Below are 115343 nucleotides of genomic sequence, written 5' to 3' on the forward strand. Positions count from 1 at the left end.
AATGCAATTAATCTATACAACCAAATAAGATTACATGTATCTTTAGATTATAAAACTCCAAATATGGTATATTTAAAAACAGCGTAAATCAATTATTAACCTGTAGCCGTATTTCAGGACTAGACATTAAACCCCTTAATGGAAGATTTATTGATTTTAGATATTTTTTGGAACAAGCGTCTTGTTAAAGATAGTTTGGGCAATGAATTTGAAATTTTTAGAGGAAAGGATTACGAAAAAGACTGAATAGATTTAGGCTTTGGTTACTCTAAAAACAGCAGAGGAGTTTTTCTTTGGGATAATGAATGTTTTAAAAAGTATGCTAAGCAAATCGATTTGACGAGTTTTGAAATGATTTAAGCAAACACTTCTGAAAATTCCTTCTACTTTAAAGATGTTAATTCTATATATTTAGATAGTTACATGTCAGGTCAAGTAAAGATTGAAAATGCCAATCCAAAAAAATTTCAATTAATTGATATTGATAAAGGATATATAACTTCTAATGATAAAGATTTTTGGTATGGAACGGAGTTACCTTATCGGATTTCCAATATGACACCTATTAATGAAAGTTATCAGCGTGTTGACGACTCAATTTTCTTTGGACATACTCACCAAGTACTTTGTGATACTCAAACTTTTGAAATCATTAATTCCAAGGTAAGTACCGTTGCTAGAGATAAAAATTATGTGTACTTTAAATCTGAAATTATCGAAGGTGCTTGTCCAAAAACATTTAAGTTTATGGAAGATTGTATTGCGGATGATTCCCCCCCTTACTTGGAATGCGATATTCATTTTTATGCAAAGGACAAAAATTTTGCATACTTTATAAATGTTCCTTTTGGCTTTAAAATAATAAAAACAAAAGACTTGAGTAATTTTAGATTTATTGTAAGAGATGGAATTGGTTACGGTATTGATTCCAACTTTTATTATGAGAAAGGGCGAAGAAAAAAATTAAAATAACTATTGCTAACAATGCATAAACGCATTAAAACTAGACCGTTGTAAACAATTAAGCGGAACAATTTTTGAGAGTAAAACAATAGTTATAAATTAAGACATCATGAAAAGATTACTATTTATTTTTGCTTCCCTAATTCTATTTAATTGCGCTAATAAAACGGTCAAAAAAAATCATTCTATAATAGGAATGGAGTTTAAAAAGTTCAAAGAAATAGATAAACTTTCTGCTTATTCTAAAATAAGTGACACCACTATTTACGGAAATAATTCTGAACCAAAACACGGAATTCTTCATTTAAGGGACAAAAAAAATAATCTGATAATTTTAAAAAGCATAACTTCTGACTCAAAAAATGAGAATAGAATTATTAAAATTTTGGATACTTTAATAATACCAAATTTAGATAAGCCTGAAATAATTACAATTGGATATTGTCAAATTAATGAAAACAATGACGAAAATCTTATCGCAATTGTTGACAAAACCGATAGTTTAAAAATTCAGAATATTAGAAGAATTTGGAGAGCTAATACAAGTACAAATAAAATTGAAATAATAGAAAATCTAAACGGAATCAATTGTCTTAATGAATGGTTTTATAAATAATAACTTTATGCCAACAATTTATAACCCCAATTAAGGCAAATTCGACTACATCTGAATCCACTAGGAATTAACAAGGTCTATACTTAATCCGGAAATCAAATCAAAAAAAATTAAGGCCTTAAAACTATAAAACCTTGCAAATCATATAGTTTGCAAGGTTTTGACAATTTTTAATTGTAATGCTAGTGATCGCGACAGGATTCGAACCTGTGACCGTCTGCTTAGAAGGCAGATGCTCTATCCAGCTGAGCTACGCGACCATTAAAGCGGTGCAAATATAAAATTAAACATAAATCTAACCAAAAGAATATTCATAATTTTTTAATTGATATTTTAGCCTCTAATAAATCTGTTAAAATCAAACATAAAAACCCCTGCAAATGCAAGGGTTTCTCTGGTTTATGTTAGAGTCGGCATAAAACCAAAGTAGAAATAATTATTTACTTCTACTCTATTTCAATTAACTTTTTTTCTGAGTTTTCTTCTATACCTTTATGGATTTTAAGAAGATTAATTTTTAAAATACCATTCTTATAAGATGCTTTAATGTCTTGCTCTAAATCAACCATCTCTGGTAATCTACAAGAACGTTTAAATGATTTGTAACTAAATTCCTTTCTAGAATAATTATCTTCTTCTTTAGTTTCTTCTAATTCTTTTTTAGCACTTACATGAAGAATATTATCTTCTATAGAAACTTCAAAATCATCTTTATTAAATCCAGGAACCGCAAACTCTACATTAAAATTGTTTTTATGTTCAATTACATTCATAGCGGGTATTAAACTATCTTCTGAAAAAAAGTCGTCTTCAAAAATATCATCAAACTCATAATTTGGTGAAAATAATCGATCACTCATAGGTGATAAAAGGTCATGTCTCCAGGGTGTAAACATCCTATTTTGCCAAGGAGTTGAAGCACGGTGTCTTCTTTTGCGTTTTGTTAATGAAGTCATGATACTGTGTTTTTAAGTTAAACAAAATTTCACTTATAAAGTTTATTAAAATACATACATATATCCAATGATATTTATCATGTTTATTAACTGAAAACAACTTATTTACACTTACTTAAACCCCTTCTTTTTATTCAGATTAAAAAATAAACCTTCTCATAATAATTCATTATTTCAAAAGTTATATTTTAGCATAAATTAAATAGTTAATGAGCCGCCACCTATATTTTATCTTAACCATTGTTTTTTTAACGCTTTGGAGTTCTTGCCGTAAAGATTTTGAGTTTTCGCCAAGTACAGGAAACTTAGAGTTTTCTAAAGATACCATTTATTTAGATACCGTTTTTACCAATATTGGCTCTAGTACCTATAATTTAAAAGTTTACAATAAAAGTGATAAAGACATTTCTATTCCAACCTTAGGTTTAGCTCTAGGCGAAAGTTCTAATTACCGTTTAAGTGTTGATGGTATTGCCGGTAAATTGTTTGAAAATATAGAGTTACTAGCTCATGATAGTTTATACATTTTTGTTGAATCTACTATTGATATTACCAATTTTTCAAACCCTAACGGCGAATATTTATATACAGACCAAATTGAATTTGATGCGGGTTCTAACCTGCAAAAAGTAGAATTAGTAACCCTTGTTAAAGATGCTATTTTTATTTATCCAGATAGAGATAATACTACCAAAGTAGTTGAAACATTAACGCTTAATGTTGGTGGAGAACAAGTTGAAACCGAATTACAAGGACGAGAATTACTCCCTTCTGAATTAACTATGACCAACGAAAAACCTTATGTTATTTATGGGTTTGCAGCTGTTCCTGAAGGAGAAACACTTACCATTGATGCAGGTTCAAGATTACATTTTCATGAAAACTCTGGTTTAATTATACAAAATAATGCTTCATTACAGGTAAACGGTTCTTATAGTGCAGACCAAGAATTACTAGAAAACGAAGTTATTTTTGAAGGTGATAGATTAGAACCTAATTATTCTGAAAGTCCCGGACAATGGGGAACCATTTGGTTTTTAGATGGAAGCACCAATAATTATATTAACTACGCTACCATAAAAAATGCATTAGTTGGAATTTTATGCGATGGAAATCCTGATGCTACCACAGATAAACTAACCATTACAAACTCTCAAATTTTTAATTCTAGTAACTTTGGAATTTTAGGCAGAAACACCTCTATTAAAGGCGAAAATATAGTAATAAATAACTCTGGTTTGTCATCTTTTGCTGGTACTTTTGGTGGTAAATATAATTTTACACATTGTACCATTGCCAATTATTGGAATGATGGATTTAGGCAATTCCCTTCTGTATTATTAAATAATTTTGTTATAGATGACGATGAAAATGTTGTTGTTACCAATTTAACCGAAGCCAACTTTAACAACTGTATTATTTACGGTAATGATAACCCCGAAATTCTTTTAGATGAAGTTGAAGAAGCAAGCGTAAATTTTAATTTTAAATTTACCAATTGCCTAATTAGGTTTGAAGACAATAATAATAATTTTACAGGATCAAATTATGATTTAAATGACACCAACCATTACGAAGGTAACATCTTTAATGAAGACCCAAATTTTAAAGATACAGCTTTAAATATGCTTATTATTGGCGAGGAATCTGCTGCTATAAACCAAGGTTTAGCAACCTATGCTACCCAAGTACCTACCGATATTTTAAATGTAAATAGAACCACAACTCCAGACATTGGTGCTTACCAACATATTGTGTTTCCTGAGGAAGATTAATATTACTTTAAAACAACAACCACATATAACTACATTTACATCTTGTTTTTAACTAGGTATAAGTATGTATCGATTTTTTGAAAAGAAAATTTTAACTTCGCTTACTTGGTAGTATAAATCATTAAAGCAAATACATATCCTTAACACTAGCTTTCGTTAAGAAAAAAATAACATAATTCTGGAAAAATTGTATCTATATTTGCAAAGTGAAAGAAAGTTGTAAAATAAATAAATTAAATTCAACCTTGTCTATTTTTGGACTTGTGTTGCTACTATTGCTTTCACCTTGTAAGGTTAGAAATTTTATTCAAGCTGAATTAGGGATTCCTCAAACCAAAGTCTTAAACAAGAGTCAATCTTCTATTTCAGAATCAAATTGCCAAACTTTTGAGTTTTCTGAAACTTTTCAGACTGTTACAAAACCAACTTTTCAGCAACCAAGCTTCCTAATTTCGGAAGCTTCTCATTTTGATTTTACTACCTATTTACTTGGGAATACTTTTAATCTTAATACATCAAGAAATCAACAGGTTTCTGATGTTCCTCTCTATATTTTATATCAGAACCTCAAGGTCTATTCGTAATTGATTTTCTAAACAAGAAAACGTAAAGCAGATATTATTCCTGATATATATCAGTCAATTACAAATATCTAAAATGAAATTTCAAGAAAAAACACTTGAAGTTAGCTACAAATCTGTGGTTATACTTCGCATTATGCTTAGCCTAATTTTTATAATAGCAAGCACCAATCATTTTTTTAATACCGAAAAAACAGTGAGCCGAATAGAAAATTCCTCAATGGGTTTTATTGGAAATATTCTAGGAACACCAGAAATAGCTGTGATTCTATCTGGAATTGTTATGCTAATTGCAGGTATTTCACTGTTACTTGGTTTTAAAACTAAAATAGCCTCAATAGCATTAATAGCCGTTTTAATTCCTATTACGCTAACTATACAAGTTGGACAAATGACAACTTTAGGTCCACTATTTAAGAATATAGCGATACTTGGTGGACTTCTTTTTTTAGTATTAATTCAAACTTAAAAATTCAAAAACAATGAAAAATTCAATCCTATTTATAACAACAATACTCCTTTTACTATTTGGAACATCTCAATTACAGGCACAAAATATTAACTCCAAAAAAAATAATTATTTAGTACTTTCAAAAAACGTACAACAACTCAAACCTGTTTTGCTAACTGCCAATGAACTGGCAAAAGAAGACGGAAAAAAATATGGGGCGTTTTATGTAATCATTTGTGGTAAAACAGTGAATGACATTTTAGACAATCCAGATTTTAATGCACTGCTAGAAAAAGCAAAAGCCCAAAAGGTAAAGGTTTTTGTATGCGGAATTTCACTTTCAAAATTTAATATAAATCCAAAAACATTACCGAATAATCTTGAAATAACACCCAATGGTATTTTATATGGCTTTCAACTTACTAAAAAAGGTTTTATCACACTTACAATCTAATAAATTATGAAAACAGTAAATATAAAAAATGATGCAGGGCTCTTGACGCTAGCATTAAGGCTAGTAGTAGGTTGGACTTATTTTTCGGCATTTTGGAGACGAACTGTATTAGTCGACAAACTAAACCCTGAATTAACTGGATATATAGGAGAAAAGTTTAACGCTTTTTTACCAAATGCTTTAGGCATAAAACCTATTATCCAATACTTGGTGGAAAACCCAGATATACTTTGGATAAATATGGTGATTTTTACCATTATAGAAGGAATTGTAGGCTTATTTATTATGTTTGGATTATTTACTAGAATAATGAGCATTGGTGTTTTTGGATTAGCAATGGGAATCCTTTTAGGCTCTGGTTGGATAGGAACAACTTGTCTTGATGAATGGCAAATTGGCGTATTAGGAATAGCTACAGGTTTTGTTTTATTTTTAACAGGAAGTGGAAAATATTCCATGGATAATTATTTAATAAAACATAATTTTACTATTACCAAAAAGAGATGGTTTAGTTGGTTGGGTTCAGGAATTTTACCAATTAAAGAGCATCTACTTCCTAAGATAGTATTATTGGGTTCACTATTTATTTTGGGAATAACATTAATGACTAATCAAGTATTTCACGGAGGTCTTTGGGGAACACTTCATAACAAGTCAGTAAAACCAAAACTTGAAATAACTAATGGTGAAATTCAAAACAGCACCATTACTTTTGATGTCTTTAGAACTGAAGGTGTAGATGTTTATGGTTCATGGATTATTGGAATTGAATTATTTGACAATAAAAACAATATGATTTTAGAATATTCTCAAGAAGATTTGGCAACCTTGGATAAATACAACATCTCTAACTATTATGTATCCAAAATAAAACCTGGCAAACACAGTTTAATTATTCCATTAGGAGCAAAAGCAAAGATAAACCTAGAAAATGAAGATTTATCAAGTTTACCCAAAGGAAAATATACTATTAAAATCACAGATATTAGTGGTGCTTATTGGGAACATAATATTGACAAATAACAAAAGCTAACAAATGTATAAGAGTAATAGTTGTATAAATTAAAACACAAACAGCTATTACTTAAATACGCATCTTTTTAATTAAAAAGTAAGTTGTATTTTATTCACTACTACTCTTATACTAACCAATAACCACAACTCCAAATAAAACCTACCTTAAGAGTTTAAAAACAAGTTTGCAAATAGATGCGTTAGGGATTGCAGCAAGTTACCGTGTAACGCGGAAAGCCCGACCCGATAGGGTAACGCCCAAAAACAAAAAAGCCTGAAAATAAATTTCAGGCTTGGTTTTATATTGAAATGCTAAAATAAATTCAGTATATTCTTAAGTTTAAATTTATGCTACAAATAATGGTTTATCTGCCATCATAGCATTTACTTTGTCTTTTACAGTTTCTAAAACAGCTTCGTTTTCGTGGTTTGTAACAACCTCATCAATTAAATCTGCAATAGTAACCATATCTACTTCTTTTAAACCACGCGTAGTAACTGCAGCCACTCCTAAACGGATACCAGAGGTTACAAATGGCGATTTATCATCAAACGGTACCATGTTTTTGTTTACAGTAATATCTGCTTTTACTAAAGCTTCTTCGGCTTCTTTACCAGATACGTCTTTATTGCGTAAATCTATTAACATACAGTGGTTATCTGTTCCGCCAGAAATAATGTTATAATCTTTACTTACTAAAGCTTGTGCTAACGCTGCAGCATTCTTTTTAACTTGTAATTGGTAATGTAAAAACTCATCTGTTAAAGCTTCTCCAAAGGCAATGGCTTTTGCTGCTATGATATGCTCTAATGGACCTCCTTGGTTCCCCGGGAATACCGCAGAGTTTAATAAAGATGACATTTTACGTAAATTACCATTTTTTAATTTTAACCCAAACGGATTATCAAAATCTTCACCCATCATAATCATACCTCCTCTTGGTCCTCTTAAAGTTTTATGAGTTGTAGTAGTTACAATATGACAATGTGGAATAGGATCATTTAAAATACCTTTAGCAATTAATCCTGCAGGGTGAGATATGTCTGCCATCAAAATAGCACCTACGCTATCGGCTATTTCTCTAAAACGTTTAAAATCAATATCTCTAGAATAGGCTGAGGCTCCAGCAATAATTAATTTTGGTTGCTCTTTAGTAGCTATCTCTTGTATTTTATCATAATTTAAAACACCTGTTTCCTGCTCTACTCCGTAAAATACAGGGCTGTATAACTTACCTGAAAAGTTAACAGGAGATCCATGTGTTAAATGCCCTCCGTGAGATAAATCGAATCCTAAAAATTTATCTCCTGGTTTTAAACAAGCTGCAAAAACAGCTGTATTTGCCTGACTTCCAGAGTGTGGCTGTACATTTACGTATGCTGCTCCAAACAATTCTTTGGCTCTATCTATAGCTATTTGTTCTACTACATCTACAACTTCGCAACCACCATAGTAACGTTTACCTGGGTACCCTTCGGCATATTTGTTTGTTAAAACAGAACCCGCAGCTTCCATCACTTGGTTGCTCACAAAGTTTTCTGATGCTATTAGTTCTATACCATGTAATTGACGCTCTTTTTCAGCTTCAATAAGTTCAAAAATTTGTTCGTCGCGTTGCATAAAATTAAATTATGGTTAATTATGCGGCAAAAATAGGAAATAGAATAGTTTTTAGCACCAAAAAAAGCATAATTACAAATAAGTTTTAAACGGTTTTATTAACCATTTCAACAAATTTTAAATTTTATTGGTTTTAAGGTAATTTTTATATTAAAATCAAAAAAATTATGTAGGTTTGAAAAGAAATCAATAATCATTAAATAAGAAAAACGTTATGCCGTTATCAGCTAACAATCCAGATAGAAAATCGTGGTTACACGTAGATAAGCATTCAGATTTTCCCATTCAGAATATTCCATTTGGAGTATTTTTAACCAGAGATGATATTATTACCATTGGTACCCGTATTGGTGATACAGCCATAGATTTAGGTGCGTTACATCAATTAGGCTACTTTGATGGTATTCCATTAACCGATGATATTTTTCTTCAAGATACATTAAATGATTTTATTGCAGACGGTAGAAAAACATGGCGTGCTGTAAGAAACCGTATTGCTGAAATTTTTGATGCTGATAATGATTCGCTTAAAAATAATTTAAAACACAAGGAAATTGTATTATTTCGTTTAGATGAAATAGAAATGCAATTACCTGTTGAAATTGGTGATTATACCGATTTTTATTCTAGTATGGAACATGCCACAAACGTTGGTACTATGTTTAGAGACCCAGACAACGCCTTACTACCAAACTGGTTACACATTCCTGTTGGGTATCATGGCAGAAGCTCATCTATAATTCCATCGGGTATTCCGGTACATAGACCTCAAGGACAAACGTTACCAAATGGAGCTAAAGAACCTATTTTTGGTCCCAGTAAATTAGTAGATTTTGAACTTGAAATGGGTTTCATTACTACAGATGCTAATGATTTAGGTGAACCTATTCCTATTGATGAAGCTGAAGAATATATTTTTGGTTTGGTACTACTAAACGATTGGAGTGCACGCGATATTCAAAAGTGGGAATATGTACCATTAGGTCCGTTTTTAGCAAAAAACTTTGCTACCTCCATTTCTCCATGGATTGTTACATTAGATGCCTTAGAACCTTACCGTGTTGAGGGACCAAAACCATTAAAAAAACAGTTGCCTTATCTACAAAGCAAAGGCGCAAAAAGTTTCGATATTAATTTAGAAGTGTCTATTCAACCAAAAGGAGCCAAAGAAACTGTTGTAAGCAAATCTAATTTTAAATATATGTATTGGAACATATCGCAACAATTAGCACATCATACTGTTAATGGCTGCCCTGTAAATTCTGGAGATTTAATGGGAAGTGGTACCATTTCTGGACCTACAGAAGATAGCTATGGCTCTATGTTAGAATTAACTTGGAAAGGTGAAAAACCTTTAAAAATGAAAGATGGTACTGAACGTAAGTTTATTAATGACCATGATACTGTAATAATGAGAGGTTATTGTGAAAATGATGGCACCCGAATTGGTTTTGGTGAAGTTTCCACTAAATTACTACCAATTTACAAAAAATAAAACACTCATTTACATACACTTATAAACGTAATGCCAAATTTATTTAAATTTGGCATTACTATTGAAATACACGCCCCATAACCTAAAATTTTAACCTATGAAAAAACTACTACTTTTTTCTACTATAATTACATTGGTATTTGCTTGTAGTGCTAAAAAGCAAGTAGAACAAGCAGTAAATACTGGTAATTATGACCAAGCTATTACTACAGCGTTACAAAAGTTAAGCACTAACAAAAACAAAAAACGTAAAGCAGAATATGTAGTAATGCTTCAAGATGCATATTATAAATCTGTTGAGCGCGATTTAAACACCATAAAGCATTTAAAAAAAGATAATAACCCAGAACTATTAAAAAATATTTTTGAGTTGTATTTAGATTTAAATGCTAGACAAGAAACTATAAAACCTATTTTACCACTTTATGCTAATGGCAAAAACGTTACATTTAATTTTAATAATTATAGTGATGATATAGCTAAAAGTAAAGCAAAACTATCTGATTATTTATATGAAAAAGGTATTAATTTATTAGAATCTGATGATAAATACACCATTAGAGAAGCTTATAATACTTTAGAGTATTTAGATGATATAAATCCTAATTTTGAAACCACACGCCATTTATTAAACGAAGCACATGCCAGAGGTACACACTATGTTTTAGTATCTATAAACAACCAAACCCAGCAAGTAATTCCGCAGCGTTTAGAAGATGATTTATTAAATTTTAATACCTACGGGTTAAATCAGTTTTGGACGGTATATCATGCCAACCCAAGTAAAGAGATTGATTATGATTTCTTAATGCAGTTGCAACTTAAACAGATAAACATTTCACCAGAACGTATTAAAGAACGTGAATATATTAGAGAACGTGAAATTGTTGATGGTTTGAAATACAAAAAAGACGCCAACGGAAATGTTGCAAAAGATAGTTTGGGTAACGATATTAAAATTGACAATATCATTAAAGTAAAAGCCCGTATGTATGAAGTGATACAAACCAAAGAAACTCAAATTATTGCAGATGTTGTTTATACCGATTTAAAAACAAAACAACTTATTGACGAATTTAGTTTTGATAGTGGTTATGTATTTGAAAACGTTTATGCAAGATACCGTGGTGATAAACGTGCACTAGAAAAAGAAGACTTACTTTTACTTGATAACAGACGTGTTGCCTTCCCTACCAACGAACAAATGGTATATGACACCGGCGAAGACCTAAAAGCTAAACTTAGAAATATAATTTCTAATCAACGGTTTAATTAAATACTGAAAAACGCCTCTTGGGCGTTTTTTATTTGGTTTACTTAGGTTTATAACATAGATAATGAGTATTGGTTATAGGTTATTACGAATAATCAATTGTTCTGTGTCATTTTATTTTTTGGTCTTTTTTCCAATAAATCTTATCACCTTACTTAATCCATTATGGAAATCACCTTCATTTAATTCTACTTCAACCTCTTCCAATTTAATAATTTCAAATTCTGGAAAATCATTTTTAATAGATTCTATTGAAAAGAGCATTTCAATTTTATCAGGACCTCCTAGTCTTGGATTTTCATTTCGCAATGGTAAATGACTTTTACTAAATCCTTCAAGGATAATAATTCCCTCATCCACTATTAAGTCTGCAATTTTTTTATGATAACTTGTTAAAATATCTGGTGGAAAATGAGCAAAAATCAAAGCTGCTACATCATATTTTTGGTTTACAATATCTAAGTCAAATAAATTTCCAATGTCATATTTTATTTCTACATTTTGTTTTTCAGCAAGTTTTAAAGCCTTGTTCTTGCCTTCAATACTTATATCAAATGCTGTAACATTAAAACCTTTTTTTGCTGCAAATACGGCATTTCTGCCTTCTCCTTCTGCAGGCAATAATATTTTGCCATTTAACTGATATTTGTTTAATGTATCTTTAAAAAATTCATTAGGATTTATTCCATAAGCATAACTACTACTTGAATATCTATTATCCCACATTTCAATCATTTTGTGCTTATTTTAATTTGATTACTATTAAAATTGAGGTGTTTTTTTTGAACAACACACAACATGTTTATATATTATTTTGTGTGATTTAAACACCAAATTTAGCAAATACAAACCGAATATAATAGTACAAAATTTAACTAAAAAGGGGCTTTACAAACTATTTTAAGTTGTTTTTTAGTAACAGGATGTTCAAACTCCAGTTGTTCTGCATGTAAGTATAAACGGTTGGCTTTGGTACCGTATAAATCGTCACCAACAATAGGCATATTTAGTCCGTTACTATGGGCAGCATGCACACGCAATTGGTGCGTTCTACCTGTAATGGGATAAAAGTGAATTCTGGTTGTTCCGTTTTCTACAGCAACAACCTCAAACTTTGTTTTTGCTGGTTTACCATGCTCATAACACACCAACTGTTGCGGACGGTTATCTAAATCTACACGCAGAGGTAAATCTATAATGCCTTTTTTAGTTTTTAATTCTCCATCTAAAACGGCTATGTAACGCTTTTTAACCGTACGTTTTATAAATTGTTTTTGCAGATTTTTATGTGTTTTTTCATTTTTAGCAACCAGCAAAATACCAGAGGTTGACATATCTAACCTATGCACTAACAGTGGTTTATTATTGGGTAAATACTGTTGCATTTTAGTTTGTACAGAATCTAATTGTGTTTTTCCGGGTACCGATAAAAATTCATGCGGTTTGTTTACCAACAACAAATAATTGTCTTCATACAAAATTTCTAAAGGCGCATCGTGTTTTTTTACTTCTAAAATAGGGTTATTTTCTACATTTAAACCTTGCATCATATGCCCTAAAATGGGCTCACACTTGCTACGGCAAGACGGATAAAACTGCTTGTGTTTACGTACTTCAGATTTTGGTGAAGCTCCCCACCAAAACTCTGCCATTGCTATAGGTTTAAAGTTATTTTGATAAGCATACTGAAACAACTTTGGCGCTGCACATTCACCGGCTCCTGCTGGCGGAATTCTAACGGTGGTGTTTTTAAAAATATCTAGTAAATCTTTACTTTCGTCTTTATAATTTAAAAATGAATATTGCTGATGTAATTGCTTTTGAAGTGCAGCCGATTGTACGCGGCGTTTTTCTTTTAAAGCATTTAAAGTAGATTCTATCTTATTAAAATGAGATTGCGCTTCTTTAATTTTAAGTTTCCAATCATTTTTTAAATCTTTCAACCTAAAATGATAGTAAATACTTTCATTTTTTAGTTCTTCTAATAAATTTTCATAAGCTTCAACTGAAAGATTATTGACTTCTAATTCTCGTATCCTATTACGTGCAGCTTTCTTTTCTTTAATGGTTTGTTTTAAGGCTTTTAATTGGGTTTCATAAGTGTTTAAACAAACTTTTAAATTATTTTTTGCTGATAGATATGCTTCCGAATTTTCTAAAACTTCAATTTCTCTATTAATATCATTTAATTCCTGTTCACCAATCTTATAAAAACCTTTGGGGTTTAACGTATCATAAACCGTAGGCACAAATCCTTTATGATGATTACTTTCGGCTAGTTTTCCTGAAAAGGCAGCTAAATACCCTAAATTATTGGCTTCATCTTTAACCACCATTACACCAAACATTTTTCCTATTACTAAGCCTTCGGCATTAGGTTTTAATCCAAAATTATGATTAAAATTTGCTTCATTTTCAAGATAACTTTGTAAATCTTGGGCAGCTAAAACGCTTAACTCATGCGGTGTATAATAAAACGGAAAGGTAAATTGTGCTGGTAAAGCTATCTCTTTTTTTGGTTGAAGCGGATGAAAAAGTGTATCTGTAAATTTAGGATTGGGCATCTTTTAAAAAATCTCCGGAAACTATACGGTTTTGTTGGTTTACTTTTTGGTTGTAAAGATACACCCAAGCATTGTAAACATGATTGTTTTTTGTAAAAACTGTTACTTTTTGACGTATAAAGAGGCTATCTTTTGGGTTATTAGGGTTAAAACATTCGTAATCATCTAAAACATCAAATATAGTTTTAGCAGTATTAAGCTTTACCAAAGTACCGTAAACTTTATGGGTTTTTATGTTACTTAAAACTGCTCCTGGAAACCACGAAATTTTATATAATTTACCAATAAAATAGCCTTTTGAAATTACGGTTGCATGTGTTTTTAAAAACGTAGAGATGTTATTATTTACGTTTTGCAACAAGGTGCCGTAAACAAAAAGGTAATCTGTGTTCAAATTAAATATAATTTTTTAATGGCATTTCATTTATAGCACCATGAGAAGCGTGCGCAACGGTTTGTCCGTTTTTTATAACCAATATTTGTGGCGACTCGTGCAATACCTGAAACTTATAACCAACCTCGTTTGATACGTCTCTGTAGTTTAATAAATCTAGATAATACAAATCTAAATCGGTTTCTGTTAAATTGTAAGCATCAACAAATTGGTTCATTACCATACGGCTAATACCACAACGTGTTGAATGTTTAAAAATAACTTGTGTTTTAGTTTTCGATTTTTCTTCAATATCATTTAACTGTTCTAAGTTGTTTAAAGCAATCCAAGGCAAAATTTTTTCTTCTTTTGGTTCACTTGAACCACCAAATATCTTGTTTAATAATCCCATTTTTTATATTTTATATATGATAAGTCGAAACTAATAACAAATCTTACAAACTGACTAAAAGTCAGTGAAATAAAAGCTTTAAAAGACATTTTGTCTTATAAAAATCATTGGTAAGATTATTGACCTATAACAATTGTAAAGAAAATAAATTTAATGATATGAACTTTAATAATTATACAATAAAATCACAAGAAGCCATACAACAAGCGCAACAAATAGCGCAAAGTTATGGTCACCAACAAATAGAAAACGAACACATTTTTAAAGCCATTTTTGAGGTTGATGAAAACGTACTACCATTCATTTTAAAAAAACTGAATGTTAACATTTCTATATTACAACAAGCTTTAAACAAACAACTAGAGAGTTTTTCTAAAGTTTCTGGTGGCGAAATAATGCTATCTAGAGAAGCTGGCAAATCTCTTAACGAAGCCTCTATAATTGCTAAAAAAATGAAAGACGACTTTGTGTCTATAGAGCATTTAATACTTGCTGTATTTAAATCTAACAGTAAAATAGCCCAAATGCTAAAAGACCAAAGCGTAACCGAAAAAGGTTTAAAATCGGCTATAGAAGAATTGAGAAAAGGCGAAAATGTAACATCTCAAAGTCAAGAAGACACTTATAATTCGCTAAACAAATACGCTAAAAACTTAAACCAATTAGCAAAAGATGGTAAACTAGATCCTGTTATTGGACGCGATGAAGAAATACGAAGAATTCTTCAAATTCTTTCTCGTAGAACCAAAAACAACCCTATTTTGGTGGGCGAACCCGGAACTGGTAAAACCGCCATTGCCGAAGGTTTAGCACATAGAATTATAGATGGAGATATCCCTGAAAACTTAAAAGAAAAGCAAATTTTTGCCTTAGATATGGGAGCGTTAATTGCTGGCGCTAAGTATAAAGGTGAATTTGAAGAACGCTTAAAAGCTGTTATAAAAGAAGTTACTTCTAGTGATGGCGATATCGTGTTGTTTATTGATGAGATTCATACTTTAGTTGGTGCGGGTGGCGGACAAGGCGCTATGGATGCCGCTAATATTTTAAAACCAGCATTGGCGCGTGGTGAGTTAAGAGCTATTGGAGCTACTACCCTTGATGAATACCAAAAGTATTTTGAAAAAGATAAAGCCCTAGAACGTCGTTTCCAAAAAGTAATGGTAGATGAACCAGATACCGAAAGTGCTATTTCTATTTTAAGAGGTATAAAAGAAAAATACGAAACACACCACAAAGTACGTATTAAAGACGAAGCTATTATTGGAGCTGTTGAACTTTCAACACGTTACATTACAAACCGTTATTTACCAGACAAAGCCATTGATTTAATGGATGAAGCTGCCTCTAAATTGCGTATGGAAATAAATTCTAAACCAGAAGAACTTGATGTTTTAGATAGAAAAATAATGCAGCTTGAAATTGAAATTGAAGCCATTAAACGCGAAAAAGATGAAAGTAAATTAAAATCGTTACGTGCAGATTTGGCCAATTTAAAAGAAACACGCAACGAAATTAATGCCAAATGGAAGAGTGAAAAAGAAGTGGTAGATAATATTCAAAACACCAGACAGAATATTGAAAACTATAAACTAGAAGCAGAACGTGCAGAACGCGAAGGCGATTATGGTAAAGTAGCAGAGTTACGCTACGGAAAAATTAAAGAAGCTCAAGAACATCTTGAAACGCTACAAAAACAATTACAAGATCAAGCTGAGAATTCTTTAATAAAAGAAGAGGTAACTTATGATGATATTGCTGAAGTTGTAGCCAAATGGACAGGAATTCCTGTTACAAAAATGCTACAAAGCGAACGCGAGAAATTACTAAAACTTGAAGATCAGTTACACAAACGTGTGGTAGGACAAGAAGAAGCTATTGAAGCAGTAAGTGATGCCGTTAGACGTAGTCGGGCAGGTTTACAAAACCCTAAAAAACCTATCGGAACCTTTTTATTCCTTGGTACCACAGGTGTTGGTAAAACCGAATTAGCAAAAGCTTTAGCTGAATATCTGTTTGATGATGAAAATGCCATGACAAGAATTGATATGAGTGAATACCAAGAACGTCATGCAGTAAGCCGTTTAGTTGGTGCGCCTCCTGGATATGTTGGCTATGATGAAGGCGGACAGTTAACAGAAGCAGTTCGTAGAAAACCATATTCTGTAGTGCTTTTAGATGAAATTGAAAAAGCGCATCCTGATACCTTCAACATTTTACTACAAGTATTAGATGAAGGACATTTAACTGATAATAAAGGGCGTGTTGCAGATTTTAAAAACACCATTATTATCATGACTTCCAATATAGGAAGTAGTGTAATACATGAGCGTTTTGAAGCTACAAAAGATATAGATTCTGCCATTGAAGCTGCAAAACTAGATGTATTGGCTTTATTAAAACAAAGCGTTCGACCAGAATTTTTAAACAGAATTGATGACACTATTATGTTTACTCCTTTAAGCAAGGAAAATATAATAGATATTGTAGGGCTTCAACTTAAAAATGTAACAAAAATGCTAGCGCAACAAAATATTACATTTGATGCAACTCAAGAAGCTATTGACTATTTAGCTATAAAAGGTTACAATCCAGAATACGGTGCAAGACCCGTAAAAAGAGTTATTCAAAAAGAAGTACTCAACGCTTTAAGTAAAGAAATATTAGCAGGAAAAGTAACTACAGATAGCATCATTTTATTAGATGCCTTCAATGAAAAATTAGTGTTTAGAAACCAAAATAATTTGGTTACTGAAAAATTATAAAACAAAATAAACTGTTGTTACAATTATTAAGTACAACAGTCTATTAGTTGGTTGGTTAGTTAAAAAAGCAATCTGAATCTATTTTGACGATGATTGCTTTTTTTTGGGTTAAAACCTATCAAATTAACCTGTAACTCTAAACCCTATTATAGATCAAAATATCCAAAACATCGTTTAAAATCATAAAAAATAGTTAAAATACAATATTTTGAAAATAAACTAGTTAAAAAATTAAAGATTGTAATTCATCGAAAATGTTTCTACAATCTAATTTTTCATGATAATAATTTATAACTTAGTGTAAAATATATAGTCCCCAACTCTATATTTTATTAATAATTAATAGCACCTATTTTATCTCTTTTTTAGTAAAATAGACAAAAACCTACTTATAAAAATGAATATTTTTGAACACATTGAATTAACTCAATTAAATCCTAGTACCACAGAACGTGATATTATAGACCTCTGTCTAGAAGCAAAAGAAAGACAGGTTTATTCAATTTGTATTAATAGTTCGTATGTTGCCCTAAGTAAAGAACTTCTAAACAACAGTAAAGTAAAAATTTGCTCTGTTGTTGGCTTTCCTTTTGGAAACGTTGACACAAAATCTAAAATACACGAAGCCAAAACCGCAATAAAAAATGGTGCCGAAGAAATTGATATGGTTATCAATTTAGGTCTATTAAAAAGCAAAAACTACGTTTCTGTGCTAAAAGATATTACTGATGTTAAACTTGCTATTGAAGAAACACCTCTTAAAGTGATTTTAGAAGTATCAGAATTAAATAAAAATGAAATTTTAAAAGCCTGCCAAATATGTATGGATGCTAAAGCAGATTTTATAAAAACCTCTACTGGATTTTCTAAAGGTGGCGCTACTTTAACAGCGGTAAAAATTATTAAAAAAACCATTAAAGGCGCTATTAAAATTTGTGCATTTCATGGTATTGACGATGAAGAAACCGCAATTAAATACTTTGACACAGGCGTTCACAGAATAGGCGTTACACCAGATTTTAAAACCTCTGAAGTGGTTTAGATAAAAAGAAAAGAATTAAAAAAGGTTATATTAAAAAATATAGCCTTTTTTAATTCTCAAAACTGATTTTAATCATAGTTTATAACACATAAAAAGAAGCAAATTTGTATATTTAAAGCTAAGACTTATTTCTATAAAATAACTTTAAATTTAATACAGTTTTGAAACTTCTAAACACCTATATAGACCATACATTACTTAACCCCACCGCTACTAAAAACGACATTATTAAACTTTGTGAAGAAGCTAAACAATATCGTTTTTTTTCGGTATGTGTTAACAGTTGTTACGTAGCATTAGCTAAAAAACAATTAAAAGACACTGATGTAAAAGTATGCAGTGTAATTGGGTTTCCGTTAGGAGCCATGTCTACCAAAGCTAAAGTAGCTGAAACTAAAGCAGCCTTAAATGATGGCGCCGATGAAATTGATATGGTTATCAATGTTGGACTTTTAAAAAGTAAAGATTTTGATGCCGTTTGGAAAGACATAGAATCTGTAAAATCTAGCATGCCAAATAACGTTTTAAAAGTTATATTAGAAACCTGCTACCTTGAAGAATTAGAAATTATAAAAGCCAGTGAATTAGCCATACAAAGTGGGGCCGATTTTATTAAAACTTCAACAGGATTTGGAACTGGCGGAGCCACAATTAATGATGTAAAACTTATGAAAAGCGTTTGCAAAACATGTGTTAAAATTAAAGCCTCTGGAGGTATTAGAGACACAAAAACAGCTTTAGAATATATTAATTTAGGTGTTGATAGAATAGGAACTTCATCTGGAATTGCCATAGTTGAAGGAACTTCAAATTCATCTAATTCAAATTATTAAATTATGAGCGTACACATTGAAGCTAAAAAAGGGGACATAGCAGAAACTATTTTACTACCCGGAGATCCGTTGCGTGCTAAATGGATTGCTGAAACTTTTTTTGACAACCCAGTTTGTTTTAATAAAGTTAGAGGTATGCTGGGGTATACAGGTACTTATAATGGTAAAAAATTATCTGTAATGGGTACTGGCATGGGGGTGCCTTCTATTTCAATTTATGCTCATGAATTAATAACCGAATACAACGTTAAAAACCTTATTAGAGTAGGTAGTGCTGGGTCTTATCAAAAACATGTTAAAGTAAGAGATGTTGTTTTAGCTATGGCAGCCTCTTCTAATTCTGGAGTAAACGAATTACGCTTTGGAGGTGCAGACTATGCCCCTACTGCTAATTTTGAATTATTTCAAAAAGCTATTGAAGCAGCTAAAAGCAAAAATATTCCTATTAAAGCTGGTAATGTTTTTACATCGGATGAGTTTTATGCAGATGATTTTGAATCATATAAAAAGTGGTCAAAATTCGGAGTACTTTGTGTTGAAATGGAAACAGCAGGGTTATATACCGTTGCTGCTAAACACAATGTAAATGCATTGACTATTTTAACAATTTCAGACTCTTTAGTTACTGGCGACAGATTATCTAGCAAAGACAGAGAGACTACCTTTAAAGATATGATAGAAATTGCCTTAGAATTAGCTTAAACTAATTGAAATGAAACAGGTTGGTTAGTATATTTTTGCGCAATTAAATTAATAGCACTTTCTTTTAATTGCAACACTCTAGGATACCCGCCTGTAGTTTGACAATCTCTCATTAAAATGATAAGATTACCAGATGGAGTTAATTGCACTGTACCCGGCAATACAGGTGAAGTTATAATAGGTTTTAAATTATTCTGTAGAGTTTCATTTAATTGATATGCCATCCTATTATTATTTTTTGATATAGTGAACTCTGTATTTAATAATTGGATTTTTTGTTTTTTTGAAAGCATATCAAACTCAGGGCCTTTAAAAACTTCCAACGTTTTTAAATTGAAATAATCAAAGTTAATTTTAATAGAAGCATTGTAGTTTCTCACTAAATTATTGGCAGTTGAAATCTTTAAAACATCGCCTTTTTCTAGTTTCTCTTTTTTAGTAATTCCAGAATACATACTATAACTGCTCATCACTTGTTCTGTTTGGAATCCGCCTTTAACAGCTAAATATGCCCTAACCCCTTTTTTTAAACTTCCAAAGGAAAGAATATCGCCCGATTTCACCATCATGGGTTTATTATTAATAAAAATACTGTTGTTTAATTTAGCCGATAAATTAGCACCAGTAACACAAATGGTGGTAGTACATTGAAACTGTAATTTTGGCCCTTGCATTGTAATTTCTAAAACTGGTAAATCTGGTGAATTTCCTAAAATAGCGTTAGCTAATGATGCCGCTGTTCTATCCATAACTCCAGAATACGGTACTCCATACTCTTGAAAACCAATTCTACCAAAATCCTGAATGGTAGTATATATTCCTGATGCTAAAACTTCAATCATTAACCACCTCACTTTCTAATTGATAAACACCAGCATTAACTAATGTTTTAATATCTTGATGCTCTTTTAAAGAAATAGGATAAAATTGAATTTGATCTCCTGCACTAGCAAAACAGGGAATTTTATTTTTTATATTAAAAAAGTTAATGGGAGAATTACCAATAATATTCCACCCACCCGGACTTTCATTAGGGTAAACCCCTGTTTGATTTCCGCCAATGGCTACAGCGCCTTTTTTAACTTTTAATCTTGGTGTATTTTTTCTTGGAGTATGCAAAACTTCATCTAAACCACCTAAATATAAAAAACCAGGTAAAAACCCAATAAAATAAACTGTATATAAAGCTTGTGAATGTAGTTTAATCACCTCTTTAACAGGTAATCCTTTAGCATGTGCAAGCGCTTCTAAATCTATTCCAAAACTAAAATCATAACACACGGGAATTTTCCATAATTTATAATTTGCTTTAGTTTTTTTAGAATCTCTATTATAAATACTCTTTAAGATTTCAACTTCTTTATCAAAATCAATTAAAGCTTCCTTAAAACTAACTATTATAGAGCAATAAGCATGAGTTATTTCAAGTACACTATCATGTTTAATTTCAACTATTTTATTTTTGAAATTTAAAACATCATAAAGAATACTTTTACTAATTTTTTGAGGCCATTCAATTAAAATAGTACGCTCTCCGTATTGCCTATAAGTAAGATGATAAAGCATGAATACTACTGAATTTTTATATGGTTTTTAACCAAAAACTTATGTAGTTTTTTTACCAATTTTATGGCATTGTCGTTATCTCCATGTACACAAATAGTATTTACCAAAACAGATTGCTCTTTGCCTGTTACAGAGATAACCTTTTTATTTGTGACCATTTTTAGAACATGTTCTTTCATTTTTTCAGCATCAGTTATTAAGGCATTGGGCGCTTTTCTAGAAACTAAGCTTAAATCGTCATTATAATTTCTATCTGCAAAAACTTCATAGGCAATAGAAATACCATTTTCTAAAGCCAATGTTGCAATTACAGATTTATAAGGAACATACAATTGCACTGGATACTGCATACTCTTAATTAATTCAACAACAACTTGGGCAACTCTTTTATTAACAGCAGCCATATTGTATAATGCTCCGTGAGGTTTTACATGATGTAAAGTGGCGTTTTCAGTATATAACACCTCTAACAAATCTGATAATTGATGTTTTAAAGAAGTATACAAAGCAGCACATGATATATCCATTTTTACACGACCAAAATTTTCTTTATCAGGAAACGATGGATGTGCTCCAATTTTAACCTTATGAGTCTTAGCTAATCTTACCACCTTACGCATAGTATCTTTATTACCAGCATGCCCACCGCATGCTATATTACATGAAGATAGATAAGGTAGTAATTTAGACTCATTACCTATACCTTCACCTACATCGGCATTTATATCTACTGAATAAAGATGCATGACAACGAATTAAATTAATGCTTTAATGCTAATAAAAGTACACTTATTATAAAAATTACAGCCCAAAAACAATATTTAAATTGCTGTTTTAATTATTTTAATTGACTTAACAATTCATCAACCGCTTTTTTAAGTTGTGTGTCTCTATTTTTGGCTTTATCATCTGGGTTGTTATACACAATAACATCTGGTACTGCAGGCCCTAACTCCATATTAGATTTAGTAGCTTTAACATACCAACCTCTAAATGGCATTCTTACAAAAGAACCATCTATTAAACCTGTTCCTCCTGTAGAAATAACTGCTCCAAAAGTAGGTACCCCAACTAAAGTTCCAATTCCTAAGGTTTTATAGGCATGCGAAAAAATTTCGGCATTAGAGTAGCTATTCTGATTACATAAAGCAATTGAAGGCTTTGTCCATGCTGCCAATGGCAATCGCTCACTATAAGGGTAATGATTAATGAATTTTGTTTGTTCTTTTTCTAAATTTTTGGTTGCACCTCTAGGCACCGTATAAGCGTGTTGTTTTACGTTTAATACTGCCATTAAATAATCTGTTGTCCATCCGCCACCATTAAATCTCACATCTATAACAATACCTTCTTTTCCTAATCCTGCAGCAGTTAGTTCACGCTCAAATCGTTCAAAACTAGTCCAATTCATACCTTGAATATGAATATACCCCAGCCTACCGTTAGAATATTTTTCGGTTAAACGTTTACGCTCTTTAACCCAAGCATTATAATTTTGGGTACGATTACTACTTGTTGGTCTAATAACAATTTCTTTTGATGTACCGCCTCTATTGACTTCTAAATAAATTTTTTCATTAGTAGTACCTTCTAAAAGACTATAAACATTTACGTTTTTATCTAAGTTATACCCATTTACAGAAGTGATAACATCTCCTAACAATAATTTGCTAAAACTTCTATCACTAGGCATTTCAGGAACAATTGCAACCACTTTTAAATGCCCGTTGGTTGTTGGTTCAAACTCTACGCCTAATAAACCTGTACGCTCATAATCTAAGTCTTCTCTGGTTTCTACACGGTAAAGCCCCATATGGCTAGCATTAATTTGTCCTAACATTTTATTGAAGATAGATTGAAAATCATGACGCGTAGAAGCTTTTAAGGCTAATGGCTCGTAAGTTTTTCTTAATTGTTCCCAATTTTGACCATGAAAATTAGGGTCGTAAAACCCATCATTAATAGCTTTCCAAGCTTCATTAAATATTTGCTGTGATTCTATGTTGTAATCTATATCTAATTTTGCAGTAAATGATAAGGTTTCACTTTTAGCACTCCCCATATTGATACTAGATAAACTACCTCCTTTTTTGGTTAAGTAAATTTTAGAAAGTTTTTTATCTGTAGTAATATTTGATGGTCTGGTATTGTTAGATGTGATTCCTTTTTTGTCTTTTCCATTCCATTTTATTTTGAACAAATCAGAATCAACCTCTGCATTTCCTCTACCTCCATTACCTGTGGTGTAGTAAATAGTTTTTGAATCTTTAGAAAATAATCTACCAAATTCTCCACCTACAAAAGAAGTTACTTGCACTTGGCGCTCATGTATATTATCAAAATCAATAACCACATCGGCTACTTTAGAAGATTCACTTTTTTTGTTTTTACTATCCTTTTTATCACCATTTTTGCTTTTGTCTTTTTGGTTTTCATCATCTTCTTCCCAATCTTGTGTTGTTTTCTCCCAATCAGCTTTTGTTAACCAGGTAAACCATACATCATAATCATTATTATTTCTATTTGAAGAAAACATCAATTTCTTCCCGTCTGGACTCCAAACAGCACCTCTATCTTGTTTGGGGTGCATAGAAACATTCACTGGTTTCATACTATTATCAGCTTTATGAATATAGATTTCAGAATTAAAATCTAAATCGCTTAGGCTGTAAGCTAACCATTTTGAATCTGGAGACCAAGCTATACCACTTGCTGTAGCCCACCCATCTAAAAGGGTTGTTTTTTTAGATAGTTTTCCGGTGCTATCAATGTTTTCTACAACTAATTTACCGCGCCCTAATGTATAGGCTAAAAGCTTGCCATTAGGAGATAAACTCAAGCTACCTTCGTCTTCTTCAGTTTTAGTTATACGTTCAATTTTGTGTTTTAGTGTTTTAAATAAATCTGATTCGTTTTCGTTATTAGATGTTACCTTGTAAATGTCCTTTTGTCCATCTCTATCTGAAACAAAAAGCAACGTGCTATCATTTAACCAAGTGGCATTAGTATCTCTAAATGACGATTTGGTTAGATTTACGGTTCGTTTTTTATCCTTATCTGTTTCGCGAATAAAAATCTCACCTCTTATAGTAATAGCTGCATATTTACCATTAGGCGAAATAGCAATATCATCAACTTTATTAAAATAAGTTTTATGCACAACAGGATTAAATCTATAATCTGAAGCTATATTGATATTCACTTGTTTTTTGGTCTTTGTTTTGGTGTTAACAGTAAAAACTTCATCGCCTTTTACAACAACCAATTCCTTTCCATTTCGGCTTATTTGAAATGAAAAAATGCCCATATCTTTAAAATTGGTAATTTGTGAAATGGCTCCTGTTTTGTTTCCATTATCATCAATAATTATTTGGTGTACATTATATTTTCCGCTTTGTGAAGACTGAAAATAAATAGTGTGATTATCTGCCCATTGCGGATAAAAATCGTTACCATCATAATTGGTTAGTTTGGTATAACTGTCGGTTTTAATATTATATAACCAAACATCTCTGTTAGCAGGTCCTTGGTAAGCTTCTCGTTCAATTCTACAACTTCCTTTTACAAATACAATAAATTTTCCGTTAGGTGATAATGTTGCATCAAAACCTGTAGCATCTAAAAAACGCTTAGGTGTTCCGCCTTCATCACTAACTATATGAGTTTCGTATTCACTCTCTACTTGAACAAAATTTCTTCGTGTAGAGAATAAAATATTTCCATCTTCAGTATAATCTGTTATTATATCTGATGCTGAATGATAAGTAATACGTTTGGGAGTTCCGCCCTGTGCAGGCATTACAAACACGTCATTATTTCCAAAACGCTCACTTATAAAAGCAATAGATTTACCATCTGCACTCCAAATGGGTTTCGTATCGTAAGCTTCATGTACTGTAAGTCTCTTGGGGTTTGAACCATCTACATTTGATGTCCAAATATCACCTTGATAGTTAAAAGCTAAGGTTTGTCCGTCTGGACTTATAGCCGGAAAATTAATTAATGGGTTTTGAGCAATACTAAGACTTGTAATAGCATAAGCTATTAAGGGAAAAAGCTTCAAAGATAATTTCATTTTTAGAGGTTATTTTAGTTTTGCTCTAAAAATAAAACTACTAAACTACAAAAGGGTAAAAATTAAAATATGTTTAACACTATTTATTTACAATTTGGAAGTATTTAAAGCATAAATAGCAAAACTACCTAACCAATGCCCACCCATATAATCATCACCAAAAATACTTGGCAAAGAATGGTTTATGTGCTGATTTGCAATATTTTTTAAGTGATTGTATTCAGGCATTCCTTTAGAAATCTCGTATAAATTCCATGCTCGAGAAAAGTTTAAACCATCTAAATGTACTAAATGCCCATCGGTTCTATCTGAAACTATTCCGGGTTCTAAGTTATAATTTTTGTCTTTTAATTGTGGTAAAAATGAAGATAACCAAATTTTAAATTCTTTTTTTGGTAGTAAGCGCTTCATTAACGCAGCTTCTTCTAAACAAGGCGATAAAAAATCACTTCCGCTAGGTTCCCAACTCATTGGGCAATTTTTATCATTCAAAAAGAAAAAGAAAGCTCTATCTTTTATGGCCGTTTTTAAAGCTTCATGATTGATAGTTTTTGCGTAATCATAAGCAAACGATAAACCAAAGGCGGTATTGCTATGTGTTCCTACTCTAAGAGCATAGTTAAGTTTTGGTAAATACTGTATGTATTTTTCACAAATTAGGTCTGTTAAAGGTTGTAAGTTATATTCTAAAACTCTAGCGGTTTCATCATCCCAAGTATGCAATTCTTCGGCTAATTTTAATAACCATGTCCATCCATAAGTACGCTCATAATTTTTATTATGTTTTCCTTTAAAATATGCAACCTCGGCTTCTATATTTTCTTTTGAAATACTTTTTAGTAAACAATCTTTAATTTCACCTGCTCTATCAAGCTTAGGAAATTGTTTTAATAAACTCACCAAGCTCCAATGCCCATGAACCGATGAATGCCAATCAAAACAACCGTAAAATGCTGGATGCAACACTGTTGGTGGTTTTAAATCTTCATCACTACCTAAGGTTTGCGACAAGCGGTTGGGATATTCTACATTTATACAATGCAAGGGCAATTCTGCTAATTTATTGGCTTGTTCTAAATTTAATATTGGTGCTTTAACAACACTTATTTGCTTTTCTAATGCTATAGTTTCTTCTTTTTCACCTTTAGCGTTATTACAGTTAAAAATTATAAAAGTTGAACATAGTAGTATTATTTTTTTCATAAAAAATATCTCTTTTGCTTGTAAATAAAGAAGTAAAATTACAGAAAATAAAATCACTTTCTTCACGCAACTATTTTATTTTATTTTCATCTAATTATTGAATTAAAAAAAATATTGAATTATGAAAAAACCTATTTTGTTTATTAAAAGTTTAATTTTTGCTAGTATTTTATTTGTTGGATGTGATAGCTCTGACGACATTGAATGCCCTGAAGCATTAACTGGTGAATTATCTGAAAAAGAAACCAGTTTTACAGGAACTTGGTCACTTATAAGTGTTGTTACTGAAGATGAAATTGATTTAACAGATGATGATACCGAGAATCCAACTACTGATTTATACAGCCAATTACCTGATTGTGAAAACGATATGGTTTACACTTTTGAAACCGATAGAACTTACACCTATTACTTAGGAAAAAACGCTGCAGATTGTGCCACACAACAAGAAATTACAGGTACATGGCAACTTACTGACAATAATAATTTAGTATTTGTTACTAACTGTTCTAGCGGAGGAAATTTAATTGAGTTTAATGAAGATGAAACCGAATTTTCTTTTGAAGCTACTTATAACTTTACCGATGTTGATGGATATACTATTACCACAAAAACAACATTTACTTACGGTAAGTCTATTTAAGTTTTCCTCTACATATAATAAAGAAAACGAAGCTTATGGCTTCGTTTTTTTGTTTAAAATATTTAGCATTTAATTTACCCCAACCAGCCATCTCTATCTAAACTTCTATATTGTATAGCTTCACTAATATGAGCACCATTTACATGTTCAGAACCTTCTAAATCGGCTATAGTACAGGCTACTTTAATTACAAATAGTCATATCTAATTCAGAATTATTTTTCAATATCATGAAAATTGTAAAAAAATGATTAATACAGTATTTATTTCTTTTTTTTGGGGATCCCTTTTTCTATGAAATTAATTACCTTTTCTTTATCCTCACGAACCAATCCTCCAGTCTTCTTTGTTTCGGAGTCATACCTATAAACTTCATTAATATAATAATCTTTAGTTTTACTTAAATTAGAATATGTCCCTGTAATATAAAAATATAACCATCTAACATCCTTAATAGTATTAGTTAAAGGAATTGACGCTAATGAAGTATTAGAGAAATTCGTGTCTTTATCAAATAATTTTGGCTCTTCCAAAATATATTTACCATTATTTAGAATAATCAGAATGTAAGTTTTAATCTTAAAATTTGTAGAACCCGCATCATCACTCCTAAAATCTAATCTAAAATGTGTTGGCGGATCTCCTTCTAAACGAATGCCTTTACCAGCCATTTGTACCCTTAAAATAGGATCCTTTTCATTAGGAAGAATATTTGTTATTGTTTTTATATTTTTTAACTTCTCTATACTATTATTCAATGTGTCTATTCTTAGACCTTGTTTAGCAAATGCTTTCGACACATCTTTAAATAATTTTTCCCTTGAATCGTCTACTCCTTTTTTTATACCTTCAGTTATTAAACTATCTCTTAACGTCTGTTCTGCCTCTAAAGCATTTTTATTTAACTTAGCTCTTTCATTACTATTACAAAATTGCAATATCTGTATAAGAATCAAAATTGGTATCAGAAGCAAATATCTTTTCCCATACTTTTTTATCATTCTATTTAACTTCTTAGATCTTAAATCAAATAATTTAAGAGAACTAAACATACCTAAAACACATGTAATTATGGTTGAAGATATTGTAAACCATATTTCTGGAATATTTCCCATTTTTTATTTCATTTAACCCAACCAACCATCTCTATCTAAACTTCTATATTGTATAGCTTCACTAATATGAGCACCATTTACATGTTCAGAACCTTCTAAATCGGCTATAGTACGGGCTACCTTTAAAATTCTATCATACGCTCTGGCTGATAAGTTTAAACGCTCCATAGCGGTTTTTAAGAGTTGTTTAGAATCATCATTTAACACACAGTATTTCCTAATTTGCTTAGTATTCATTTGTGCATTGTAATGCACGCTTTCATTTTTAGCAAACCGTTTGCTTTGAATATCTCTGGCAGCCGTAACACGCTTTCTAATATCTACTGAAGATTCTCCTTTTCTGTCATCACTCAGCTTATCAAAAGGTACGGGGGTTACTTCAATATGAATATCTATTCTATCTAACAACGGACCAGAAATTTTACTTAAATACCGCTGCATTTCTGCAGGACTTGAAGTAACAGGAGCATCGGGGTCATTAAAATAGCCACTAGGGCTGGGGTTCATACTAGCTACTAACATAAAAGACGATGGATAGGTTACTGTAAATTTTGCTCTAGAAATAGTAACTTCTCTATCTTCAAGTGGTTGACGCATTACTTCTAAAACACTACGCTTAAATTCTGGTAATTCATCTAAAAATAAAACCCCGTTATGAGACAACGAAATTTCTCCAGGTTGCGGATATGCCCCTCCGCCTACGAGCGCAACATCTGATATAGTGTGGTGTGGACTACGAAACGGACGTTGCGCCATAAGCCCAGTGTTTTCCTTTACTCTACCAACTACAGAGTGTATTTTGGTGGTTTCTAAAGCTTCTTGTAAAGTCATGGGTGGCAAAATACTTGGTAAGCGTTTAGCTAACATGGTTTTACCTGCTCCCGGAGGCCCTATTAAAATTATGTTATGTCCGCCAGCTGCTGCAATTTCCATGCACCGTTTAATACCTTCTTGTCCTTTTACATCGGCAAAATCATGCTCAGGAAATTCTAGATTTTTATAAAATTCTTTTCGGGTATCAATAATGGTTTGTTCTATGGCTTCTCCCTTATCAAAATAATTTATAACCTGTTTTATATTATCTACACCATAAACTTCTAAGTCATTAACAATAGCTGCTTCTTTAGCATTTTGATTAGGAAGAATAAAACCTTTAAATCCTTCTTCTCTGGCTTTAATAGCAATGGGTAAAGCGCCTTTTATGGGTTGCAAACTTCCGTCTAAAGACAGTTCGCCCATAATTAAATACTTATCTAAATCTTCGGCTTTAATTTGATTAGAGGCTGCTAATATTCCAATAGCTAAAGTTAAATCGTATGCGCTTCCCTCCTTCCGTAAATCGGCTGGAGCCATGTTAATGGTTATCTTTTTACCTGGAATTTTGTAACCATTATTTTGTAATGCTGCAGCAATACGGTAGTTACTTTCTTTAATGGCATTATCTGGCAATCCTACTAAATGATAGCCTACACCTTTATTTACATTAACTTCTACAGTAATGGTTGTAGCTTCTACACCAAAAACGGCGCTACCAAATACTTTTTTAAGCATATAAATTAGATTTCCTGCTTAAATGTAATAAAAGTATTTTAAGATTAAAACTTTGAAAAATTAAATCCTTTAAACCTTAATTATCAACAGTAAACTCATCTGTTCTTAGGTTTAATGCCTTTAATAATATAAGTTGCAACTACCTCATCATTTACCTTCAAATGCACATCATATAAACCTCTTTTAAATACTTTTTTAAACTCTAAAATTTCAGTTTGCTTATTATATGAACTTGGTTGAATTGTTTTATTACTAGAACCGCTATCAACAACCAAACTAAATGTGTTTTCCTTTTGATTGTAGGGAACTTTAAATTGAAATACCACCTCTGTATTTATAGCAACTTCCGATTTCATTTTAATTGGGAAAAGCGGCATAATATGATATTTAAAAGCGCTGCCATACACCAAAGGACCTGTTAAAAAGTCATCAATAGAGGGAGGATTATTTTCTATTAAAATCCAATCAGAATTTAACGGAAAGTGGCTTTTAACAAACAGTTTAGGGTCTGTTAAAAAATAGCCATCATTATATTGTGGTACAAATACACCTTTATCAAAATGAAAAAAACCACTAGACCATGTAGGATCAGCCAGATACCATTTATTATTTAAAAGTACCACATTCCACGTATGATTTGGTATACTTAACTGGTTTATGTTAGTAGATACAGTTCTACCATAACCATGTACCATTTTACAATTTAAACCAGCAAAAGAAGCCAATTCTCTAAGCAAGTAGGCATACCCTGTACAAATTGTCTTCTTATGTTTTACTAATTTTTTAAGTGCTTTTTCTTTAAACTCGGCATTCCAATTATAAAGTGCAACACTATCATTTTTAAATTTTCTTCGTTTTTTTAAATTCTGAACATGGTTACCGTAATCATTCCTAATATTTAAACACACCCAAATATAAATAGCTCTAAATTTTTCAACATCGGTTGTTAAATTTGATGTTAATTTATGTGCCAATATAGGTAAGTCTTTTAAAGACTCTTCTTTTAAAGATTTTGCATTGTTATCGGCTCTATTAAAATTCACATGCTTAAAATCTGCAGGTTGTGATAAAACCTTAAAACTTATAAAGAAAATTAAAAGCAGCTTGTGCTTTCTCATTTAAAAAATGCCTTTAATTTTTTGCCAAAGCGAACGTTTAGATTTATAAGATTGATTGGTATCAACCGCCCCCATTAACTCAACAAGTTCAGCCTCCATAACAACATTTAAAACAGCTTGGTCTTTACCTATTTTAATACTTTTGGGAGAGTAACCTAAAGAACTAAATATTAATACATCGCCTTCTTTTAACTTTTGAGGAAATGTAAATTCGCCATCAAAATTAGTAGATGTTCCAATCTTTGTTCCTTTTAACACAATACTCATGTTTGGTAACGGAAGGTTTTCATGATCCAGAACTGTACCTGTTAATAAGCCAACTTGTTCACTGATTTTAGTAGTTTCTGTTAAAACATTTTTTTGTTGCGCTTGTATGTTTTGAATTCCCACTAAAGAACATAAGGCAAAACTTAAAGCCATTAAATAATTAAAATGTGTTTTTGTTTTATAAACTAATGGTTTTGAATACGTTTTCATTTGAGATGTTTTAAAAATTCCACAGGTTATTGATTGATTTTCTTCAAAGAACTTAAAAAGTCCTGTAGAGCTCATGTTTCTAAAATCTATAACTTCATTATTACAAAAGTTACAGAAAGCACCTTGGTCTGTTTTTGTAAAATTACCAAACGTTTTTGTACAAGGTTCTTTTACCAAAATATTCATTGTTTGTTTCATTGTAAAAATAATTTATTTACTCGAAACTAGGCATAAGATACAAAAAAGAACAGTTACATTGAGTGAACAGGAGTTTTGAATGAGTAACTTTACTATAACATAATTAGTAATAATAAGAAATCCCGCTTCATGCGGGATTTCAATTTAAAAATAGTAATAACAAATCTGAAAAAAATCAGATTATATTTTAATGTTATTTTGTAGTATTTAAAAACTTAGGCTTAATTACTAGCATTGCCCAAGCCCAATTTTGTCCACTCGCAGCATCTGCTTCAGTAACACCTTTTAACTCATACATACCATCTGCAGGAAATAAATGAGAGTAGCCCAATACTAAAGCATAACCTTTAAATGCTTTTTTATAAACTAAATCTATTTCAGTACCTAAAGATTTTTCGCCACTTGGTAATTCTTGCTCACCACTAAAATTAAGTATTTTAGCCATTAAACTCGATGAATTACTTAATTTAAAGTTTGCACTTGCGTGAATATCAAATAACCCAATGGAGTTGGCATGATTACCTACGTAGAAGTAATCCATAAACCCGTTGAACTTGTGGTTTGTACCATATAACGGGAAGAAAGCTCCTGTTTCACCTGCATCAGCATCATTTCCGCTAATAATTTCTAAACCAGCTCCTAAAGTTACTTTATCTGACGTTTTAAAAGTTAGATCTAAACCTAATAAGTAAGCACCTTTTACATCAACTTCTCCCTGTCTTTTACCAGTTTGAATAAACGCATTAGCTGCTAAACCAAAACTACCGGCTTTATAATCTAAATGTGTACCAATAGTTTGTAAACTGCTTACACCGTCTGGATTACTAGTATCATCATACTCTTGAAAGCCATTGTTTAACAATAGTAAGCTACCAGAAAATTTCTCCCAAACTTGTTTTAAATACAACATTTGCATCGTTTTATAAGAGAAAAATCCTGTAGTATCATAACTTGTTCCTGTTGAAACAAACCCTGTAGGGTTTGAATAATCTTGGTTGAATGCTAAAGCAAAATCTAAAATAAAATTTCCTTTTTTATGTTTTATTAAAGCAGCATCATGGTTACGCCCCTGTTGTGCCCAATCAAGACCACCAAGAATTCTTTGATCATCATATGATAATACTTGACGCCCTATTTTAGTAGACCATCCTTCTCCTAATTTAATTTCTGCCCAAGCTTGAAAAATTGCAAATGAATTATTTTGGTCATAAGGTAAAATTTGTCTGTTTTCACCCCAAACCATTACATCTTGTAAACTTAAATACACTTTATAACTTTCTGTTGTAAATCCAGCATTTAAACGTGCTCTGGTTGAAATTCCAAAACCAGCATCGGCTTCATCTGTAATAAGACTTCCAAATCCATGACGGTACTCTGTACGTGGTCTAAACTCGCCATCTAAAGTAAATTGAGCTTGTGTAAATTGTACAATTAATACCATTAAACCTATTAATATATATTGTTTTTTCATGTTTTCTTGTTTTAAGTTTTAATCTAATTTGAGTTATGTTTAATTATTTAAAAATATGTTTGAATTAGGTTGTAATCTCCCTGAGATTATGAAAAAATCACCTTTCATAATCTTATAATGAGGACATAAAATATTTATTGGTTATTTAATTAATGCTCTAGAAAATCTATTAAATGCTTTCTATAATTGTAATAATTTTTGTGTTCTAAAACAGACTTTCTGGTTCTTGGTCTTTCAAAATCAACATCTAAAACATCACCAATTTTAGCTCTAGGACCACTGGTCATCATTACCACACGGTCTGCTAAAAAAATAGCTTCATCTACATCATGAGTAATCATTACAGCTGTAATTTTTTCTTTATTCCAAATCTCAATAAGAATGTCTTGAAGTTCACCTCTAGTTAAAGAATCTAACATGCCAAAAGGTTCATCTAACAAAAGTACCTTTGGTTTAATGGCAAAAGCTCTTGCTATACCTACACGTTGTTGCATACCTTGTGATAATTCTGATGCTTTTTTATGAAATGCTTCTTCTAACCCTACTTTTTGAAGATAATACTTTGCAATATCATTACGTTGCTTTTTTGTTGCATGTGGAAATACTTGATTTACACCTAACAACACATTTTGAAGTGATGTCATCCAAGGCATTAAACTGGGTGATTGAAAAATAACACCCCTGTCTGGTCCTGGACCTTTAACATGTTTTCCTAAAACCGAAATATAACCGTCTGTAATATTATTAAGCCCTGCTATCATTGAAAGCATGGTTGTTTTACCACAACCAGAGTGACCAATAATAGTAACAAACTCCTCTTTCATTATTTGAAGATTTAAATCTTCAAGCACTACATAATCTCCTTTTGGTGTTGGGTACACTTTTTTTAGTTTCTTTAAATCTAACATGACTTTTGATTCTGGAAAAAGGCCATTATCTGTTCTTTCTGTAGAAACTTTTTTATTTAATACATCTATACTCATAATTTTGGCTTTTAAAATCTGCTACCCACAAAACTTTTAGGTGCTAAATCTGGTAAAACAAATTCTTCTTTTGCTTGAGACTTACGCTGATTACCTATATCCATTAAATATTCTATAATGGCATTTCTGGTTTCTTTAAAGTTTTCGTTATCATTCAACGCCGTCTTATCTCTGGGGCGTTCTATATTTATTTTAAACTCTGGACCTAAAGTAGCGTTTGGTCCTGGGCGTAATGGAATAATTCTATCAGCCATATAAATACCCTCGTCAACATCATTGGTAATTAATAAGGCGGTACGTTTATCTTTTCCCCAAATATTTAAAATTTGATCTTGTAAATTACCTCTAGTTAATGCATCTAAAGCTCCAAGTGGTTCATCCATTATAATCATGTCAGGTTTCATTGCTAAAGCACGAGCAACTGCCACACGTTGTCGCATGCCACCAGACAACTCTTTTGGTAACTTATTAATAGCTGGTGTTAATCCTACCATTTCTATATAATGAGCCGCTTTACGTTTCCATACTGATTTTTTTCGCTTTGGAAATACCTCTTTAACAGCCATCACTACATTTTGCTCTACCGTTAACCAAGGAAGTAATGAGTAATTTTGAAATATTACCCCACGTTCATGACTGGTACCTTTAACGGGTTCGCCTTTAAACAATACTTCACCACTTGTGGGCTCTAACAAACCGTTAATTAAGTTTACTAAGGTTGTTTTTCCACTTCCTGTAAAACCCACTATAGCTACAAATTCACCTTCTTCAATACTTAAATTTATGTTTGAAAGTACTTGGGTAGCATTATCACCTTGACCGTACGTTTTATAAATATTATTTAATTCTAAATATGCCATGTTTTTCAATTTTAAGTTTATTGTGCGTTTTTATTGAAAGACACCATATTTTGGATGGTTAACATGATTCTATCTAATAAAAAACCTATGATACCAATAACAAACATGGCTACAATAATTTTAGAGTTAGAATCATTGGCTCCGTTTTGAAATTCTTCCCAAACAAACAATCCTAATCCAGGATTTTGAGCTAAAAGTTCAATAGCAATAAGAACCATCCACGCTACCGATAAAGTAATACGTAGTCCAGTGAAAATAAGTGGTAGCGAAGACGGTAATATTACTTTAAAAACCTTTTGAATGGGGCCTAATTTTAACACTTTAGCTACATTAATATAGTCTTTATCAACGGTTGAAACCCCCATAGCTGTATTTACCAAAGTTGCCCACATAGAACATAAACCAACACTTATAAATGAGATGATAAAAGCGCTATCAGAATTTGAATCTTTAGTAACAGTCTTTACAATCATAAATACCAAAAGCAACCAAACCACTGGAGATACTGGTTTAAAAATTTGAATTAACCAGTTAAAAGAACTTTTTAATGTTTTACTTAAACCTATTACAATCCCTATAGGTACTGCAATAAATAGCGCTAGTAAAAATCCTGCAAATACTGTTTTTAAACTAGTTATAATTTGGTCTACAAAAGATGGTCTTCCTGTATAAGTTATTGGATCCTTACCTTCAGCAATACGTTTTTCATTTAAAGCAGCGGTTTTTTCTTTAAAAGCTAACTTATCTGCACTAATTGCTCTATGGTCTGCTAATAGAGTTTTATATGAATCCCATACTTGAGCAGGTGACGGTAATGTATTAGGTTGACAACTAACATCTCCTGATGCAATACAAGCAGCCATTTCATCGGCGGCTGCTTGCCCCTGCTCTTCAAGTGCTTTATTTATTTTATAATCTGCTTCAATATTATAAAGTGTTTTGGCTCCTAAGTGCCAAAATCCGATAAATAGAATAATTGAAGCAAGTGGCACTACGGTTTTACGTAAGAAGTTCTTAAAATCCTCCTTATCTAATTTTCCTGTAAATAATGACTTTAATGTGGTTATAAAACCTAAACCCACAAACTTGCTTACTTTATTTAATGTTATGCTTTGCTTCATGACTATTTGTTTTATTAATTGTCTTTGTTTCCTATTTTAAAACTATTAATATACCCTATTGGGTCTTTTGCGTCATAGGTAGTACCATCAATAAAATTTGAAGTTGCCGGCTTATATCCATTGGTTTCAGGAATATCTGTAGCAGGAATATTTCCTTCTTCAACTAATAAAGAGGCTGCTTTTTTCCAGATATCTGGACGGTATATGTTTTTTATAGTTTCTGAATACCAATCTGCTGGTTTTGCTTCAGGAATTTGTCCCCATCGTCTCATTTGTGTTAAAAACCAAATACCATCTGAATAGAATGGGTATGTAGCATTGTACTTGTAAAACACATTAAAATCTGGCATTTCACGTTTATCGCCCTTTTCAAATTCAAAGGTTCCTGTCATAGAATTCGCTAAAACAGCTTCATCTGCTCCTACGTATTGAGACATAGATAATATTTTAACTGCCTCTGCTCTATTTTGAGGCTCGTCTAACCATTTACCAGCCCTAATTAGAGCTTTTGTAACCGCTATTGCTGTATTGGGGTTTTCTTCAACAAACTTTTTAGTCATTACAAATACTTTTTCTGGGTTGTTTTTCCAGATATCATAATTTGTAGTTACTGGCACTCCAATACCTTTAAAAACAGCTTGCTGATTCCATGGTTCTCCTACACAATAGCCGTAAATGGTTCCTGCCTCTAAAGTTGCAGGCATTTGTGGTGGTGGCGTTACCGATAATAAAACTTCGGCATCTATTTGTCCTTGTACATTATCGGCTGTATACATTCCTGGGTGAATACCCGCAGCAGCTAACCAATAACGAATCTCATAGTTATGTGTTGATACAGGGAATACCATTCCCATTTTAAAAGCTTTACCAGAGTTTTTATACTCATTAATAACAGGCTTAAGAGCATCTGCTTTAATAGGATGTACAGGTTTTCCATCATCTCCTTTTGGTACATTTGGTTTCATTTTAGACCAAACATCATTAGAAACCGTAATACCGTTACCATTTAAATCCATTGAAAATGGAGTAACTAATTCTGCTTGACGGCCAAAACCCGCCCCCGCAGCAATAGGTTGTCCTGCCAACATGTGAGAGCCATCTAATTGACCATCAATTACTCTATCTAATACATTTTTCCAATTTGATTGTGCTTCAACAGAAACAAACAAACCTTCATCTTCAAAAAATCCTTTTTCTTTTGCAATGGCTAAAGGAGCCATATCGGTCAATTTAATAAACCCAAAAGTTAATTGTGGTTTTTCAATATTTAATTGTTTTGTTTTTGAAACTCCAGCTGCTAATTTTTCTACTGAACTTTCTTTCTTTTTTTCTTTACCTCCACATGCAAATAGTAAAACTGCCATTGGTAAAATAAAGATTGATTTTTGGATTAGTGTTTTCATATTAAAGTTGTTAAATATTTTCTAAGTATTTATACTTAATTTTTAACAAATATATAAGTAGATAAAAACAATCATACTGCCAAAAAGCATATTAAAAACACTTTTTACCACATAAAAAAACCTGCAAATTTGCAGGTTTTAATTTTATTTATTTGAATTTCAGATACTTAATACATAAAACACAAATAAGCACCAACTAGTAAATAATACTTATTTATATATTATTATTAAGTAATTTCTTTTTGATAAGCAGCTTTCACCATAATTCCAGACATGGTAGTATAAACATCTACCCATGCGTTTTTTACTTCTAAAGTAAAATCTGCACCTAAACCAGCTTCTAATGTTGCTAATAAAGCCTCTCCTAAGGTATAATAATGAAATTCTTCTACCTTATAATCTAAGTGTCTTTGCCCTAAATCCTCTAAAACAGGAACTAAATCATTAAAGTTTTTTAACCCATTAATAGCGGTTCCTAGCATAGACATAAGTTTACTTCCTTGTATTTTCATTGATTCATTATCCATAGGAAATAACTCTTGCAAATGCGGATCTAGTTCAAATAATTTAGCATAAAAATACTCTGCAGCTGTATTGGCAATAGGTCGCATTTTATTAAATGATTCTTGTACTAAGGCTACTGTTTTTGCTTCCATATTTTAGGCTTTAAATATTCCTTTTTAGAAAAGAATTGTTTTGATACAAAACTAAAAGAGTTGTTACAAAAAAAATATAGAAATAAACAGGAAGAAACCTGCCTTTACACCATGTTTTATAAAAAATAAAAAGTATTAACTAGCTATCTAAGAAAAAGTTATGCTCGCTAATTTCCTTACCGAGAAGCTCCACATCTTTAATCCCTATTTTTTTTCCACTGGCAGAAATTAACCCTTCTTTTTTTAAAGCAGAAAACACCCGTATTACTTGCTCTTCAGAGGTTCCAGCATAATCAGCATACTCTTTTCTACTCAGCGGTAAATTTAAAAAGCCATTAAGATTTCCAAATTTCCTGTTAATATATAATAAGGTATCAACAACACGCTCTCTTACAGTCATTTGAGATAAAGACTTAACTTTAGATTCGCTTCTATTAAGTTCGTTTGCATAAAAAAGCATCAAGTTATAAGTAAACTCGGGGTTTTCTCTTAATCCTTTTTGTAATGATTCTTTAGAGAAGTAACAAAGTGCAGTATCTTCTAACGCAATAGCTCCAATTGGATAATATTCTTCTGTTCCAAACCCTCTATGCCCAATAATCTCACCATTTTTTGCAAACCTTACTATCTGTTCCTTTCCATTGATACCCGTTCTAAACACTTTTACTTTTCCTTGAAGAATAAAAAACAATCCGTTAACAGGAGCGCCTTCTATAATAAATTGCTGACCTTTTTTACAGAAAATTTCATTTTTCTCATCTAAAAACTCTGAGGTTTCAAGTACTTTTAAACTCTTTTTTACTAAGCAAAATGTGTTAACACAAGCATCACAAGACACTTTATCTAAATTTAAATGTTTGGATTTTGAAAATGAAGCTGTTTTAAGCATAATTTTAGATTCGGTTCAAATATACGTAATAATACTTATTTTTGTTTTTATTATAAAATTATCAAGTATTGCTAAATATATGTATTCTTTCAATACAAGTACAATTATTATACAAAAAATTATGAAATATGCAATAGAAAAAATCAGTAAATCATTTACACATTCGCTATATTTACGGGGATATAACGAATTAAAATGATTTCAATAAAAGATGCTATTTCTATAGTAAAAAAGAATTCTTCTGTTTTATTTGAAGAAACCACCAAACGTGTTGAAAAGTCAAACGGTTATATTTTAGCTAAAGATGTGGTTTCGCCTATACATATGCCTCCGTTTAGGCAATCTGCAATGGATGGTTACGCTTTAAACTTGCACAATAGCTTAACATACAATTTAATAGGAGAAATAAAAGCTGGCGATGAACATCAACCCATATTAAAACCTGGTGAGGCCGTTAGAATTTTTACAGGTGCCGCTGTTCCTGATACAGCTAATGCCGTTATGATGCAGGAAAAAGTTACTGTAAATGGTAATAACTTAGAAATTGAACATCAAATAATAGAAGAACTCAATATCCGTCCGCTTGGAGAACAAGTTAAAATTGGTGAGACCGCTTTAAAAAAAGGCACAAAACTTAATCCTGCTGGTATTGGTTATCTTACTTCTTTAGGCATCACCAACGTTTCGGTTTACAGAAAACCCTCTATTGCTATTGTTACAACAGGCAACGAACTTATTGAACCTGGGAATGAATTAAAACACGGACAGATTTACGAAAGTAACTCCAAAATGCTGCAGAGTGCCTTATATAGTTTAAAATTTTACGATGTAACCCTTCATAAAGTAGAAGATAATTACCCTAATACCGTAGCACTGTTACAATCAGTTATTGCTAAAAATGATGTGGTGCTTATTACTGGTGGAATATCAGTTGGTGATTATGATTATGTGGGTAAAGCGTTAACTGAATTACAGGTTGAAGAACTATTTTATAAAGTAAAACAAAAACCAGGGAAGCCTCTTTTCTACGGAAAAAAAGAAAAGACCTCCATTTTTGCATTACCGGGAAATCCCGCAGCAGCCTTATCGTGCTTTTATGTTTACGTGTATATCGCTTTACAAACCATGATGAATAGAAACACCATAGAATTACCGCGAATACTAGCTACATCAACATCTAAGTTTATAAAGCGTGGTGATCGCCCTCAATTTTTAAAAGCCATTTATAAGGATAGTAAAGTCGAAATTTTAGAAGGCCAAAATTCATCTATGTTACAAACTTTTGCGTTATCTAATGTCTTGGTTTTTATTCCTGGTGATGTTACTGAAGTGAACATTAACGATGAAGTTGAAGTGATTTTACTTCCTGTTTAAATACAAAAGCTATGAGTTATAAAATAAAAAGTAGAATTTGGATTGAAGCCGACAACAATGTGTTGTTAGGACAAGGCAGGGTTCAGCTTTTAAAAGCCATTGAAGAAACTGGTTCTTTATCGAAAGCAGCAAAATCACTTAATATATCTTATAAAAAAGCATGGACACTTTTAGATTCAGTAAACAAATCGGCTAAAAAACCGGTAACCATAAATAGTATTGGCGGTAAAGGTGGCGGTGGCGCCGAACTTACTGAATATGGCAAATCTTTAATCAATGCTTTTGATGATATTAATAAAAGCTGTTGGGAGTTTTTAGATGAGCAAGTTGAAAAAATTAAACTATTGTAAGTGCAGTATTTAAAGTGCCTAAAGTTATAATTGCCTAAAGTTGAATTATGAATAACAAAGAATTTGCAAAAAAACTAGAGTTAAGAACCAGGCAATTTGGGATATCAATACTCAAACTATCATCTTCTTTACCAAATTCAACAGAATGAAAAGTAATTAGAAATCAAATCACAAAATCTGGAACTAGTATTGGAGCAAATTATAGAGAAGCCAATAGGTCTAGAAGTAAAAAAGATTTTAAAAATAAAATTCAAATTTCTGAAAGTGAAGCTAGTGAAACTGAATATTGGTTAGAATTAATATCAGATTTAGAATGGGTAAAAAATCAAGAACTTAAAGCTATTATGAAGGAAGCAAAAGAACTATTAGCAATTTTCACCTCAATTTCAAATAAACTCTAAACTTATAACTTTAAATACTTTAGCGCACTTAAGACACTTAAAATTACAACATGCTACAATTAGAAAACATACACATCTTTTTACTAATACTTCCTATAGTATCGTTTTTATATGCAAGTGTTGGTCATGGTGGTGCTAGCGGCTATTTGGCTTTAATGGCTTTGTTTTCTTTTGCTCCAGAAACCATGAAACCCACTGCCCTATTATTAAATTTATTTGTAGCGGGTATAGCCTTTTATTATTATTATAAGGAAGGCTACTTTAACAAAAAACTTTTTATAGCGTTTGCTATCGCATCAATCCCTATGGCTTTTATAGGTGGTGCTATTGAAGTAGATGCATCGCTCTACAAGAAAATTTTAGCCGTATTACTCATTTTTGCTATTTTAAAAATGCTGAATGTTTTTGGAAAAGAAAGCAATTCCATCAAACAAATTAAGCTATGGCAAGGACTTGTGGTTGGTGGTATAATTGGTTTCTTTTCCGGTTTAATTGGTATTGGCGGAGGTATTATATTAAGTCCGGTAATTTTACTACTCCATTGGGGTAACATGAAAGAAGCTGCTGCTGTTTCGGCATTATTTATTTGGGTAAATTCCGCAGCAGGATTAATTGGTCAGTTTACAAGTGGTATCTCTTTAGAAAAAGAATCTTTTTTACTAGTAGCCATTGCCTTAGTTGGTGGTGTTTTAGGCGGTTACTATGGTAGCAAAAAAATAAATAACATGAATTTACGGTACATATTAGCATTTGTATTGGTAATTGCATGTGCTAAATTGTTTTTCACATAATATGGCAGTAAAAAACAACATAACGGGTATTATTTTAGCGGGCGGTAAAAGCTCTAGAATGGGTTCTGACAAAGGCTTTATAAAACTGAATGACAAACGATTTGTTTTATACAGTATTGAAGCTCTTAAACCTCTTGTAAGCGAAATTTTAATAGTTTCTGATAATGAAAATTACGATACTTTTGGTTACAAACGTATTGAAGATATTATTAAAAACTCAGGACCAGTTGCAGGAATCTACTCGGGTTTGAAGGCTTCAAAAACCGAGTATAATTTGATTTTAAGTTGCGATATCCCATTAATTAAAACCCATATTTTAAACAAATTAATTGATGCTATTGATAACACGTCTGAAGTGACACAGATAGAAAGCAACGGTAAAAGCATGCCTTTAATTGCGCTTTACAAAAAATCCATTGCTCCTACTTTTAAAAATGCCCTAGCTAATGATGAAAGACGATTAAGAACCGTATTAAAATCATTAAAAACAAAGACTATTATTTTAGATGCTAGTGAACATAACAGCACTAAAAACGTGAATACTCCAAACGAATTAAAAACGATTGAAAATGCTCATAACGGTTAAATATTTTGGACAAATAGCTGAAGTAACCCATAAAAGTGAGGAAACTTTAAACGTTGAAGGCACTAAGATTTCTGATGTTTTAAAACTCTTAAATGAAAAATATAAAGATTTAAAACATAAAGACTTTCAATTAGCTCAAAACCAAGAATTGGTAACTAAAGAAACAAAATTAACAGGTGATGAGTTAGCCTTACTACCACCTTTTGCAGGTGGATAAATTTTAAAATGAATAGATATAACAGACATATTATTTTATCAGAAGTTGGTTCGAGTGGTCAAGAAAAACTAAACAAAGCAAAAGTTTTAGTTATTGGTGCAGGAGGTTTGGGGTGTCCTATTTTACAATATTTAGCAGCCGCTGGAATTGGAGAAATAGGCATCATTGATTTTGATGTGGTTGAATTATCAAACCTACAACGTCAGGTGTTATTTGGTAAATCTTCACTAGGAAAAAACAAAGCCATAGCTGCAAAAGATCGATTAGAAGATTTAAATGATGAAATAAAAATCACAGCTTACCCTGAAGCCCTAACCTATCAAAATGCCATTGCTTTATTTAAACTTTACGACATAATTGTTGATGGCTCAGATAATTTCGAAACGCGTTATATGGTAAACGATGCCAGCATTATTACCAACAAACCCTTGGTTTTTGGTGCTATTTATAAGTTTGAAGGTCAAGTTTCGGTTTTCAATTATAACCAAGGACCATCATACCGTTGTTTATTTCCAAATCTGCCAGAAAAAGATGCTATTCCCAATTGTTCAGAAATTGGGGTTTTAGGGGTTTTACCTGGTATTATTGGATCTATGCAAGCCAACGAAGTTATTAAGCTTATTCTTGGTATTGGCGATGTATTATCAGGTACATTACTCTGTTACAACGCACTAACAAACCAAACATCTAGTTTAAAAATTAATAGAAATAATGCCGTTATAAATAAGGTTTTAGATTCAAAATCAAACTTCAATACAAAACCACTTCTTATTAATTGCGAGACTACTTTTGAGGTTTCCATAGAAGACATTATCAGCAATCAAAACATTCAAATTATTGATGTACGAGAAATTGATGAACTACCAAAAATAGATGGTTTTAACATTGAAAACTTGCCGTTAAGCACTTTACATTTCAACATAAAACAACTTAACAACAACAGCGCGAAGTACTTTTTCTGTCAGTCAGGAATACGCAGTAAAAAAGCCGTTGAATTATTAAAAACCCACGATATAGCAAACTGTTTTAGTATTAAAGAAGACGCTGTTGAACTAAAAAATTATATAGAAAAACAATATAAAGAAACGATAAATGGGAGATAAAACAATTAAAAATGTATTTAGAGAAGGCCCTATTTCCTCAGAATTTATTGGAAATAGCATTTACAAGCACCAAACCAAAACAAGTATTGGCGCGCATAATATTTTCTTAGGACAAGTAAGAGCAGATAACATAGATGGTAAAACCGTTACTGCTATAGAATATACCGCTTATGAAGATATGGCAAACCAAAAATTTCATGAGATTAGAGAAACTGCTTTTGAAAAATTCAACCTTACCTGTATGCATATTTACCACAGTTTAGGCACCGTAAAAGCCGGAGAAATATGCTTGTTCGTTTTTGTGTCTTCACCAAGACGTAAAGTTGTTTTTAAAGCTCTAGAGTTTATTATTGAAGCCATTAAGGCCGATGTGCCTGTTTTTGGCAAAGAGATTTTTGAAGATAACACTCACCAGTGGAAAGTTAATAATTAAGATATGGTCGACATAACACATAAAAACACCACGCTTAGAACCGCCATCGCGCAAGCTGTAGTATCGGTAAGCAAACCTGAAACCATTGAAGCTATTAAGAATGATACCGTACCAAAAGGCAACGTTTTTGCCATGAGTAAAGCAGCAGGATTATTAGGCGTAAAACGCACACCAGATATTTTACCAGATTGCCATCCCCTGCCCATTGAGTTTACTGGTGTGGAATACGAAATAAACGGACTAGAAATTACGATACTTTTTACGGTAAAAACCATTTATAAAACTGGTGTTGAAGTTGAAGCGATGCATGGTGCGAGCGTGGTAGCTCTCAATATGTACGACATGCTTAAACCCATTGATAAGGGTATTGAAATACACGCTATAAAACTTTTGAAAAAGAAAGGTGGTAAATCTGATTTTAAAGATAAATTCAGAAAAGATTTAACCGCCGCAGTTGTGGTTTGTAGCGATACCATTTCAGCAGGTCATAAAGAAGATAAAGCAGGTAAAGCGATTATTGAAAAATTAAAATCTTGCGACATTAGAATTTCTGAATATGTTATTATTCCAGATGAATTAGATGTTATACAACAAAAGGCAAAAACTTATCAAGAACAAGGTATCGATATGGTGATTTATACTGGAGGCACAGGACTTTCAGGTCGAGATGTAACGCCTGAGGCCTTAATCCCATTACTTGATAGAAGAATTCCTGGTATTGAAGAAGCCATTAGAAGCTACGGACAAGAACGCACGCCATATGCTATGTTATCTCGCAGTATTGCAGGAACCATTGCAGACACCTTAATTTTAGCTTTACCTGGTTCTACAAATGGCGTAAAAGAATCTATGGATGCTATATTTCCTAGTGTATTACATAGTTTTAGAATTTTAAAAGGAGCTAGACATGATTAATGGTGAATGGTGAATAGTGAATAGTGAATAGTGAATGGTGAATAGTGAATATATTTAAATGAATAACGAAGCAAAAATATTACAAGATTCTCATGGTAGAAATCATAATTATTTGCGTATTTCACTTACTGAAAGATGTAATTTAAGATGCACCTATTGTATGCCAGCAGCAGGTGTTCCGCTATCGCCAAAAAGTCATTTAATGACCTACGAAGAAGTTTACGATATTGCCAAAACCTTTGTAAAACATGGTGTAACTAAAATAAGATTAACAGGTGGCGAACCTTTGGTTAGAAAAGATTTTCCTGTAATTTTAGAAAAGTTAGCCTCTCTTCCTGTTGAATTATCCATTACTTCAAACGCTGTGATTATTGACAGATTTATTGATGTTTTAAAAACACATGGTGTTAAAAACATTAATGTGAGTTTAGATTCGCTTAACAGAGAGAAATTCACACATATCACTCGCAGAAATCAGTTTGATAAAGTTTACAACAACATTTTACAATTGATTAATGAAGGTTTCAATGTAAAAGTTAATGCTGTATTGGTAAAGGGATTTAACAATGATGAAATTATTGATTTTATAAATTTCACTAAAGACCTACCTATTTCAGTACGGTTTATAGAATTCATGCCTTTTGATGGTAATAAATGGGATGTGAGTAAAATGGTATCCTACGCAGAAATTATGAAATATGTGAATGACTCATTTCCTAAAAATAGTGTTATCAGGCTACAAGACACTCCCAACGACACATCAAAAAACTATAAAATTAAAGGTTATAAAGGAAGTTTTGCTATTATAAGTTCTGTAACCAATCCGTTTTGCGATTCGTGCAACAGATTGCGTTTAACAGCCAATGGTCAACTAAAAAACTGTTTATTTTCTTCTACTGAATCAGATTTGTTAACCACTTTACGAACAGGAAAATCTATTGACCAAGTAATAAAAAAAGCGGTTTTTGCAAAATTAAAAGTACGTGGAGGGATGGATACATTAAACAAATTACAAAAACCGCACCTTCATAGTAAAAACCGTAGTATGATAACTATTGGAGGTTAAACTTATTTTATTATTCATTTTTTAAATAAATCAAAAATTAAAACTTCATTAATATAGTTTACTGATATTCTGTCTCTAACAATATCTTTTGGTAAAGAAATTTTCATTTTAAAATATGCCGAGGGATAACAATAATTGTGTCTTCTTTCTTCAACTTCATTTTCCTTATTAATTTTACTTTTATCTGTAGTAATAACTAGATTACTGCCTGCTATATAAAAAACAAAATCTTCTTTAACATAACCTGGTATTTTTAATTCGTAATGAAAAGTTGTGTCTGTTTCAGAAGTTCTTAAATCTGGCTGTTTCCTATTAGCATACCTATAGGAAAAACTTATTGATTTGATAATTTTTTTATCAATCTGTAACATGATAATTGGAAGAAAATTTAAATAGTTATAACTAAAAAACAACAAAGAAATAGAGTAGAATACGTGTTTTGAAAACACACAATCTTAACATTGTTAAATATCCTATCTAGCAGAAAATCAACTAAATTTACAATAAAAAAATGATAAAAACAACCCTAAAAATATTAATCTTCTTAATTATTGTTTTTTATCATTTAAAACCTTCTTTAAATAATCTATTATTGAAAATACATTTTTAACTAAAACACTATTACTTTTGGGTTTAACCAAAAAACTGGTGTTAATTTCATTATAAAAATTTGGTTTTAAACCTAATAACTTTTTTAAAACATCAACTCCTTTTAAATTTTCTATTGCAACATAACCAATAAACTTTAAATTTAATGTACTATTAAGATACCTAGTGGCAGATTTTAAAGCCATTAATTCTCCTTTATTCTTTTTAACATCTAATACATTGATTTGGTTTGTACAATTATATTTTATTGACTCTAAAAGTTCTAAAGTTTTATCTGAACTTCCGTTGTTAACTAAACAAAAATGAAGCTTTGAAGCTTCATTTAAGACTTGTGTTAGTACATTTAAATTCAAATTTTTTTCGTTATTGTAAAAAATAAGTATTATTCCAACCATGTTTATGAGTTTAAAGCTAAATCTACGTTAGTATTTAAGGCTTTATTATTCTTAGATTTTCCTCTGTAAACCCATGCTATTTGCCCAAGTTGCATTACAATCTTTACAGAATCTTTCATTGAAAGTTTAGAACCATCGGCATGTATCCATCTTTTTAAAGGTTGTTCACACAACATTGCTTTTGCCTGTTTTAACCCAAAATGCTGACTCATTCTTTTAAAGATTTCAACATCAAAAATCCATTGCGTAACAAACTTTTCGTTAAAAGCAATCCCTATCACATCTTTACTGAATATTTTAGCACCACATTGCGTGTCTTTAAAATCCATTTTTAAAATTTTTCTAATGATAAAGTTGATGGTTAAACTAATTATTTTTCTAGCAGATTCTTTAGTTATGTTTGCCCCCATTCTTGAAATTCTAGAACCGCTTACAATTTTAAATTTAGACGTTTCTATGGTTTTTACTAAATCATCAAAATCTCTTAAATCTGTAGACAAATCGGCATCTAAAAACCCTATATAATCTAAGTCTTCTTTTTGTGCCATAAAAAGCATTCCCTGTCTTACAGCCTCTGCTTTACCACCATTTTTTTCACAATCATAAACTGTAATAAAGTCTTCTCTTCCTTTTTGTAAGTCTTTTAAAACTTGTAATGTATTGTCTTTACTACCGTCATTTACAAAACATAAGTGGTAGCCTGTATATTTATCTATATAGTTAAGAAATTCTGTACTTAAAAGGCGTTCTTCTTCATTATAACAAGGTATTACAACACCAACGCAACGTTCTTGAATCATTACTTGATTGTTAGACACTTCATTATGAATTTCTGGAGCACCAATTAAACGCTTTACTCTGGCACAAATTTCATTTAAACTTAAAGGTTTCTTCATATAATCATTAATACCCAATTCAAATCCTTCTGTTATTGTTGAATCTTGAGTATTTCCTGATAAAACCATAATAGGTGTTTGAGAGTTATTAGTTAACCTAATATATTTTACAACGTCTAAACCAGATATTATTGGCATATTAATATCTACTATTACTAAATCTGGATTAAAAGATTTAAAAGTTTCTAATCCTTTTTGTGAATCAGTTTCAATTTTTACTTCATACCCTAATTCTGTTAATCTTTTTTGTAATGGTAGTAAAACTAATTGCTGGTCATCTATTGCTAAAACTTTCATAATAAGTGGTTTTTATTTGTTTTTGATGGTTCAAAAGTACTGTGAAAGTGGTTTAAAAAAATCTTATTTAGTTTAACCATTAACTAAGTGTCGACGAATGGAAGATTGCTATAGATAATTAAAAAACAAACCACATATTAATTTATTTATCTTTACATCATAGATAATTGAATGAAGGAAACCTCAAACAAACACTTAATTGCAGCCCTACTTTTAGGATTGGCATTTCATGGTAGTTCTATATTTTTTACATTAGAAACTACTTACGATGCTTTAATACACTTGTTTTTTGCAGACCATTATGCTAACAGTTGGTTTGAACCTTGGAATTACGAGTGGTACATTGGTTTTACTGTACAAAGCTATCCGCCACTTGTACATCAATCTATAGCTTTACTATCTTACATTGGTGGGTTAAAATTTGGAATGTTTAGTGTTGCGCTTATTGCTATTGTACTGTTTATAACAGGAGTATACCGGTTTTCTTTATTAATAACATCAAATAAAACGGTTGCAGGATACGCTTCTATTTTAGCGGTTTTTTCATCATCTTTTGTTGAGACCCTCCACATTTTTGGTCAATTACCAAGTATTGTTGGCATATCGGTATTAATGCATGCCTTACCAGAAATATACTTATGGTTAAAAACCGGAAAGAAATGGTATTTAGCTACTTGTTTATCATTAATTTCGGTTACGGTTACATCGCATCATGTTACACCTATTTTTGGTATGGTGTTTTTTATATTTCCGTTAATTGGTATGGTACTAATGGATGTTTCTCGAGAACAGGTAAAGACCATGAAAGATGTAACATTTAAAATATTTTTAAATAGTTTTTTTAAACTTTTTAAACGCATTGTAATTTTTGGTGTTTGTTCATTAATTCTCATTGTTGGATGCATTTTGCCTTATTGGATAAACTCTAAAGCTAACCCCATTACACAAGTCCCCATTCCACACGGATCTCGTGATAATTTTTTAGAAATCACCTCATCTGGTTTGGTTTTCTTTTTAATTCCTTGGGGTGTTTTACTTATACTATTACCTTATATTTTTTATAGATATTACAGTAAACGTTATTTGTTTTTTGGATTATCAATAACCATTTTAACAATACTAGGTACAGGTGGTACAACTCCAATTCCGCGTAAAGTTTTAGGTGATACTGCGTTCAATATTTTAACGCTAGACCGTTTTACCCTTTGGGCTTCTATAATGTCTTTACCTCTTTTAGGTGAATTTGCTTATCGTTTTGTTGAAGGCGATATGAAAAAATTAATTCAAGACAAGTTTGGTGCTATATATCATCGTATTATTGGCGGTATTCTTGCTGGCTTGTTTGTATTTATGGTAGTCTTTACTATGAGTTTAAACTATTTTAGACCATCGCAACCGCAAAAAATAAAGATGTTGCCAATAGTGAATTTCTTAAATCAGGACGATCATGATAAATGGCGATTTTTAACACTAGGCTTTGGCGACCAAATGGCATGGTTAAGTGCACAAACCAATGCTATGACGGTTGATGGAAATTACCATTCTGCAAGACGATTACCCGAATTAACTACCCGCCCTATTGAACGTCTGGAAAACTCAAAATTTAAAGGCGTGGCAGGGATTGGTTCGTTACAACAATTTTTAACCACACCCGAGAAATACAATCTTAAATACATTTTTTCAAACGATAAATTTTATGACCCGATTTTATATTTCTGTGGTTGGCAACGGCTGCGGCAATTAGAAAACGGTATTATGGTATGGGAACGTCTTAACATTCCGCCTGTAGCTTCCATTCTACCCAAAGACGATGTGGCAAAATGGCTAAAATTACATTGGGGCATTATGCCTTTTTTAACGGTAATTATTGCGTTTGTTTTGAATATTCAAATGCTTTGGGTGAATATGCTTAAAACGCGATTTAAACCTATTCCAGATTTTTTAAAATTCCCCGTTTCTTATAACAAATTTAATAGAAACGTATTAAGAATAACACATATTTGGTCTTTATTCTTAGCCATTGTGGTGTTTTACAATATTTATTTGTTTTACTTAAAAAACGACTCCCAGCGCAGTCCAGAAAATGCTGTAATTACATATTACGATGCACTTGATTTTAAAGAATTTGAAAAAGCGCATAGTTTAATAGACCCTAATAACAACATTCCTATAGCCCAATATATGCTAGAGATTTCGGTAACCGATGGATTATTGAGTAGTTATGCTAAAATGGATGCTATTGAAACTGAAATAACCGAATTAAATGATAGCACCGTTTCGGCAAAAGTTATAACCCAATGGATAACACCTTTAGAAAAAATAGAGAAAGTAGATTACAAATCGCTTTCAAAAATTAAAGGAAAATGGTATTTGCAACCCGACGATTTAAATAACGATTTACCACCAGACCAACTCTATTCACAAAATGTAACCAAATATTTTAATCAAGGGCGCAGACGAGTAACTACCGAACAAACACATCATGAAGATATTTTAAAACAACCTGTATTAGAAGTGTTAACCGCTAAATTGGTAAAATATAATGGTAGTTATGCCATTATTGGTGAAGTACAAAATATAGACAATGTTCCTGCCGATGTTATTTTAAAAGGTACTCTTTACAACGATGATAATAAGCAGCTAGCCACATATAACGCTAAATACCATGTAAAACATAAATTAATGCCTAAAGAATCTAGTAGTTTTAGAATTAATTTTGAAGGTATAGCGTGGTCTAAAACTCAAGATTCTATTCCAGACACTTTTAATCCGGACGAGTTTACACCAGTTGAATTTGAAGAACAACCCACAAAATTTAACCTTCAGGTTGCAGGAAACGTAGCTGGTTCTGATTTGTATAAAAATATAGTACTAAGTGAAATAAACATTAATCAACAAACCATTAACGGAAATTTGTTTAATAGTGGTATTCAAGAAATTACCATTCCTCAACTACTCATTAGTTATTATGATGATAACAAAAATATGCTATGGGTAGATCATTTATTTGTAAAGGAAGGTATCAGACAACAGCGCAAGCAACATTTTGAATATCACTTTCTAAAAGAAGGTTCCGTTAATGTTATTAACGATAATATGGAAAATGTTTACGTAAATGGCGCACCAAACAAAACTATTTCCAGCAAAATAGTTCCTAATAGATTAATGCACCATCCAACCGAACAATTGCAACCCATAGAGCATCCTAATTTTAATTATGTAAAAATTGAAACCAATGTATATATAGGAAGTCCGTTTTAATGAAAAATAAACACATATACATACTATCTTTTTGCTTGATGCTTTTCGCATTATCAGTTTTTGCTCAACAAAAAGCAGGAATTAATAAAATAAAGGCGCTTACAGAAACAACAAATTATACCGTTGGTAGCAATATTACATTACAGTTTTCAAGAACAGAAAACATACAACCGCTACTTTATTGCTCAAGTAGTTATGGTTCTACCTTAATTTCGGCAAGCGTTACTGAGGAAACTCTGGTGTACGAGATTCCAAAACATATTACTAAAAAAATTGGAGTGGTTAATTGGCAACTACTAGATGATGAAAATAAACTTTCGGGTAAATTCTATATTCAACCTAAAGCCAATGTGGCTACTATGGAAACCTACCTAGGACCTACGAGCATTCATGCCGGAGAAACCGATTATGCTATGCTTGTTACCATACCTACAGATTCTTTAGATAATCCTGTGCCTACTAACACCGCGGTTAATATTAACTATCAATTTTTAAGTTCTGAAATAACAGAGTCTGTTTACACCAAAAACTTAATAGCCTATAAGAATATTTACGCGCCCACAGAAAGTGGTAGAATGTTGGTTGCTTCAGAAAGTTTAGGGGTTAATTCAAAAGAATTCACATTAAATATCGCTTCGGCTATTCCAACATCGTTTACTATAAGTGCACAGCGTCCTCATGATTATGCTGATGGCAACCAGATGACCACCCTTACAACTTCAGTTATTAAAGACAAATACAACAATGTGGTAAGTGACGGCACGTTTGTAACCTTCATAATTTCCAATTCAAAAGGAAATATTTTAAAAACTACCGGATTAACCTTAAGTGGTGTGGCAAATGCTAAAATAATTCACCCAGATTATGGAGATTCTTGGAAGATAAAAGCCTTTGTTGATGGTATGGCAGAAAGCAACACCATAAACATGGAATACAAACAAGTTATTGAAGATTTTAATGTAGTATTCGCTAAAAATAATCGTGAAATTACCGTTGGACCGTTACAAAGTTTTATGAAACAACATATCCCAGACGGATTACAAGTGAAACTTCATATTTTTAAAGATGGTAAGCATATAGAAACGCTTATAAAAACTTCGTTTAATGGTTATGCTAAATTTAATTTAAAACCCGCGATTTATATAAATGGCGACTATAATTTTAGCATAGAAACAGCTGGAATAACCAAAGAATATAAAACTAAACACCTATGGTAGGTTTTAATAAAAACATAATGCGTACCATATTAATTGCCTCATATGTTATGCTTATAGCCTTAATTGTTGCTGGAGTAAGCTCCGTTTTTAGTTATCTAAACACGGGTGCAGACCGCAGTACCATGTTGCATACCGAAATTCAAAAAGTTGAGCAGTATTTACCAAAAGTAGTATGGGAACCTATACAGAATGAAGGTAGACCCATGGATAAAAAGAACCTAAAAAGCTTAGAAAATAATTATTTAGATGCTTGGTATGTGCGACAAGTAGCGTATAAAACCAACAAAATTGCTGGCATAAAAGATTACTATACCGAAAGCGCCAGAGAAAATTTATATAACCTAATAGAGCATAATAAAGGCGAAAATATTACCATAGAATCTACAACCCTAAAGCACAACCCTACTCTTGAGTTTTTTAGTGAAGATGGTCAGTTGGCAGTGATTACCGATAAAGATGTTGTAGAATACAAGCGTGTATTTAAATCAGACAAACTGGTTCTTGAAACCACGGAAACCTCAACCTACAAAATAATATTTCTTTTAGAAGATGGCTTTTGGCGCATTAGACATTTGGTAAAGAAAAACACAAAACCCTATCTTAATAACTCTAAAACCATTTCGGTTAATAATTTAAACATTAAAGGAATTAATTATTACCCACAAGCCAATCCTTGGAATATGTTTGGTGATGCGTTTTCAAAAGACACCATTGCTAAAGATTTTAAATTTATAAGAGATGCGGGCTTAAATTCAGTAAGGATTTTTGTGCAATATGAAGATTTTGGTAAAGCTAATGTTGACGTTAAAAAACTAGAAAAATTAAAACAAACCTTAGACGCTGCCGATGAAAACAATTTAAAAGTAGTATTAACACTATTCGATTTTTATGGTGATTATTCCGTTATGAATTGGACGCTGAATCAGCGGCATGCCGAAAAAATTGTAGTTTTTGTTAAAAACCATAATGCACTTTTGGCTTATGATATTAAAAATGAACCAAATTTAGATTTCGATTCCAGAGGTAAAGACAATGTTATTGCTTGGTTAGATAACATGATAGATTTAGTAAAATCGGTTGATGATACTCATCCTGTAACCATAGGTTGGTCTAATACAGAAAGTGCTTCTATTTTAAAAAACAAGGTTGATTTTGTGTCGTTTCATTATTATGAAGATTTAGAAGATTTGAATGAAGCTATAAAAACGCTGAAGACCGAAATTAACAATAAGCCCATTGTGCTACAGGAATTTGGATTATCATCATACCGCGGACTCTGGAAACCGTTTGGTAGTAGTGAAGAAGATCAAGCCAATTACCATAAAAAAGCCCAAGAAATTATTGCAAAAAACAACTTGCAATTTATGTCTTGGACTTTATATGACTTTGCAGAAATACCAAAGGAAGTCGTAGGGAGACTTCCTTGGCGTAAACGGGTTCAAGGGCGTTTTGGTTTTATTAACCAAAACGGAGAGACTAAACCCGCATTTAAATATATTTCTAAAGAATAGCCTCTTTACCTAATCTCTGACTCAATTTTGATTTTTTTAAAATAATATCGTAAAACGCTTCTAAATACATTTCTGCAATTGTTTCCATAGGATATGCTGTAGCCGCCTTGTAGTTAGCTTTTCCTAATTGTATTCTGTAATCATTATTAGTTACTATGGTTTCAATAGCATATGCTAAACTTTCTACTGATGTTGGCTCAAAAAATTCACCACGATAACCTTCATCTTTAACTAATAAAGCTAAATCACCTAAATCTGGCATCACTACAGCTTTCCCATAACTTCCTGCTTGGTGTAATACGCCCGAACTTCCTGTAGTAGATGTGTATGGAAACACTATAACTGCACTGTCATTAAACAAGGTTGGTACTTCATGTTCTTCAACATATCCTGTAAATCTAACTTGAGGTACATGCTTATAATCTTCTTGTACTTTAGCTAAATACCCTGGTACGTTAGGGTTATCGGTTCCTGCAATTACTACTTCTAAATCTAAACCTGTGCTTGCTCTTACTTTTTCTACAGCTTCAATCATCCCTTCTACTTTTTTATAGGTCCCAAACTTTCCAAAGGTCATAATTTGCATAGGCGCCGTTGGAATCTCGTACTTAGGTTCTTCTGCAATTTCAAAAGTTCCGTGGGGTATTAATTTTACTTTTTTGGCATTGTATTTTTTCTCTAAAATATCAACGTATTTTTGCATAGTAACAGCCACTGTATCGGCTTGCAATAGTAATCGTGTTAAGGTGCTACCGATAAAACCGTAAATTTTTTGCATGAGTTTATTGCTTGTAAAACCAGCGCTTCCTAAATCTACTTCTTCTAAAATATTGTGTAACAATACTATGTTTGGAATTCGTTTAAGTTTACACACCAATGGCAACATTAACCCTAATGCAGCAGCAACCTTTTTATCGCCAAACTTCATAAACTGTAAATTAAACAATACAGAGTCTGGCTTTGTTTGGTTTATAGCTTTGGTTACATTTATAATGTTAGTGTAACTGTTAAACTCCCAACATTCTTTTACAGTAATTTTACATCCAGCTTCCGTAAATTCTAAATCTTTCTCACCTTCAGTTTTGTCGGTTAATAAAATTAATTCTGTTACAGAGTCTTTCTGTCTAAACTGTTTTACTAAATGGTATGCATATTCATTTAAAGTGACTTTACTAGGCGGATATGCAGTTACGATGGCTAATTTCATGATTTTGGGTTTTAATATTTGATACAAATTTGGGATTTCTACATTTAAAATTTAGACGACTATAGTTAGGTTGCTTTTAAGTGTAGACGAATGGTAATTTGCTATAGATAAGTTCTTATTTGGAAGTTTTGATTGATTGCAGTTTGAAAAACACAATTTGAATAATCAATAAGGACACCATAGCAATAATTTGCACATGTACTACCTGCTCTAAACTTTCGTGAAAAAATACCACCAATACCATTTGTAACATACCAAAAACTCCCGATATAACTACTGGTACATACTTATCTAATGATAAATAGTAATAAGCAAATATGTTAGATACGGCAAACATTCCTGTAGCTAAGGCGTATTTCCATAATAATGGCGCCATGGCCAAATAACTTTTTCCAAATAATAAAGTAATTGCTGTTTCTGGAAATAAAGCACAACCAATAACTATTATAGCAGCAATTCCAGCGATATAGCCAACATATTTAAATAATATGGGTGCGGTTTCTTTGCCTTCTTTGTTTAACTGAACCACAGTTGGCAATAGTAGCATTACAAACATCCAAGCAATAAAATATACAATTCTGCCTATTAAAGCTAAAGAAGCGTATAATCCGGCCTCGTAACTTTCAAAATAATGTTTAACTAATAAAATGTCGCTATTGTTAATGATGATTTGAGTTAATTCATAAAAAGCTGTAAGTATGAAAAAATTTCTTATTTGCTTACTATATGTTTTTTCAACAAAAGTTTGTTTAAGTGAAATATGGTCGGTTTTAAACGGGAATAAGCCAAAAACAAAAGAGATTAAAATTCCAATAGCAATAACTACTGATGATTGTAAATTAAACAGAAATATTAATCCTAAAGTAATAATCAAGCGACTTAACATTTCACCTTGATAGGTAATGGACAATAATTTAAATGCTTTTTTACCTTGAAAAACACCTCTATTTACACTCATTAAAAAATATAATGGCACTCCAAAACCAAAAATTACAAACATACCTGATGACGACGTATTGAATATGGTTTGCAATTCACTCGAAAAAATCACAATTAAAACTCCTAATAACACACCAACAAAAAGCGCATTTTTGTAAACCTTAGAAATAAAATTGCTAAACGTCTTATTTTCAAAAAGCACAGAAAATTTAGCGGTTACCAATTGAAACGTCATAGCTACAAAGGACAATACTAATAAAAACGTAATAAGTACAGCGGCATCAGCAAATTGCGCTGGTCCTAGTACTCGTCCTAAAATTAAATTGTATAGGTAATTACCACCATTTACAGATAGTACACTAAGCATAAATAATTGCTCTGGTGTAATTTTTTTCGATTTTAAAGTAGCTATAAGTTGCATGGTTTTGGGTATTATAAAATTAAAATTTAAGTTATGCTGCTTGGTTTATTCTTAATTCATCATAAATTCCTTTATGGCCATAACCTAAAATTTTAAAAGTTTTTTTATTAGCTAAAGCCATTGTATATAACTCTTCAATTGCTTTTAGTCCATTATTATCAATACTTATAACACATTCAATATTAATTGTTAAAGCATTAGTATATAACATCAAAAACTCTAAATGGTTTTTAAAATAATTTACTGTTGTTGCATTTATAGTTCCTGAAATCATAAATACGTTATCTTGTTCTTTAATTTTAAGTGCCATTTTTGATTATTTTTTATATTATTTTTTTAATTTCTATCACAAAGATGCCTCAACAATCAATGTAATGCGGGTAAATTTCGGTGAGTGGCAAGTTGCTGTAGATGAATGATTGAATTTGAATGCTTAACTTGCAATCGATATAAATTAAGAACATGACTATCAAATCTATACACCTACTTATTTTGCTTTTAATAACAAGTTTTACCATGTCTCAAAACATGCAAGAAGGCTTTAATTATTTAGAAAATGGTAATTATTTAAAAGCAGAACAATACTTTGAAAGTATTCTAAAAACCTATCCAGAAAATAAAACAGCGCGATTATGTTATGGTAGAGCCGTTGGGTTAAACGGTAATGCTACAAAAGCTGAACAATTATTTACCACTTTATTAAAGGATTATCCCAATGATTTTGAAGTAAAACTTAATTACGGAGAATCTTTACTATGGAACAAAAAATACCCCGATGCGAAAGTCTATTTTTTAAATTTAGTAAACGAAGATCCTAATAGTTTTGCAGCGCTACTAAGTCTTGCCAACACCTTATCAAACTTAAAAGCATATGATGATGCCTTAGTATATGTTAACAAAGCATTAAACGTTTCACCAGAAAACCCAAATGCGTTAACCTCTAAAAAATATATGTATTTAGGATATGCTTACCACAAACAGCAAGCACAAAACTATAAGGAAGCCGAAACACTTTTAAAAGAAAATTTAAAACTGTTCAAGAACGATAGAGACACCTTATTGAATTTAGCAAACTTGTATTTAATTGCTAACCAATTAGAAGATGCAGAGAACACATATAATATTTTAGCAGAAAACCCAGAAAACAAAGGTTTAGCGTTAAACGGATTAGCCTTAGTAGCGCATTTAAATGGGAAAGAAAAAGAAGCCTTACAACTTAGCGAACTAGCTTATAAAAGTTTAAACTCTAATACCAAAACAGAAGATATACAACCCACTACCGAACGCTATATTCAAGCCTTAATTTGGAATAAAAAGTTTAAAACTGCCGAACAATTAATTGACAAATTAATGGAAACCAAACCTAACGAAAATTGGTTGTTGGCATTGCGTGCTACCCTAAATATTTATAAAAGTGATTTTAAAAAAAGTGTTTTTGACTATAAGCAGATTTTAGTAAACGATAGCACCTCTTTTGATGGTAACCTTGGAAATGCCAACGCCTTAAAAGCATTAGGTATGTATGATAGCGCTTATACATCAGCTGAAAACACTCTAAAATATTACAACAACCAAAAGGACGCCACTAATTTTATAAAAGATTTAAACACAAGTTTTACACCGTTTTGGGAGTCTAAGGCTTCGTATTCTTTTGATAATGGCGATAATGAAGCCTTTAGTTTTAAAAATGCCGTAGAATTTCCGTTAACAACTAAGTTTAAAATTTTAGGGAATTACAATTACAGAACTACAAATAATACTTTAACAAGTAACAAAGCTACATCAAATGATGCATCATTAGGATTAGCTTACCAATTGCTACCAAATCTTATATTTAAAGGATCTCTAGGTATATCGAATGCAAAGGCAGAAACCGAAGATTATACACAAATTTTAGCCGATGTATCTTTCAATATAAAACCTTTTAAATTACAAGTTTTAGATGTTGGTTATAAACGAGAAATACAAAGTTTTAATGCCGATTTATTAGATAGACAAATTGTTATGAACAACCTTTATGCTAATTATAACATAAGTACTAACTTTAATTTAGGTTGGTTTACACAATACTTTTACACCTGGCAAAACGATGATAACAAGCGTAATTTACTATTTACATCATTGTATTATAATATATTACCAAAACCTGCATTAAAAGCTGGATTAAACTACCAATACATAACATTTAAAAACCAAGTACCAAGTATTTATTTTTCACCAGAAAGATTTAATGCTGGTGAAATTTTTATAAATGTTATTAAAAACGAAGTAGTAACAAAACCTAAAGAATGGTTTTATGAACTTACAGCAGCTACCGGTTTACAATACATTGAAGACGATAGCAGCCAAAGTACTTACCGCATACAAGGAAAACTAGGTTACAAGTTTTCAAACCGTGCTTTACTAAACATTTTTGGAACGCGCAGTAATATAGCCTCTGCCACCGCTGCTGGTTTTACCTATACTGAAGTTGGTGTACGCTTTAAATGGTATTTGTTTGATGCGCCTTTATTTAGAAGATAAGAATAACCTCACTTATATATTGTTTAAACTACTTAATTTAACTGTATGAATTAAATAATCATCATCTGAAATTAACTTGTTTAAAATGATTTCCATTTTTTTACTTAATTCATAACTACTAGAATACGCAACAAAAATATCTCCCTCTGGTTGAAAATACACATTTGAAACATCTAAATCTTTATTTTTTGCAGCTACTTTTAATAAAATTCCCCAAAGTTCTCCTTGATTAAGATGATGCTCTTCTACTAGTAAATCAACATAATTATTATCATATTGTTCTGGCAACCAAACAGTGTAATTCCCATTTATTTTAGACTTCTCAATATTGCAGGTATAGAAATTGTAATTTTTTATCTGTTCAATGAATTTAAAAAATTTCCTTTTGTTTAATAGTTATCTTACTCTAAAAAGTAAATAGAAGTTAGACATTTTTAATCTCGCTGCCGCTTGCAGTTGTTTTTATTCTTTGGTCTCTTCCTATTAAAAAATATAAAATTGCTCCAAAAAAACTGGTAAATAAAACTATCAATAACCAAATAATTTTATCATTGGCTTTAAATTTACTCTTTGTAATATCTATAAGAGCTATTAAAGTTGGTAAAAATCCGAGAGACACAAGTAATATTAATATTAAAAACGCAGCCATTTTAAATATATTATTTTATGTTTTTAATTGTTCTTTAAGAAGTTGGTTAACTCAGAAGGTTCTGCTCTATTACGATAATCTGCATCTAAAAAGGCATAAATTATTTCTCCTTCTTCATTAATTATATACGTAGCTGCTAAAGGAAGCTCATTTGATTCATCTCCGTTATGTTTATTTAACTCAAATGATTGGTTATACATTTTAGCTACTTCATCTGTAAGCTGAAATACAATTCCGTATTCTCTAGCAACTTTATTACCAACATCACTTAAAACTTCAAATTGTAGGTTATGCTTTTCTGAGGTACTAATAGATTCATCTGGTAATTCTGGTGTTAAAGCTATTAAATTAGCACCCTGAGCTTTGAAATTTGATAATTCTTCTTGTAATGCATGTAATGTTAAATTACAATATGGACACCAACCACCTCTGTACCAAGTTAATACTACTTTCCCTTTTTTTAAATAGTCTGTCAATGAAACTGGTTCTCCTAAGGCATTATTTAAAGTAAAATTAGGGGCTTTATCTCCTACTTGTTTTGCCGTATTTACTATACCGCTTTTCTCTACAGATTCAATACCTTCTTTATATGCTCTTTTTTTATTATCGTCTGCTTTTAGTGTAAAATTTGTTTTTCGTTCTTCTAATTTTGATTTGAGTGATGTATGCTCTTCTTTTTTCATATTGATTTGTTTTTTATCACCGTCCTTAGTTTTGGTTTGTTTTTCATTTTTGCAGGATACTAAACAACTAATAATAATTATAGCTAAAATTTTAATCTTCATATTTAATTTTATTTAAGGTTTTAAAGTTAGCAAATTAAAAATTGATAAAGAGTATATTAAATAGGATAACAATTATATAACATTAATGACTACTATACCAAACTCACTTTAATATTTCACTAAACACAACAAAAAAAGCAAAAAACCTTACGCTTTTTGCTTTAGAAAAAATGAATAATTAAACTTAGCTATTAATCACCTCTCATACTTTTAATATTATTTTATTAATAATTTTATAGTTTTATAAGTAGTAGTATTGCTTTTTATTTTAACTAAATACAATCCAGAACTTAAATTTTCTTTAGTTAACAACACCCTGTTTTCTCCGTTTATTGCCTCTACACTTTTTTGTTTTATCAGTGTTCCTAGTTGATTATAAACTAGTAGATTTACAGTATCTTGTTCTTTAGAATAAAAGGTAACTGTAGTTGCATTTTGCATTGGGTTTGGTACTGCAACTGCATTTGCATATACATAGCTCTCACTAGTGGTAGACAGTGATTTACTTTGAGAAAAACGTACTTGTTTAAACGTCATTTCTTTAGTTTCTTCCTCTCCGCTATCTGCTAGCATGGTATATACTATAGAGGTAACATCGGTTGGTTGAATACTACTACCATCTGTGGTTTTAAAATCTTCAAATGCAATGGCATAATCTTTATAATTTTCGGTTAAGTTCACAGTAGTTTTGTATTGAGATTCCCAATTGGTTACACCTTCTTTTACTAATCTAACTATTAGGGTTCCTGTACCTTTAGCGGTAAATTGAAGGCTGTTATACGCTGTTAAATTTATAGGGTTAAATTTTGGGGTTAATGCTCTGTAAGCTGCTATATATTCTTTGGTTTTAGCTGTTAATGATATATTTCTTTCTACTGGATAATCGGTATCATCAAAACCTTCTTCATTTTCTTCAATAGTGTAGTTTGTTACACTAGTACTTGCTGCGGCATCATCATATCCCCATGGACCGTCTGACATAAATAAATCATCTGGTGTAGCAATACCATCGCCAATTCTAAAACCTATGTCAAATAAATTTCCAGCATCAACTTCAACGTTAGTAATATAATTTCCGTTTAAATCTATATTTGATGATACATACTCTACTGTTTGGGTTTCGGTGGTACGCAATCCGCCATCAAATGCTACTGTTGCACTGTTGTTTGTGTTTATAATTTGTAAATCTAATTTTCCGTTATGGTACTTTCCAGATTTTACAAATACTGTTGGTGGGGTTGAATTATTGTATTCTGTTATTGGTTTTTGAACATCTAACAGGTTTAATACCTCCTCGCCTAGTTTTAATAAATCATCTAAAGAATTAGACCATATTTGAAAATTGTAAAAGCCTACATTATCTTCATACTTATCTAAATTCCAATGACTTTCAATACTGAAATTTTCACCGTTATTTATAGCTTTTGCAGAAAGACTTAATACAAACTCTAAAGAACCATCTATATTCCTTATAAGTGCTTTTATAAATTGTTGTTCTCTAATTTCTATTGTTGATACAGAAATTAATTGTGCGCCTAACAACCTATCGCAAATATATTTGGTATGCTCATAAACGCCTTTTTCTGTTTTTAATAATAAGATTGAAGCAACTGCATTATCACTTTTTAAATAATCTACAGAATATATATCTGTGGCGTTAGTTATACCTATTAAATCTGTTGGAGATGATTCTATAACACCTTCTTCATTTACAACTCCAAATGGGATAAAATCTGTTAATTGCAGTGCTGTTTTGCCTGAAACTGATTTACCGTATTTAGATGATTTTACTAATTTTTTGGCAGAAGTTTTATCGAATTTATAACTGGTTTTAGTACGATTAAAATTACGTTGAGATATTTGTTGAGATAAGCGGTTGTTACTTTCTAATCCACCTGCATTAGCACTTGATGCGTTTGAAACTTCAAGAACAGGACACGCTGCATACCCTGAGCATGATGGGTCTTCGCAATCTATTAAACCATCTCCATCATCATCAATACCATTGGTACAATCTTCTTGTGGCACTGGTGCTGTAGGGCAACGTGCACCATCATTTTGAGAACTAGATGGCCCAAATGCAAATAAATTAGATTCCATACTATTGGTGCCACTTAAATCTTGAACAGATTGAATAACATAAATGGTTCCTGTTTCATTTGCAGACACATAAAACCTACCAGAAGCATCAAAATAAACAGCACCATACGTATAGCTTAAACCTGATAAAATGGGGACTACACCAAGGTTTTGTACAGTTCCTGTTTCTGCATTAATTCTGTATAATTTGTTTGTTTTTTTCTCTACAGTATATAGCAAACTGTCTACGGCATTAAAAGCCCAATCGTGTATATTAACACTTGTACTTAATGATTTGGTGGCTAAATGCTTTCCGTACTTTTCAGACTCCGGATTTACATCTACGGCATAATATGTAGTGCCTCCTCCTTTTAAATAATATACACCATTAGCACTAACGTCTCCTACGTAACGGTTGTTGGTTGGTAACTCATCAACATAAAACTCTGTAGTTTTAAAGTTCTTTCCTATACGTACAATTGTTTTAGCTGGCGTACTTAATGATCCCCAAATATATCCATCTGCTGGATTATATGCCGTTGCGTTTATATTACCTTCTGTAATATTGGTTGCTACATTGTATGCGTTGCCCGAAGCTAAATCTATAGCATAAACATCATTGTATTGAAACAAGTATGCATTGTAATCGCAATTAAATGGAGAATCTTGTGCGTTTATTGCAATGCTTATTAATATAATTAAATGTAATAGTTTTTTCATGATATAATTATTTATACCACAAAACTATATACTTAAACTGCTGAATATTTTAATTTTCGGTGGATGAAAATTTAGTGTAGACGAATGGTAAAATGAATGTGTTAAACGATTATAGTAAGTTTAATCTTTTCATTAATTCTGGGCGGTTAGAACGACTTACCGGTATAACATCCTTTTTAATAAGCACACTATTATCCTCTATATCTATTATTTTTTTTATGTTGATAATGTAGGATCGATGTACCTTTAAAAATAAAGTATCTGGTAATTTGTCTTCTATTTTTTTTAATGTTGAATGTACCGTGTAATTTTTATCTTCTGTTTTTACTTGTATGTAGTCTCCTTTGGCTTCTACTAAATAAATACTTGGAATATCAATTTTTATAAGCCTTCTATCTATGTTTACATATAAATCATTTCCTGAACTAGTTTCTACACTTTCTGAAGAATTAGATTCTTGTATTGTTTTAGAAAAACTTTCTGCCTTTAAAATGGCTTTTTTAAAACGTTCTGGTAATATAGGTTTTACTAAATAATCTACTATACAATTATACTCAAACGCTTGAATTGCAAAGTTAGAATCTGAAGTGGTTAATATAATTTTAGGTGGATTTTTTAAAGTTTCAATAAAATCGAAGCCTGTAAAATCAGGCATGTGAATGTCTAAAAAAATTAAATCAACCTCATTTTGATTTAGATATTTAATGGCTTGAATTGCATTTGGAAATTCTTCTAAAACATTAAGGCTTGGTACACTAACACATAATTGACCTATGATTGCTCTTGCTGCAGCTTCATCGTCAATAATAATACAATTCATATAAGTAAGTTATAGGTTTTCTAAATAATTAGTTATGTTGTTAAGAATAGTATCAAATTCTCTATTTAGGTTGGTATTACCTTTTATTAAATTATTTTCATAAGCTACAGCAACATCATAACTTTTTTCAAGTCCTAAAATACTAATTTTATGTTTAAGTTTGTGTACATTTTCTGCTGCTTGTTTAAAATTTTCAGATTTGTAGTTAGTATAATACACTTCTTTTTCTTGCGGAAATTCTTGTTTTATAATATCTATTAACTTTTGCTCGAAGGCTTTATCGCCTCCAGACATGCTTTGTATATATGATAAATTTGGTTGTTCCATTTAATTATTTTTTTAATGTAAAGAAAAAAGTAGTTCCTTTATTAACAGCAGATTTTAACCATATTTTACCACTATAAACATCTACTATCTTTTTAACAATTGATAAACCTATACCTGTAGATGACGGGTTGTTTTCTAGCTTTTGAAAGGTTTTAAATATTTTTTCAAAATATTTTTCCTCAATGCCTTTACCGTTATCTTTTATATAAAATTGCCAAAAAGGTTCTTGGTCTTCAAACCCAATTTCTACGTATCCTTTTTCTTTATTATTGTAATTAATAGCATTTGTTATAAGATTTTGAAACAGCTGTTGCAGGCGATATTTATCTCCCTTTACAGTAGGTAAAGGCTGTTTAATAAGAACTTTTATGTGGTTTGGTATTTCTATAATATTTAAAATATCTTCAACTAATACATTAAGATTTACATTATAAAGTTCTGTTTTATTTTTATCTATAGTAGAGTAATCTAGAATACCTTTAATGAGTAAATCCATTTTTTCTACATTATTTCTAATAAGTTTTAGATTTTCTTTACCCGTTTGGTCTAGAGATTCACTATAATCTTGTTTTAACCATGCCGTTAAAGTATCTATACTACGTAAGGGCGATTTTAAATCGTGAGAAACCATATGTGCATAATCACTTAACTCTTGATTTTGATGTGCTAACTCGTTTAAAAGTGCTTCTCTTTGCTTATTTATTTCTACAATTTCTTTGGTTTGGTTGTCTATAAACTCTACTAATTTTAAACCATCTAAATCTATATTATCTGATGTATTATTTTCTGGTAATTCGTAAAACTTTAGGGTTTCTATTACTCGCTTTAATTTATTAATTACATCTTGTTGTGCTTGGGCTTCTTCTCTTAATTGTTGATTTGCATTAAACAATTCTTCTGAGCTTAAACTCATAGCCCGTTGCAGCATTATAAATTGTTCATCATAATTATTATATGAACTGTTTACAGCATATAAAAACTGTTCTAGGTCTTTATTAGAAGCTAATTCTTCACTTAAATATTTGCGTATTTGCCGCTTTAGTAACGAGTTCATTATTCGCTTAAAAGAGTTATTGTCATGGTTTGGTTGTGTAGCTTACAACTATTTTCTCCATGAAAAGGTGCTATTTCACCGTAAGAATAAAAGCCTGAAATTGTAGTGTTTTCTCCTACTACCTCTAGCACTTCTTCAATTTCTTCTTCTACACGCTGGTCTAACACTAATTTTCTGCCAATACAACTCACTAAAAAGGCCAATTGTGGTTTGTTTTCTCTAATTTCTAAAGCTTGTTTTGCAGCACGTTCTGAGGCATTAGCTATATTATCTACATTAGTCATCATGAGTTGTACTTTAGATTTTTCTGGAATATCACCAGCTAGTATCATGGCATTATCGTCTTCATTTATATTTAAGATACTACGAACAATAGATTGCTTATCACTGGTAGTTTTTACATTTAGTGGGTATAGTAAAGCAGCTCCTGGTAATTCTTCTGATTTATCTCCTAAGTATTTTTTATATAAATCTAATGCGGGCTGACCATCTAATTCATATAAAACATTAGATTCTGATTTTGTGACTGTTCTTTCTGGTCCAAAGGGTGTCCATCCGCCATGAATAGAAAAAGTAACTTCTAAAGTTTCACCATAAAACCCAATGGCTACAATTTCTCCTTCTTTTGGGTTTTCATTGTATGACGCTATTGTTTTTTCAAAGCGAGCATCATCACCACATAAACCTCCTGTTATTAAAATGTTCTTATTTACTGAAGAATTCATACCATTGGTTAATTGGCTTCCGTTTATAAAGCTTCCTTCAGATATTACAAATACATATTTTAAGCCCTTACTAGGAAATTGTTCTATAAGGTTATTTCCTGTTTTAAAACTGTCTAATCCAGAATCTAATACATTACTGGTTTTTATTAAAAAAGAACTTTTCTCAAATTCTATAGCTGTTACTAAAATACCTTGTTCTGTTACCGATTGTGAACTAATATCACCACAGGTAGAACCAAAAACTATATCACCGTCTGGAAACATGGTTTTTAATTCTTTATAAATATGCTTGTTTTCTAATAAATATCTATTACCAAAAACTAACACTAGAGGGTTTTTAAGAGTTTCTTTTGGTGATAAATATTCCCAAACCTCATCCTTTTGTTTTTTTAGTTGAATTGTTTTCATTTTATAATTTTATTTTTTTAATGTAAAAAAGAATGTGGTTCCTTTACCCGGTTGGCTTTTTAACCATATATCTCCCTGATGAAGTTCAACAATTTTTTTAACAATGGATAAGCCTATACCTGTTGAATCTTTACTTTTATTTAAGGCATGAAAAATTTTGAATATTTTATCATGAAACTGTTCTTCTATTCCTATACCGTTATCTTTTACTGAAAACTGGAAGTGTGTTTCTAACTCAGTACAATTAATTTCTATAAGCCCTTTTTCTTTATCACTAAATTTTATAGCATTGCTTATTAAGTTTTGAAAGAGTTGTTGTAACTTAGTTTTATTACCTTGTATTTTTGGTAAATGATTTAAAACCTTAACACTAATATGCTCTGGTATATAAAGAATTTTTAACAAATCATTTATTACGATATCTAAATCTACTTGATGCATTTCTGTATCTTCAGAACCAACACTAGAGTATTCTAAAACATCTGTTATAAGTTGTTCCATTTTTTCTAGAGTAGACTCAATTAAAGCTATATTTTGTAAGCTACTTTCATCTAATATTTCTTTGTTATCATCTTTTAACCAACTAACCAAAGCGTTTATACTTCGTAATGGCGATTTTAAATCGTGAGAAACTACATGTGCATATTCATGAAGTTCATCATTACTTTTTTCTAATTTTTTTAGTAAATTTTCTTTTTGAAGATGTAAGTTTTTAATTTCGGTAATATCAAAATTAACACCAATGGAGCCAATTAATTCTCCTTCTAAATTGTAGTTTGGCATACCACTTATTAACCAATAGCCTATATCTCCTTTTTTCTTTTTAATTCTTATTTCGTACGTATCTGTTTTACCTTTTTTTCGTTCTGCAACCTTTTTGATCATTAAAGGTTTGTCTTCTTCTATTGGTAAATAATCTTTTCCTTTAGAGCCTATAAGTTCTTTTTCAGAATAGCCTGTCATTTCAACAAAGCTTTGGTTCACTGTAGAAATTCTATCATTTGCATCTACTTCTACCAGTCCTAAATTCATATTAGAAATGATGTTATGATACTTTTCTTTTTGCATTTCAAGACTCTTTCTATAGCGTCTTCTTAAGGTAACATCGCTATATTTCCATAGATGGCCTTTGTATTCTTGATTATGGGTAATTGGTATAAAATCTCGTTCTAAAATTGTACCATCTGCCATTATAAGTTCATCTCCTAATACTAATTTTTTATTTTTAATTAGGGTATTTATTCTTTCTATAAAATTGTTTGGATTTTTAAATAGATGTTTACTATTCTCTATTATTTTTGAGTAATTATAACCCTTTAACTCTTCTGGTGATGCTGGTATTTGCATAAACTCACAAAACTTTTTATTTGTAAGTACAATGTTGCGGTTTTCATCTTCTAGCAATACCCCACTTTCTAAGTTTAAAATTAATGTTGATAGCCTATTCTCAGACTCAATAAGTTGCTCTTCATCTGCTTTTTTTTGAGTAATATCTCTAACAATACCTTGTGCTGCCACAGGAACACCATTATCAAAAATTACACTGGCATTTATATGAACAATTTTGTGTTGGTTATTTTTGGTAATTATTTTTAAATGAAAGTCTGTTATAGATCCTTTATTAAAAAGGCTTTTAAATGCTTTAGATACACGGTTTAGCTCATTAGGGTGCACCAAGTTCATTAAATTAAAATCATCCTTAACTGTTTTAAACCCTAGTAACGAAACTGCGGGTTCATTCATTTTAAGAATGTTTCCAAACAAATCTATAATGACGTAAGCATCAACTATATTTTCAAAAACTCCCTGCAATTGGGAGTCTGTTTTATTAAGGAGGTGTTCTAGTTCGGTATAGGACTTTTCTAGTTGTACTTTTGCTTCGTATAACTCTGCTGCTTTGTCTTCAAGTATTTTTTCTGCTTGCTTTCTGGCTGCTTTTTCTCGTGCTAACGCACGTTGTAGTATGTCAATTTTATCTTGACTCATTAATTTTTATTGATTACAAACTTTACCTGTGTGCCATCTTCTGTTAATTTTTCTAGTTCTATTGTGGCTTTTGAATTAAAATGCTCAAAAGTTTTATTCATTAAACCTAATCCAAAATGATGCATAGCTCTACTAGACTTGTAAATTAAAGTTAAAGAGTCTTTTGTTTTTTCTAATATCTCAAAAGTTGGCAATTCTGCATCTGGATAAATTTTTCTTACCTCAACATGTATATGGTTTTCTATAGATGATAACATTTGAATTGGGTCATTATATTTTGACATTATATCTGGGTAGTTTTTTACTAAAACCGAAAAGAAATGCTCTGCATAAACCAATAATAAATCATCAATTGAGATGTTTGTGCTATCACTTAAATGCTGTAATAATTGGAGCATTTCTGAAAATTCATAAGTACCTACAGCTGTATAAATACCATCTGACTTTAAGTTGGATGCGTTAATAATTTTATCAACCATTTCTAGCCCAAACTTATCTTCTACTAAATCTAGAAACTCAGTAAAAACTATCCCTTTCATGTTATATTTTTTTTAATTCATTAATACTCCAATATCCCAATAATTTTTCGATTTTGGAAACATATTCTTCATATTTTAAGGGTTTTAGCACATACCCTGCAATTCCTATTTCATAACATGCTACCAAATCTCTTTGATTGCTTGATGTAGTAAGTATAATTGTTGGAACGTATTTTAAAGTAGTATCTTTTTTTAGAATAGATAAAAATTCTATACCGTTTATTTTTGGCATATTTAAATCTAGTAAAATAATATCTGGTATGTTATCTTTTTCTTTTAAAAGTTCTAAAGCTTCTTCGCCATTATTAGCTTCAATAATTTTATGGTTTAAACCAAGTGAAGATACAGCCCTATTAAGTTTCATTACTTCAATTACATCGTCTTCTATCAATAATATTTTTAGTGTTTTCATTTTAAAAAATTTGCTAAACCTAATTTAAGGACATAAAATTAAATCAATTAACAGCTATTAATTTTTTAATTGGTTAAGTAGACATGATGTGTAGATGAATGGTAGATAAGTGTAGATAAGTGGTTTTTGTTTATTGCTAGGTTATTTTGCTCTTATATACCCTTTAATTATTATAGATGAATTATCTCTTTTAAATTAGTAAGTATAAAATTAACAAGAGAGTAATTATAATTTTTTTACTAATACTTTTTTATGAAAACTACTTTTTGGAGCTTCACAAAGTGAACATTCATACGCTTCTGGTAGTTCTTCAAATGGAGTATTTGGCTCTATATTTTGGCTAATATCTCCGTAGGTTTCACTATAAACTGTTAAACAATCACTACATTGATAAACATGTTCTTCTATAACTTCTTTTTTTGTTTCTTGAGTTTCTTTATTATCTCTTTCATTACCTAATTGTTCAAAGTACAGTTTACTTAATTCCATTAATAACCCTGGAAGTTCTACTTTATCAACATCTTGAACATGCATGATGTATTCTCTGGTATTAGGATCGAAATTTTTGGCATATAATAAGTTATAAGTATCTCTAATTTTAAAATTCCCTATATTTTCTGGTTGTCTATTTTTTTCTATAACTATAGATGTGAAGTTATAAGTATCGCTATTATAGTTTGTTATTCCAAAAGTTAAACCATAAGTACTTATATCATTTTGATCGAAATTAGTAACAAGGTATTTTTTTAAGTTTAAAGCTTCATTGTCATTTACTGGAACATGCCAATTCATTTCTAACATAGAGTGTCTTACATTTATACCAAACTTACCCAATAGTTTTTCCCAGTGTAATTTTGTTTTCTCTGGTATTCCTTTTACAATAAATGATTTCCATGGTGTGATAGATATTTTTCCAATCTTGTTTTCAGAACATAAATCGCACATAGCTTTTAAAAAAGTTAAATCATACCGGTTATTTCTCCAGTACAACCCAAGCCAATAGCGGTCTGTTCCTATACGGTTCATACCCTCGTAATAGGGAAAAGGATAAAAAGGAATATTTAGAGGTTTATCAACGGTTCTATTATTGGTATCAACAGCATCACTAACCAATTCAAAAACAGTTTCTATAGTTTCTGGTTCTTCTATTAGAATGTTTTCTATAGCTTTTTCAATTTTGTCCATGTCCCAACTATAAATAAGAGCCGGATACATAACAGTTTTCTTCCAATTTGGGAGTCTTACATACAAATACCAATAGTCTTCATGCTCTGAGGCTATAAAATTTACATTTCCTGTAAATAACGGCACTAACCTTTGTTTAGGGTCTGTAACATTAATACGTAATTTAGGATTAAATTTAAACTGCTCTAATATGTATAAATACTTATCACTTGTAAGCCATGAGGTGCTAGCTAAAATCTCAGCAGACACGTAAGATGAGGCTATATTTTCTACTTTATCTCTTTTAGGTTTTACAAACTTAATTTTATTAAACTGGCTAAATTTAGTTTCATCAATTTTTTCTGGAAAAATAATGTCTTGACGCGACCCAAAAGAGATAGCGTTTAATCCTAACGCTTCTGCTGCTTCACAAATGTATTTTAACTCGGCAGGAGATAAAACTCCACCGTTTATCATTAACCTATATCTTTCGTCCATTATGCTAATGTTTTTGCTTTGTGAAGTATTTCTCTAACTTCGGTTTTACAACTTCCACAACCTAATCCTGCTCCTGTTTGTTTGCATAATTCTGTAAAATCTGTACATCCTTCTGCAATAGTTTCTTCTATATTACCTGCTCCTACCTGACTACAAGAACAAATTAATTTACCAATAACGGGTTTATCATTTGAAGCGCCTCTTAATAAAGTATGACGCTTTTCAGACATTTCAATTTTACTTTCTATTAGAGTTTTAAACTCGGCAAATTCATTTTTATCTCCCATTAAAACAGCTCCTACAAGCAAATCATCTTTTACAATACATTTTTTGTAATACCGTTTAGAAATATCTGTAAAAATAACTTCTTCATAGCTGGGGTCATTTTCTGGTACATTAATTTCACCTATACTACATAGGTTTAAGTCGTTAAATTTTAAAATATTCATTAAAACAGAACCATTGTATGCACTACTAACATCTCCTGCTATAAAATTAGCCAATACATTAGCTTGTTCTTCTGCCGCTGATGTAATTCCGAATAATTGGTTTTTATATTCTGCTATTTCTCCAATGGCAAAAACATCTGGGTTTGAAGATTGTAAATGTTGATTTACAATAATACCTCTACCACATTTAATACCATTTTCTTTAGCAATTTCTATGTTAGGAATGGTTCCTATAGCATATACAATAGCATTTGCTGTAAAAAGTTTTCCACTTTTTAAACTAATGTTAAGTTCACCTGTTTCTTCGTCATCAAAAACAGTACTTACTTCATTATCAAAATAAACTTGAATACCGCGTTCTTGAACATCAAGTGCTAATAATTTACTTGATACTTTATCTAATTGGCGTTCCATTAATCGAGAACCGCGTTGCACGATAGTTACTTTTACATTTTTATGCTTTAAAGCAGCTGCTAATTCTAACCCTAAAAGTCCGCCACCAACAATAGCCACATGCTGTTCTTCAGGAGGTAATCCTGTAGCATCTAAATAGCTTTTAAACTCATCTGCATCACTTTTATTACGCATTGTAAAACGCCCTGGTAAATCTATTTGAACATCTCTTGGAATAAATGCTCTACTACCTGTTGCTAATATTAATTTATCAAATGAATGTGTTTTTTCATTACTGTCTGTTACTAATTTTTCTTCTGAATTAACTTTGGTAATTAAGGTTTCTGGATGTAAATGAACATTTAACTTATCTAGCTCTAATTTTTTAATTTTCAGTAGTTGCTCCCATGTTAATTCTTCTGTGACATATTCTGGCAACAACACTCTGTTATAAAATAAGTTAGGTTCTTTAGAGAATACATGAATTTCATCTTTCTGGTTGTATTCCCTATAATCTTGAATAAATCTAAACGCCGCAGCTCCTGCTCCAGCAATTAGTATTTTATCTTTTGGTTTTTCATATTTTGAAACTGCTACTCTTGTAAACTTAAAATCGGGTTCTTTTGAAATAGGATCTACATGCGTGTTAGTTAAGTTGTTAGCTCTGTTTAAATCATTTTGCAATTGTTTGCCCCAGTGCATAGGTAAAAATACAACTCCTCTTTTAATATCATCTGTAACTTTTGCACGTACTCTTACCGTGCCATTTTCGCTTTTAATTTCAGTTAAATCTCCATCTTTAATTTTGTCTAAATAGGCATCAACAGGGTTTATTTCTAAAACAGGTTTTGGGTAATGTGTTTTTAATCTTGATACCTTTCCGGTTTTTGTCATGGTATGCCATTGATCTCTAACACGTCCGGTAGTTAAAATAAGAGGATAATCTGCATTTGGAAGTTGTGAAGTGTTTTCTATGGTTGTAGCTACATTAAAAATAGCTTTTTTTGAAGGTGTGTAAAACACTTTATCTTGAAATAAACGCGGTGTTCCTTCATGCCTGTATTGATTAACTGGCCATTGAAAAGTGCCTTCGTTTTTTAAGCGATCATAATTTAAGTATGACACATCAATATTGGTTCCCTTAGTCATGGCACAATACTCGTCATGTATTTCTTCGGTTGAGCTATAATTAAAACCTCTAAACCCCATACGTTGTGCAAAGTCACAAAAAATTTCAACATCTGGTCTAGCTTCTCCTGGTGGATCAATTTCTTTAGGAAGATATGAAATTCTACGTTCAGAATTTGTCATAGTACCTTCCTTCTCTAACCAACCCGCAGCGGGCAATACTAAATCTGCATAAGCAACCGTATCGGCTCTATAAGAAATATCTTGAACCACTACAAATTTGGCGTTTTTCATGGCTTTTTCAATCTTGTGGGTATTTGGTAAACTTACTAACGGATTGGTACAAGCTATCCAAACTGCTTTTAGTTTTCCAGATTCTAAAGCATCAAACATTTCTGTGGCAGTTAAACCTGGTTTAGGGTTTATTTTTTCTACACCCCAAAATTGTGCTACTTCTCTTCTATGTTCTTCATTCATTAAATCTTTATGAACCGCTAAAAGATTTGCCATTCCTCCAACTTCACGCCCACCCATAGCATTTGGTTGTCCTGTAAGTGAAAACGGTCCTGAACCAGGTTTCCCAACCTGTCCAGTTATTAAAGAAAGGTTTAATAATGCAATGTTTTTATTTACACCTACCATACTTTGGTTAAGTCCCATAGCCCACATACTTATAAAACCTTTAGATAGCCCAATAATATCGGCTGCTTTTTTTATATCTTTTTGGTCTATACCACATAATTTTGAAGCAACACTTAACTTTGTTTTAAATATTTGTTCTTTGTAAGCTGTAAAACCTTCTGTGTGATTATTTATAAAATTTTCATCTATAAGCCCTTGTTCATACAAACGTCTTCCTATAGCATTGTAAAGTATAATATCTGTTCCTGGAAGAATTTGCAAATGTAAATCTGCAAAACGAGCGGTGTCTGTTTTACGAGGGTCTACTACTATAATTTTTACATCGGGGTTTTCGTCTTTGTGTTTTTCTAATCTTCGGAATAAAATAGGATGACACCATGCGGGGTTTGCGCCTGTAATTAAAAAAGTATCTGCTAATTCTATATCTGCATAAGAAATGGGTACACTATCTTCTCCAAAGGTCTTTTTATAGCCTACTACAGCAGAACTCATACAAAGTCTTGAGTTGGTATCAATATTGTTAGTTCCTAAAAATCCTTTAGTAAGTTTATTTGCTATATAGTATTCTTCTGTTAAGCTTTGCCCTGAAACATAAAAACCAACACTATCTGGTCCGTGTTTTTTTATAATTGATTTAAAAACGCTTGCAGCTCTATTTAAGGCATCATCCCAACTAACACGCTCTCTAGGATGTGAACGACTCCAACGCATTTCTGGATATAAAATTCTATCTGAAGTATCATTTACAACATAATGCAAGTTTCTTCCTTTAGAGCATAACATTCCCTTATTTACAGGGTGTTCTTTATCGCCTTCAACAATGACTTTGTTGTTATTATCTTTTTTAACGATGATTCCACACCCAACTCCGCAATAAGAGCATGTTGTTTTTACTTCATTTTGAACCATTTATATAAGGCTTTAGTACTAATTAAACCAATATTTTAATATCAAACAAGACTTATTTTATATTATTAGCAATCCTTTTAAGAAAGATTTTATTATTAACCAAATTCATAAAATTTGAGTTTATTAATAAAGAATTCCATTTAAAAGAAGTTCTTTAATGCTATTCCCGGTTTAACATTTAGTTGGAAAAAATTTCGGGAATAGCATACTCTCAAAGAAAATTCTGAGTAAAACTCAGAGAATAATTTATATTAAATTTTTACTTCTACGGGTTTAAGTTCTCCTAAATTATCATCGGTAATTAATTGTGGCGCATGTTCTTTTTCATCGGCCGTAGAGAACTTAATTGTTAATGCCACAATACCCGTTAGTATAACTATAAAACCTATAACAAAATACCCCTGTGATACTGCCGCCGATGATGCTGCCGATTGTGCTAATTTCACAGCTTCTTCTCCTAACCCTTCATTAGTTGTAATGGCTACTTTTTCGGCTAATGCTGATTTTGATTTTAGAAATAATGCAGCTAAAAAAGCCCCCACATTACCCCCTGCACCTACAATTCCTGATACAGAACCAATTGCTTTTTTGTTAATAAAAGGCACCACAGAAAATGTTGCACCTTCTGCCATTTGAACACTTAAACTAAATAAAATTAAGAATATAAAGCCTACAACAATACTGGTTGTTGTAGAAAAAGTAACTAACATAATTCCTTGTACACATAAAATAAATGACAGGAATAAAACACGCCCTCTTAACCCCTTTAGTTTACCAAATCTGTCTCCAAAAAAACCTCCTAAAGTTCTGGCAAAAATATTCATTAAAGCAAAGGATAATACAATATTACCAGCCGTTAATCGCTCTAACTGAAAGGTATTTTGAAGGTAATCATCCATAGTTCCGTAAACCGTTAATTCAATACCAAAACTTGCTGCATAAACAATAAATAAAATCCAAATTCTGTAATCTTTAAGCACTTCTAAAAAACCAACCTCATCTTTCTTTTTTTCAATTTCAATACCTTGCGTTCTTAAATCTTTAAAATTACCTTTGGGAGTGTCTTGTGTAAAGAAATAATAAACTATACCCATTAAGAAACAAACAATACCAGCAATTACCATAGAATATCGCCACGCTTCGGCTTCAGCTACTCCAAAACTTACTACCGCAGCAGCAATTAATGGCATTCCTAATCTATTTGCACCACCACCTAGGTTGCCCCAACCTGCAGATGTTGCATTAGCAGTACCTACTATATTAGATGAAAACATTAAAGAGGTATGCACTTGAGTAATTACAAAAGAAGCACCTATGAATCCGATAAATAATCTGCAAATTAAAAATTGTGTTGGTGTTTGAACTAACCCACAAAGAACTACCGGAATTGCTCCTAACATTAATAAATATGTATAACAAATTCGTGGTCCGTACTTATCACATAATTTACCAATGAGCAAACGTGCGAAAACCGTACCTGTTACCGCAAGAATAATGGAGTTCCATTTTTGATCTGGTGTTAAACCTAAATCTTTAACTACATCTGGCATAAATGGTACAATACCAAACCATGCAAAGAAACATATAAAGAATGATATAGCTGTTATCCAAAATGTACGTATTGAAACGTTCTTTAGGTTGAAAAGTGATAGTTTTGTTGCCTTTTGTGCTTGAATATTTATCATAACTACGTATTTTACAAAACAAAACTACGTATTTTTACTTAAATATAACTATAAAAAATTACGTAATTAAAAATAAATATGAGATTGCTAATTTATAAAACCTGTTTTTAAAGATTCAATAAAATGAATTAGGAAAACAAGATAAGTATTAGTGGTTTAATAAAACTTGGGCGTTAGCTACTTAGCTAAACCGAAACAAAGAATACAAATAAATTAGTTTTAGTATAAAAATGCATCATTTGATTACACAAACAAAAACAGTAATGAAATCATGTTTTTTAAGTCAATTTATATTGCTTAGCTTTATCTGTAAGTTCTTTTAAATTAGAAACTTCTAGCTTCTTCATTAAATTAAAGCGATGTACCTCTGCTGTACGCTTACTAATTTGTAGTTCTTCGGCTATATCTTTATTGTTTTTTAATTCTAAAACCAAACTAAGTATTTGTTTTTCCCTTTTAGTAAGTTTAAAAGGTAACGCTTCTGGTTCTTGTTTTTTTGGTGTTGAAACTACAGGTGTTCCATTTACAAAATTGTTCATTATAATTTCAGAAACATCTCCTGTAAAATACTTACCGCCAGAGGCTACATTATTTAAGGCTTTTAAAAATTCGTCCTTACTAGCTCCTTTTAATAAATAACCATCAGCTCCTGCTTGAATTGATTGTACCACATACTCTTCAGAATCATGCATAGACAGCACTAAAGTTTTAACTTCTTTATGCTTTTCTGTTATTTCTTTAACCACTTCAATACCATTCATTTCTGGCATTCTAATATCAACAATAAGTACATCTGGTTTGTTTTTAGCTATCACCTCTAAGGCCTCTTTACCATCTGAAGCCTCATCAATCACTTCAACACCATTTTGATCTTCTAAAAGTGCTTTTATACCATCTCTTACCAAAGCATGATCATCTGCTAATACAACTTTAATAACATCCATAATCTTAATTTCCTAGTACAAAAGTAACAATTTTAAGTATTATTACGTAACTATCTATTCTTAAGTGCTGTAACCTCTATTTCTATTTTCATTTTTTCATTAGCTAAACCAGCAGATAGCATTGTGGCTGCGGGTTTTACATCTCCTAAATATTTTTTTAGTACAGGCCAACAACACTCAAAATTACTTGCTTTTGGTAATATATAAGTAACTCTAACTATATCTGATAAACTAGCACCTGCTTTTTCTAGTGAAGTCTTAATGTTAATAAAACATTGTTCTATTTGTTCTAAAATATCTTCGCTAATAGTCATAGTGTCATAGTTATAGCCTGTGGTTCCAGAAACAAAAACCCAATTATCTTGCACTACTGCTCTTGAATATCCTATTTGTTCTTCAAATACAGAACCTGAGTTTATTAGTTGTTTTGTCATTTTATACTAATCTTTTTAATGTGATATTTAAACACTTACTGAATGATAAAATTATGCTTCATTCAACGGTATATTAAGTGTTACTCGTGTGCCTTTTCCTGGTTCTGAATGTAAAAACAAACGCCCATTAACATACTTAATGCGCTCTTTCATAAACGTCATACCCATACCGCCATCTCCTTTCTTTACTTTTTTAACTTTATCTGGATTAAACCCCTTTCCGTTATCATCAATTACAATACTCAATATATTTTTACTACTTGATAAGGACACTAAAATATGTGAAGAATCTGCATATTTAATGGCATTATTAATGGCTTCTTGTGTAATTCTGTAAATATTGATTTCTGTAAGAGAATCCAACCTACCACTAAAGTCTGTTTTGTTATAAAGAATAATTTCTTTACCTGTAAGCTTAGCTAATTCTTGAGTTAGTTTTGTTAAAGCAGGGACAATACCATGGTCTGATAATTCTGGTGGGGTTAAATTAAAAGTAGCAGTTCTAACACCCTTAATAATATTTGATGTGAGATCTTTTAAGTGCTCTATTTTAGAGGTTGTTTTTTTTATATCTGAAACATCAATACTTTCTAAATTATACTTTAAACCAGTAAGCATTTGCCCAATACCATCATGAACATCTTTAGCTATACGGTTTTGTTCTTTTTCTTGATTTTCAATTATTTTACTGGAGATGATTTTTTGCTGATTCATCTTCTCCTCAAAACTTTTCTTTGTTAACCTTTCAATTTCTAATTGCCCTTCTTTTCTTGTTGTTATATCTGAAGCAATTATTAACAATTCAGATCTGTCGTCAACTGGATTAAAAGGAATTATAGCCATTTCTAGCCATACATCTTTATTGTTTTTAGTTAAAGCCTTAACCTCTCCTTGCCACCCTGTTTTTTTATTTTTAGAAATTAAATTTTCAATAATTTCTTGTTCATTTTCATTAACCGAAAGTACCTGTGCAAAGTTTACAGATGCATGAAACTTACTTAAACTAAAAAGCTTTGAAAACTTTTTACCCATATGCACAACGCTACCGTTGGGTTTTATTCTTGCAAAAAGTAAAGTTTCATCCATTGCGTGACTTAAAGCTCTTAATTCTTTAATAGATTTTTCTTTAGCTTCACTTAAAAGATCTGCGTTATAAGCCATTTCTTTGGCCTTTTTCTCGGCAAGTATTAAATCTGATAAGGTTTTCTTAACCGTTTTTGCTGTAGGCCAAAAAATAAACAAAAACTCTGCTAATAAAAGTAGCAGGGTGAATACCATTAGAAACATTTCTAATTTACGCAACCATGCTATTTTTTCTTCAGCCTCTAAATCGTATTGATTTACAATACCATCCATTTTATTTAGAAAATTACCTTCATTTAATTTTACTTGATCTATTTGAGGCTTGAAACTTATAGTAGTTATACTAGGATTGGTTTCTATTTGATTTATAATGGTTTCTGAAGCTTTTTTAATAGCATTAAAAGCAGGATTAATATCATTAAACATTGTTGAAACCATCTTGCTGTTATTACCTGGTAACCCCAAACTATCATTTCCATTTTGAAGTGCATTATGAGACAGTACCCATAGTGCTAAGGTTTGTTTTAAATTGTCTTTTATTGCAATTTTTTCTGGGCTATTTTCATTAGTTGAAAGTGATAAAATTTCTTTTGTAAGTTTCTGACTAAGCATACGTTGCCTACCAGCAACGTTAATTATTCTAGAATCACTTTCTTGATCTTTTAAATGTTTTCTAATAAGAATTTGGCTAACAATAACCGATAGTGCAATGGTACTAAGCGCAATAATATACAAACGACGTAACCGTTCAAAAGTACTTTGGTCTAATGAATTACGATTGATTGCCATTTTTACTATTTATTAACCCTGTATAGCCTGTTTTATTAAAGAAAGATTTTTGTCTGAAAAACTTAATTGTAACGCTGCTTCATGTCCTTTATCAGACATTTTTTTCCAAGTTTTTTGAAGAATATCTATAACTTTTTCATCTTCATGTTTAGCCGCAAATTCTTCAAAATAGTAATCTAAAAAAACCAAACAAACTGTATCTTCTAGAGTTTGAGATTCTTCGTTTTTCTTAATTAATTTCTTAGTTATGAGCTGTGTTACCCTTTCAATATATTGATTATCATACCCCACCTGCTTTAAAATATCGGCAGTTATTTCTGCATGCATTTTTTTAAGTGTTTCTCTCCACTTTAAATACCCTACACGATCCATAGGATAATCATCTCTCGGAATTTGCCATCTGCAAACATGTTGTGCCCTAGCAGCAATTTGTAATGCCTTAGATGCATTGGGTTCAAACTGTAACAATTTACGTGTCATTCGTTGTGAATACAATAGCTCTTTAGGGTAATTTATTCCTGCAACTTGGTATGTATTAATATCTTGTGCGTTTTTTTTATCTATTAAGGCTATGGCTGTTTCAAATCGTGTTGGCTTCATTACTTTTCATAATTTAATCTGAAAAGCCAATATACACATTTTCTTCTTCAATTTTTACAGGATACGTAGCAATAGCATCTATATTGCCATTTAAATTTTCGCCATTCTCTAATGAAAATGTTTTTTTGTGTAACGGACAAGCTACTTTAGGAACCCCTTTATCATCACCAATCATTCCTCTAGACAAAACCATTTCCATTTTATGCGGACAAACATTTTGACAAGCATACCACTTACCTAGTTTAGCAAAATTAAAAACAGCAATTTGCTTGTCTTTATATTTTACACATGCACCTCCATCTACTGGAAAATCATTAACTGATGCTGCTTTAAACCAAACTTTTACGTTTTCAATTTTGGTTGCATTATATTTTTCTAAAACTTCTTCCATGTTATTTAAATTTTAGTGCTATTAATTCCAAGGTTCTGGCATTTTTTGCTCTCTCATAGGAACAAAAACTAAGCTATCATCTTCTTCTTTGCTATTAACAAAATGACTGAAGCGTTTCATCATCTCTGGGTTGTTAATAGCTTGTGTCCATTCGCACTCAAACTTATTAACTAAGGTTTCCATTTCTTTTTCTAGGTCATCACAGATTCCTAATTTATCATCTATAACAACTTCTTTTAAGTAATCCATTCCTCCTTCTAATCGTTCTTGCCATGCAGCGGTACGTTGTAAAGGTTTTGCAGTTCTCATATAGAACATTAAGTATCTATCTAAGTATTTAATTACTGTTTCATTATCAATTTGTTCAGCCAATAACTCTGCATGCCTTGGTGTTGCACCACCATTTCCACCTACATATAAATTCCAGCCACCCTCAACAGCTATTAAGCCAAAATCTTTTCCGCGTGCTTCGGCACATTCACGAATACATCCAGATACTCCGCCTTTTATTTTGTGTGGTGCACGAATACCACGATAGCGGTTTTCTAATTCAATACCAAAACTTACACTTTCGTCCATTCCGTATCGGCACCATGTGGAACCAACGCAAGTTTTCACTGTACGTAAAGATTTACCGTAGGCATGACCACTTTCAAAACCATGCGATATTAAATCTTTCCAAATTAATGGAAGCTGATTTAAGGTTGCCCCAAATAAATCTACACGCACGCCCCCTGTTATTTTGGTGTATAAATCATATTTCTTTGCAATTTCACCCAAGGCTATAAGTTTGTCTGGTGTAATTTCTCCACCGGGTACGCGTGGTACAACAGAATAGGTACCATTACGTTGAATGTTGGCTAAAAATCTATCGTTTGAATCTTGAATAGCATACTCTTTATTTGCAGTATCTGCATGAATTGTAGCCATTAATGAAGCTATTAGTGGTTTGCAAAGTTCGCATCCACAACCTTTTCCGTGATTATCTATTACTTCATTAAAAGTTCTGTATCCTTTAACTTGAATAATATCATATAATTCTTGTCTGTTTAAATCGAAATGCTCACAAATTGAATCTTTAACTTCAATACCTAGAGATTTTAAAGTAGCATCTGTAAGATCTTTTACCATTGGCTTACAACCACCACATCCTGTTCCTGCTTTGGTACAAGAAACAACACTGGCTAAATCATTAGCTTCACCACTTTCAATAGCTCCACAAATTTGCCCTTTGGTAACACTTTCACATGAACATACTTGCGCTTCATTTGGCAAATCCATAACATCACCAAAAGCAGCATTTCCATCTGTAACTGGCAATATTAATTGCGCAGGGTCTTCTGGTATTTTCATTCCGTTAAGGTAAATTTGATGAAGCATACTATAATCTGCAGCATCTCCTACTAAAATACCTCCTAGCAACTTTTTACCATCATGACTTACGTTTATTCTTTTATATAAATATTGGGTTTTATTTTCAAAAATGATGGAGTGTCCTTTATCTGCGGGCATAAAGGGCTCTCCAAAACTTGCTACGTCTACCCCAATTAGTTTTAATTTTGTAGACATATCAATATCAGCAGGCATAACAACATTGGTTTCTCCTAAAATTTGTTTTACGGCAACTTCAGCCATATCATAACCTGGAGCTACCAAACCGTATATCATTTGGTTATATAATGCAATTTCTCCTATAGCATAAATATTATCATCTGAGGTTTTCATGGTATTATCTACAACTATTCCACCTCTAACACCAACCTCTAATCCACATGCTTTTGCTAACTCATCTCTTGGTCTAATTCCTGCAGATACTATTAGCATATCTACATCTAACCTATCATCTTCACCAAACTCCATTCCTGTAATTTTACCATCACCTAAAATTTGATTAGTAGCTTTACTTAAATGAATATTTAAACCAATAGATTCTAACTTTAATTTTAAGACTTGTGAACTTCTAGAATCTAATTGCCTTGGCATTAATTTAGGTGCAAACTCAACAATATGAGGTTCTAATCCCATATCTAAAACAGCTTTTCCTGCCTCTAAACCTAACAATCCGCCACCAAGAACTGCGGCTCTAGCATTAGGTTTTTCTTTATTTAGTTTAGCTGCATAAGCAAGCATACCTTCTAAATCTTCAATAGTTCTATATACAAAAACACCTTCTTTTTCAACACCTTTAATTGGTGGTACAAAGGGAGATGAACCCGTAGCCATGATTAAATAATCATAAGAAAATTCACGGTTTTTAGCTGTTTTAATAGTTTTTGCTACTCTATTAATATCTGACACACGCTCGCCAGTAATTAACTCTATTCCATTAGCTTTGTACCAACTGCTTGGAGCCATTTCTAGAGCTTTGGTATCTTGATTTTCAAAATATTCGCTTAAATGAACCCTATCATATGCTGGTCTTGGTTCTTCACCAAAAACCAAGATTTCAAAATCTTTAGATGCGTCTTGTGCTACAAATTTTTCGCAAAACTTGTAACCAACCATACCGTTACCAACTACAATGATTTTTTTCATATCTACGTATTTTAAAACAAAACTAAGTATTTATACTTATTTAAACCTGTTTTAGAACTTATTTTTTACGTAGATAGTTGAATTATTATGAATTTCTCAAATAGAGCGTATAAAAATTAATTAAACATTAAAATTTTGATTATTGAATTGTGTTTAATAAATGATTTGAAAATGATGTTTATAAAAAATAGACCGCAAGAAGCTAAGCTTAGATAGATTTTATAAACTCTAAAGCTCTTTTTTCATTGTAGTACACGTTCCGTTTATCAATAAATGCAACATGACCACCGTGATTTGGCATTTCTAAAAACACATTAACATTTGCTTTAGCTTCTTTAACAGGATAACACTCTGGAGAAAGAAAAGAATCATTCAAAGCATTTATAATAAGCGTTGGTATTTTTATATTGGGAATATACTGTAAGCTACTGCACTTTTTATAATAGTCTAAGGCATCTTTAAAACCATGTGCTCTAGATGTGTAAACATCATCAAAATCTTTTAAGGTTTTTATATTCTGAAATTCCTCAATAGAAATAGCATCAGGAAATTTTTCTAACTTAAATTTTAATCTGTCTTTTAAATGATTTAAAAATCTAACAGCATAAAGTTTATTTTTTAATTTATGAAGTTCTACACAAGAACCATACAAATAACAAGGTGCCGAAACTGCAATAGATGCTTTTATTTCATGAGGAATTACTTCTCTTTCTCCTAAATATTTTAAAATTAAATTTGCTCCTAAACTAATACCATGAAAGTAAATATCTGAATAATTTTTGGCACTAATTACAAATTGAATGATTTCATGTAAATCTTCTGTTGCACCAGAATGATAACTTCTAAACTTTAAGTTGTCTTCTCCACTACAACCTCTAAAATTTACGCTAACCGCATCAAAGCCATTATTGTTAAAAAGTTTAGCTGGTCCTAGCATGTAGGGTCTTTTGGCGTCTCCTTCTAAACCGTGTAAAAGAATTATAAGTTTATTAGATTTTGTTTCGGAAAAACTCCAATCTAAATCTAAAAAATCGCCGTCAGACAAAATAATACGTTCTCGTTTTTGAACGACACCGTTTACGCGTCTTATTAACCCCGAATAGACGGTTGACGCAAATCCATTTCTAAAAAAATAAGGTGCTTTGTAAGTTGATTCTAATACTGGCATTCTTAATTAACTTCTAAAGATGTGAACTTAAAATTGGTTCCATCAAACAATCCTTTATCACTTAATTTTAATGAAGGTATCACTAATAAAGCCATAAAAGACAAGGTCATATAAGGTGCATTTAAATTAGAACCTAAACGTTTTGCCATAGCATCTATATCTTGATATTTTTTAGCAACAATTTTGGCATGCTCATCGCTTATAATACCAGCTATTGGTAACGGAAGCACTTTTTCTTGTGTTGAAGAAACGGCACAAATACCACCTTTGTTTTCAATAATTAAATTTACGGCTTTACAAAGGGCTTCGTCTGAAGTTCCTACTGCAATAATATTATGAGAATCATGCCCAACAGATGAAGCAATGGCACCTTCTTTTAACCCAAAATTCTTTATAAATGCCAATGCTGGTTTTTGATTTTGGTATCTGTTTACCACTGCTATTTTTAACACATCATTTTCTACATCAGAGACTACATTACCATTAACTATTTTAGCATTTTCAACCAACTCATTAGTTACTAATTGTCCTTCTAAAGCTTCAATAACACGTATTTTTTCTTTTAAAGTTTCAACCTTAAAATCTGATACTTGTTTAGCTACACAATTGAAATTATTAATATTTTGAAATGCAACCGATGCTATTAATGACTCTCCATTTTTATAAACCAAAGCGCCGTTAATATAAGTTTGAAGCGTTTTAAAACTCACCAAATCTTCAACCACAATAAAATCGGCTAAATCTCCAACCTGTAATAAACCCACATCTAAATTATAGTGATTCACAGGGTTCACACAAGCTGCCTGAAGTGTTTTAAAAACATCTATTTCTTTAGCAACTGCTCTAGCACATAGTTGATTGATATGACCAAGCATTAGGTCGTCTGGGTGTTTATCATCGCTACAAAACATGATATTTTCAAAATGCTCTGGTAACAAATCAATTAAGGCTTCAAAGTTTTTAGCAGCACTACCCTCTCTAATAAGCACTTTCATACCTTTTTGAAGTTTTTCTAAAGCTTCATTATAGGTAAAACACTCATGATCTGTTGAAATACCTGCTGCAATGTATTTTGTTAAATCATCTCCCACAACCCCTGGAGCATGCCCATCAATGGGTTTATTATAATGTTTTGCCCAAGCTAACTTTTTTAAAACCTCTTCATCATCAAAAATCACACCTGGGTAATTCATCATTTCGGCTAAGTATTTTATATCTGGGTTTTGTAAAAGTGCTTTTATATCGTTTGAATCTATAGTAGCTCCGGCAGACTCAAAAGTGGTAGCCGGCACACAAGATGGTGCGCCAAAATTAAATTTTAGCGGTACTTGTTTCCCGTTTTCAATCATGAATTTAACGCCCTCTAATCCGCAAACATTAGCAATTTCATGAGGATCTGATACGGTGGCAACCGTACCGTGTTTTACTGCTATTTTTGCAAATTCACTGGGTACTAACATGGAGCTTTCAATATGAATGTGAGCATCTATAAAACCAGGAAGAATAAAATGTTCTTCATTATGATTTTTTGCTTCAATTGAAATAATACGCTTATTTTCAACAGTTATTTCACCTTTAAAAATGCGTTTATTTAAAACATCTACTATGTTGCCTTGTAGTTTCATATAATAAGTTCAACCTAATGGGATTCTGCTTCAATTTAAGAATGACACCATTATTTTAATTCAATTTTTAATATATCTGTTGTATTTTCAGTGACCTTAAATCTATCATCGGCTCTCCTGTTTAAAATCCAGACTATGTCATTTTGTGAACATAATAACAACGAACTTTCTTTATCTAACAACGATAATTTTTCATCTTTAAAATATTTACTCACTCTTTTTTTACCTACCATTCCAAAGGGAAAAAATACATCTCCCATTTGCCAATTTCTTATTTTTAAAGGAAATTTTAAGCGATTTTTGTCAACAAAAATAGCAGTGGTATCATTGGTAGACACTTTATCTACTTCAGAAAAGGTTAAAACTCCAAAAGGTGTTTCTACTTCTTCATGAATATTTGAAATGAGTAAATCTTCATATGCTTCGGTTATTAATTCACTTAAAAGCAAAGTATCTCCATGCTTAATTAACCTATGAGTATTTGAAACTACGTATTTACCAGACTGAGCATCTAATAAATTTTGAACATCATTCCACTCTGTAAATCCATAATCTTTAAGGGTTTCAAACAAATAAGCTTTAGGATTATTTTTCTTTTTAAATTCTAAAACACTTAAAACAATTTTATTGTCTTCAATACTTAGAATAGCTTTTTCTAAAAATGCTTCCATGCAATCTTCAACAATATCAGCAGTATCACTTAAATTATTAATGGTACCCTGATAACTTTGAAGCAAACTTGGGTTAATTTCTTTTAAAATAGGTATTACCTCGTGGCGTAATTTATTTCTAAGGTATTTTGTTGATGCGTTACTACTATCTACCCGCCAGTTTAAATTGTTAGCCTTAGCATAATCAATTACATTTTCTCTTGAAAATGGCAATAACGGGCGCACAAATTTGTTGTTAATTTTTGGAATTCCCGTTAAACCATCTAACCCTGTTCCTCTTGAAAAATTAATTAAAAAAGTTTCTAAATTATCATCGGCATGATGTGCTGTAAGAATGTAATCAAACTGCAACTGTTGAGCTAATTCATCAAACCAAAAGTAACGCATTTCCCTTGCAGCCATTTGAATAGATACTTTATTTCTAGCAGCATATGCTTCTGTATTAAAACTTTCGGTAAAGGCTTCAATATCTAAACTATTGGCAAATTCTATTACAAAATTTTCATCTTCATCGCTTTCTTTCCCTCTTAAATTAAAATTACAATGTGCTAATGATATATTTAAATTTAGCTGATGACATAAATGCACCAAAACCACACTATCAACCCCACCTGAAATGGCAATTAAAAGTCTGGCATCTTTTAAGAAACTTAATTTTGAATTAATGTGCTTTTTAAAACGTTCTACCATAACTCAAATATACAACTTTGGCTAGTTTATAAATTATCTTTATTAAATATTCATATGATAAAAATCATGTATTTTTTTTGTGAATTTCGTAAATTTAAAGAAGTAATATAAAAAAGTTTGAGTTATGTGCAACGTAGATAAATTATCAGATAAAAAAACATTAAATAATTTTCATAAAAAAGTAGTTTCTGCTACACAACATTTACAAGCTTATGTAAAACACCGTTTATACATTGCAGAATCTACTAAAATTATTCCTAAAAACATGTATAAATCTCATGATATAATAGATGAAGGCATTGCTAAATTTTATGAACAAGGCTATAATATTGATGCAGATGCTGCCTCTATTAAAATTGCTTTGTTTAAAATAGTAGATAGTGAATTAGATGATTTATTTAAAAAAGAAGCTTTTCACCAAAAAACCATGAGTACGCATGTTATTTTGGAAGATGAATTAGATGGACTAGAAGAAAAATTTACTGCCGATGAAGGTTTTGATTTTATTATGAACGAAGAATTAAGCGATATTTCTTATCACCAAGACCATGAAAACAAACAAGTTTTTGTTTATGATGATAAAAATGCCTCCATTCAAAATGCTTTTGAAATTTCTGATATTTCAACCAACCGAAATAAACATTTATTAGGCAAATTTTATACATGGTTACCGCTTAGAGTCTCTGGTATTGTTGATTTATTTGTATTTGGTAAATTATCGTTTAAAGAAATTGCAAAAGTTAAAAGTATAGAAGATAAACGCGTTGAACGTATTTTAGAATTAGCTATTGAAGAATTTAAAGATCATCTTAACTAATTTTCTAAAACCTCTCGCATTGCTTTTGCTTTTACCAAACATTCCTCGTATTCATTTAACGGGTTACTCTTTGATGTAATGGCGCTACCAACGGAATAGGATACATATTTTTTTGACGCATTATATAAAATACTGCGAATAACTACATTAAAATCGAAATCATTATTTGGGGTAAAATAGCCAATTGCCCCAGAATATACACCACGTTTGGTATCTTCTAATTTTTCAATGATTTTCATTGATGAAATTTTGGGTGCTCCTGTCATGCTTCCCATAGGAAATGTGCTCTTTATAACATCTACAGGATGTGTGGCAGCCGTAACTTTTGATGTAACAGTAGAAATCATTTGGTGAACTTGCTCAAAAGTATAAACTTTACAAAGTTCATCTACTTTAACACTACCTTTAATAGCCGTTTTTGATAAATCATTTCTAACCAAATCTACAATCATAATGTTCTCACTACGTTCCTTTTCATCCTGCAATAAATTAGCAATGAACCTTTTATCTTCTTCTTCGTTATCAGATCGTTTTGCTGTACCTTTAATTGGCTGAGAAACAACAACTTTACCTTCTTTTTTTAAATAACGCTCTGGTGAAGCACTTAATACATATTTATCATGTATTTTTAAAAAAGATGCAAAAGGTGGTTTTGAAATTTTATTGAGCTTATAATACGTTTCCAACGGGTTTATCTGGGTATCTTCGGCGTAAAATTCCTGACAAAAATTAGCTTCATAAATATCACCTCGGTGGATGTGATTTAGCATAGTTTTAACCTTTTCAAAATAGGCATCTTTATGAATTCTAAGTTTAATTTTTATGGCATCTTCGTTAGAATCATTGTGATTAAAATAATTTACTTTTTGGTTTCTAATTTTATCTAAGTCTATTTCAATTTCATCATCAACTGCTCCTAAATATTGCATTTCAACAGCATCTCCTTTAAATAAAAACAATTTTTTTGGTTGAAAAAAATAGAGGTCTGAAAATTCTAATCCATCAAAGTTGTTAGAATTTAAATCTTCAATATCATTCTTTAAATCGTAGGTTAAATAACCAAAAATCCAATCTTTTGTTATGGTTTGATATTCCTTTAAATCATCGAAAGCATTGTGATAATCGGTTTTAATACAAGTAAAGGCATCTACTGCTAAAATAGCTTCATAATTAGAATATTTTTGGCTATACTCATTAGAGTCTAACCAAACAATATCATCAAATTGTTGCGCCCATTGCAGAAGTTGGTTTTTAAATACTTCTGTGTTTTCTAGCTTATAATTACTTTTTGCTCTCAAAAAATTAAGATTGAGCCGCAAAGTTAGTTAGAATACTTAAAAAATTAAGATTTTTGTAAGTAAGTTTAAATATCATATAAAGGATGTATTCAATAGAAAACAACAAACTAAAAGTAGCCATTAAAAAAACAGGTGCAGAACTATGTAAAATAACTTCAGTTAAAAATAACACTGAATTTATGTGGGATGGCAACCCCAATATTTGGAGCGGTATTGCTCCTAATTTGTTTCCAATAATAGGTGCTTTAAAAGAAAACAGCTATATGTTTGAAAACAAAATTTATACCTTACCTAAGCACGGTTTTGTAAGACATAATGAAGATATTGAGTTGTTTAAAGAAACAAAAAACAGCTTAACTTTTAAACTAAGTTATAATGACGATTTATTAAAAATATATCCCTTTAAATTTGAGTTTTATATTACATTTAAACTCATTGATAACACATTAGAAATTTCACATACGGTAAAAAACACAGATGATAAGGCTATGTATTTTTCTGTTGGTGGGCACCCCGCATTTAAATGTCCTGTGTTTGAAAACGAAACGTATGAAGATTACACTTTAGAGTTTGAGCATATTGAAAACTCTAACACCCACCTTATTAACATGCAAAACGGACTTATTTCTTGCAAAACCAACCCTATTTTTAACAACAGTAATTCTTTAGCCTTAGAGCATAGTTTATTTAACAAAGACGCCTTAGTTTTTAAAGATTTAAAATCTAGAAAAGTAACTTTAAAAAGCCTTTTAAATGGTGATATTTTAACCGTTAGCTATCCAGATTTTAATTACTTAGGTATTTGGGCAAAACCTAATGGCAATTATGTTTGTATTGAACCATGGTTGGGTATAGCGGATAACGAAAACACAAATCAGAATTTCAAGACCAAAGAAGGCATCATAAAACTTGAAGCTAACAAAACCTTTAATGCTAGTTACTTTATTGAAATAAACAACACCCATTTGCTCTAAAATAATAAGCGTAACTTTACAGACTAAATAAAACCTCGTGAGCTTTCAAAATTTAAATTTAAACACACCACTATACAATGCCTTAGATGATTTAGGCTTTACAACCCCAACCCCCATACAAGAGAAAGCTTTTAGTATAGTTGCCTCTGGTAGAGATGTGGTTGGAATAGCTCAAACTGGAACTGGTAAAACCTATGCCTATATGTTGCCTATTTTAAGAAATTTAAAGTTTTCAAGGCAAGAAAACCCAAGAATTTTAGTATTAGTTCCTACTAGAGAATTGGTGGTACAAGTGGTTGAAGAAATTAAAAAACTCTCTAAATACATTAACAATAGAGTTTTAGGAGTTTACGGAGGCACCAACATTAATACTCAAAAGCAAGCAATTGCTGAAGGTTTAGATATTTTAGTAGCAACTCCTGGTAGACTTTATGATTTGGCATTAAGCAGAGTTTTACAACTAAAATCTATTCAGAAGTTAGTGATAGATGAAGTAGATGTTATGCTAGATTTAGGCTTTCGACATCAGCTTATCAACATTTTTGATTTACTCCCAGAACGCCGTCAAAATATCATGTTTTCTGCAACCATGACACAAGATGTAGACTTGTTAATTAATGATTTTTTCAGAAACCCCATTCGAGTCTCCATTGCTGTTTCGGGAACACCCTTAGAAAACATATATCAAACAAGATACAATGTTCCTAATTTTTATACTAAAATTAATTTATTAGAACATTTATTACATGATACCCAAACTTACAATAAGGTTTTAATATTTGTAGCTTACAAAAGAATGGCCGACAGGTTATTTGATAAATTAAATGATTTATTTAAAGACGAGGTTTGCGTAATACATTCAAACAAAACACAAAACTACAGATTACGTAGTATTGAAGCTTTTAGCGAAGGAGAACACCGCATTCTTATTGCAACCGACGTTATGGCTCGTGGATTAGATATTGATAATGTTTCTCATGTAATAAATTTTGATACGCCAGAATATCCTGAAAACTATATGCACCGAATTGGTAGAACAGGACGTGCAGAGCGCCAAGGAGAAGCTCTAGTGTTTTCAACAGAAAAAGAACAGGAAGCTATTATAAATATTGAAGCTCTGATGAATATGAAAATTCCAGTGCTAGACTTACCTGAAATGGTTGAAATTTCTAACGAGCTTATTCAAGAGGAACGCCCACAAATTAGAGAACGTAACAACCCCACCAAAAGACGTGATGAAGACGCTCCAGGACCTGCTTTCCATGAAAAAAAAGATAAAAACAAAAAGGAAAACCAAGGAGGAAAATACCGAAGAGAAATAGTTAAAAAATATAAAAAACCTAAAACTAGGGGTGATAAGAATTTTGGCAAGCGAAGAAAACGGAAATAGCTAATTTTTTAACAAAGTAAAATGATTCTTGTCAGTTTGCAAATATATTGAGATACCTAAATTTGCAACCTTATTAAACCTTTATCATATGCCTAACTCAAAAAAATTTGAGCAAGCCTCTGATTTACTACTAGAAATTTCTGCTCTTTTAATGATTTCAGGTGCCAACACCAAAAGAATAAATTTAAGTATTGACAGGTTCTCTTCTGTATTAAATTTTGATGTACATACTTGGATAAACCAAAAAACCATCATAATGACCTTAACCGATAGAGAAACTAACTGGAGCGAAACAAAAGTTTACAACTTACCACCACATTCTTTAAATTTCAAAATTATCTCTGATATAAGTAAAGCTAGTTGGAACGCCAAACAAGAAAACTGGTCTTTAGAACAAATTGTTTCTGAAATTGAACGCATAAAAAAATTAAAAAAATATCCTAAAATCACGGTACTAATTGCCGTAAGTCTTGCTGTTTCTGGGTTTTGCAATATTTTTAATGGAGATTATTTGAATATGCTAGTTGCATTTGTAAGTGCTTTTTTGGGGATGTTTGTATCTCAACAAGCACATAGGTTAAAGTACAACATGTATGTAAGAACGTTTTTGGCAGCCTTTACAGCCTCATTAGTGGCTTGTTTGGGTGTAGTTTTAAAAATTGGTGCCTCCCCACATACAGCTCTGGCCACTTCAATACTTTTTCTTGTTCCTGGAGTTCCCTTAATAAACTCGTTTACAGATATGATAGATAATAATATTTTGAACGGAGTTGTACGGTTTGCTGTTGGAACCATGATTGTATTGGCAATTGCTACAGGACTATTTTTGGCTATGTATATCTTTTCAATAAAACTATTATGACACAATTATTGATAAATTTTCTAGAAGTTTCATTTTGGTCTGGAATAGCGGCTGTGGGTTTTGGAATTTTATTTAATATTTCAAAAAGAACAATTTTAACGGTATTTATTCTGGGGTTTTTGGTTGGCTTCATAAAATTTACTTTGTTAAGCTGTAATTTTCACATAGTAATAGCAACTTTTATTGCCGCTTTTTTTGTTGGTCTAATAAGTTTTCCTATAGCACATAAAATCCACCACCCCCCTGTAGTATTTTCTATACCAACCGTAATACCTATGATTCCGGGATATTACGCCTACGAAACTATTTTGTCTATTATGAAGTTTGTTTTTATAAAAACAGATACAAGCAAAAGATTGGAATTATTAGATGCTATTTTTACAAATGGATTTAACATGATTTACATACTTATTGCTATAACTATTGGTGTTTCTTTACCGTTATTATTACTAAACAAAAGCAGTGTAAAGCAATTATAAAACAACTAAGTAATTGTTATTTTATGACAATGAGAAAGTAAAAATATTTTTATTATTTAATTTAAAAAACACCTTTCTTTTCTTTTAAAACTTTAGGAGCCCAAATTTTAATATCATCAAATTTACCAGTATCATCAAAAGACCCTACTCCTATTTTACCAGATACAAAATGCGTGTCTTTGGCTTCTATAATGGGTTGCATCATATCATCAAAATAAATTTCAATAGTGCCCTCTTTAACTTTTCTTACCACTCTAGCAGTATGCCAAGAGTCTGCTTCTCCCCAATTAACACCATTACTTCTTTTAGTTGCTATACTTATTCTAGGTTCATCATTTACAATAAATATACTGTGTGCATGGGCATCTGGCTTTGTAGCAATATGGGTATAATAATAGTTTGATGCATTATTAATACCAAACATTATACATAAATCTCTATGATTATATTCACGTCCGTTTTGGTTTAACTTTACTTCTAAAATAAAATCGCCAACAATAACATTTTTAATCATAGCAATGTTAAATGGAGACCTTACAATAGGTTCATATTTACTTTGGTTAGTAAGTTCTAAAACATGACCGTTATTTTCTTTTGTGATTTTCCAAACCGAGACGTCTGTCATTTCAAAATCGTTTATGGCCTGTGGCAACTCAAAATCTTGCGCATATACCAACTTATAATTGTTTGGTATTGTTGCTTGTGCTAATAGTTTTAAACTAAAAATAAAAGATACAATAAAAAGGAATGATGCTCTCATAACACTTATGAATTTTAACCTAAGTTATAATAAAAAAAATCCCCTTCCAAATTAATGGAAAGGGAACATATGAGTCTTTCAAATTACAGAACGTAACCAACCAAATTTTAACCCTAACTTAAAGTTAATCCTGTATTTTTACTTGACTCTCAACAACATCTTTTATTGGTATAATTAATTTTCCTTTTTCTGTTTTTAACGTAATACACATATTATCAATTGCCTCTACTTCTCCTTTTATATTGTTAAATTCTATAACCTGTCCAATTTCATAGGTTTTTCTGGCATAAAATGTTTTTAACAACTCTCCTACCACTTTTTGAGCTCCAAACCCAAAAGCCAAAGCAAAAGCTAATAAAAAGGCTCCTAATATTAATGTTATATTACTTGTAATTATTGCTGTATCAACTCCTGCTTGATTTAAGGCAGTAATTGATGTAAAAATTAAGATGATAAAAAACACTATCTGGCTTATTATTTTAGCACCAGATAAATCCATAGACTCAAAAAATGACCGTAGCCCTTTTTTAATAACATTGGCTAAAAACAAGCCAATTGTAAAAATTACTAAAGCCGAAAATAGTTGTGGCAAGTACCCTAGTAGATTACTAATTTGTTGTGATATCATGGTAAGACTTAAAATATCTGAAACCATGATGATAAGCATAATATACATTACCCATTTAACAAAACCAGATATAATTTTAACGGTATCGAAGTTTAGTTTTTTTCCTTCTACTATTTCAATTTCGTTTAATTTATCATCTAACTTATCTGCCTTTGCTAGTTTTAATGCTTTTTTAATTAGTTTAACTATAAGCTTAGTAATTAACCATCCTATTATTAAAACTATTAAAGCTCCTATTATACTAGGAAATATTTTAGTTATTTCTAGCCACATAGCACGTAGAGACTCCATAGCTATATTTTTGTATTCTGAAACTCTGTCCATTTGTTATTATATTAGTTAGGGATTACTTTTTATTATTTGGTTTATTTTCTCTTTGGTTAATAACAGACTCTATAATATCTCCTATATTATACGAAAATAAAGCAGCCAGCTCCATAAGCAATTTTGCCATGGCAATATCATTCATAACCTTAGCCTTGAGTTCCTGAGGGACCTCTTTAAGCGGCTTATTTACGTACTCAAATGGATTATCCATTGTTATAGGTTATTATATACTGTTATTAATTTATCCTTTGCGCGCTTAATTCTCATTTTTACCGCACTTTCTCCAATATCTAAAACATCAACTATATCTTTTATAGATAGTAAGTCTTGATATTTTAACAAAAGAATCATTTTTTCATCTGGTGAAATTTTTTCTAATGCTACTTTTAATTTATCAACCTTCATACTAAGGAAGCTACTGTCATCATTATCTTCCGAAAGGTTTTCAATATCTTTATAATCTACTGCTTTTTTTTCAAACTTTTTTGCAGTATTTCTAGTTACATAATTTACACAATGATTATATGTAAAGGCATATAACCATGTTGAAAATTTAGATTTTCCTTTAAAACTTGCTAATTTAACAAACAGTTTTAAAAAAACATCTTGAGCTAAATCTTTGGCTTCATCTTCATCTTTTGCAAATCCTAAACATTTATTATAAACTAGCATTGAGTACCTATCATAAAGTATCTCAAAGAGCATAGTGTCATTAGTTTTCACTATGGCTTTTACCAAATCTTCATCAGGTTGCTTATTTATATTTTTTAGGGTTTCCAAATTTAGCTTTTAGCTATGTTGTTGTTATTTGTTAAGACACACACTTTTTTTTTAAGTCACAAAAAATGACAAAAAAATAAATAAACCGTAAATAAAACAGATTGATGTTAGATTCTTTAGTATTGCTAGTATTTAAAGCACTAACAATCTTTAGCAAAAAGAATAGTTAGGGAAAACAATCTTTTCTTATTTAATTACAAATAATATATTTTATAAAGTTATAAAATCTTATTTAAAATATACGAATTTTCTTTATAAACCTATGATTTATTTAGTGTTAAGGGAATTAAAAAATATTTACTTTTTATAATACTTAACATACCCCCTATAACTAAAGAAACCTAAAATAGCTACAAAAATAACTGCTATAGCAATAACTCCTAAACTATCTAACTGTTGTCCAGATTGATACGAGTGTAACCCTGCTAAGTAGAAATTAACACCAAAATAAGTGAAGATTATAAATGAAATAGCTATTACCGAGCAAAGGTTAAAAAACCAACGTCCGCGAAGTCCAGGTATTAAACGCATATGAATTACAAAAGCATAAATCATGATGCTTATTAGTGCCCATGTTTCTTTAGGATCCCAGCCCCAATAGCGTCCCCAACTTTCGTTAGCCCACATACCTCCTAAAAAGTTACCTATAGTTAACATTACTAAACCTACAGTTAAAGACATTTCATTAATTATGGTAAGTTCTTTAATGTTTAAATCCATTTTAGTTTTGTTATTTTTAGTGGTAACTGCCATTAATAACAGTGATACAACACCTAAAACCATTCCTAAGGTAAACGGACCGTAGCTAGCAACAATTACCGCTACATGTATCATGAGCCAATAACTATTTAAAACTGGTTGCAGGTTCCCTATAGAAGGATCCATCCATTGAAAATGAGCTACCATTAATAACATAGATGTTACAAAAGCTGTAGATGCAATAGTTAAATCACTCTTTCTACCAAAAATTAAACCAAATAACATGGTTGCCCAAGCCACATAAATCATAGATTCATAAGCATCACTCCAAGGAGCATGACCAGATACATACCAACGTGCTATTAATCCTCCTAAATGCATTAAAAACAAGGCTACAATAATCCATTTTAAAACAGAAATTAGAATATCTATTGTTTTATTTCTATCTCTAAAAATCTGGATTATTAGCAGAATAAACATGATACTACTAGCATACATGTACAAGCTAAATAGTTTCTTAAAAATATCATATTTATTATACAGCACTTCTGTTTTGATTTTATCATCACTCAACATCACTTCACTACCATACTTATGCTGTGTTTTTTTAAAGGCTTCTAGTAGTTTTTCGGCCTCAGTAAAATCACCTGCTTTTTTTGCATTATTAAGCGTGAATAAATAAGCTTGAACTCCATTTTTTATAAAGTTTCCATAAAGAGAATCTTTGATTTTATATTGTCCAAATTTATAATCGTAAGACGATATCCAAGTATTGTTTGCATCATCTGGTATGGGGAATAGTTTTAAAGAAGCACCTTCTATAGTATTATACAATAAGTTTACACGCTTATGAGCTTCTTGTATTTCTTTTTGATATCCGTTAGGTTGTGTGGTGCTAAAGGCATCATCTAAATACGGTTGAAGTTTGTAGGTTCCTCTTTCTGAAAAGAAATCAGCTAAAGTTACGTACTCATCATCAACATTGGTTCCTATAATATGCCTAATGGTATCTGCTTTTCTCTTGGCTAAATAAATTACAGGAACATTATACCAAAGTCTTGGACTTTCTTGCATTGACAAGAAAACTTGATGTGCATCAAACTCTTCATAAGTATCGTGCTTACTTAGCTTACGTAGCATTTCTGAAGCGTAAGTGCTTACAGGTTTCATTCTTCCATCTAAATCTTGAATTACCAAATGAGCAAACTTTTCGGCATGTTCTTTAGGGGTAATATTAGCCGCAAGAATAGAGTCTATTTGCGCTTTAGTTGGCTTAAACTGAGTTACGGAATGATTATGCCCATCATTTTCTGAATGTTGCTGAGAAAACCCTGTTAACCCAATACTTAAAAACAGTACAGTAATTAATTTTGATTTCTTTTCTTTTACCTTATTTAACTGGTTTCTTAAATCTGAAAACCTTGTTCCTTTTAAAAATAAAATAGCCAATAAACCAAAATACAGCATAAAGTATCCTATGTAGGTAATTAAGGTACCCCAATAATCATGATTTACTGATAAAATGGTGCCACTTTCATCTGGGAAAAAACTAGATTGAAAAAAGCGATATCCACGATGGTTTAAGATATTATTCATATAAATTTTATAATCAAAGCTACCTTCTTCCTCGTCTATTACGGTAACTTGACTTGAGTAAGCCGAATTAATATCAGAACCCGGAAATTTATCGGCTACAAAATCATTTAACTTTATACTAAAAGGTAACTCTAAAACTTTAGCTCCATACTGAAAAGCAAAATCTAATCCACCAACTGAAACCTGTTTAAAAGGTCTGTTCATACCTTTACCACCAAGAACACCAACACGTTTAGTTTCTCCATTAGTGGTAACTTTAAATACCACACCATCTTCATCATTTTTTAGTACTTGAGATTTTTGAACAATATCAAAAACACCTTTTACAACGGGCTTTGGAAACACCATTTGCATATTACCAATTCTATAAAGCGAACGTAATTTTAAGGGCTGAATACTATCTTTAATCAACGTTCCCTGTTCTTGAGAAGCCATAACCATATAAGTACCATCAAAAGGCGAATCTATAGATAATGAATCTCCTTGATAATGAATATTTACAGCTCCTTTAGCTGGATTATTTAAAGTAAAAATTACATTATGTATGCTAGCTTGTTCTCCAACTTTTAAAAAGTGATTATGAGGACCACCGCCTCCAGACTCTACAATTTTTAAATATTCTTCACCGTTTTCGTCTGGTATAATATCTTCTTCTGCTCCAACAATAAACTTTTCTAATTCAATTGTAACGGGTTGTTTATTATAATTGGTTTCTACTTTGAAATGGTTATCTAATCGTTTTGAAAAATCTACCTCATATTCTAAAGGTAAACGCTGCTGCACACCATTAATTTCATAATCACCATCAATGTAAGCTGTTACATATGTTTTTTGAGATAGAAATACGTTTTCGGTAGCACCTTCAGCAATAGACATCATACCTTCAAAACTAACATACCTAGTAATAAAGGCTCCTATAAATATAAAAATGAATGCTACGTGTAAAATTAAAGTAGCCCACTTTTCTTTTTTGTACAATCTGTATCTAAAAATATTACCTGCAAAATTTACTACAAACAACCCCATAATAGCTTCAAACCACCAAGCGTTATAAATTAGGTTCCTAGTATATGGTGTTGGAGATGTTTCTTGTCCTGCGTCTAAAAATGTTCCTGTAATCATTGCAGCTGCAAAAACAATAAATAAAATACCAGTAAGACGCGTTGAAAAAAGAATGTTGGCGAGTTTTTTTTGCATAATAAGGCCTTTTTTAAGGTCGGGCAAATTTACGTATTTAAGTTTATTTTAAAGTGTTAAAGTTTATATAAAGCTTGAAGTATAACGTTAAGAATGTAAAAACTAAAAAACTAGAAACCGCTGCTAATTACAGCTTACTAACTTTGTCTAGCCTCAAATATTTTTAAATAAAGAAACGTACCCATTTTTCTGGCGCGCCGTTTTGCGTTTTCGGCATAATCGCCTTCAAATAACTCTTCAATGGTTTGAAACCATAAGTTTAACCAAATGCCAAAGTGTTTTTCTGTTATAGTATTGTTATTGGCTTTATCTACCTTTACATGTGTTTCTAATGGATTTCCGTAGTATCTGGTTTTTAAAAATAAACTAGATTGCCAAAAATCTGTTAAGTTTTCAAGATGCGCATCCCAATCTTTAATAACATCATTAAAGAACGGTCCTAAAACAGCGTCTTTTCTTACTTTTTTATAGAATGACGACACTACTAAAAACACATCTTCTCTCGTTTTAATATCTGATTTTTGCATAGAAACAAAGATACATTAATACACTTTTATTTACCATAATACTTACTTATTTTAGCGATATGATTTCAGTAACTATTCTTGGTGCCGGTAATGTGGCTACCCATTTATATAAAGCTTTTAAAAACACAGAAAATGTTGTTGTAAACCAATGGTATAACAGAAGCCTTAAAGCTATAAGTAGTTTTAAAAATGAGGTTGAAATCACCAATGATTTAAACCAACTTAAAGATGCAAACATTTATATTATTGCTGTTAGTGATGATGCTATTGCTAATCTTTCTAAATTACTTCCGTTTGAAAACAAATTAGTTGTTCATACCTCTGGTAGTGTAAACATTCATGATTTAGACAAAAAAAACAAACGAGGTGTATTTTATCCACTACAAACGTTTAGTAAAAATGCTAATTTAGATTTTACTAACATTCCTATTTGCATTGAAACTATAGATAAGGCAGACTACCACATTTTAAAAGCACTAGCGCTTACCATTAGTAATACTGTTAAAAAAGTAAATAGCGATCAACGAAAAGTGCTACATTTAGCTGCTGTTTTTGTAAACAACTTTACCAACCAATTATACCGTATTGGACATGAAATTACAGAAAGTGAAGGTGCAGAATTTGATTTATTAAAGCCTTTAATTTTAGAAACTGCTAAAAAAGTTCAAGATTTATCGCCGTATATGGCGCAAACTGGTCCTGCTAAACGAAACGACAAAAAAACCATCAACAAACACATAAAGCTTTTAAAAAACGAAGAACACAAGCTTATATATAATTTGTTAACCAAATCGATACAAAAAACACATGGAAGATAAAAACTATAAAGAATACCTAAAACAAATTAACACCTTTATTTTTGATGTAGATGGAGTTTTAACCGACGGAAGCGTTACCATTATGACCAACGGAGATATGCTTAGAACCATGAATATTAAAGATGGTTATGCTTTAAAAACAGCGGTAGATGCTGGCTTTAATGTATGTATCATTTCAGGTGGCTCTAATGAAGGTGTTAGAAAACGGTTATCTGGTTTAGGAATAAAAGACATATTTCTTGGGGCACACAACAAAATAGACCAACTTAATGAATACTTAAGCAACAAAGGTGTTCAATTAGAAAATGTATTGTATATGGGCGATGATATACCAGATTATCCTGTTATGAAACTTGTAGGTTTACCGTGTTGCCCGCAAGATGCTGTACAAGAAATTAAAAATATCTCTAAATACATTTCTCATAAAAATGGTGGTAAAGGAGCGGTTAGAGATGTAATAGAACAAGTGCTTAAAGTACATGATAAATGGAACGGGAATTTTAATGCTAAATATGATTAGTTATTAAAAACAAATTATTTGTAAATTCACAACAAGTATTTAAAACGAAATTTGGCAAGAAATAAAAGAAGGCATAATACAGGTTTTGGTTATATTGGTTTTGGCAACAACCAAAGCCTATTTAATCAAAAATCAACACAAGCTTTTTCTTCTTTAAAAGAAAAATTAGATAATGAAACGCATTATCATTTTAAGTTAAATTTCACTCACAAAAAACTAACCAAGCAAGAAAAAGACCTTATAAAAAATAAAATAAGAAGGGATGAAAAGATTAAAACACGCAAAACTATTATTGTTTTTTGTTTTTTTTTGCTTCTATTTTGGCGCTTATCATTTATTTAATTAATAAAATTATGTCTACCTAATTAATGTATTTTCTAAACCTCATTCGTTGGAAAAATCTACTTATAATTGCCTTTGCGCAATTACTAATAAAATATGCATTTTTAGCATCGTTTGGTATTAACACATCTTTAAATGAATTAGGTATTACTATTTTAATCCTAGCTACTGTTTGTATTGCTGCTGCAGGCAATATTATTAATGATATTTATGATGTTGAAACCGATTTAGTTAATAAACCCAATAAAGTAATTGTAGGTAAATCTATTTCAGAAAAAAAAGCATTTAACCTATTTATTGCTTTAAATATCATTGGGGTTGGTTTAGGGTATTATTTATCTTATTTAGTTGGCAAAAGCGCTTTCTTTTCAATATTTATTATCATATCTGTTTTACTTTATTTGTATGCTAGTTACTTTAAACAAACACCACTAATTGGCAATATTGTTATCTCTATTTTAGTTGGCTTAAGTATTTTAATTGTTGGCGTTTTTGAACTATTGCCAAATATTACACCACAAAATCAGCTATTGCAACTGGTTTACTTTAAAGTTATTTTATACTACGCATTTTTTGCTTTCATTATAAATTTAATAAGAGAAATAGCTAAAGATATTGAAGACATTGATGGCGACTATAAATCGGGTATGAACACATTACCCATTGCCATTGGTAGAGAACGTGCCTCTAACATGCTATTTGCATTATCATTAATGGCAGTTATTACAGTTATATATTATGTGGTTTATAAAATTTACCAGAATCAAATAGCAGTAATTTATTTTTTAATAGCTGTTATAGCGCCTCTTATTTATATTACAATTAAAGCATTTAATGCAAAAACTAAAAAGCAGTTTCATCATATAAGTAACATGCTTAAATTTGTGATGCTATTAGGAATACTTTCGCTACTTTTATACATGTATGCTTAAAGAAAAACTAAAAAATTATCATATAATTTTAGCTTCGGGTTCCCCCAGAAGACAAACATTTTTTAAAGGTTTGGGGGTAGATTTTGAAATTAGATTAAAACCTATAAAGGAAGAATACCCTAACAGGTTAACCCATTTTGAAATAAGCGATTACCTTGCTCAACTTAAATCACTTCCTTTTAAAGATGAACTAAAAGACAACGATATTTTAATAACCAGTGACACCATTGTTTGGCATAATAATAGTGCTTTAGGAAAACCACGAAACAAAGACGAAGCTTTTTCAATTTTAAAGTCATTAAGCTACCATACCCACGAAGTCATTACATCGGTTTGTTTTACAAATAAAAACTACAATAAAACATTACACAACATTACCAAAGTAACTTTTAAAGAACTAACCGATGATGAAATTTGGTATTACATAAACACCTTTAAACCATTTGATAAAGCTGGAGCCTATGGCATACAAGAATGGATTGGTGAAATTGGTGTTACAAAAATTGAAGGCTCTTATTTTAATGTAATGGGATTACCCGTGCATCTTGTTTACAAAACGTTAAATGATATTGTAGACGCCTTATAAGTTCGTAAATTTAGAGTTAAAATTTTTTTGACATGAAAAAGGCTCTAAACCACTACGCTCTTCTTATCATTATATTGGGTTTTATAATTACTATTACCTCTTGCAAACATACACCCCAAAAAAAAGAAACAGTTAAAAATCATAAAAATCTTACAAAACCTAAAAACAATGCGGCACAACAATCGCTTTCAAAAGCATTTAAAGGTTACTGGTATGCAGGTGAGGCTGAAATTTCATCCTACAAATTAGAGCAAGCTAGGTATGGTGAAATCCGGCAAGGTAATGCTATACTTATTTACGTTACCGAAGATTTTTTACCTAAAGCACAAGTAAAGGCAGATTCGCAAAACCCAAACAATACTTCTGTTTTAAAATTAAACACTACAAAATCTTTCAACACAGGTATTTATCCCTATTCAATCATGCAAAGTACCTTTTATCCTGTTTTAAATAACCAACATGCCTTAAAGGTTTCTGTATCTATGCAAGAATGGTGTGGTCACAGTTATATGCAACTTAATAACAAAAATAATTTTGATATTACCTTACATTCTTATTTTGAAGGAGAAGAAGACCAAAATATAACTGTAAAGAAATCTATTTTAGAAAATGAACTATGGACACAAGTGCGCATAAACCCAAAATCTTTACCAACTGGTATCCTAGAAATAATTCCTTCATTTGAATATTTTAGACTTAAACACATTGATATTAAAGCTTATAAAGCCAATGCCAAATTAACCAATAATACTTACACCATTCAATACCCAAATTTAAACAGAACCTTAGTAATTCATTTTACTCCAGATTTTCCTCATAAAATTTTAGGCTGGGAAGAAACCTTTAAAAGTGGTTTTGGGTCTAAAGCTAAAAATTTAACCACCAAAGCAACCTTATTAAAAACCATAAAATCAGACTATTGGAATAAAAAAATGAAAATTCACAAAAACCTTAGAGATACTCTTCAACTAAATTAAAAATTATAATTATCATCATTGTATCTTTGCTATACTATTTTAAAAACAACAAATATGTTTTTTGAAACTTATAAAAATGAGCTTATTATATCTGGAATTATAATTGCCTCACTATTTATTATAAGGCTAATTTCTTATTTTACAATAACCAAAGTAGCTAGAAAAAATAATATTAATATTGCCAGAGTTAGGTTAATGAAAAGATATGTTACAGTATCTCTACTCCTACTTGCCATTCTTATAGAAGCCTTTGTTTTTGGAGCAGAATTTAAAGACTTAGCAGTTATTTTTTCTTCAGTTTTTGCCATTTTAGGTATTGCTTTATTTGCTATTTGGTCTATTTTAAGCAACGTAACATCAGGCATTATTATGTTTTTTAATTTTCCTTACAAAGTTGGAGATAAAATAGAAATTCATGATAAAGACTTTCCTATTAAAGCTATTATAGAAGATATTAGATCTTTTCAATTACATTTAAGATTAGAAAATGGAGACTTGGTTACCTACCCAAATAACTTAATGCTTCAAAAAGCGGTTACACTAGTTCAAAAAGATGCTATTGATGATATTTCTTCTGATGATGGAGTAGACTCAATATAATAAAATTAAATATTTATGTATATTAACTAAATGGCTAGAAAAAGATTATACCGCTCTAAAAAAAAGTTAGGTCAAGCTCCTGGTAGTGTAGTTTATACAGGTGAACGATCTAAAGAAAAATTATTTTTAGAAGCGTTTGATTTTACTAAAGACAACTATACAGAAAAACAACTAACAAACATTGAAGATTGTTTTGAATATAAACATACAGAAACCATTACTTGGATTAATCTAAACGGTTTAAACCACGTTAATGCCATTGAAACCTTAGGCAAACATTTTGACATTCATCACCTAGCCTTAGAAGATATTGTAAACATTTCTCAGCGCCCAAAGTTAGATGATCATGAAACATACCTATTCTTTGTTATAAAAATGCTCTATTACAATGATTCAAATCATTTAGTATCAGAACAAGTAAGTTTAATCTTAGGTGAAAATTATGTGTTTTCTTTTCAAGAAGCAGAAGGAGATGTTTTTGATCCCATTAGAGACCGCATAAGAAACGCAAAAGGAAGAGTTAGAGGCATGTCTTCAGACTACCTTCTTTACACATTAATTGATGCCATAGTAGATCATTATTTTAATATTATAGAAATTTTAGGAGATAAAATTGAAGACTTAGAAACCGATGTTTTTGCCAATAAAACTAGAGATGATTTAAGTATTCGTATTCAAGACTTAAAAAGAGAAATTCTAAGAGTAAGGCGTGCCGTATTTCCGTTACGTGAAATTATTAACAAAATTGAAAAAAACGAATCTAATCTAATTCAAGAGAAAACAATAACCTATTTTAAAGATATTTACGACCACCTAATTCAAGTAACAGAAAACATTGAACTGCACAGAGAAATTATTGGAGGATTAATGGGTATGTACTTAACAAGCATAAGCAATAAAATGAATGAAGTAATGAAAGTACTAACCATAATGGCTTCTATTTTTATTCCTTTAACATTCATTGCAGGAATTTATGGTATGAATTTTAAATACATGCCAGAGTTAGAATTTAAATACGGTTACTTTGCTATTTGGGGCTTAATGGTTATTGTTTTTTTAGTACTATTATTCTATTTCAAAAGAAAAAAATGGCTTTAGTTTAGCAACAATAATTTACTTTACTATTCTTTTACCTATGTCACTTTGGCATTTAAAAAACGTAATAAATATTAGGTTTCATTTGGTATATTTTTTGAATTAAAAACCTTGTTAAAGCATGTATAATTTAAAAATAAATCAAGATGAAAACATTGCAGCTTATACCATTGTTTTGTCTGTTATTTTTTAATTGTTCAGGACAAGACAAACAAAAACAAGCAGAAGACACTAAAATTAAGCCAGATGAAAACATTACTGTAAATAAAGAATATGATGAATTTGGCAATCTAACACGTTATGATTCTATTTACTCTTACAGCTATTCTTCAAATGGGAAATTAAGCGATAGCCTCAAACTAAGATTTCAAAAACATTTTAATAGTCATTCTATTTTTGATGATTCTTTTTTTGAAGATTTCTTTGGAAAAGATTCAATTACAGGAGGTTTTTATCCAGAAAACTTTTTCTATAATGGGTTTAAAAACCACAATAAGCATATTGAAAATATGATGAAACGCATGGATTCAATACAACAACTATTTTTTTATGACGAACCAAAAACCCTCATACCAAAAACATCAAAAAAAGAGAAAACTTTAAATAAAGTTTAGCTAATACCTCCTAGTTGTTAAATACTGTTAAATAAAGATTAAAACCAGTCTTATGGCTGGTTTCTTTGTTTATATTTGAGACTTAGCTAAATAAAAACTATGCGAAAATATTTGCTCCTTTTAGGCTTTGTAATAACTTCTCAAATTAACGTGTTAGCGCAAAAACCCGCAACACCAGCATCATCAAAAATTTACGAATCTATTCAAAAATTAAACTTTTTGGGTTCTGTTTTGTATGTTGCAGCACACCCAGACGATGAAAATACGCGTTTAATTGCCTACATGTCTAACCACATAAAAGCAAGAACTGCTTATTTATCACTCACAAGAGGTGATGGAGGACAAAACCTTATTGGTCCTGAAATTAGAGAGCTTTTAGGCGTTATTAGAACCCAAGAACTACTTGCTGCTAGACGTGTTGACGGTGGCGAACAAATTTTCTCTAGAGCCAATGATTTTGGCTACTCTAAACGCCCCGAAGAAACACTCTCTATTTGGGATAAAGAACAAGTATTAAGCGATGTAGTTTTAGCTATAAGAAAGTTTAAACCAGATGTTATTATCAATCGTTTTGACCACAGAACACTAGGCACAACCCATGGGCATCATACAGCTTCTGCTATGTTAAGTTTTGAAGCTTTTGATTTAGCTGCTAATAAAACCGCATTTCCTGAACTATTAGAATACACAAGTACATGGCAACCAAAACGCTTATTTTATAACACTAGTTGGTGGCGCTATGGCAGTCAAGAAAAATTTGATGAAGTAGACAAAAGCAATATGACAAGCTTTGATATTGGAGTGTATTATCCGCTTAAAGGTTTGTCTAATAATGAAATTGCTGATATTGCCAGAAGTCAACACCTATGTCAAGGGTTTGGTAGATTATCGCAAAGAGGGTCTCAAAAGGAATATATTGAATTTATAAAAGGTGAAAAACCCGAAGGAGATGATATTTTTTCGGGAATTGATACCTCTTGGAGTCGTATAAAAGGTGGTAACGCTATTGGAAATATTTTATATGAAGTTGAAAATAATTTCAATTTCACAAACCCTTCAACTCATTTACCACAGTTAATAAAGGCATATAAGTTACTTCAAAACATTGATGACCAGCACTGGAAAACTATAAAAACCCAAGAACTTAAGCATATTATTGAAATGTGTGCTGGTTTGTATCTAGAAGCATCGGCATCAACACCTGCAATTGCTACTAATAACAGCGTTAAAATAGAAATTGAAGCCTTAAACAGAAGCACCTCTAATATTACACTTAAAAGCATCAATATTTCACCTTTAAATCAACAAGAAAACACAGATATTTCACTTCAAAATAATAAAAAATTTACATATACTTTTAATAGCATTATTCCTAAAAATATCGCAACCACCAATCCGTATTGGTTAAATGAAAAAGGTACTTTGGGTATGTATAAAGTTAATGATAAAACCATTATTGGAAATCCAGAAACCAAAAGAGCACTTCAAGCTAATTTTGTATTAGATTTTGATGGGTATACTATTAATTTTGAAAAAGACGTTATTTACCGTTATTCAAAACCAGACAAAGGAGAGTTATACCGTCCGTTTGAAATCATCCCCGAAGCATCAGCTAAAATTTCTGAAAAAGTTATCATTTTCAACAATAATAAGCAACAAGATATTTCAGTAATTGTAAAAGCAGAAAGAGATAATTTAGAAGGCCATGTAGAGATTTGTCATCCTAATGACTGGAGCGTTTACCCTAAAAACCAAAAAGTTTCAATAAAACATAAAGGCGAAGAACAAACCTTAGTGTTTACAGTAATTCCTCCTAAAAATGAAAGCGAAGGTTTTATAAGTCCTATTGTTCATGTTGGAGATAAAAGTTACACCAAAGAATTAATAGACATAAGTTATGAGCACATTCCACATCAAACTGTTTTACTACCAAGTGAAAGCAAAGTGGTACGCTTAGATATTAAAAAACGAGGTGAAAACATTGCTTATATTCAAGGTGCAGGAGACGTGGTTCCTGAAAGTTTAGAGCAAATTGGTTATAACGTTCGCATTATTAAAACCGAAGAAATAACAGCCGAATTATTAAGTAATTTTGATGCTGTTGTAGTTGGTATTAGAGCTTACAATACTTTAAATGCATTAGATTTTAAACAACAAACACTATTTGATTTTGTTGCTAAAGGTGGTAATATGATTGTGCAATACAATACATCGCACAGGTTAAAAACAAAACAATTAGCGCCATATAAATTAAAATTATCACGAGATAGAGTAACCGATGAAAATGCCAACGTTACCTTTTTAAATCCTAAACATGAGGTGCTAAATTTCCCTAATAAAATAACACAACAAGATTTTGATGGGTGGACACAAGAACGCGGTTTATATTTCCCTAGTGATTGGGGAAAAGAATTCACCCCTATTCTATCTATGCATGATAAAAATGAAAGTCCTAAAAACGGCAGCTTATTAATAGCTAAACATGGAAAAGGATATTATATTTATACTGGTTTAAGCTTTTTTAGAGAGTTTCCTGCAGGTGTATCGGGTGCTTACCGCCTCTTTGCTAACATGCTTTCTTTAGGTAAAAAAGACCTTAAACTTGAAGCTAAATTAAACGATTAGTTATGGCAAAAGAAAACCAACCAAAACAACCTTGGCTTAAACTCTACTCTATTGTTTTAATAGCTAATGCTATCTATTTCATTTTATTTTACCTAATTATGAAAGCCTTTTAATATGCAACTAAATTGGATAGATTGGATTGTTTTATGCATCACACTATTAGCCATAGTAAGCTATGGAACTTGGCAAACAAGAGGTAGTAAAAATGTAAAAGATTATTTAAGGGGCGGCAATAAATCAAAATGGTGGACTATTGGTTTATCGGTTATGGCAACTCAAGCCAGTGCCATTACCTTTCTATCAACACCAGGGCAAGCTTTTAATGATGGTATGGGCTTTGTACAGTTTTACTTTGGGTTGCCAATAGCCATGGTAGTAATTTGTATGGTATTTATTCCCTTATACCACAGACTTAAAGTATATACAGCCTACGAGTTTTTAGAAAGCAGATTCGATTTAAAAACCAGAACCCTAACCGCTATTTTATTTTTAATTCAGCGTGGTTTAGCTGCAGGCATCACTATTTTTGCTCCTGCTATAATTCTATCAGTTGTATTGGGGTGGGATTTATTAACTCTAAATATTGTTATTGGGTGTTTAGTAATAATCTATACGGTTTCTGGCGGAACACGAGCAGTAAACGTTACTCAAAAACATCAAATGGTGGTTATCTTTTTTGGTATGTTAACCGCATTTTTTATTATTTTTAGTAAACTTCCAGAAAATATTACCTTTACCAAAGCACTAAGCATTGCTGGAGCAAGTGGCAAAATGGAAATCTTAGATTTCTCTTTCAGTTTAAATAACAGATACACTTTTTGGAGCGGTATTATTGGTGGTACGTTTTTAATGCTTTCTTATTTTGGAACCGACCAAAGTCAAGTGCAACGTTACTTATCTGGTAAATCTGTAAAAGAAATGCAGTTAGGTCTCATTTTTAATGGTTTATTAAAAGTGCCCATGCAATTCTTTATTCTGTTGGTGGGCGTTATGGTTTTTGTTTTTTACCAATTTAATGAAGCACCTGTTAACTTTAATCCCACCGCTACCGAAATGGTTTTAAATTCTGATTATGCAAATGATTTTAAAGCACTTCAGCAAGAACAAAAAAGTATTTTTAATGATAAACAGAAAATTATAAATTCTTTCATTAACAACACAAATGATAAAGCAGCTCAATATATAGCTTTTGCTAATGAGGCTAATGATGAAATTAGAAATGAAGCTAAATTACTTATTGATAAAGCTGCTAAGGAAAACAATATAAAAGTTGAAAGTAACGATAAAGATTATGTGTTTATTCATTTCATTTTAAATAATCTTCCTCGCGGACTCATAGGATTATTATTAGCGGTTATTTTAAGTGCAGCCATGTCTAGTACTGCCAGTGAGTTAAACGCATTAGGCTCTACCACAACCATAGATTTATACATTAGAAATAGTGGTGAAAAAACAGAAAAAGAAAAAGTAAAAGCATCGCGTTGGTTTACATTTATCTGGGGTATTTTAGCAATTGGGGTTGCGTGTGTTGCTAATCTTGCCGAAAATTTAATTCAGCTTGTTAACATTATCGGCTCTATTTTTTACGGTAATGTTTTGGGTATATTTTTATTGGCATTCTTTTTTAAATTTGTAAAAGGCAATGCCGTATTTATTAGTGCCCTAATTACACAAGTAATTATCATTGCGCTTTATTTTTTAAATGAATATGAAATAATAAATCTGCCTTTTTTATGGCTCAACTTTGTGGGTTGTATTATTGTAATTGCCATAGCTTGTTTACTTCAATTGTTTAACTTAAACAATAAAGAACTTGAAAGATAAAGTTATAAACTGGGGCATTATTGGCTGCGGAAATATTGCCAACAAATTTGCTAAAGATTTACTTACTGTAGAAAACACAACCTTATACGCGGTTGCCTCTAGAACACAAAAAAAAGCAGATGCATTTGCATTAGAATACAATGCTAAAAAAGCCTTTGCTAGTTATGAAGCATTGGCTAAAGATAAAAATATTGACGCCGTTTATATTGCCACCCCACACGCACTGCATAAAGAAAACACACTACTTTGTTTAGAACATGGTATAGCGGTTTTATGTGAAAAACCTTTTGCTATGAACAGCAATGAAGTTGGTGAAATGATAGCTAAAGCTAAAGAAAAAAACGTGCTTTTAATGGAAGCACTTTGGACTTATTTTTTACCACACTACCAATACGTTTTAGATTTGGTAAAAACCGAAACTTATGGTAAAATATTAAAACTTGAAGCCGATTTTGGTTTTTACAGAGCCTTTAATAATAATGCGCGACTTTTTAATAAAAACCTTGGTGGCGGTAGTTTATTAGATATTGGCATCTACCCTATTTTTGCTGCATTATCAACCTTAGGAATACCAAAAAACATTAAAGCTGATGCTACTTATTTTGAAAATGGTGCCGACTCGTCTTGTAATATAACCTTCAATTATGAAAATGGAGCTACTGCTTTACTAAAAAGTACCTTAGTTGAAGATACCCCTACTGAAGCTACATTTTATTGCGAAAAGGGAACCATTAAAATTAATTCTATGTTTCATGCGCCTTCTACTGTAACTATAACTTCAAATGGAACAGATGTTACTAAAGACTTTGGTTATAACACCATTGGTTACAACTACGAAGCCATTCATTTTAATGAGCTATTAAGACAAGGTAAAACCGAAAGTGATATAATGACTTTTGATTTTAGCAAAAACCTTATTAAGCTTCTTGATGATGTTAGAAGCATCATTAATTTACATTATTAATCACTAGAGACTTGTTTTTTTTACTTTAAGTCTTTTTTATTTGTCTAAATGTAAAGTTTGTTTTACTTTTGAAACATCAATTTTAAAACGAACAGTTATGAAAACAAATTATTTATTACCAAACAAGTTTAAAATTCCAGGGTGGATTTTATTAATTTTTGGAATTATTACTGGTTTAACTTTTATATACCCTAATTATGAAAAGGAACCCATACAGATAAAAGTATTATCTATATTTAATGAATCCGTTTTAGGTTCTACAAATGGGGAGTACTTTAAAATTATTGAAACAGGATTTTTATTTGAATTAAGTGCGCTTGCTATTATATTTGGTGGGTTAATGATTGGTTTATCTAGAGAAAAGGTTGAAGATGAATTCATTTATAAACTAAGAAAAGATTCCTTAATTTGGGCAATTATATTTAATTATGCTGTATTAATATTAGCTATTTTATTTATTTACGAGATGAGCTTTTTTCATGTCATGGTTTTTAACATGTTCACTCCCTTATTATTCTTTATAATACGTTTTAATTTTTTAAAACAAAAAAATAAAAGTTATGAAGAATAGTATAAAAGTACAACGGGCTATTTTTGATATGACTCAAGCAGATTTAGCAAAAGCAATTGGTGTTAGTAGACAAACTATAAATGCCATGGAAAAGAATAAATATGTACCCTCTACGGTATTATCATTAAAAATAGCGAAGCTTTTTAAAAAGCCTGTTGAAGAGATTTTCTTTTTAGATGACACTGACTAATATTTATAAAATACATTTAGCAAACACGCCCGCGTTAGGGATTGCAGTGAAAAGCCCACAGTGAGGTACGAACGAGGACTTGCAACGTAAAGCCCGACCCGATAGGGTAACGCCCAAATTATTATAATAAAAAAGCGCAACTTTAAAAGCTGCGCTATGTTTATTTTTTAGAGTTATTAAAAACTATAGGGCTCCCCATTCTTTTAGAGAGTCTTGATTCATTTTTACATAACCTTTGTTACCTTCTTTTTCTGCCAACTTTAAAGATGATTTTGCTGCAGTAATAGCTCCTTTTTTATCTCCTGCCTTGGCATGTATTAAAGCTTGTTTTCTTAAAATCCAAAAACGAGGTTGGTCTTTGGTCATTTCAACAGCTTTATCAATCCATTCCATAGCTTTTTCTATGTTTTTATTAGATTCTAGATAATAAGTGGCTGCAGCATAATAATCGTTAACACTTGGTCCGCTCATTACCTCATTTATACTTGCCAAAACACCCTCATCTGTAGGAACAGTAAATGGTACCGCTACATAAGTTTTCTCCCAAATAAACTCTAAATGCCCGCCGTTATTAGAAATGTTATTAATATCTATAGCAAAGGTTTCTACATTAAAAGGAACTGGGTATGATTTTACTGTGGTTTTTAAGGCAACTTTAGTTTCATCCCATTCTTTTGGTGCGCCCCAGTTATTGGTGTCTTTATAAAAATAAACCTCCCAAGATTCTTCACCTGGTTTGGTAAAAATAGCGTAACTGCCCGCTTTTAATGTTTGCCCATCTATGGTAGCATTAGTGTTAAAAGTAATTATTGTATTTTTATTTGCGCCAGTGCGCCAAATCTCTCCGTAAGGCACTAAACCGCCAAATACTTTTCTTCCTTTTACTCCTGGTCTAGAATATTCAATAGTAATATCTGTTAAGCCTACCTTTTGCTCTAATTTAGCTGTAGGACTGGGTTGTGGTGCTTTTACTTGAGCCTGAACCGAATATACGGTAGCAAATGTGATTAAAAGTAATAGTAATTTTTTCATTGTTTTAGTTTTTAATAATTAGGTTTTTCTTGTCTAAAATTAAGGATTATAGCATTGGTTAATGTTAATAAAAGCTTAAAAATAGTTGTTTTATACAGCCTAACAATTAATACATCTTAATTTTTTGCTTTCCTCGATTATACTTTAATAATCTAGTATTAATAACATTTAAGAGCCTTTTAAGACCATTAATAATAAGATTTATTTATAAGTATATAAATTATTTTGTTTAACTTTTTGTGTTATTTGTTAAACAAATAGTATATTTGAGTAAATATTTATTACATGTCTGATAAAAAAACAATTTCAAAACAAGATATTACTAAGCAGTTTATGAACTATGTTCTAGAGCATAATGCTAATCCTATTTCTGTATATGCTTTTGCTAAACTAAATGGCTTTAATGAAGCCGAATTCTACAAGTATTTTGCTTCTTTTGAAGCCATTGAGAAAGGTATTTTTGAAACGTTCTTTACAAATACAATTAAGGTTTTAAATAGTAGTGAAGATTATAATGCTTTTGATGCAAGAAACAAACTATTAAGCTTTTATTACACTTTTTTTGAAAATCTAACCGCTAACAGAAGTTATATTAAACTTATTTTAAATAAACATAAAAACTCTTTTAAGGGTTTAAAAACACTAAGTGGTCTAAAACAACATTACACCAACTATGTGGGTGAATTAGACATACAAACACTAGATGTTAAACAAGAACAGTTAGAAAAACTCCAAGATAGCGCCTTAAAAGAATCGGCGTGGATACAACTTTTAATGACCATGAAATTTTGGTTAGAAGATACTTCTGTTTCATTTGAAAAAACCGATGTATTTATAGAGAAATCTGTAAACACAACATTTGATGTTTTAGATGCAGCTCCCATAAAAAGTGTTATAGACTTGGGTAAATTCCTTTTTAAGGAGCAATTTCAAATGAATTAAACCACTATGAAAACCATTGATAATATACCCACATCTAAAATTCAGCGAGCAACCAAATTGGTTTCTACCGGTGCAAAAGTTGGTGTAAACTATTTAAAATATTATGGCGATAAAATTGTAAATACCCAAGAAGACGCAAAAGAGCGTTTAAATAAAAACAACGCCAAAGATATATACAATGGACTAAAACAATTAAAAGGCAGTGCCCTTAAAGTGGCTCAAATGCTTAGCATGGAAAAAAGTATTTTACCTCAGGCCTATGTTGAGAAATTCTCTCTAGCACAGTTTTCAGTACCACCCTTATCGCCTCCTCTAGTTATAAAAACATTTAAAAAATATTTTGGT

The 115343-nt window shown here is 31.2% G+C and carries 107 protein-coding genes, 1 tRNA gene and 1 pseudogene (1 of these 109 running past the window's edge); 48 read left to right on the top strand and 61 right to left on the bottom strand.

Annotated features, from left to right (window positions below):
• The first annotated feature begins 423 nt into the window (after positions 1-423).
• Entirely contained in the window at positions 424-972 is a 549-nt protein-coding gene (locus J1D01_RS03115) for a DKNYY domain-containing protein (protein WP_421149800.1), read from the top strand.
• 100 nt (positions 973-1072) lie between these two features.
• Positions 1073-1579, top strand: a complete 507-nt coding sequence (locus J1D01_RS03120; protein ID WP_421149801.1) for a hypothetical protein — start codon at positions 1073-1075, stop codon at positions 1577-1579.
• Positions 1580-1765: 186 nt separating this feature from the next.
• On the opposite strand, the gene J1D01_RS03125 is transcribed toward J1D01_RS03120, so the two are convergent.
• Both J1D01_RS03125 and J1D01_RS03130 read right to left on the bottom strand, forming a co-directional pair.
• Positions 1766-1839: transfer RNA gene (locus J1D01_RS03125), tRNA-Arg, on the bottom strand.
• Positions 1840-2025: 186 nt separating this feature from the next.
• Entirely contained in the window at positions 2026-2535 is a 510-nt protein-coding gene (locus tag J1D01_RS03130) for an Hsp20/alpha crystallin family protein (protein ID WP_372937877.1), read from the bottom strand.
• A 209-nt stretch (positions 2536-2744) separates the two neighbouring features.
• Between J1D01_RS03130 and J1D01_RS03135 the strand changes: the two genes are divergently transcribed.
• From J1D01_RS03135 to J1D01_RS03150, 4 genes are all read left to right on the top strand, one after another.
• A complete protein-coding gene (locus J1D01_RS03135) occupies positions 2745-4310 on the top strand; it encodes a hypothetical protein (protein WP_421149802.1) in 1566 nt (521 codons plus the stop codon).
• 657 nt (positions 4311-4967) lie between these two features.
• Positions 4968-5360 (top strand): DoxX family protein, encoded by a 393-nt coding sequence (locus tag J1D01_RS03140; RefSeq protein ID WP_421149803.1) that lies wholly within the window; start codon positions 4968-4970, stop codon positions 5358-5360.
• A gap of 13 nt (positions 5361-5373) precedes the next feature.
• Positions 5374-5796, top strand: a complete 423-nt coding sequence (locus J1D01_RS03145) for a DsrE family protein (RefSeq protein ID WP_372937925.1) — start codon at positions 5374-5376, stop codon at positions 5794-5796.
• Between the two features lie 6 nt (positions 5797-5802).
• Positions 5803-6819: a TQO small subunit DoxD gene (locus J1D01_RS03150; protein WP_421149804.1), complete on the top strand. Its 1017-nt coding sequence runs from the start codon at positions 5803-5805 to the stop codon at positions 6817-6819.
• Between the two features lie 337 nt (positions 6820-7156).
• Here J1D01_RS03150 and glyA read toward each other — a convergent pair whose 3' ends face one another.
• Complete coding sequence (gene glyA, locus J1D01_RS03155) at positions 7157-8431, bottom strand: serine hydroxymethyltransferase (protein ID WP_421149805.1); 1275 nt, start codon at positions 8429-8431, stop codon at positions 7157-7159.
• A gap of 214 nt (positions 8432-8645) precedes the next feature.
• Here glyA and fahA point away from each other — a divergent pair, with 214 nt between their 5' ends.
• Positions 8646-9926 (top strand): fumarylacetoacetase, encoded by a 1281-nt coding sequence (gene fahA / locus J1D01_RS03160; RefSeq protein ID WP_372937922.1) that lies wholly within the window; start codon positions 8646-8648, stop codon positions 9924-9926.
• Between the two features lie 97 nt (positions 9927-10023).
• Positions 10024-11202 carry a hypothetical protein gene (locus tag J1D01_RS03165; protein WP_421149806.1) on the top strand — a complete coding sequence of 393 codons (1179 nt, stop codon included), beginning with the start codon at positions 10024-10026 and terminating at the stop codon, positions 11200-11202.
• Between the two features lie 111 nt (positions 11203-11313).
• On the opposite strand, the gene J1D01_RS03170 is transcribed toward J1D01_RS03165, so the two are convergent.
• The 4 genes from J1D01_RS03170 to ytxJ all read right to left on the bottom strand — a co-directional run bounded on the left by J1D01_RS03170 (position 11314) and on the right by ytxJ (position 14548).
• Positions 11314-11934 (bottom strand): class I SAM-dependent methyltransferase, encoded by a 621-nt coding sequence (locus tag J1D01_RS03170; protein WP_372937920.1) that lies wholly within the window; start codon positions 11932-11934, stop codon positions 11314-11316.
• A gap of 140 nt (positions 11935-12074) precedes the next feature.
• Complete coding sequence (locus J1D01_RS03175; RefSeq protein ID WP_421149807.1) at positions 12075-13763, bottom strand: pseudouridine synthase; 1689 nt, start codon at positions 13761-13763, stop codon at positions 12075-12077.
• Complete coding sequence (locus J1D01_RS03180; RefSeq protein WP_421149808.1) at positions 13750-14157, bottom strand: gamma-glutamylcyclotransferase family protein; 408 nt, start codon at positions 14155-14157, stop codon at positions 13750-13752. The genes J1D01_RS03175 and J1D01_RS03180 overlap by 14 nt, the downstream gene beginning before the upstream one ends.
• Position 14158: 1 nt before the next feature.
• The gene (ytxJ, locus tag J1D01_RS03185; protein ID WP_372938502.1) at positions 14159-14548 is read right to left on the bottom strand and encodes a bacillithiol system redox-active protein YtxJ; all 390 of its coding nucleotides are present in this window, start codon (positions 14546-14548) and stop codon (positions 14159-14161) included.
• A 158-nt stretch (positions 14549-14706) separates the two neighbouring features.
• Here ytxJ and clpB point away from each other — a divergent pair, with 158 nt between their 5' ends.
• From clpB to deoD, 4 genes are all read left to right on the top strand, one after another.
• A complete protein-coding gene (gene clpB / locus J1D01_RS03190) occupies positions 14707-17313 on the top strand; it encodes an ATP-dependent chaperone ClpB (protein WP_421149809.1) in 2607 nt (868 codons plus the stop codon).
• A gap of 397 nt (positions 17314-17710) precedes the next feature.
• Positions 17711-18355, top strand: coding sequence for a deoxyribose-phosphate aldolase (gene deoC, locus J1D01_RS03195; RefSeq protein WP_421149810.1), 645 nt, complete (start codon positions 17711-17713; stop codon positions 18353-18355).
• Positions 18356-18516: 161 nt separating this feature from the next.
• Positions 18517-19188, top strand: a complete 672-nt coding sequence (deoC, locus tag J1D01_RS03200) for a deoxyribose-phosphate aldolase (RefSeq protein ID WP_372937099.1) — start codon at positions 18517-18519, stop codon at positions 19186-19188.
• Between the two features lie 3 nt (positions 19189-19191).
• Entirely contained in the window at positions 19192-19890 is a 699-nt protein-coding gene (gene deoD, locus J1D01_RS03205) for a purine-nucleoside phosphorylase (protein ID WP_421149811.1), read from the top strand.
• Here deoD and J1D01_RS03210 read toward each other — a convergent pair.
• The 5 genes from J1D01_RS03210 to J1D01_RS03230 all read right to left on the bottom strand — a co-directional run bounded on the left by J1D01_RS03210 (position 19887) and on the right by J1D01_RS03230 (position 26734).
• Positions 19887-20732 (bottom strand): biotin-dependent carboxyltransferase family protein, encoded by an 846-nt coding sequence (locus tag J1D01_RS03210; protein ID WP_421149812.1) that lies wholly within the window; start codon positions 20730-20732, stop codon positions 19887-19889. The two genes, deoD and J1D01_RS03210, sit on opposite strands and share 4 nt — an antisense overlap.
• Positions 20725-21456, bottom strand: a complete 732-nt coding sequence (gene pxpB / locus J1D01_RS03215) for a 5-oxoprolinase subunit PxpB (protein ID WP_421149813.1) — start codon at positions 21454-21456, stop codon at positions 20725-20727. Before pxpB ends, J1D01_RS03210 begins: the two co-directional genes overlap by 8 nt.
• A gap of 5 nt (positions 21457-21461) precedes the next feature.
• The gene (gene pxpA, locus J1D01_RS03220; protein ID WP_372937103.1) at positions 21462-22202 is read right to left on the bottom strand and encodes a 5-oxoprolinase subunit PxpA; all 741 of its coding nucleotides are present in this window, start codon (positions 22200-22202) and stop codon (positions 21462-21464) included.
• A 92-nt stretch (positions 22203-22294) separates the two neighbouring features.
• Positions 22295-25531, bottom strand: a complete 3237-nt coding sequence (locus tag J1D01_RS03225; RefSeq protein WP_421149814.1) for a S41 family peptidase — start codon at positions 25529-25531, stop codon at positions 22295-22297.
• A gap of 87 nt (positions 25532-25618) precedes the next feature.
• Positions 25619-26734 carry a DUF2891 domain-containing protein gene (locus J1D01_RS03230; RefSeq protein ID WP_421149815.1) on the bottom strand — a complete coding sequence of 372 codons (1116 nt, stop codon included), beginning with the start codon at positions 26732-26734 and terminating at the stop codon, positions 25619-25621.
• A 121-nt stretch (positions 26735-26855) separates the two neighbouring features.
• Between J1D01_RS03230 and J1D01_RS03235 the strand changes: the two genes are divergently transcribed.
• Positions 26856-27377: a DUF5004 domain-containing protein gene (locus tag J1D01_RS03235; RefSeq protein WP_372937106.1), complete on the top strand. Its 522-nt coding sequence runs from the start codon at positions 26856-26858 to the stop codon at positions 27375-27377.
• A gap of 74 nt (positions 27378-27451) precedes the next feature.
• Here J1D01_RS03235 and J1D01_RS03240 read toward each other — a convergent pair.
• The 12 genes and pseudogenes from J1D01_RS03240 to J1D01_RS03295 all read right to left on the bottom strand — a co-directional run.
• A pseudogene (locus tag J1D01_RS03240) lies at positions 27452-27568 on the bottom strand (ATP-binding protein); the annotation flags it as partial.
• Between the two features lie 71 nt (positions 27569-27639).
• Positions 27640-28491: a hypothetical protein gene (locus J1D01_RS03245; RefSeq protein ID WP_421149816.1), complete on the bottom strand. Its 852-nt coding sequence runs from the start codon at positions 28489-28491 to the stop codon at positions 27640-27642.
• A 12-nt stretch (positions 28492-28503) separates the two neighbouring features.
• Positions 28504-30042 carry a YifB family Mg chelatase-like AAA ATPase gene (locus J1D01_RS03250; RefSeq protein WP_372937107.1) on the bottom strand — a complete coding sequence of 513 codons (1539 nt, stop codon included), beginning with the start codon at positions 30040-30042 and terminating at the stop codon, positions 28504-28506.
• 95 nt (positions 30043-30137) lie between these two features.
• Positions 30138-31160, bottom strand: a complete 1023-nt coding sequence (locus J1D01_RS03255; protein ID WP_421149817.1) for a transglutaminase domain-containing protein — start codon at positions 31158-31160, stop codon at positions 30138-30140.
• Complete coding sequence (locus J1D01_RS03260; protein ID WP_372937109.1) at positions 31161-31835, bottom strand: carboxypeptidase-like regulatory domain-containing protein; 675 nt, start codon at positions 31833-31835, stop codon at positions 31161-31163.
• A gap of 193 nt (positions 31836-32028) precedes the next feature.
• A complete protein-coding gene (locus tag J1D01_RS03265) occupies positions 32029-33306 on the bottom strand; it encodes an alginate export family protein (RefSeq protein WP_421149818.1) in 1278 nt (425 codons plus the stop codon).
• A 149-nt stretch (positions 33307-33455) separates the two neighbouring features.
• A complete protein-coding gene (locus tag J1D01_RS03270) occupies positions 33456-34289 on the bottom strand; it encodes an ABC transporter ATP-binding protein (RefSeq protein WP_421149819.1) in 834 nt (277 codons plus the stop codon).
• A gap of 11 nt (positions 34290-34300) precedes the next feature.
• Entirely contained in the window at positions 34301-35149 is an 849-nt protein-coding gene (locus J1D01_RS03275; RefSeq protein ID WP_421149820.1) for an ABC transporter ATP-binding protein, read from the bottom strand.
• A gap of 17 nt (positions 35150-35166) precedes the next feature.
• Positions 35167-36270 carry an ABC transporter permease gene (locus tag J1D01_RS03280; RefSeq protein WP_372937293.1) on the bottom strand — a complete coding sequence of 368 codons (1104 nt, stop codon included), beginning with the start codon at positions 36268-36270 and terminating at the stop codon, positions 35167-35169.
• A 14-nt stretch (positions 36271-36284) separates the two neighbouring features.
• A complete protein-coding gene (locus J1D01_RS03285; RefSeq protein ID WP_372937292.1) occupies positions 36285-37673 on the bottom strand; it encodes a CmpA/NrtA family ABC transporter substrate-binding protein in 1389 nt (462 codons plus the stop codon).
• 227 nt (positions 37674-37900) lie between these two features.
• Entirely contained in the window at positions 37901-38329 is a 429-nt protein-coding gene (locus tag J1D01_RS03290; RefSeq protein WP_421149821.1) for a globin family protein, read from the bottom strand.
• A 139-nt stretch (positions 38330-38468) separates the two neighbouring features.
• Positions 38469-39218, bottom strand: a complete 750-nt coding sequence (locus tag J1D01_RS03295; protein ID WP_372937290.1) for a Crp/Fnr family transcriptional regulator — start codon at positions 39216-39218, stop codon at positions 38469-38471.
• A gap of 195 nt (positions 39219-39413) precedes the next feature.
• Here J1D01_RS03295 and glp point away from each other — a divergent pair, with 195 nt between their 5' ends.
• The 10 genes from glp (at position 39414) to moaA (ending at position 46454) form a co-directional block, all read left to right on the top strand.
• Positions 39414-40592, top strand: a complete 1179-nt coding sequence (gene glp, locus J1D01_RS03300; RefSeq protein ID WP_421149822.1) for a gephyrin-like molybdotransferase Glp — start codon at positions 39414-39416, stop codon at positions 40590-40592.
• A gap of 11 nt (positions 40593-40603) precedes the next feature.
• Positions 40604-40942, top strand: a complete 339-nt coding sequence (locus J1D01_RS03305) for a winged helix-turn-helix domain-containing protein (RefSeq protein ID WP_372937288.1) — start codon at positions 40604-40606, stop codon at positions 40940-40942.
• 167 nt (positions 40943-41109) lie between these two features.
• Complete coding sequence (locus tag J1D01_RS03310) at positions 41110-41343, top strand: four helix bundle protein (protein WP_421150195.1); 234 nt, start codon at positions 41110-41112, stop codon at positions 41341-41343.
• Positions 41344-41393: 50 nt separating this feature from the next.
• Entirely contained in the window at positions 41394-42134 is a 741-nt protein-coding gene (locus J1D01_RS03315; protein WP_372937286.1) for a sulfite exporter TauE/SafE family protein, read from the top strand.
• A gap of 1 nt (position 42135) precedes the next feature.
• Positions 42136-42720, top strand: coding sequence for a molybdenum cofactor guanylyltransferase (gene mobA, locus J1D01_RS03320; protein ID WP_421149823.1), 585 nt, complete (start codon positions 42136-42138; stop codon positions 42718-42720).
• Positions 42704-42937, top strand: coding sequence for a MoaD/ThiS family protein (locus J1D01_RS03325; protein WP_372937284.1), 234 nt, complete (start codon positions 42704-42706; stop codon positions 42935-42937). The genes mobA and J1D01_RS03325 overlap by 17 nt, the downstream gene beginning before the upstream one ends.
• A gap of 8 nt (positions 42938-42945) precedes the next feature.
• Positions 42946-44040 carry a molybdopterin-synthase adenylyltransferase MoeB gene (gene moeB, locus J1D01_RS03330; protein WP_421149824.1) on the top strand — a complete coding sequence of 365 codons (1095 nt, stop codon included), beginning with the start codon at positions 42946-42948 and terminating at the stop codon, positions 44038-44040.
• Positions 44030-44473: a molybdenum cofactor biosynthesis protein MoaE gene (locus J1D01_RS03335; protein ID WP_421149825.1), complete on the top strand. Its 444-nt coding sequence runs from the start codon at positions 44030-44032 to the stop codon at positions 44471-44473. Before moeB ends, J1D01_RS03335 begins: the two co-directional genes overlap by 11 nt.
• Before the next feature lie 3 nt (positions 44474-44476).
• The gene (gene moaCB / locus J1D01_RS03340) at positions 44477-45388 is read left to right on the top strand and encodes a bifunctional molybdenum cofactor biosynthesis protein MoaC/MoaB (protein ID WP_421149826.1); all 912 of its coding nucleotides are present in this window, start codon (positions 44477-44479) and stop codon (positions 45386-45388) included.
• Positions 45389-45446: 58 nt separating this feature from the next.
• A complete protein-coding gene (moaA, locus tag J1D01_RS03345; RefSeq protein ID WP_421149827.1) occupies positions 45447-46454 on the top strand; it encodes a GTP 3',8-cyclase MoaA in 1008 nt (335 codons plus the stop codon).
• 14 nt (positions 46455-46468) lie between these two features.
• Here moaA and J1D01_RS03350 read toward each other — a convergent pair whose 3' ends face one another.
• The 3 genes from J1D01_RS03350 to J1D01_RS03360 form a co-directional block, all read right to left on the bottom strand.
• Positions 46469-46825 (bottom strand): Hsp20/alpha crystallin family protein, encoded by a 357-nt coding sequence (locus J1D01_RS03350; protein WP_421149828.1) that lies wholly within the window; start codon positions 46823-46825, stop codon positions 46469-46471.
• Between the two features lie 177 nt (positions 46826-47002).
• Entirely contained in the window at positions 47003-47458 is a 456-nt protein-coding gene (locus tag J1D01_RS03355; RefSeq protein WP_421149829.1) for a glycosyltransferase, read from the bottom strand.
• 2 nt (positions 47459-47460) lie between these two features.
• Positions 47461-48651 (bottom strand): response regulator, encoded by a 1191-nt coding sequence (locus J1D01_RS03360; RefSeq protein ID WP_421149830.1) that lies wholly within the window; start codon positions 48649-48651, stop codon positions 47461-47463.
• A 171-nt stretch (positions 48652-48822) separates the two neighbouring features.
• On the opposite strand from J1D01_RS03360, the gene J1D01_RS03365 reads away from it, so the two are divergent.
• Genes J1D01_RS03365 through J1D01_RS03375 form a run of 3 tightly spaced genes read left to right on the top strand, consistent with a single transcriptional unit; the run spans position 48823 to position 54640 of the window.
• Positions 48823-51912, top strand: a complete 3090-nt coding sequence (locus J1D01_RS03365) for a hypothetical protein (RefSeq protein ID WP_421149831.1) — start codon at positions 48823-48825, stop codon at positions 51910-51912.
• A 38-nt stretch (positions 51913-51950) separates the two neighbouring features.
• On the top strand, positions 51951-53129 hold the full coding sequence (locus J1D01_RS03370; RefSeq protein ID WP_421149832.1) for a hypothetical protein: 1179 nt from the start codon (positions 51951-51953) through the stop codon (positions 53127-53129).
• On the top strand, positions 53123-54640 hold the full coding sequence (locus tag J1D01_RS03375) for a cellulase family glycosylhydrolase (RefSeq protein WP_421149833.1): 1518 nt from the start codon (positions 53123-53125) through the stop codon (positions 54638-54640). Before J1D01_RS03370 ends, J1D01_RS03375 begins: the two co-directional genes overlap by 7 nt.
• Here J1D01_RS03375 and J1D01_RS03380 read toward each other — a convergent pair.
• From J1D01_RS03380 to J1D01_RS03390, 3 genes are all read right to left on the bottom strand, one after another.
• Entirely contained in the window at positions 54630-55847 is a 1218-nt protein-coding gene (locus J1D01_RS03380) for a glycosyltransferase (protein ID WP_421149834.1), read from the bottom strand. The two genes, J1D01_RS03375 and J1D01_RS03380, sit on opposite strands and share 11 nt — an antisense overlap.
• A gap of 115 nt (positions 55848-55962) precedes the next feature.
• Positions 55963-57207, bottom strand: a complete 1245-nt coding sequence (locus tag J1D01_RS03385; protein ID WP_421149835.1) for an oligosaccharide flippase family protein — start codon at positions 57205-57207, stop codon at positions 55963-55965.
• Positions 57208-57238: 31 nt separating this feature from the next.
• The gene (locus tag J1D01_RS03390; RefSeq protein ID WP_421149836.1) at positions 57239-57517 is read right to left on the bottom strand and encodes an STAS domain-containing protein; all 279 of its coding nucleotides are present in this window, start codon (positions 57515-57517) and stop codon (positions 57239-57241) included.
• A 152-nt stretch (positions 57518-57669) separates the two neighbouring features.
• Here J1D01_RS03390 and J1D01_RS03395 point away from each other — a divergent pair, with 152 nt between their 5' ends.
• On the top strand, positions 57670-59730 hold the full coding sequence (locus J1D01_RS03395) for a tetratricopeptide repeat protein (RefSeq protein ID WP_421149837.1): 2061 nt from the start codon (positions 57670-57672) through the stop codon (positions 59728-59730).
• Positions 59731-59742: 12 nt separating this feature from the next.
• Here the strand turns inward: J1D01_RS03395 and J1D01_RS03400 are convergent, their stop codons facing one another.
• The 23 genes from J1D01_RS03400 to tilS form a co-directional block, all read right to left on the bottom strand.
• Positions 59743-60018, bottom strand: a complete 276-nt coding sequence (locus J1D01_RS03400; protein ID WP_421149838.1) for a hypothetical protein — start codon at positions 60016-60018, stop codon at positions 59743-59745.
• A 136-nt stretch (positions 60019-60154) separates the two neighbouring features.
• Positions 60155-60379: a PLD nuclease N-terminal domain-containing protein gene (locus tag J1D01_RS03405; RefSeq protein WP_372938648.1), complete on the bottom strand. Its 225-nt coding sequence runs from the start codon at positions 60377-60379 to the stop codon at positions 60155-60157.
• 23 nt (positions 60380-60402) lie between these two features.
• Positions 60403-61164, bottom strand: a complete 762-nt coding sequence (locus J1D01_RS03410) for a peroxiredoxin-like family protein (protein WP_421149839.1) — start codon at positions 61162-61164, stop codon at positions 60403-60405.
• A gap of 216 nt (positions 61165-61380) precedes the next feature.
• Positions 61381-63963, bottom strand: a complete 2583-nt coding sequence (locus J1D01_RS03415) for a DUF6923 family protein (RefSeq protein ID WP_421149840.1) — start codon at positions 63961-63963, stop codon at positions 61381-61383.
• A gap of 109 nt (positions 63964-64072) precedes the next feature.
• Entirely contained in the window at positions 64073-64783 is a 711-nt protein-coding gene (locus J1D01_RS03420) for a LytR/AlgR family response regulator transcription factor (protein WP_372938386.1), read from the bottom strand.
• Positions 64784-64792: 9 nt separating this feature from the next.
• Positions 64793-65110, bottom strand: a complete 318-nt coding sequence (locus J1D01_RS03425) for an Hpt domain-containing protein (RefSeq protein ID WP_372938384.1) — start codon at positions 65108-65110, stop codon at positions 64793-64795.
• 4 nt (positions 65111-65114) lie between these two features.
• Complete coding sequence (locus tag J1D01_RS03430) at positions 65115-66164, bottom strand: sensor histidine kinase (RefSeq protein WP_421149841.1); 1050 nt, start codon at positions 66162-66164, stop codon at positions 65115-65117.
• Positions 66164-67297, bottom strand: a complete 1134-nt coding sequence (locus J1D01_RS03435) for an FIST signal transduction protein (protein WP_372937581.1) — start codon at positions 67295-67297, stop codon at positions 66164-66166. Before J1D01_RS03435 ends, J1D01_RS03430 begins: the two co-directional genes overlap by 1 nt.
• Positions 67298-67306: 9 nt before the next feature.
• Positions 67307-69283 carry a PAS domain-containing sensor histidine kinase gene (locus J1D01_RS03440; protein ID WP_421149842.1) on the bottom strand — a complete coding sequence of 659 codons (1977 nt, stop codon included), beginning with the start codon at positions 69281-69283 and terminating at the stop codon, positions 67307-67309.
• On the bottom strand, positions 69283-69822 hold the full coding sequence (locus J1D01_RS03445) for a heme NO-binding domain-containing protein (RefSeq protein WP_372937583.1): 540 nt from the start codon (positions 69820-69822) through the stop codon (positions 69283-69285). Before J1D01_RS03445 ends, J1D01_RS03440 begins: the two co-directional genes overlap by 1 nt.
• Before the next feature lies 1 nt (position 69823).
• Positions 69824-70234 carry a response regulator gene (locus J1D01_RS03450; RefSeq protein WP_372937584.1) on the bottom strand — a complete coding sequence of 137 codons (411 nt, stop codon included), beginning with the start codon at positions 70232-70234 and terminating at the stop codon, positions 69824-69826.
• Between the two features lie 225 nt (positions 70235-70459).
• Positions 70460-71896 (bottom strand): rubredoxin, encoded by a 1437-nt coding sequence (locus J1D01_RS03455; protein ID WP_372937585.1) that lies wholly within the window; start codon positions 71894-71896, stop codon positions 70460-70462.
• A complete protein-coding gene (locus J1D01_RS03460; RefSeq protein WP_421149843.1) occupies positions 71896-75417 on the bottom strand; it encodes a molybdopterin-dependent oxidoreductase in 3522 nt (1173 codons plus the stop codon). Before J1D01_RS03460 ends, J1D01_RS03455 begins: the two co-directional genes overlap by 1 nt.
• A gap of 251 nt (positions 75418-75668) precedes the next feature.
• Positions 75669-77102, bottom strand: coding sequence for an MFS transporter (locus J1D01_RS03465; protein ID WP_421149844.1), 1434 nt, complete (start codon positions 77100-77102; stop codon positions 75669-75671).
• Positions 77103-77380: 278 nt separating this feature from the next.
• On the bottom strand, positions 77381-78046 hold the full coding sequence (locus tag J1D01_RS03470; protein WP_421149845.1) for a response regulator: 666 nt from the start codon (positions 78044-78046) through the stop codon (positions 77381-77383).
• Positions 78047-78096: 50 nt separating this feature from the next.
• Positions 78097-78480, bottom strand: a complete 384-nt coding sequence (locus J1D01_RS03475; RefSeq protein ID WP_421149846.1) for a RidA family protein — start codon at positions 78478-78480, stop codon at positions 78097-78099.
• A 51-nt stretch (positions 78481-78531) separates the two neighbouring features.
• Positions 78532-80352 carry an ATP-binding protein gene (locus J1D01_RS03480; RefSeq protein ID WP_421149847.1) on the bottom strand — a complete coding sequence of 607 codons (1821 nt, stop codon included), beginning with the start codon at positions 80350-80352 and terminating at the stop codon, positions 78532-78534.
• 12 nt (positions 80353-80364) lie between these two features.
• Positions 80365-80952 carry a DUF4202 domain-containing protein gene (locus J1D01_RS03485; RefSeq protein WP_421149848.1) on the bottom strand — a complete coding sequence of 196 codons (588 nt, stop codon included), beginning with the start codon at positions 80950-80952 and terminating at the stop codon, positions 80365-80367.
• Positions 80953-80965: 13 nt separating this feature from the next.
• On the bottom strand, positions 80966-81343 hold the full coding sequence (gene nirD, locus J1D01_RS03490) for a nitrite reductase small subunit NirD (RefSeq protein WP_372937077.1): 378 nt from the start codon (positions 81341-81343) through the stop codon (positions 80966-80968).
• A 21-nt stretch (positions 81344-81364) separates the two neighbouring features.
• Positions 81365-83878 (bottom strand): nitrite reductase large subunit NirB, encoded by a 2514-nt coding sequence (nirB, locus tag J1D01_RS03495; protein WP_421149849.1) that lies wholly within the window; start codon positions 83876-83878, stop codon positions 81365-81367.
• Between the two features lie 208 nt (positions 83879-84086).
• Positions 84087-85046, bottom strand: a complete 960-nt coding sequence (locus J1D01_RS03500) for a YheT family hydrolase (RefSeq protein ID WP_421149850.1) — start codon at positions 85044-85046, stop codon at positions 84087-84089.
• A gap of 2 nt (positions 85047-85048) precedes the next feature.
• Entirely contained in the window at positions 85049-86671 is a 1623-nt protein-coding gene (gene ade, locus J1D01_RS03505; RefSeq protein WP_421149851.1) for an adenine deaminase, read from the bottom strand.
• Between the two features lie 50 nt (positions 86672-86721).
• The gene (gene tilS / locus J1D01_RS03510) at positions 86722-88032 is read right to left on the bottom strand and encodes a tRNA lysidine(34) synthetase TilS (RefSeq protein WP_421149852.1); all 1311 of its coding nucleotides are present in this window, start codon (positions 88030-88032) and stop codon (positions 86722-86724) included.
• 124 nt (positions 88033-88156) lie between these two features.
• Here tilS and J1D01_RS03515 point away from each other — a divergent pair, with 124 nt between their 5' ends.
• On the top strand, positions 88157-88849 hold the full coding sequence (locus J1D01_RS03515; RefSeq protein ID WP_372937082.1) for a hypothetical protein: 693 nt from the start codon (positions 88157-88159) through the stop codon (positions 88847-88849).
• On the opposite strand, the gene J1D01_RS03520 is transcribed toward J1D01_RS03515, so the two are convergent.
• Positions 88846-90147, bottom strand: coding sequence for an anthranilate synthase component I family protein (locus tag J1D01_RS03520; protein ID WP_421149853.1), 1302 nt, complete (start codon positions 90145-90147; stop codon positions 88846-88848). The genes J1D01_RS03515 and J1D01_RS03520 overlap by 4 nt on opposite strands.
• 83 nt (positions 90148-90230) lie before the next feature.
• On the opposite strand from J1D01_RS03520, the gene J1D01_RS03525 reads away from it, so the two are divergent.
• The 4 genes from J1D01_RS03525 (at position 90231) to J1D01_RS03540 (ending at position 93852) form a co-directional block, all read left to right on the top strand.
• The gene (locus tag J1D01_RS03525) at positions 90231-91121 is read left to right on the top strand and encodes an aldose 1-epimerase family protein (protein ID WP_421149854.1); all 891 of its coding nucleotides are present in this window, start codon (positions 90231-90233) and stop codon (positions 91119-91121) included.
• Between the two features lie 37 nt (positions 91122-91158).
• A complete protein-coding gene (locus tag J1D01_RS03530; protein WP_421149855.1) occupies positions 91159-92511 on the top strand; it encodes a DEAD/DEAH box helicase in 1353 nt (450 codons plus the stop codon).
• Between the two features lie 88 nt (positions 92512-92599).
• Positions 92600-93373 carry a threonine/serine ThrE exporter family protein gene (locus J1D01_RS03535; RefSeq protein WP_372938314.1) on the top strand — a complete coding sequence of 258 codons (774 nt, stop codon included), beginning with the start codon at positions 92600-92602 and terminating at the stop codon, positions 93371-93373.
• Positions 93370-93852: a threonine/serine exporter family protein gene (locus J1D01_RS03540; protein ID WP_421149856.1), complete on the top strand. Its 483-nt coding sequence runs from the start codon at positions 93370-93372 to the stop codon at positions 93850-93852. The genes J1D01_RS03535 and J1D01_RS03540 overlap by 4 nt, the downstream gene beginning before the upstream one ends.
• Positions 93853-93913: 61 nt before the next feature.
• Here the strand turns inward: J1D01_RS03540 and J1D01_RS03545 are convergent, their stop codons facing one another.
• From J1D01_RS03545 to J1D01_RS03570, 6 genes are all read right to left on the bottom strand, one after another.
• Positions 93914-94612: a hypothetical protein gene (locus J1D01_RS03545; RefSeq protein WP_421149857.1), complete on the bottom strand. Its 699-nt coding sequence runs from the start codon at positions 94610-94612 to the stop codon at positions 93914-93916.
• A 124-nt stretch (positions 94613-94736) separates the two neighbouring features.
• Positions 94737-95564: a mechanosensitive ion channel family protein gene (locus J1D01_RS03550; RefSeq protein ID WP_372938093.1), complete on the bottom strand. Its 828-nt coding sequence runs from the start codon at positions 95562-95564 to the stop codon at positions 94737-94739.
• Between the two features lie 22 nt (positions 95565-95586).
• Entirely contained in the window at positions 95587-95778 is a 192-nt protein-coding gene (locus J1D01_RS03555; RefSeq protein ID WP_372938094.1) for a hypothetical protein, read from the bottom strand.
• A gap of 2 nt (positions 95779-95780) precedes the next feature.
• Positions 95781-96347: an RNA polymerase sigma factor gene (locus tag J1D01_RS03560; protein ID WP_372938095.1), complete on the bottom strand. Its 567-nt coding sequence runs from the start codon at positions 96345-96347 to the stop codon at positions 95781-95783.
• 297 nt (positions 96348-96644) lie between these two features.
• Entirely contained in the window at positions 96645-99839 is a 3195-nt protein-coding gene (gene ccsA, locus J1D01_RS03565) for a cytochrome c biogenesis protein CcsA (RefSeq protein WP_421149858.1), read from the bottom strand.
• Positions 99840-99976: 137 nt separating this feature from the next.
• Positions 99977-100366 (bottom strand): group III truncated hemoglobin, encoded by a 390-nt coding sequence (locus J1D01_RS03570; protein ID WP_372938577.1) that lies wholly within the window; start codon positions 100364-100366, stop codon positions 99977-99979.
• Between the two features lie 59 nt (positions 100367-100425).
• Here J1D01_RS03570 and J1D01_RS03575 point away from each other — a divergent pair, with 59 nt between their 5' ends.
• The 14 genes from J1D01_RS03575 to J1D01_RS03640 all read left to right on the top strand — a co-directional run bounded on the left by J1D01_RS03575 (position 100426) and on the right by J1D01_RS03640 (position 113024).
• Positions 100426-101184 carry a Rossmann-like and DUF2520 domain-containing protein gene (locus J1D01_RS03575; protein WP_421149859.1) on the top strand — a complete coding sequence of 253 codons (759 nt, stop codon included), beginning with the start codon at positions 100426-100428 and terminating at the stop codon, positions 101182-101184.
• Positions 101174-101704 carry a KdsC family phosphatase gene (locus J1D01_RS03580; RefSeq protein ID WP_372938574.1) on the top strand — a complete coding sequence of 177 codons (531 nt, stop codon included), beginning with the start codon at positions 101174-101176 and terminating at the stop codon, positions 101702-101704. Before J1D01_RS03575 ends, J1D01_RS03580 begins: the two co-directional genes overlap by 11 nt.
• A gap of 51 nt (positions 101705-101755) precedes the next feature.
• Positions 101756-102046: a hypothetical protein gene (locus J1D01_RS03585; protein WP_421149860.1), complete on the top strand. Its 291-nt coding sequence runs from the start codon at positions 101756-101758 to the stop codon at positions 102044-102046.
• A gap of 26 nt (positions 102047-102072) precedes the next feature.
• Complete coding sequence (locus tag J1D01_RS03590; RefSeq protein WP_421149861.1) at positions 102073-102978, top strand: geranylgeranylglycerol-phosphate geranylgeranyltransferase; 906 nt, start codon at positions 102073-102075, stop codon at positions 102976-102978.
• Positions 102971-103564, top strand: coding sequence for a Maf-like protein (locus J1D01_RS03595; RefSeq protein WP_421149862.1), 594 nt, complete (start codon positions 102971-102973; stop codon positions 103562-103564). Before J1D01_RS03590 ends, J1D01_RS03595 begins: the two co-directional genes overlap by 8 nt.
• Positions 103565-103596: 32 nt before the next feature.
• Positions 103597-104541 carry a septum formation inhibitor Maf gene (locus J1D01_RS03600; protein ID WP_421149863.1) on the top strand — a complete coding sequence of 315 codons (945 nt, stop codon included), beginning with the start codon at positions 103597-103599 and terminating at the stop codon, positions 104539-104541.
• 54 nt (positions 104542-104595) lie between these two features.
• Positions 104596-105141, top strand: coding sequence for a mechanosensitive ion channel domain-containing protein (locus tag J1D01_RS03605; protein WP_372938484.1), 546 nt, complete (start codon positions 104596-104598; stop codon positions 105139-105141).
• 30 nt (positions 105142-105171) lie between these two features.
• A complete protein-coding gene (corA, locus tag J1D01_RS03610) occupies positions 105172-106239 on the top strand; it encodes a magnesium/cobalt transporter CorA (RefSeq protein ID WP_421149864.1) in 1068 nt (355 codons plus the stop codon).
• Between the two features lie 143 nt (positions 106240-106382).
• Positions 106383-106850 (top strand): hypothetical protein, encoded by a 468-nt coding sequence (locus J1D01_RS03615; protein ID WP_421149865.1) that lies wholly within the window; start codon positions 106383-106385, stop codon positions 106848-106850.
• 99 nt (positions 106851-106949) lie between these two features.
• Entirely contained in the window at positions 106950-109475 is a 2526-nt protein-coding gene (locus tag J1D01_RS03620) for a PIG-L family deacetylase (RefSeq protein WP_421149866.1), read from the top strand.
• A gap of 114 nt (positions 109476-109589) precedes the next feature.
• Positions 109590-111299 carry a sodium:solute symporter gene (locus tag J1D01_RS03625; protein WP_421149867.1) on the top strand — a complete coding sequence of 570 codons (1710 nt, stop codon included), beginning with the start codon at positions 109590-109592 and terminating at the stop codon, positions 111297-111299.
• A complete protein-coding gene (locus tag J1D01_RS03630; protein WP_421150196.1) occupies positions 111280-112263 on the top strand; it encodes a Gfo/Idh/MocA family protein in 984 nt (327 codons plus the stop codon). The genes J1D01_RS03625 and J1D01_RS03630 overlap by 20 nt, the downstream gene beginning before the upstream one ends.
• Before the next feature lie 97 nt (positions 112264-112360).
• Positions 112361-112834 (top strand): hypothetical protein, encoded by a 474-nt coding sequence (locus tag J1D01_RS03635; RefSeq protein ID WP_372937855.1) that lies wholly within the window; start codon positions 112361-112363, stop codon positions 112832-112834.
• A complete protein-coding gene (locus J1D01_RS03640; RefSeq protein ID WP_372937856.1) occupies positions 112824-113024 on the top strand; it encodes a helix-turn-helix transcriptional regulator in 201 nt (66 codons plus the stop codon). The genes J1D01_RS03635 and J1D01_RS03640 overlap by 11 nt, the downstream gene beginning before the upstream one ends.
• Before the next feature lie 183 nt (positions 113025-113207).
• Here the strand turns inward: J1D01_RS03640 and J1D01_RS03645 are convergent, their stop codons facing one another.
• A complete protein-coding gene (locus J1D01_RS03645; protein WP_372937857.1) occupies positions 113208-114056 on the bottom strand; it encodes a DUF2911 domain-containing protein in 849 nt (282 codons plus the stop codon).
• Between the two features lie 285 nt (positions 114057-114341).
• Here J1D01_RS03645 and J1D01_RS03650 point away from each other — a divergent pair, with 285 nt between their 5' ends.
• Positions 114342-114998 (top strand): TetR/AcrR family transcriptional regulator, encoded by a 657-nt coding sequence (locus tag J1D01_RS03650; protein ID WP_421149868.1) that lies wholly within the window; start codon positions 114342-114344, stop codon positions 114996-114998.
• Between the two features lie 6 nt (positions 114999-115004).
• A protein-coding gene (locus J1D01_RS03655) for an ABC1 kinase family protein (RefSeq protein ID WP_421149869.1) crosses the window boundary here: on the top strand, positions 115005-115343 show its start. The gene runs 972 nt beyond the window's last position; the window shows 339 of its 1311 coding nt (coding positions 1-339); its start codon is at positions 115005-115007; its stop codon lies beyond the right edge, outside the window.

The organism is Seonamhaeicola sp. NFXS20 (assembly GCF_049132085.1).
In the GTDB taxonomy this organism is placed as follows: domain Bacteria; phylum Bacteroidota; class Bacteroidia; order Flavobacteriales; family Flavobacteriaceae; genus Seonamhaeicola.

Excerpts from the sequence above, each read along its gene's own strand:
- J1D01_RS03260 (WP_372937109.1), bottom strand. The coding sequence starts at position 31,835 with ATGAAACAAACAATGAATATTTTGGTAAAAGAACCTTGTACAAAAACG.
- J1D01_RS03635 (WP_372937855.1), top strand. The coding sequence starts at position 112,361 with ATGAAAACAAATTATTTATTACCAAACAAGTTTAAAATTCCAGGGTGG.
- J1D01_RS03280 (WP_372937293.1), bottom strand. The coding sequence starts at position 36,270 with ATGAAGCAAAGCATAACATTAAATAAAGTAAGCAAGTTTGTGGGTTTA.
- J1D01_RS03130 (WP_372937877.1), bottom strand. The coding sequence starts at position 2,535 with ATGACTTCATTAACAAAACGCAAAAGAAGACACCGTGCTTCAACTCCT.
- J1D01_RS03500 (WP_421149850.1), bottom strand. The coding sequence starts at position 85,046 with ATGCCAGTATTAGAATCAACTTACAAAGCACCTTATTTTTTTAGAAAT.
- J1D01_RS03245 (WP_421149816.1), bottom strand. The coding sequence starts at position 28,491 with ATGGGAAATATTCCAGAAATATGGTTTACAATATCTTCAACCATAATT.
- corA (WP_421149864.1), top strand. The coding sequence starts at position 105,172 with ATGGCTAGAAAAAGATTATACCGCTCTAAAAAAAAGTTAGGTCAAGCT.
- J1D01_RS03115 (WP_421149800.1), top strand. The coding sequence starts at position 424 with ATGTCAGGTCAAGTAAAGATTGAAAATGCCAATCCAAAAAAATTTCAA.
- J1D01_RS03645 (WP_372937857.1), bottom strand. The coding sequence starts at position 114,056 with ATGAAAAAATTACTATTACTTTTAATCACATTTGCTACCGTATATTCG.
- J1D01_RS03265 (WP_421149818.1), bottom strand. The coding sequence starts at position 33,306 with ATGAAAAAACAATATATATTAATAGGTTTAATGGTATTAATTGTACAA.
- nirB (WP_421149849.1), bottom strand. The coding sequence starts at position 83,878 with ATGAAAAAAATCATTGTAGTTGGTAACGGTATGGTTGGTTACAAGTTT.
- J1D01_RS03555 (WP_372938094.1), bottom strand. The coding sequence starts at position 95,778 with ATGGATAATCCATTTGAGTACGTAAATAAGCCGCTTAAAGAGGTCCCT.
- J1D01_RS03465 (WP_421149844.1), bottom strand. The coding sequence starts at position 77,102 with ATGATAAATATTCAAGCACAAAAGGCAACAAAACTATCACTTTTCAAC.
- J1D01_RS03360 (WP_421149830.1), bottom strand. The coding sequence starts at position 48,651 with ATGAAAGTTTTAGCAATAGATGACCAGCAATTAGTTTTACTACCATTA.
- J1D01_RS03255 (WP_421149817.1), bottom strand. The coding sequence starts at position 31,160 with ATGAGAAAGCACAAGCTGCTTTTAATTTTCTTTATAAGTTTTAAGGTT.
- J1D01_RS03605 (WP_372938484.1), top strand. The coding sequence starts at position 104,596 with ATGTTTTTTGAAACTTATAAAAATGAGCTTATTATATCTGGAATTATA.
- J1D01_RS03470 (WP_421149845.1), bottom strand. The coding sequence starts at position 78,046 with ATGGATGTTATTAAAGTTGTATTAGCAGATGATCATGCTTTGGTAAGA.
- J1D01_RS03210 (WP_421149812.1), bottom strand. The coding sequence starts at position 20,732 with ATGATTGAAGTTTTAGCATCAGGAATATATACTACCATTCAGGATTTT.
- J1D01_RS03640 (WP_372937856.1), top strand. The coding sequence starts at position 112,824 with ATGAAGAATAGTATAAAAGTACAACGGGCTATTTTTGATATGACTCAA.
- pxpA (WP_372937103.1), bottom strand. The coding sequence starts at position 22,202 with ATGCATCTTTATTCAGTAGATATAAATGCCGATGTAGGTGAAGGTATA.
- J1D01_RS03270 (WP_421149819.1), bottom strand. The coding sequence starts at position 34,289 with ATGAGTATAGATGTATTAAATAAAAAAGTTTCTACAGAAAGAACAGAT.
- deoD (WP_421149811.1), top strand. The coding sequence starts at position 19,192 with ATGAGCGTACACATTGAAGCTAAAAAAGGGGACATAGCAGAAACTATT.
- clpB (WP_421149809.1), top strand. The coding sequence starts at position 14,707 with ATGAACTTTAATAATTATACAATAAAATCACAAGAAGCCATACAACAA.
- J1D01_RS03445 (WP_372937583.1), bottom strand. The coding sequence starts at position 69,822 with ATGAAAGGGATAGTTTTTACTGAGTTTCTAGATTTAGTAGAAGATAAG.
- J1D01_RS03590 (WP_421149861.1), top strand. The coding sequence starts at position 102,073 with ATGTATTTTCTAAACCTCATTCGTTGGAAAAATCTACTTATAATTGCC.
- J1D01_RS03370 (WP_421149832.1), top strand. The coding sequence starts at position 51,951 with ATGCTTTTCGCATTATCAGTTTTTGCTCAACAAAAAGCAGGAATTAAT.
- J1D01_RS03385 (WP_421149835.1), bottom strand. The coding sequence starts at position 57,207 with ATGCAACTTATAGCTACTTTAAAATCGAAAAAAATTACACCAGAGCAA.
- deoC (WP_421149810.1), top strand. The coding sequence starts at position 17,711 with ATGAATATTTTTGAACACATTGAATTAACTCAATTAAATCCTAGTACC.
- J1D01_RS03165 (WP_421149806.1), top strand. The coding sequence starts at position 10,024 with ATGAAAAAACTACTACTTTTTTCTACTATAATTACATTGGTATTTGCT.
- J1D01_RS03435 (WP_372937581.1), bottom strand. The coding sequence starts at position 67,297 with ATGAAAACAATTCAACTAAAAAAACAAAAGGATGAGGTTTGGGAATAT.
- J1D01_RS03135 (WP_421149802.1), top strand. The coding sequence starts at position 2,745 with ATGAGCCGCCACCTATATTTTATCTTAACCATTGTTTTTTTAACGCTT.
- glyA (WP_421149805.1), bottom strand. The coding sequence starts at position 8,431 with ATGCAACGCGACGAACAAATTTTTGAACTTATTGAAGCTGAAAAAGAG.
- nirD (WP_372937077.1), bottom strand. The coding sequence starts at position 81,343 with ATGGAAGAAGTTTTAGAAAAATATAATGCAACCAAAATTGAAAACGTA.
- J1D01_RS03570 (WP_372938577.1), bottom strand. The coding sequence starts at position 100,366 with ATGCAAAAATCAGATATTAAAACGAGAGAAGATGTGTTTTTAGTAGTG.
- tilS (WP_421149852.1), bottom strand. The coding sequence starts at position 88,032 with ATGGTAGAACGTTTTAAAAAGCACATTAATTCAAAATTAAGTTTCTTA.
- J1D01_RS03475 (WP_421149846.1), bottom strand. The coding sequence starts at position 78,480 with ATGACAAAACAACTAATAAACTCAGGTTCTGTATTTGAAGAACAAATA.
- J1D01_RS03625 (WP_421149867.1), top strand. The coding sequence starts at position 109,590 with ATGCAACTAAATTGGATAGATTGGATTGTTTTATGCATCACACTATTA.
- J1D01_RS03455 (WP_372937585.1), bottom strand. The coding sequence starts at position 71,896 with ATGGACGAAAGATATAGGTTAATGATAAACGGTGGAGTTTTATCTCCT.
- J1D01_RS03250 (WP_372937107.1), bottom strand. The coding sequence starts at position 30,042 with ATGCTTAAAAAAGTATTTGGTAGCGCCGTTTTTGGTGTAGAAGCTACA.
- J1D01_RS03120 (WP_421149801.1), top strand. The coding sequence starts at position 1,073 with ATGAAAAGATTACTATTTATTTTTGCTTCCCTAATTCTATTTAATTGC.
- J1D01_RS03285 (WP_372937292.1), bottom strand. The coding sequence starts at position 37,673 with ATGAAAACACTAATCCAAAAATCAATCTTTATTTTACCAATGGCAGTT.
- J1D01_RS03335 (WP_421149825.1), top strand. The coding sequence starts at position 44,030 with ATGGGAGATAAAACAATTAAAAATGTATTTAGAGAAGGCCCTATTTCC.
- J1D01_RS03575 (WP_421149859.1), top strand. The coding sequence starts at position 100,426 with ATGATTTCAGTAACTATTCTTGGTGCCGGTAATGTGGCTACCCATTTA.
- fahA (WP_372937922.1), top strand. The coding sequence starts at position 8,646 with ATGCCGTTATCAGCTAACAATCCAGATAGAAAATCGTGGTTACACGTA.
- ytxJ (WP_372938502.1), bottom strand. The coding sequence starts at position 14,548 with ATGGGATTATTAAACAAGATATTTGGTGGTTCAAGTGAACCAAAAGAA.
- J1D01_RS03325 (WP_372937284.1), top strand. The coding sequence starts at position 42,704 with ATGCTCATAACGGTTAAATATTTTGGACAAATAGCTGAAGTAACCCAT.
- J1D01_RS03235 (WP_372937106.1), top strand. The coding sequence starts at position 26,856 with ATGAAAAAACCTATTTTGTTTATTAAAAGTTTAATTTTTGCTAGTATT.
- moeB (WP_421149824.1), top strand. The coding sequence starts at position 42,946 with ATGAATAGATATAACAGACATATTATTTTATCAGAAGTTGGTTCGAGT.
- J1D01_RS03535 (WP_372938314.1), top strand. The coding sequence starts at position 92,600 with ATGCCTAACTCAAAAAAATTTGAGCAAGCCTCTGATTTACTACTAGAA.
- J1D01_RS03275 (WP_421149820.1), bottom strand. The coding sequence starts at position 35,149 with ATGGCATATTTAGAATTAAATAATATTTATAAAACGTACGGTCAAGGT.
- J1D01_RS03175 (WP_421149807.1), bottom strand. The coding sequence starts at position 13,763 with ATGCCCAATCCTAAATTTACAGATACACTTTTTCATCCGCTTCAACCA.
- J1D01_RS03380 (WP_421149834.1), bottom strand. The coding sequence starts at position 55,847 with ATGAAATTAGCCATCGTAACTGCATATCCGCCTAGTAAAGTCACTTTA.
- J1D01_RS03540 (WP_421149856.1), top strand. The coding sequence starts at position 93,370 with ATGACACAATTATTGATAAATTTTCTAGAAGTTTCATTTTGGTCTGGA.
- J1D01_RS03225 (WP_421149814.1), bottom strand. The coding sequence starts at position 25,531 with ATGAAATTATCTTTGAAGCTTTTTCCCTTAATAGCTTATGCTATTACA.
- J1D01_RS03600 (WP_421149863.1), top strand. The coding sequence starts at position 103,597 with ATGAAAAAGGCTCTAAACCACTACGCTCTTCTTATCATTATATTGGGT.
- J1D01_RS03450 (WP_372937584.1), bottom strand. The coding sequence starts at position 70,234 with ATGAAAACACTAAAAATATTATTGATAGAAGACGATGTAATTGAAGTA.
- mobA (WP_421149823.1), top strand. The coding sequence starts at position 42,136 with ATGGCAGTAAAAAACAACATAACGGGTATTATTTTAGCGGGCGGTAAA.
- J1D01_RS03410 (WP_421149839.1), bottom strand. The coding sequence starts at position 61,164 with ATGAAGATTAAAATTTTAGCTATAATTATTATTAGTTGTTTAGTATCC.
- glp (WP_421149822.1), top strand. The coding sequence starts at position 39,414 with ATGATTTCAATAAAAGATGCTATTTCTATAGTAAAAAAGAATTCTTCT.
- J1D01_RS03420 (WP_372938386.1), bottom strand. The coding sequence starts at position 64,783 with ATGAATTGTATTATTATTGACGATGAAGCTGCAGCAAGAGCAATCATA.
- J1D01_RS03650 (WP_421149868.1), top strand. The coding sequence starts at position 114,342 with ATGTCTGATAAAAAAACAATTTCAAAACAAGATATTACTAAGCAGTTT.
- J1D01_RS03480 (WP_421149847.1), bottom strand. The coding sequence starts at position 80,352 with ATGGCAATCAATCGTAATTCATTAGACCAAAGTACTTTTGAACGGTTA.
- J1D01_RS03525 (WP_421149854.1), top strand. The coding sequence starts at position 90,231 with ATGTATTCAATAGAAAACAACAAACTAAAAGTAGCCATTAAAAAAACA.
- J1D01_RS03355 (WP_421149829.1), bottom strand. The coding sequence starts at position 47,458 with ATGGTTGGAATAATACTTATTTTTTACAATAACGAAAAAAATTTGAAT.
- J1D01_RS03460 (WP_421149843.1), bottom strand. The coding sequence starts at position 75,417 with ATGGTTCAAAATGAAGTAAAAACAACATGCTCTTATTGCGGAGTTGGG.
- J1D01_RS03515 (WP_372937082.1), top strand. The coding sequence starts at position 88,157 with ATGTGCAACGTAGATAAATTATCAGATAAAAAAACATTAAATAATTTT.
- J1D01_RS03615 (WP_421149865.1), top strand. The coding sequence starts at position 106,383 with ATGAAAACATTGCAGCTTATACCATTGTTTTGTCTGTTATTTTTTAAT.
- J1D01_RS03295 (WP_372937290.1), bottom strand. The coding sequence starts at position 39,218 with ATGCTTAAAACAGCTTCATTTTCAAAATCCAAACATTTAAATTTAGAT.
- J1D01_RS03550 (WP_372938093.1), bottom strand. The coding sequence starts at position 95,564 with ATGGACAGAGTTTCAGAATACAAAAATATAGCTATGGAGTCTCTACGT.
- moaA (WP_421149827.1), top strand. The coding sequence starts at position 45,447 with ATGAATAACGAAGCAAAAATATTACAAGATTCTCATGGTAGAAATCAT.
- ccsA (WP_421149858.1), bottom strand. The coding sequence starts at position 99,839 with ATGCAAAAAAAACTCGCCAACATTCTTTTTTCAACGCGTCTTACTGGT.
- J1D01_RS03430 (WP_421149841.1), bottom strand. The coding sequence starts at position 66,164 with ATGAACTCGTTACTAAAGCGGCAAATACGCAAATATTTAAGTGAAGAA.
- J1D01_RS03315 (WP_372937286.1), top strand. The coding sequence starts at position 41,394 with ATGCTACAATTAGAAAACATACACATCTTTTTACTAATACTTCCTATA.
- J1D01_RS03140 (WP_421149803.1), top strand. The coding sequence starts at position 4,968 with ATGAAATTTCAAGAAAAAACACTTGAAGTTAGCTACAAATCTGTGGTT.
- J1D01_RS03545 (WP_421149857.1), bottom strand. The coding sequence starts at position 94,612 with ATGAGAGCATCATTCCTTTTTATTGTATCTTTTATTTTTAGTTTAAAA.
- J1D01_RS03580 (WP_372938574.1), top strand. The coding sequence starts at position 101,174 with ATGGAAGATAAAAACTATAAAGAATACCTAAAACAAATTAACACCTTT.
- J1D01_RS03415 (WP_421149840.1), bottom strand. The coding sequence starts at position 63,963 with ATGAAAAAACTATTACATTTAATTATATTAATAAGCATTGCAATAAAC.
- J1D01_RS03440 (WP_421149842.1), bottom strand. The coding sequence starts at position 69,283 with ATGAGTCAAGATAAAATTGACATACTACAACGTGCGTTAGCACGAGAA.
- J1D01_RS03485 (WP_421149848.1), bottom strand. The coding sequence starts at position 80,952 with ATGAAGCCAACACGATTTGAAACAGCCATAGCCTTAATAGATAAAAAA.
- J1D01_RS03290 (WP_421149821.1), bottom strand. The coding sequence starts at position 38,329 with ATGGAAGCAAAAACAGTAGCCTTAGTACAAGAATCATTTAATAAAATG.
- J1D01_RS03425 (WP_372938384.1), bottom strand. The coding sequence starts at position 65,110 with ATGGAACAACCAAATTTATCATATATACAAAGCATGTCTGGAGGCGAT.
- J1D01_RS03405 (WP_372938648.1), bottom strand. The coding sequence starts at position 60,379 with ATGGCTGCGTTTTTAATATTAATATTACTTGTGTCTCTCGGATTTTTA.
- J1D01_RS03305 (WP_372937288.1), top strand. The coding sequence starts at position 40,604 with ATGAGTTATAAAATAAAAAGTAGAATTTGGATTGAAGCCGACAACAAT.
- pxpB (WP_421149813.1), bottom strand. The coding sequence starts at position 21,456 with ATGCTTTATCATCTTACTTATAGGCAATACGGAGAGCGTACTATTTTA.
- J1D01_RS03350 (WP_421149828.1), bottom strand. The coding sequence starts at position 46,825 with ATGTTACAGATTGATAAAAAAATTATCAAATCAATAAGTTTTTCCTAT.
- J1D01_RS03150 (WP_421149804.1), top strand. The coding sequence starts at position 5,803 with ATGAAAACAGTAAATATAAAAAATGATGCAGGGCTCTTGACGCTAGCA.
- moaCB (WP_421149826.1), top strand. The coding sequence starts at position 44,477 with ATGGTCGACATAACACATAAAAACACCACGCTTAGAACCGCCATCGCG.
- J1D01_RS03230 (WP_421149815.1), bottom strand. The coding sequence starts at position 26,734 with ATGAAAAAAATAATACTACTATGTTCAACTTTTATAATTTTTAACTGT.
- J1D01_RS03390 (WP_421149836.1), bottom strand. The coding sequence starts at position 57,517 with ATGGCACTTAAAATTAAAGAACAAGATAACGTATTTATGATTTCAGGA.
- ade (WP_421149851.1), bottom strand. The coding sequence starts at position 86,671 with ATGAAACTACAAGGCAACATAGTAGATGTTTTAAATAAACGCATTTTT.
- J1D01_RS03595 (WP_421149862.1), top strand. The coding sequence starts at position 102,971 with ATGCTTAAAGAAAAACTAAAAAATTATCATATAATTTTAGCTTCGGGT.
- J1D01_RS03365 (WP_421149831.1), top strand. The coding sequence starts at position 48,823 with ATGAAGGAAACCTCAAACAAACACTTAATTGCAGCCCTACTTTTAGGA.
- J1D01_RS03395 (WP_421149837.1), top strand. The coding sequence starts at position 57,670 with ATGACTATCAAATCTATACACCTACTTATTTTGCTTTTAATAACAAGT.
- J1D01_RS03620 (WP_421149866.1), top strand. The coding sequence starts at position 106,950 with ATGCGAAAATATTTGCTCCTTTTAGGCTTTGTAATAACTTCTCAAATT.
- J1D01_RS03145 (WP_372937925.1), top strand. The coding sequence starts at position 5,374 with ATGAAAAATTCAATCCTATTTATAACAACAATACTCCTTTTACTATTT.
- J1D01_RS03170 (WP_372937920.1), bottom strand. The coding sequence starts at position 11,934 with ATGATTGAAATGTGGGATAATAGATATTCAAGTAGTAGTTATGCTTAT.
- J1D01_RS03375 (WP_421149833.1), top strand. The coding sequence starts at position 53,123 with ATGGTAGGTTTTAATAAAAACATAATGCGTACCATATTAATTGCCTCA.